This window comes from Paenibacillus sp. JDR-2 (genome assembly GCF_000023585.1).
GTDB lineage: Bacteria > Bacillota > Bacilli > Paenibacillales > Paenibacillaceae > Pristimantibacillus.
The window spans coordinates 1,485,515-1,600,857 of record NC_012914.1 but is presented as its reverse complement, the minus strand read 5'-3'; the positions used below and the strand labels follow the sequence as shown (position 1 = coordinate 1,600,857).

Genomic DNA, 115,343 nt, shown 5'->3' with positions numbered 1-115,343 from the left:
TGGACCTGTCGTATGGGTCGTCCTGAGCGAGATCTTCCCGAACCGCGTCCGCGGCCGGGCTACCGCAATCGCGTCGATGGCGCTATGGATTGCCGACTACGTTGTATCCCAATCGTTCCCGCCAATGCTGGAATCGGCAGGACCATCCGTAACGTTCTGGATCTTTGGCGCGATGTCGCTGATTACGTTCCTGTTTACGATGCGCGTTGTACCGGAGACGAAAGGTAAGTCGCTCGAGGAAATCGAGGCTTCCTGGAGTAAATAAGGGAACTGCTTTGGTTAAGGGATGAGTGAGGCAGAGATGTATCTCCTTCCGGCCGCTGTTGCCCGCACATTGCTTGAACAATATTCAGTGTTGGCAATGTGTAGGCAAAGGCGAACGCTTCGCTCCTCCACGAGATACATTCCCTTCTTCACTCCATAAACCTCAATTTTGATAATATAAGCAGAAAAGCTGGGCGATTCATTTCGCCCAGCTTTTTTATTTAGTTGCTCCTGTCCTTGCTTGAAACATAGGCTGCCAACGGCGCTAATGGATTGGTGATGGATATATTAAATTCCCGTGCCACCCTCTCAGCTGCTTTGACCATCGAAAGCTGAGCAACGGCTAGTATCTTATCCTGTTCCGAATGGAGCATTTTCTCGATAAATTTGTACACTTCGTCTGCGTACTCTGTCTTTTGTCCCTGCATAATAAGCTGGAACGCGTTCTCAATCACTTTCACTTCAATGTCAGGAAGCTGGTAACCATGCGATGAAGCGAACTTCGTCAGCCGTTTCATCGTACCTTCAACTGTTGCAGGATTTGTAAACAGAAGAATTTGCGACTGCGTTATTTTACATATTTCATTAAAAAAGGGCTCGTCTAGTTTTATGATCGGTAAATTAGTCTCAACTTCTTCAAGTAGAGCAATGTAGCTCGTGCAAGTAATGAGAATAGCATCTACTCCTGATTGAGCGATCCAATTGATCTGATCAACGGCTTTTTCCTTAACTTTAACATGGTTAAAACCTTCTTCCATACCCATCATTAGTCCGGGATCCACAAAGTGAATCAATTCCGCTTTCGAACCAATCGAAGCTTCAATATATTCGATATTGGAATAATGAGCATGTAAACAGCCAATCTTCATTTCATTCAACCTACCTCTATGCATGATCAATAATAATTAGAGAATATCATGAAGAGCTTTATGCTGAAAATAAAAAAAGAGCACCAGCGAGGGCGCTCTAGCTTTGACATTCACTTATTTGATTTCGGCAGCCTTCATCTCCCAAATCTGAAGACTGCAAACCACGGCTTCACCGCTGTCTGCTCGGAGCTGGATGCCGCTATTGTCTTCCAAAGTCGGGTAAACTCTGGTTGTAAGGCAAGTCTCATCATCCACAAAAACTTCCACAATGGATTGATCCGCGAATATACGCAGCTTGATAGGATCCGTCCCGTCAGCAGCCGGCAATTCGCCTTGAATCGGTGTTTTATGTACCTTTGGAAGCAAGCTTGAATTCGACCGGTCGATGGCAATCGTATTGGAGGCTAGATCCAAGCGTACGTCCGTATGCTCCTTGCCGCAGGCGGAAGCGAATACGGAAACGGTAAGAGCGGCAGCTTCGATCGACTTTCTGTCGATTTCGAGCAGGCATTCAAAGGAGGTCGATTGTACACCCGTTAGAACTGGCGTTTGTCCTACTGCTAGATCTTTAAAGCTGTAATTCTCGCCTCTCAGCGTCTCCACCTCGGGTACGGGGGTCATGGAAAGCGCGCCGTTTGCCTTCAGATCTACGACACGCGGCAGCGCCAATGCCCCGGCCCAATCCAGGTTCTCGGGAAATTCTTCGCCTCTGCTGCCTTCCGGAATCCAGCCATGCACAATGCGGCGGCCGTTCTCATCCACAAATCCGGTAGAAGCATAATAACCTTCCCAGCCGCCATGGTCGACGGTGCCATGCTTTTGCACATCGATAAGTTTATCTCCGCTGATGGTACCGGAAAGATAACGAACCGGACCGCTTGGAGAGTAGAACAATACCGCTTTATCGCCGAAACGGAACAAATGGGGGCACTCCCAGATCCATTCTTCGCCTTTATAAAAAATACCTTGGAAGCTCCACTTCTCCAAATCCTCGGAGCGGTATATAAAAGCGCAGCCTTTTTCCTCATGGATACCGCCAAGAATCATTCGCCAGCCGTCTTCCGTCTTCCAGACATAAGGATCCCGCCAGTCCCGAATCTCAAGGTCTCCATGAAGATCCAGGGTTAGGACCGGGTTAATGTCCGGTTTATGCCAAGTACGCAAATCCGTCCCGCGGGCCATCCATTGCTGTGCACCTGTAGTCGCATTCCGCTCCCCTTCGCCAATGCTTGTATAGAACAATGTCACTTCGCCGTCATTTACTACGGAACAGCCGGAGAAGCAGTGGGACTCGCCAAGCTCATACGATGGAGCCATTCCAGCAGGCAGATGCGTCCAATTCACTAGATCCCGGCTTGCAGCATGCCCCCAATGAATGTCGCCCCACTCGGGTTTTGACGGGTTATGCTGATAAAACAAATGGTATTCGCCGTTTAACTGAAACGGCCCATTCGGGTCATTCATCCAGTTGCGAGGTGCCGTAAAATGATACCTTGGTCTATAACGATCCATGTTATCTCCCCTATCCTATTGACTGCCAGCTTATAACGTTCACATTCACAATATAAACGATATATTGAATATGTCAACGGTTTCTTTGAGTCATTTTTTATCATTCAAAAGAGAGTCCGTAATACGCAATTTCCTTTCAATAACTCTGTAACAATTGAATATTTTCAGCCTGTCGCGGAGACAAGTGGCTAGGCAAGCACATTAAAAACGGCCGTGCAGATTCAAAATCATCTGCACGGCCGTTTATTGTTTTTTAGGTAAGGCAAGGGGTATCTCCTAAGGAGTGAAACGTTCGCCTTTGCCAGCAATTTGCAACCATTAAATATTGTTCAAGCAAAGTGTTGGCAACAGCGACCGAAGGAGATACTCCCGTCCTTCTTAAGGCTTGATTGCGTCGTAATACTTCGTTTGCATTTCTTTCGCAGCTGCATCGAGCTGAGCTTGCGTGTCGGTACCTTTTTTCGAGAATACTTCTTGCAATACGTTCGTCATGGAGCCGTAGTATTCTTGCGTATTGTATTGAGCCTCAGGTTTGCCGTCAAGCAGAGCATTGGATTCAGCGTTGTATTTGTATACGTTGTCGTACTTGTCGAAGATCGCTTGAACTTTTTTGCCATACTCCGAATCCGGGCTGAAGTAGTTGATGTGCGGCGGAATGAAGTATTTGCCTTCCGTTTTGCGAGCTTGAATGTCTTTTTCGATCGAAGTCAGATAATCGTCAGTGAAGTAGTCGAATGTGATGTAACGGAACGCCATTTCCTGCTCGTCTTTCGTAGCGTTGGGGTTGATGACGAGGTAGTCGCCGCCCAATACGCCTGTATGTTTGCCGCCTTTTTCGGCTGCCGGCATTGGATAAGTCAGTACATCTTCGATCTTCATGCCGCCTTGGTTTAACGCTTGCTCCAGTACGCCTTCCGCACCGGCGATAACCATTGCCGTACGCGCTTGACCAAACGCGCCTACAGCGTCGCCCCAGCCAAGTGCCCAGTCTTTAGGAATAACGTCTGCATCCCATCTTAGCTTATTGTAGAAGTCGAGAGCTTTCTTACCCGCTTCGGAGTTGAAGGACGCAGTAACTTTGCCGTCTGTAATGTTTTGAATTTCGCCGCCTGCTTCGAACAGGAAGTTGGTCCAGTTCCAGCCTGCTTCGTTGCCTTTGCCCATTGGAGCGATACCCGCGATCCCTTTCTTCGCATCGGCAACGCCTTTGGCGGTGTTCAGCATGTCGTCCCAAGTCCAGTCGTACGAAGGAACCGCTACGCCTTTGTCATCCAGCATTTTTTTGTTAACAACCGTAGTTGTTACATAACCTTTTTGAGCGATACCGTAGACTTTGCCGTCAATGATGAATTGATTTTGAAGAACCGGGTTAATTTGATCCTTGAACTCGTAGCCGTTGTACAGGTCCGTAATGTCGGCTGCCCAGCCTTTTTCAACGAGGAACTTCGCTTCTGTTGCGTAAGTATTGAAGAAGGTTGGAGCTTCGTTGGCAGCCATTTTGATGCCGATTTCGTTAGGAGCATAATGCCAGTCGCTCTTCACGATCTCAACGTTAGGATACACCTTGTTGAAGCGTGCGATCTTGTCATCTTCCAGCTTGCGGTTTTCGACTTGGTCAGGAAGCGGATAATAAATGCTGATTTTAATTTTCTTTTGCGTAATATCTTCAGATGGCTGCGGAGTAGCTGTTGCCGTGTTTGTGCTTGCGCTTGCATTGCTGTTAGCCGGCTTTTCGTTGCCGTTGTTCGACGTATTGTTGTTGCCGCCGCAGGCAGCAAGAGTCGAACAAAGTAATACCGCAGCTACTGTCGTAAAGACGCTCTTTCTCATTGTAACTCCCCTTCTCGAGTTCATTTATTTGTTACACCCTCATCATAGTGGAGAGGGATGGGAGCCTGCGAGGTGTATTCCTATTCCGATCATGTGCACTATTACGATTTGAATACTACCCTTTCACGCCGCCCAGATGCAGTCCGCGCATAATGTACTTCTGGAAGATCAGGAACACGACGATTGGCGGAAGCATAACCATGGTCAGAATCGCAAACCGGATATTAAGCGCCAAGCCTTTGGCGTTAATAACGTATTTGTAGATCGCCGTCGCCAGCGGATAATGGCTGTCATTATGCATAATGAGCGATGGCCAGAACCAGTCGTTCCATGAGGACGAGAAGATAAAGATCGCAAGCGTCGAGAAGATCGGTACCGACAGCGGCAGTGCGATCTGCACAAAGCTTCTCCAGTCCGAAGCGCCGTCAATACGAGCTGCTTCGAAGATTTCGTAATGAATCTCGTCGAAGAAGTTTTTGAGCAGCAGCAGGAAGAAGGCATTTGCGCCTGCCGGCAGCCAGAAGGCTGCAAACGAGTTCATGAGGCCAAGATCCTTCAGGTTCACGAAGTTCGGGATGATATACGTTGTTGGTGGAATAAACAAGGTCATCATAAAGAAGAAGTAGACCGCTTTGCGCTTAGGCACGTTCAGCCTCGACAAGCTGAAGGATGCAAGTCCAAGAACGCCTACGGTAATGACCAGGTTGCCTCCGAAAATATACAGCGTATTCCTTAGAAACTCCGGCAGATCGATAAAATTCCAGCCTTTGTTAAAGTTGTCGAAATGCCATTCGCTTGGCAGGAACCTCGGCGGGAAGGAGTTGACCTCCACATTGGTTTTGAGCCCGTTAAATAAAGTCGTCAGAATCGGATAAACCATCGAGCAGGACATAACGACCAGCACAAGCACCATAATCGAGTATCCGATAAATATAGGCTTCTTCTTCAGGTCAAACGAAGAGAGTATCCCTCTGTCCAGCTGTTTCATCGTACGTCTCCCTCCTTGCCTTGAAGCCTGTATTGAACGATGGCGAGCAAGCCCAGCACGATAAACATCAGAACGCCAAGCGCGGCCGCAACCCCGTAATTTTGTTGGTTAAAGGCGTATTTTACGATAAGCAATGCGTAAGTCAATGTCGCATTATTAGGTCCGCCGTCGAGCATCGCAAGCTGGGATTGATAACCCTGCGAGGTCCCGATCAGCTGTAGAATGAGAAGCAGGCCAAGCAGCCCTTTAATCGAAGGCAACGTAATATGGCGGATTCTGTTCCATACGCCTGCCCCGTCGATTTCCGCCGCTTCGTACCAGTCGCGCGGAATGCTGAGCACAGCGGCCAAATAGATAAGCATCGCCGAGCCGAATTGCTGCCATGATTCCATAATTACAAGGGAGATCATCGACCATTTGGTATCGGTCATAAAGGATACCGGTTCATCGGCGCCAAACCAACCTGTAATCACGCCGTTGATCGGTCCAACAGGATCATAGAACCAGCGCCATAATCCGTACAAAACGACTACCGGAATAATATTCGGCAGATAAGCGGCTACGCGGACAACGCCTTGGAACCGGCGAAGTTCGGAAATCGCAATGGCGAATACAATCGGGATCCAGAAGCCAATCACAAGACAAAGGAACATATAATAAACGGTGTTCTTCACCGCTGTCCAAGCGTCCTTATCGTGAAGCGCGACTTTATAGTTGTCGAATCCGACGAAGCTGTTTCCTTTTACAAAGTCAATGTGGTAGAAGCTGTAGATGAATCCTTTGAAAATCGGGACCCATAGAAACAAGATAAAAATAATAAAGGCGGGAAGCAGGAACAGTAGTCCCCAGAAATGCTTCCTCAAAAATACGGCAAATCGGCCTTTACGCTCGAGAGGCGCGTTTGCGACAGCGTGTTGCTCCATACAAGTCTCCCTCTTTCCTTTAGCAATCCTCTTCTCTTATTGTAAAAAAAGGACCCTCTCGAGGTAATGTGCGTATCCAAGGCAATGATGAGTAATTCTACTTCTTTAGCTCGCTTGGACTCATGCCGTAATATTTTTTGAAAATTTTGCTGAAATGCTCCGGCGATTCATAACCAACCTTCTCTGAAATTTCATACCGTCTCATGTCCGTTTGAAGAAGAAGCCTCTTGCTCTCTTCCATCCGCAGCTTGACGACATATTCCCACAGGTTATAGCCGGTCTCCTTCTTGAAGAGATAGCTAAGGTAATTCGGGCTGACGTGATTGTTCTGCGCGACTTCATGCAGGGTTAGACCCTTTTGCGCGTAGTTCTGGTTAATATACTCCATCGCTTTCTCGACAATCAGGCTGGTCTGTGCGGTGAACTCTTCCTCCGTCGGGCGCTGGGAATATTGATTCCAGTTGAAATCCCCGTAATAAAACACATAATGATCCTTGTGCCGGTCGTTGCAGCTCAACGCTTTAATGACCTGGTCTTGAAGGACGTCAATAAATTCAATTCCCTTCAGGATCTGGCTGATGCCGATAACGCTTGCGATTCCCAGATACTTCTGGATGTTGAATTGCAGACTGCGGCCAATCATATCCAACTCGTTCATAATGCCGGATGATGCCGTCTCCCCGTACTGCGTCTCATTCCATTGCAAAATAATAGTGATTTCCCGCTCCGAAGCATAAAAGGCGGTATTATTCCAATGCTCGTCAAAGAGCTCATTTACGATATTAAGCGCGGCATAACGGAGCAATCCCTCATCCGCCTTCGTTAATTCGCGGTTACGGTCCGTTAGATTAAGCCGGATGCGGATCATGGAGAAATAAGGACCCTCTAGCCGGATCCCATGCTTCTCCTTCAAGATTCGAATAATATCCTGCACTTTAAGCGATGGCTGACCGCTCGCCAGCTGATTAAGCCAATCCACGGATTGCGGATTCAGCTCATCCATATGAAAATGCTCCTGCATACCCGCAATCAGTTTCTCTTGCTCGGCGGGCTCGGGCTTATGAAGCTTAAGCAATACGTTGCGCACGGAATCAAGAAACTGCTCGTTGTTCAGCGGCTTGATCAAATAGTCCTTTGCCCCAAGTCGGATCGCCATCTGGGCATAATGAAACGTCTCATGGGCCGAAATAATAATCGTCTGCACCCACGGCTTAATTAACTTCGCCTGCTGCATCAGCTCGATGCCGTTCATCGTCCCCATCTGAATATCGGTAATAAGCAGATCAATATCGTCGGTCCTCAGGACGTCGAGCGCCTCGTAACCGTTATGGGCCATATGTATGGCGGAAATATCAATGCCGGAAGAAGCCAGTACGCTGCTCAGACCTTTGCAAATAAGCGGTTCGTCATCCACCACCAGTATGTTATACATCGCCTAGTTCCTTCCTTTCGCCGGCTGCCGGAAGCATGATCGTAACGATCGTTCCGCCGCCGTTTCTTTTTTTATACTGAATGCCATAGACGTTGCCAAAATGCAGCTGAAGCCTTTGGTGTATGTTTTTAACTCCGTATCCGGAAGAGGATTGAGCGGCTGGCTCATTTAACAGAGACTCAATCGCTTTATGATCCACCTCTTTATAACCGTTGTCCTCCACGCGGATCAGCAGCTTGTCGCCTTCGTACTCCGCGTTAATATGAATCTCGCCGTCTTCACCCATGTTCTTGACGCCATGGATGATGGCATTCTCGATTAACGGCTGCAGCGTAACCTTCGGAATGAGATGATTCATCATCTCCTCCGGAACCGCCCAGATAACCTGGAAGTCATAGTCGTAACGCTTCTGCTGCAGCTTTACATAAGCAGCCGCGTGCTCAAGCTCCTCCGCCAGCGTAATCAGCTCCCGGCCGCGGCTTAGGCTGATCTTCATCAGCTTCGACAGCTCCTTGATCATTTCCGCCGATTCGGAATTGCCTTCGAGCGAGCTTTTCCAATAAATGCTTTCAAGCGTGTTATAAAGAAGATGAGGATTAATCTGCTGGTACAAAATTTGAAGCTGGCTTTCCCGCTGCTTGATCTCCATCTGGTATTTATCATGAATAAGTCCATTGAGCCGGCGGGCCATATCATAAAGGGCTCCAATCAATACTCCCACCTCGTCATTTCTGCCTTTGCCAGGCGTCTCCGGCACTCTCTTGCCAGGCTCGTAACGGCGGACAAACGTTGCCAGTCTTTGCAAAGGCGTCATTAAAGATCGCCAGAAATAGAAAATTACGATACACCCGAACAGGATGTATGCCACCGATATCAGCTGGATAACCCGTTTCACTTCATTTTGCTGCTGAAGGAGCGATTTGATCGGGATTTTGTAGATAAGCCGCTGCTGCAGCAGTTCATTGTCGCTAGCCATATAGATGTACTCAGACGTCATAATCGGTTTATTCAGGCTTTCCGCTTCGCCGGAAGCGGTTACAGGAAGCTCAACCGTGGAACCCATGGTCTTCGGACTTGTAGAAGCCAGAATATAATTTTGCTTATCCGTAAAAAAGATTTCTCCGCCGGGCAAGGAGACCGACTGCATCGATTCGGCAAGCTTCTTATCCATGTTGGTTGCGATGAGCACGCCAATGACGCTATGGCCCTGACTAACCGTATTCACCGCCCGGATATAAGCTAGAGTGCGTTTCTTGACGAGCATATCGTTATTTTCGATAATTTCCATAAAGCCTTGACCCTTCAGCCCTACCGCCTTATCGAACCATTTCGGCTTATTGGCATCGGAGAAGAAATAGACGCCGCTCTGGATCATCTGGACTTTAGGCGCAAAAAAATAATAGTTATTAGGATCATAGATATACAGACTGTAATAAACAGCCTCCCCGCCGTTTAAGGCGGTTGAATAGCCTGCCAGCAAAGCATCCATTTTCTCGTATTTCCGGACGCGTTCAATGACGGTTTCAGCGTCATCGGGTACAAGCTGCTGAGCGGTCGGGTTTTGGATAATCGTCGTTGTAATTTTGTTGACGGTATCGATATCCCGGTCGATCAGCGTATGGTTCTGTTTGTTCAGTTCAGCGTAGGCATTCGTTACGTGGCGTTTAAGTATCTGCTCGGCCTCCGAATTTCCGTAGCTGTGAAGAATGAATATCGGGCTGACCATAAGCAGGAACAATAGCAACAGCTGCTGCTTCACGCTTAGCTTGGTCATTGGATTGGAAAAGCCCGTTCTCATGATGACGCACCCCCAGCTTCCTTCCTTTAAATATAGCAAATATGTAATTCAGCAGTATGGCTATTCTTATTTATTGTATAGGTAATTTCACGCACTTCAAGCGTTGATTCTAGTAGAAACGACCGATTTTTCGCATGTGAAAAAGGAAAATATTGACTGTCGCTAAAGTGGAGTGCATAATAGCTGTGTTGTTCAATAAATTTCCAGCGAGAATGCTTTCGAAGTAAGAATTGCTTCACAATTCTTTAAGCCCATGCTTTCGAAGTAAGAATTGCTTCACAATTCTTTGGAGGAGTGATCCCATGTCGAACAAAGTGCTTATCGTGACTGGCGATGCCGCGGAAGTTTTGGAAGTGTATTATCCATACTACAGACTGCTGGAGGAAGGCTACGAGGCTGTTATCGCTTCCCCGACACAGAAAATCTTACATACCGTATGCCATGACTTTATCGAGGGCTGGGATACGTATACGGAAAAGCCCGCTCATCAGCTGCAATCCCATTTGGGATTCTCCGATGTCGACCCTTCCGATTACGCAGCTATTATTATTCCCGGGGGTAGAGCGCCGGAGTATATTCGCGGCAATGCGGAGCTGCCTCGCATTCTGCAGCATTTTATTGATGCCGACAAACCGATCGGCGCCATCTGCCACGGGGCGCAGGTATTCCTCTCGTTGCCCGATTACAGCTACTTCAATGGCCGCACCATGACGGCCTATAACGCTTCGCGCCTGGAAGTTGAGCGCCTTGGCGCCTGCTATGCGGACGAGACGCTTCATGTGGACGGCAAGCTTGTAACCGGCCATGCTTGGCCGGATCTTCCCGGCTTTATGCGCGAGTTCCTGAAGCTTGTCCGCGAGGATGCCGCAACTACCGCAGCAGATGCGGAAGCTCTGACATCGTAATTGATAATTGTGCAAGAGGCAGCTTAATGGCTAATGGCCATAAGCTGCCTCTTTTTCGATTGGAGGGTTTTTAGCGGAGAGGATAGTCTTCGAAACCTTCCTCTAAACTTTTTCTTTATTTTCATCCTAACAAAACCGATATAATTAAAGTGGAAAATTATTGAAAATAGAGGAGTAGATTTAAAATGTCCATATTTAGAAAAAAATTTTTTTATATCATTCTATGCTTAACTACACTGTTTGTATTAGCTGGGTGCGGTGGTAAAGAAAAATCCGATGAAGAGATAATACAAGATAGTGTAAAACAGGCTTTTGAGGATGCAGGGATACAGACCGATTCTTCTACTCAATCAGATGAAAAGCCTACTGCAGAATCGACATTAATGGATATAAAAAACTTTGTTATAGGTAAAATATGGAATGATGGACTTGTTAACATCGGCCATTATGCCTATGATGGGACTGATGCTACAGGAAGCACCATGGATATTGACTTCATGATCCAGCAACTCAGCAAGTCGATGGAAAAGAAAGCAGAATACGATACGTATATCCAAGGATTAGATTCGAATTATGATGAAGTAAAACAATTGTGGACGAAGGTTTCTGGTGAGATTGATACTTTGTATAAAAAATTACAAAATGATCCTCCGAAAGCTAATGACACAGAATACGAATTTGATACCGGGTTGTACGAGCAGTACAGTGATGCTTTTTTTGAAGCAGTTGAGGCACTAAATCAAAAATAATAAACAATCTAGACAATAGCAAAATTGATTAAAAACAAAAAACACCAATCCGTGTTACCCTTATTGGTAACGCGGATTGGTGTTTTTCACAACGACTTTTGAAAACTCTTCACAAACGGCTTTAACGGGGAAACAAATTCTGCTGATTGCTTTCCCGGAACCGGTTGGGAGACAACCCCGTTACCCGGCGGAAAATAATCGAGAAATAATTCGGATTGTCGTAGCCCAGAAGCTTCGCCACTTCCCATACCTTCATCTCCGTCGTTACGAGCAGTCTAGTCGCCTCTCCAATCCGTCGGTGAATGGCGTAGTTAATCGGAGAAATCCGATAATGGTCTTTAAATACATGGGAAATATAATAAGGGTTCACATGGAATTGCCGTCCCAAATCCTTAAGGCTTATATTTTGCGTAAAGTTCCTGTCGATATAATCCTTGATTTGCTCGGCTAATCCGGTATTGGATTCCTGCTTAATATGCTGTTGATTCCTAACCGCTCTTCTAAGCAGCAAAATAACGGAATTAATCAAATAACGGCTGATCCCCTCATACCCATCCTCTTTAATGGAGGATTCATCTACAATCATTTTCATCAAAGCCTCAATTTCCGGGAATACGCGGCTGGACCGGATCACGGGCTCGACGTCAGGCGGAATGACCCAATCCTCGGACGGACTAGCCTTGGGCAGCGAGAATCCGCAGTAATAGGTGATTAACGGATTATCGATTGATGACTGCTCTTCATGCAGAACCCCTTTATTGTAGACGAGAATGTCTCCCCCGCTTGCGCTATACGATTGTCCTCCAATCGTAAACATCCCTTGGCCGCCGCATACGACGATAATTTCGTGCAAATCATCATGCTTATGGCTCGGAAAATTCCAGTTAGGCGTATCGCTTACTTTTCCGGCATACAGCAGATGACTTTGTATTTCCTCTCCGGCAGCGGAAGCCGTCATCCCTACTCCCTCTTTTCCAAATATCCTTTGTCTATACAGCAAGATATATCACATCGCTAACATATACGGCAAGATGCTTCATTGCCGCTGCTGGAGCCTTCCTTTAAGCTTTGACTGTAGGAGAGAGAGCCGAAAGAGGTGAGAGTATGCGCGAGATGGAATACTGGGAGCAGTACGGCTTTGCTTTATTCCCTAGAGCAGTGACGCACTTTTATGCGCTGCGTTACCTTTTGTGGGTGAAGGAGCTTCCCGTGGACCAGTCTTACGACATCCATCATCAATATTTATGGGATATACGTATGTATGAGCCTGTCTATCAGGCCTTTAGCGAGATACTCGGAACGACCGCGCTTTGGGCGCATCTCTGCCCGGGCGAACCGGCTCCCGTCAAAGGCGGAATATGCTTGCAGCAATCGGTCCAAGTCCCGGTAAGCCAGTGGAACACTGCAAATATCGGCGATTTATTTATATACAACACGAAAGTATGCAGCATTGATCTGGATGCCCTGCCGGATTACAGCTGGCTTCCGATTACTTACTTTCCGGCAGCCCCCGATAATCCGTCCCTGCTGAAGGAAAGGCTGCGCAGCTGGAACGCCAGTCCCAATCACGCTTATCTGTCGACAAGGGGCAATAAGCTTCTTGGCTCCGAGCGTTGGTAATAGTCATTACAAGCAATAAACCTGGAGGATCTTCAACATGAAAAAAGAAAACCTGCTTATCTTTACCTTTACCCTGCTGGCCTTTATTCTAGGCACGACTGAGTATGTCATTGTTGGTTTGCTGACTCCCATTGCGAGCAGCCTTGGCGTTTCCGTTGCGCAGACCGGCATTATGGTCTCCGGCTTTGCGATTGCTTATGCGGCCGGAACGCCTTTTGTCATGATGGCCGCCGGTTATTTTACGAAACGCCGCGCTTTGCTGCTAGGAGCCTCATTGGTTGTTTTGTTCACGATGGGAAGCGCATTGTCCTTCTCTTATCCGGTATTGTTTCTTACCCGGATGGCAACGGCTATCTTCTGCGGGCTTAGCATTTCCCTGGCTGTCTCCATCTGTTCGGATTATGTGTCGCCTGAACGGAGAGGGCTGGCGCTTTCTTACATTATCGGCGGCTTCACCATTGCCAACGTGCTTGGCGTTCCGATCGGAACCTTCGTAGGCCTGCATTTCGAATGGCCTGCCGCCTTCTGGCTGGTTGCGGCTTGCGGGATTATAAGCATTCTGCTTCTGTACCGAATCGTGCCGAGAAATTTGCCGGCGGTACAAAGCTCGCTCAAAAACCAGGTTCGCTTGATGAGAAACCCAAGAGTGCTGCTTGCCTTCTTTATCCCGATTATCGGGGTTGCGGCCATATTCGTTATCTACACCTATATTAATCCGCTTATGCTGGAAGTTATGCATATCTCGGAAGGCCGAACCAGCACCATCCTGCTCGTATACGGAGCCGTGACAATCGTCAGCAACATACTAGGCGGCAAAATCGCAAGCGGCACTTACATGGCGAAGCTGAAAACGCTGTTCCTGGTCCATGCCGTTGTTTACGTCATTTTTGGTTTTACCTTATCGTTCACTTGGCTTGGCATCGTCAGCTTGATGGCTATTGCTCTCATTTCATTCTCGATCAATGCGGCTTGCCAGCTGTACTTCATCCATCTGACCGAGCAATATGTGCCCGAAGCCAAGGATTTCGCCTCTTCCCTGCTTCCGATCAGCGCCAATATCGGGATTGCGGTTGGCTCCTCGGTCGGCGCCTTCGTAACCGATCATTATGGTCTGCGTTATCTTCCGTGGGCAGCGGCCGTACTCGCCTTGCTTGCTTTTGCCGCAACGGCCTATAGCTATAATCTCGATCGTTCAGCCGAAAAAGCATCCCTGCAGCAAGCTGCGGGATAAACGAAAGAACGAAAGGCTGCTCCATCGTCTGGTGGAGCAGCCTTTTTAATCAACAAATACAAGTTTTCTTCTTCGTGCCGATCTTTCCTCTTGCTTCTACCTTGGCGATATAGCCGGAGGCGAGCGGAACTTTGCAGGCGGTATCGCCAACATCGACTTTTACGGCGCCAATCGCCTCCGCAACGGCTTTTGCTTCCTCCGTCAGGGGCAAGACGTAAGACGCAACGCAGATGACAAACGTATTCATCGTATACCGCACGCGGTTCCGCTCTTCATGGACGGTCTTCTTAACCTGCTCCAGAAGCCTTCGGATCTCCATCAAATCGAGTTCTTCATCCGGAGCGATCGTCACGTAATTCGCATAGGCGCTCCATCCCGCTACCGCAACCATCTCTTCCGGCGACTGCATCCATTCTACCGCAAGCTCCCGTGCAAAAGGACTCTCCGCCGTTACATTCGCTACCGTATATTCCGCAAGCGAATACCAATAAGCCTGCTTCACCCAATGCCGGAGCATCTCTTTGGTGACCGTTTTCGGATTAACGGTCAGTCCTGCCAAATACATGGCATCATGATTGCCGGAATCGTAAAGCTTGTACACCAGCTCCTGGTCTTTCTTCACCTCTTTGACCAGCTTCTTCATATCGCCGATCTTTACGCCAAAAAAAGGCTCCTTCGCACCATGACGCACATAGGTGCTCTTGGTCTGCTCGCTTCCCATTCCCTCTAACGCCCGCAAAACTTCATCAAAGGTCATTACTTGGCCTCCAATTATGCTCTTATGGATTCGAGTATACCTTTGCCGCATATTTTATGCAAAACAAAAAGGGCTGACAATCAGCGCACCCGGCGCCTCATTGTCAGCCCTCATTTATATTAATCGGTAAATGGCAGCCAGCCTTCTCTTGCCGTCAACATGCGCCATAAACCGTCGGGAATTACAAGCTTCTTCTGCGAGCTTAAGCTTAAGCGGGACTGAATCTCATCCTCGCGTCCGGTTTCAACCTTCTGTACCCAGTCCGGATCCGTCAGCAGTACGCGGCCAATCGCAACCAGCGGAATGCCCGTTTGCTGAGCTTCAATGGCATCGTCGGCCGAGTTAATCGAACCTACGCCGATAACCGGTACGCGGCCCGCTACCCGCTCCGCGACCCATTCCAGTCTTGTTTTGCTATCATCCGCACCACGCGACGGCTTGGAACGGAAGTCAAACAACGAGACATGAAGGTAATCCAAATCCTTCTGCGCAAGCTCATCCAACAGGCGGAAGGTATCCTCCATCGTAAGTCCCGGTGTCTCCGGTTCTTCCGGAGAGAATCGGTATCCGACCAAGAATGGCCCTTTGGCATGCTCAGCCGCGGCGCGTTTCACTTCATCAACAACGGCGAGCGGGAATGTAAGTCTCCGGTCGATATCTCCGCCCCATTGATCGTTTCTGCGGTTGGAATGCGGGGAATAGAACTGCTGCAGGAGATAAGTGTTCGCGCCGTGAATTTCGACTCCGTCGAAGCCGGCAAGCGCCGCGCGGCGGGTCGTCTCGCCAAAATCGCGGATAATCGCTTCAATCTCTTCGTGCTTCAGCTCGCGCGGAACAACATCCGGGCTTTCCGTCGCCGCAACGGCGCTTGCGCTAACCACATCGCCGTTTGGCACCAATGCCGGCGGTACACGGCGGCCGCCATGGAAAATTTGGAGAATAGCTTTCGCGCCTCTGGCTTTAATCGTCTCTGCAAGACGAGCAAGCCCCGGAATCATAGCATCGCTGTCTCCCGCGAATTCCCCGGGAAATCCTTTGCCGTTTGGCGTGACATAAATACATGCCGTTATGACCATGCCAGCTCCCTCGGACCGGCGGGCATAGTATTCCAGCTCCGCATCCGTTACCGTTCCATCATCATTAGAGGATGAGTGCGTCATCGGCGCCATCACAATGCGGTTCTTTACTTCCACTCCGCTCGGGAAAGTAAAGGATTCAAATAACGGTTTATAATTCTGCTCCAAAAACTCCACTCCTATCCTATGCTCTTTTCGCTCATTAACTGTAACAACTTTTGTTACTGTAATAATATTATATACAGTTACTGAAGTCAAGCAAGTAATTGTAAGTTTTTTATCCCCCTATATTCTGTCCATAAAAAAGGAGCTGCCGCATAAACAAAAATAACGGTGCAGAGATCGGAACTCTGCACCGCTATAGTCTTCATTGGCGTGTCAACCGCTCTCGGGACGATACTCGAAGTAATCGTAATAAGCGGGAGCCGAATGGCCTTCCTCCGTTCCTGCTGCAAACATGCCAAGACATACGCCCGTAAAAGCTCCGTCCGCATCCGGCGTTAAGGCTTCCACCGGCAAGGTCCTTAGGCTGACCCACTCCGCGGACGCACCTCCCAAGGTATACAAAAGCTCGTATTCCTTCTCGTCCGAACGGATCGAGAGCCGGACGGGAACCTGCTCCTCAATTGGGGTAAAGACTTCCGTTCCGCTTCCTTGCGCCATCGCCGTTACAAGAATGCCGGTTTGTCCGTCCTTCTTCGTGATTCCGATCGAGTAATGGGACTTGTCACTCAGCCGCGCGGCAATTCCTGCCTGCTCCCCTTCTCTTCCCGGAACAAAGGTCAGGCGAGTCTCGATGCTCATCCGATGATGCTGCTGGCGGCGGCATACGAATACATTAGCTCCTCCGTCGCGAAGACCTTTGGCATTGCCGCTTAGTCTAAGGCAGCCTTCCTTCTCCGTTAAAGACAGCTCCTCCGGTCCGGGGATCACCCGGTTATACATCCATTCGAGACTAAGCCCTTCGGAAGTGAACTTGGTGGTCACCGACTTGTCCATGCCGGCCATGGAGGTTTTGCTCTCCCGGATAGCCGGTCCCTCCATAACCATTGATACATGACCTTCGTTATTATCAATCATCGGCCAGCCGTCTTCACTCCAGCGTACGGGAGCAAGGAACGTCTCGCGGCCAAGCACGCTGCCGTTGCCGCCTTGCGGCCGGACGCCAAGAAACAATGCCCACCACTGGCCACGAACGTCATCGAGCAGCTCAACATGGCCGGTGTATTGAATCGGATGATCCTGTAACTCGTTATGCGTCAGAATCGGATGCGGCAGCATTTCAAACGGTCCGTAAGGAGAGGTGCCGCGGCCGATAATCTCCCTGTGCATCGGCCCCGTTCCGCCGGATGCGGTCATCATATAATAAAAGCCGTTTATTTTGTACAGATGCGGCCCTTCTACCCAAGGCCCTTCGTCTCCCTCAAATACAACAACAGGCTCCGATAAGGCCTCGCCCGTCAGGATATCAATCTCGTATTGGATAATATGAGACGTCTCGCCAAAGCCGGCCTGCGCCGAGACGTACGCTTTGCCGTCATCGTCAAAAAACAGAGAAGGATCGATATTGCCGTAAGGAATCCGAATCGGATCGGACCATGGTCCTGCCGGATCCGTTGCGGTTACATAGAAGTTGCCTATCCCGTACACATCCGTTGTAATCATATAAAATACGCCTTCATGATAACGAAGAGCAGGCGCATAGATGCCCTCCGAGCTGTTGCGGCTCAGCAGATTCACTTGGCTTTCCCTGGTTAACACATGACCAATCTGCTCCCAATGAACGAGATCCTTGCTGCGAAACACCGGAACTCCCGGAAAATATTCAAAGGTGCTGGTCACCATGTAATAATCTTCGCCTACCCGAACAGCGCTTGGATCCGGATAAAAGCCCGGCAGTACCGGGTTCCTGTACGTGATTTTGCCTGTTGATGCGTATGTCATGAATCGATTTGCCCCGCTTCCTGCCAATCGGTTATTTTCCGGAAGGAAGCTTTAGGCTCGTGGTTGGCATCAAACACAAACGGCCAATTTTTCCGCCCGCGTACCGGGAAGTTATCCAGCCAGGTGTAATCGTCGGCTGCGCCCCAGAACGTAACGGCGGTAATCGCCTCTTTGTATTCGCGGAACAGCTCGAATACCTGCCCGTAACGTTCCGCCTGCCGCTCCAGCATGTCTGCCGTAGGCTCCGTCAGATCCGTCCGCTTATCGTCATGATCGAATACCGAAATATCCAGCTCCGTTACCTGCAGCTTAAGACCCGTTGCCGCGTAACGTTCGATGGCTTCCCGGATCTCGGCAAGACTTGGACCGTTCAAATTCCAATGCCCCTGCAGGCCGATACCGTGAATCGGCACTTGCTTAGCCTGCAGCGATTGAACGATACGGATAATTTTATCCCGCTTCTCCGGAATGCACTCGTTGTAATCATTGTAGAACAGAAGCGCTTTCGGGTCGGCGGCATGCGCATACTCGAAGGCTTTTGCGATAAAATCTTCCCCGGCTAAGTTTAGCCATTTGGACTCCCTAAGCCAGACACCGTTTTTATCGTCGATAACCTCGTTCACAACATCCCAGCCGTAAATAATGCCTTTATACCGGCCAACAACCTTTTCGATATGGCTTTTCATCCGGGCAAGCAGCGTTTCCCTATCGACTGGCGATCCATTCGCATTTTGGAATATCCAGTCAGGGGTCTGATTGTGCCACACCAGCGTATGCCCGCGCAGCTTCATGGCGTTTGCAGCCGCAAAGTCAGCGATCTTGTCCGCCGCTTCGAACGTATACTGCCCTTCCTGCGGATGCACGCGTTCGAACTTCATGTCATTTTCGGCAGTCAGACTGTTGTAATGGGCAGTAAGAACATCCTTCTGGGATGCAATTGTCGTCAGATTCACAGCTGCCCCAATATCAAAGTAATCCTTATAAACGGAACGAAGTGCCGGCAACTCCGAAGTATATGACATATCCTGCACCAACTCTTTCCTTGTAGATTAGTAAATCACCCGGTTATGGGTATCCGGAATACCGGATTTGCGGAAGAAATACGTATTAACGATGTCGCGCCATTGCTTGGCATTTTCACGCTGCCAGTTCATGCGTCCCGTTACATGGCGGAACCGGTCGCCGTCCACGAGACCCTCAAGCTCCTGCCAGCGGTTCATCCAATATTCAACCCGCTCCACGCCGGCGAAATGCGTATCGTAAATATGCTGAATAACCGTCTTGCCGGATTTCAACTGATGCGTGTAAGGCACATGATGGAAGAAGAGCAGCAGCTCATCCGGACAAGCCTCCAGGCTGTCGTAGACCTCGGCGTTCGGCAAAGCATACTGGCTGCTGTAGCCGGTACCCGTCTGAGCCGTACGGTCAACCCCAATTCCCTTATGATCGGCAAAATGGTATGTTCCCCACTTGGAATATTCGTAGCCGTCAATATCCGGACCGTAGTGATAATGAGGCGTAACCATCCAGCCTACGCCTAGCGGCGCTGTATAATTCTCGTAAATGGACAACGACTCCAGCAGGAAGTTTACAAGAACATCCTGTACGTTCTTATTGCCGCCAAACGTTTGGGCAGCCCATTCCGCCGCAATCTCCTCCGAAGAAAGCTCCGGATTCCAGATTAAGCGTCCGTAGCCGTACAAATTCGCCTGCGCGAGATGATGCCCGGTCCAGTTCTCGTCGTTGCCGATATTGCTGACGGCCGTAATGCCGCTATGAGTATAGGCATGGACGCTGCCTGCCGCAATCTCCTTCACCGTGCTGCCCGCACCTTTGACGTAAGTGTCAAAGTTCAAGACTTCCTTCCACTGCGGAATGAGGAAGCAGACATCCTTCTGCTGGCCCGTATATTCCTGGGCAATCTGGAATTCCATCATCTGGTTGGTATGCTCCATCGCGCCAAAGAGCGGCGAGACCGGCTCGCGGACCTGGAAGTCCATCGGACCGTTCTTAATCTGCAAAATCACATTGTCCTTGAAGCGTCCGTCCAGCGGCTTAAAGTGATCGTAAGCGGCACGCGCACGGTCGGTTGAGCGATCCCGCCAGTCCTGATGGCAGTTGTAAACGAAGCACCGCCAGAGCACAAGTCCGCCAAACGGCTCCAATGCTTCAGCCAGCATGTTAGCTCCGTCCGCATGGTCGCGTCCGTAGGTAAACGGACCGGGGCGATTCTCGGAATCGGCTTTCACAAGGAAGCCCCCAAAGTCCGGAATATAACGGTACACTTCAGCCGCCTTCTCCTTCCACCAGCCGCGCACGGCCGGATCAAGAGGATCGGCTGTCTCCAGGCCGCCAATCTCAATGGTTCCGGCATAGTTCACGCTCAGGAACAGCTTTATGCCGTATTCGCCAAATACCTCGGCGATACGGACAACATCCGGCAGAAGCTTCTCCGTAATAAGGAATGTCTCTTCGCGGTGGACGTTTACGTTATTAATCGCGATGCCATTAATTCCGACCGATGCCATCAGACGGGCGTAATCGCGAATCCGTTCCGAATCGGACAGCACTTTGTTGTTATCGTAAAAAATCGAACGGCCGGAGTAACCGCGCTCCACGCTGCCGTCCATGTTATCCCAATGGTTAATCATGCGAAGGCTGTATTTCGGCGACTCGACCAGATTTAACTGATCAATCGCAGTCCCGGACTGCATCAGGCGCAGCAGATGGAATACCGCGTACAGTACTGCTTTCTCGGACTTGCCGGCCGCGATAATATATTCCTTCTCCGCTTCTCGAACGGTTTTTAAGAAGTAGCCCTCATCAGATAGAGCCGCCGCATCGCCGGCCGCTTGATCTATCCAAGAGCCGCCGCCAAGAACCTCCAGCACGATAAAACGCTGCCCTGATGCTTCATGCGTAACCGAAGGCGTTGTGCCCAGCATGGAGCGGATTCCCCGCGACAATTCCACGGCGGCTGTCTTCATGATCCCTTCCATCGGTACTCCCGCGGGCAGCACGAGCTCACCCGTCCAGCCTGCGTATTGCTCCAAGCGCGTTTCATCCTTCACTTGATCGTATCTCAGCCATGCCGCGTATCCGTTGTCTCCCATCTCTAATCCCCCTAATAAGAATTGTTATACAAACAGCCAAAATTAGAAAAAAAGCGTCCGCCCGATGCAAAGTCGAGGGACGCGTGATTCAAGCGATTAACCTTTAACGCCGCCTACGGTCATCCCTTTAACAAAGTATTTCTGCAGGAACGGATATACCAGAATAATCGGCAGACTCGCAACAATAGTCATCGTCGCACGGATCGAGGTTGGCGTAACCGCCGTTACGCCGCTTTGTCCGGCTGCAAACTGATCGCCTGCATTGGTTGACGATGCCGCCGTATTGGAGGTTTGCAATATTTTCATTAATTCGTATTGCAAGGTGCTCAGGTTAAGATGCGAAGAGTTGTACAGAAATACGTCAAACCAGGAATTCCATTGAGACACCGCTACGAAGAGCGAAACGGTCGCAAGAGCAGGCACGGTCAGCGGCAAAACAATTCGCATGAAGGTAATGAATTCGCCCGCTCCGTCAATTTTCGCCGATTCCATAATGCCGTCCGGCAATCCCTCGATAAAGGATCGGATTACGATCATATTAAAGACGCCGATAATGCCGGGGATAATATAAACCCAGAACGAGTTAATCATATGGAGCTCTTTGATCAGCAGGTATCCCGGAATGAGACCTCCGCTGAAGTACATCGTGAAGATTGCGACCAGCGTAACGAATTTGCGCAGAACAAACTCCTGGCGGCTGATCGTATAAGCCAGCATAGCCGTACAGAAGACGGAAGTAATCGTGCCGGCAATCGTACGCAAGGCGGAGATCAACGTAGCGTGATAGATGGATGCTTCATTAAAAATATAGCTGTAGTTATCCCATGTCCACATCCTTGGCCAAGCATAAATGCCGCCGCGGATCGAGTCATTCGCATCGTTGAACGACAACGCGAACATATTAAGGAAAGGATATAGCGTAACCGTCACGACGAGCAACATAAAAACTATATTACTTGTATCAAAAATCTTATCCGGTAAAGAGCTGTACCTGGCTTTGGCCGAACTCTCTTTCATGTCGATAGCCTCCTTGCTTCGTCCAACTTTCGGTTAAATCTAGAACAGTCTGCTCTCGCCAAGCCGCTTCGCAATCGAGTTGGCCGATAAGAGGAAGATAAAGCTAACGACCGTTTTGAACATGCCGGCTGCTGTAGCCAAGGAATAGTTGCCCATGTTCATGCCGTATTTCAACACAAATATATCAAGGTTCTCGGAATAGTCCACGGTCATCCCGTTGCCGAGCAAGTATTGCGGCTCAAATCCCGATTCCAGAATATTTCCAAGGTTCATGATCAACAGGATTACGATAACCGACTTCAGACCCGGTAAAGTAATATGCAGGATCCGTTGTAAACGGTTCGCCCCGTCAATCTCGGCAGCTTCGTATTGGGAAGGGTCAATGGTTGTAATAGCCGCCAAATAGATAATGGTGTTCCAGCCGACGTTTTTCCAAACTTCCGATGCGCCAAGGATGCCCCAGAAGTAATTCCCTTTGCCCAGCCATAAGATAGGCTGATCAATCAGATGCATTCTCGTCAATAGAATATTAACGATCCCTTCGGGCGCAAGCGCCGAAGAAATAATATTGGCCGCAACGACCCAGGAAATAAAATGCGGTAGGTAGCTGATCGTCTGTACGACCCGCTTGAACATAATTTGGCGAAGCTCGTTTAATAAAATCGCCAATACGATTGCGGTAACAAAACCTAATACAAGATTGATGGAGCTCATAACGATCGTATTTCTTAACACGCGATAGAAGGAGTCGTCGTTAAACAGGAAGTTGAAGTTTTTCCAGCCTACCCACTCCTGATCGAACAAATCCTTTGCCGGTCTGAACTTTTGAAAGGAGATGGTCCAGCCCCAGAGCGGTACGTACTTAAACAGGAAAAGCCATAATACAAACGGCATCGACATAAACACGAGCACTTTTTGCTGCAATAACTTTTTGAAAAACAGTTGAAGCCGTGATTCGCTTGCTTTGGGACTCCTGACAACAGATGGTGTAACTTCATGTATGTTCTCCACTTGCTCTTCCCCTCTCTAGCATCCTGCATGAATCCAATAGATCGGAAGGCCGGAATCAGCTTTCCGGCCTTCCGTCTACTTTTATTTGCTTACCACTTGCCCGCGATACGGTCTTGAACTACTTTCGTAACGAAGGTTTCATAGCCTTTCACGTCAAGCTTGCCCATTTGGCCTGTATAGTCGCTCCAGATCGAGTCGAATTCGCTAGGCTTGGCAAGTACAAGCTTCGGAACGAATTTCTTTTGCAGGTCGCCGGCTTTTTGCTGGAAGATCTGCTCAGGCGTGCCTTGACCTTTGTTGATACTCCATGCCGGGTACCAGGAGCGATCGTCAGGCTTCGAGAAGTATTCGGAGAAGGTCTTCACGCCGTAGGCGTCCAGCAGCGCTTTGTCGCCGTCCGTGTAACCCGCGTAAGCCACTTCAGGCTGGTTGCCTACGCCATACGAGTTGCCGTCAGCCAGTACGGAGTTGTTGCCGTAACGCGGCCAGCTGTATTCAAAGTACTGCCATCCGACTGTGCGTTTCTTCTCAGGGTCGTTGCGGTCAGCGATTTGCTGCGCATCCATCACGTAACGGCCGTTAGCGTCCACGGTGTAGTTCTGGTCTTTAACGCCCCACTGTACGAGAACTTGGTTCTCTTCTTTGAGAAGGTTGTCGAAGTACTTAATAATGCGTACAGCGTCTTTCGCTTTTACCGAGATACCGATACCGCGGTTGTTAACAAAGCTAGGCGGATCTACGTATTGGTCTTTCGTATTCTCGTCGAATACGATTGGCAGCGGAGCGTAACGCTTCTCGTCGATGCCGGCTTTCTTCAGGTTGTTTGTCGCGTCGCCAACCTGCCATGCGTAGTTGAAGTAGCCAAGTACGCGGCCGGAGGTCAGCTTAGCCAGGAATTGGTCTTTGTTCGCTGTAAAGGTCTCAGGATCGAACAAGCCTTCCGCGTTTACTTCGTTCAGCTTTTGCAGCCATTTTTTCTCGATATCCGTAGCTGCGTAAGTTTTAGCCTCATGCGTGTTCATGTCGACGATAACGTCGCCGTCATTCGGGTAGCCCGCAAGGTGCATGGAAGGGTTGGTGATCGAGAAGAAGCTGTCGGCAGGACCTGCAAGGGATGCAAAGCCAATCGTGTCCTTGCCGTCTACTTGCGGATGCTTCTCTTGGTATTGCTTGATCAGATCGAAGTACTGGTCAAGCGTCTTGATCTTCGGATATCCCGCTTCCTTCAGAACGGAGCGTTGGATCCAGAATGCGCCTTGGCTGATGCCGGGATCGCCGATATAGCCTTGGTTCGCGCCAAACGGCAGGAAGTACATTTTGCCGTCTGCTTGTCTGAATTTATCAAAATAAGGACCGTATACGCGCTTGATGTTTGGACCGTATTTCTCGATCAGATCATCAAGAGGAATAAATGCGCCAGCGTCAAGCAGCTTGTCGATTTCGCCTTCCGGAACGATTACGTCCGGATAGTCGCCGCTTGCGATCATAACGCCGGATTTCGTTTGCGGATCGCCAACGAGGAATTCCATTTTCCAGTCTACGCCGGTCTGCTGTTGCAGCTCTTTACCGATAACGGTGTCGCTCGCAAGAGCATCCTTTTGGCTGGTGAAGCTGTAGTACGAGAAAGTGACGGGTGTTTTGTCATCCGCTTCAGGAGAAGCGGAGTTGGAAGCTGCGTTGCCGCTATTGCCGGATTTACCGCTATTTGCATTGCTGTTATCGTTATTGCCGCCGCAAGCGGATGCTGTAACAGCTAACATAGCAGCAGCCAAGCTGACAGTTAAAAGCTTTTTGTTAACCATTTCTGTTTAGACCCCTTTCGTCATTTCAACGTGTTTGTTGTAAGCACTTTCATCATAAAACGAATCCGAAGGCTTGATTACCCCTCAAACTTTAGTTCGTACTTTGAAAAGCATAGTTCAACTTTTTTGTCATTTATTGCCCGTTCATGTCGAGAGGAAGACGCAGCTCAACGGTTGTTCCATGACCTTCTTCGCTAGCAATGTCGAATTCAAACGAGTCTTTATAGCATAGCTTCAGCCGGGTATAGACGTTTTTCATGCCGACATTGTCACCGATGGAATCATCCAGACGCAGGTAATTAAGCAGCTCCGACAGCTTGGCTTGGGACATGCCGATCCCGTTATCGGACAGCCTGAACATCAGCTTGTTGCCGGCGATTCCGATATGAATCTGAATAAGACCGATTCCCGGCGAGCTTTCAATGCCATGAATGCTGGCGTTCTCGACAAACGGCAGGAAGGTCATCTTCGGAATCATCTGGTCGTATACGGTATCTTCGACGGTGATCTGGTATTGCAGCTTGTCGCCAAACCTGTATTTCTGAATTTCAAGGAAGCATTCCGTCAGCTCAATCTCTTCCCGGATCGACACCCAGCTGCGTTTCCAGGAAATCGACTTCCGGAAAATCTTCGCCATATAGTGAATGGTCTTCGCGGTCTCGGTCTCCCCCTTCATCAGGCTCCGCATCCGAATCGTCTCGAGCGAGTTGAACAGGAAGTGGGGATTGATCTGGCTGTGAAGGGCATGAAGCTGTGCCTGGCGCTGGCGGATCTCCAGGTCCTTCTTCTGAATATCAGCCTGATAGACATCGGTAATGAGGTTGTCGATCCGCTCGGTCATCCGGTTGAATTCACCCGTTAATTGGCCGATCTCATCGCGCGCATCATCAAGCGGGATCGTCTCGAAATGCTGGTTTTTCACCTTTTTCATATGCTTTACAATCTTGACGAGACGTTTGTTTATGGATCTGGAGAGAGCCGCGATAATCAAAGAAGGCAGCACAAAGTTAATAAGCGCCAAAAAAATGACAAAGGAACCCGATTTCCGCACGTCATGCAGAAAGCTCCCTTCGTTAATGACGCCATGCAGGGACCAGTCGTTCAAATAATTGTTGTTCGTGTAAACCTTGTCAAAGGAGAGAGAGTTTTTCGGCATCGGAAGCGTCTGTGAATGCCTGTCTACGCTGGAGTCGTTGGAATAGAGGACGGCACCTTCCGGATTCAAGAAGTAAATGCTGCCCTCAAAGCCGGATAACGCAAACAACTGCTTGACCGTTGCCATATTCAGATCAATCTTGATCAGATTGTTATAGCCGTTGCCTTTGACATAGTTCAGTCTTTGAACAAGGCTAAACGTGTCTCCATCCTGTATAAACAACGGATAAGAAACATTCGTCTTCATAAAAGCCCGGTACCAGTCGGCTTCCTTCTCCGTTTCGCTAAGCGGCATAATAGGTCCGGAGGATAACACAGTTGGATTATCGGTATAAATAACCGTAGCGCTGGTCGTTTTGTAAGCCTGCTCGGATTTGTTGAAGACGCTTCGGATATTATTAAAAGCTTCAACGTATTCGATTTGGGAATCGTACTTTTTATCCAGCAGCTGATTCAGCATCGGATCGATATAATACAGGTAGGAAATACCCGCGGCTTCATCGATGACAGCACGAAGCTCGCCCTGAAGCTTCTCCAGGGCGATGTCGGCGTCATGCGATTTTTGGTTTTTAATATTGTTGGTTGTAACGTTATAGAAGACGATATTCGTCAATACGATCGGGATAAATACGCAAAAGACGTACATCAGCAAAAGCTTGTCCCGCAATTTAAGATGATTCCAATGAAATCTGCCCATCAAATCTCCACCCGTTTATTTTTTGCCCAGCAGCTTGTTGCGGTAATCGGTCGGTGTCACTTTCTCCAGCTTCTCAAATTGGGTCACGAAATAATCGGCATTCTGAAAGCCCACTTTCTCCGCAATCTCGTACATCCTAAGATCGGTCTGGCGAAGCAGCTTTTTGGCTTCTCCGATCCGGATCTGCAGTAGAAAATCATTGAAATAGATCCCATAGGTTTTACGGAACAGCTGACCCAAATAAACGGAGTTCATATAAAATTTTCCTGCAATGCTCTTAAGGCTAATATTCTCCGTATAGTTCGCTTCGATGTATTTCTTGATGCGTTCAATCCCGCCCTTGGACTGCTCGTTCCGAAGCTCTGCCAAATAGACGGCAGCCTCGCGGAGGAAATCCGTGAATAGTCCCTTCAAGTCCTGCAGACGGCTATTGCTGCCCTGCCAGTCCATAATGAACGGGAGCTTGCTAAGTCCCTTCTCGTCTCCCTCCATCTTCCGAATTATATTAATAATCCCGATCACAAACCGGGTAATCGTATTGGCAACCGCATTGGGAGCAAACCGCTTCTCGACAAATTGGCGGAATAAAAGCTCGATATCCTGCTCATACAAATCCGCGTTATTCTCTTCCAGTCTCTCGAGTAGTCGGCTGTACAGCTCCGAATCCACATCGAAATAATACAGAGGGGTCCCCTGTACCTGATTCGCATAGATAACGGAGCTGCCTTGCTCGGCGTATTTATAGGACATGGCTTCATTCGCCGCCCGGTAGGATAGGCACATTTCTTGCAGTCGTTCCACGGTCTTGCCGATATATAAGGTGACCGGTCTGCCCGAAGATTTCGCAATGGCCGCATGCAAGCTGTTATAGGCAGATTCAAGTCGTATTTCCGGCGGTAAAAACGGCTTCCGATCAATAAGCAGGCCAAATAAACCGCTCGTCTGCTCATAGACAGGAATTTTGCTGCTTGGAGTAGCGCTCACTGACTGCACGACTGCTGCCAGCTCCTTGGCCTGCCATTCGGTGCCTGCGGATTGCGCGCTGGCATGAAGCTCAACCAGCACGTAATCGAAGCTGGAGAACTCAGGCATTTGCAGCGCCGCGCATAAAGCTCCGTTATCGGCCTCCGAGAACTGGCCTTGAACAAGCGTTTCCACAATAGAGTCCGTGACCAGGCTGTCCCCCGCGATCGTGGCCAGCTTTTTTAATCCCAACGTTCCGGAAAGCGCCTTCAACGTTGTCTCCAGTTCCGCTTCATCGATAGGCTTTAATATATAGTCATGGACTCCGTAACGGAGAGCTCGCTGCGCGTACTGGAAATCATGATACCCGCTGACGATAATAAAGGTCGGGCTATGTACGCCCTCCTCGGTAACCTTGCGGATAAGCTCCAATCCGTCCAGCACTGGCATCCGGATATCCGCGATAACGAGATCAGGCTTAATCAGCTGTATTTTCTCTAATGCTTCCTGTCCGTTACCCGCTTCATCGCAAATTTCATAGCCAAGCGATTCCCAGTCTATTAAATTCCTTAACCCTTTGCGCACAAAAATCTCATCATCCACCAATAACACTTTGTACATATGCAAGGCCCCCTGACAGCTGAATCTTCTAGCTAATCCTTAATGACATTAATAATTATAAAAGCAATCGTATTATAAAACATCCTGCTCTGATTACCTGTTTTTCTCCTATTGTTAGGTCTTTTGAACAGTTAACATTTTTTCTGTAAGCGATTTCAAGATATGGCTTGTTACTTCCCGACAAGCTTATACAGAAAATTATAAAGCGGTTATACGACGTCCAATACCGAGAAACTATAGAACTTTCTTTGCGAATTAAAGGGATTATACAACCCTTGTAAAGTAAAACAGCCAGCTATGACGGCGGGATTTCAGCCGATCATAACTAGCCGTTCAATGAGTTTGACTTTAGCCCTCGTTCTTCGTTACCAGTTCGACCAGCGTGCGAACCATGACGCCGGTTGCTCCTTTTGGTTCCAGTCCGCGGCTCTTATCAAGGAATGCCGTACCGGCAATGTCCAGATGAACCCAAGGAAGATCCTCCGCGAAAGCGCCGATAAACAAACCGCCTGTGGTTGCACCGGCATATCGTCCGCCGCTGTTCTTCAGATCGGCCGCATCGCTTCTCAGCTGTCTCTTATACTCCGGGAATGCAGGAAGCTGCCAGATCCGTTCGCCGCTGCGACCTGCAGCTTCGAATACCTGCTGCATCAGCGGTTCATTATTGGTAATGGCGCCTGTCGCTTCCGTGCCTAAAGCAACCATCACCGCTCCAGTAAGCGTTGCTACGTCAACCAGCTGCGTTGCGCCTCTACGGATCGCCGTTGTCAGGCCGTCCCCAAGAACAAGACGTCCTTCCGCATCGGTATTAACGATTTCAACCGTTAAGCCATTCATCATTTTAATGACATCGCCCGGTTTAAAGGCTTGGGCAGATGGCATATTTTCCGCTGTCGGGATAACCGCAATGACATTTACTTCCGGCTTAAGCTCGCCAATAATACGCATTGCGCCAAGTACGGCTGCCGCGCCGCCCATATCGGAAATCATTTCCTCCATGCCGGGCCCTTTCTTGAGCGAAATGCCGCCGGTATCAAAGGTAATGCCCTTGCCGATTAATCCCCATGCCTCTTCCTTATCGGGAGCGCCTTTGTAATGAATTACAATCATCCTTGGCGCATGAACACTGCCCTGGCCTACCGCCAGCAAACCGCCCATTCCCTGCTCGATAGCTGCCCACTCATCCAGCACTTCGATATCCAGATCCCATTCGCGGGCAAGCTCTTCGGCATGAGCCGCAAGAGATTCCGGTACAAGCTGATTGCCGGGCAGATTGGTCAAATCACGCGCAACCTTAACACCTTCCGCATAAAGCTGGCCTACCATCATGCCCTCATTCCACGTTTCCGCGATATCCGCTGGAACCGCCACACCCGCTGCCGGCACAAATGATACATGAGAAAGGGTATAACGCTGCTTGGCTTGCCGCAATTCAGGAAGACGGTCGTGTACCGCAAGCGTCAGTCCTTCGACTAATGCCTGCGCGGCTTGCTGCAAGGTGTAGTCGGCAGACGAAATAATCGTTTCGGGCAGACGGATTTGCGCGGTTTGCGCTTTGATCCGCTTTAGGGCATTTGCTGCCGCCGCTGCTGCAAGACGAAGACCGTATACGCCGGCCTTATCGTCATATCCTGCAAAGATAACATGAGAAGCCGAATGAAGCCCAAGCGTCGACAACGTCTCGGTTTGTTCCGGCTCCGCCTTAAATAAACCTTTGGCATACAGTCCGCGAACCGCCTCATCGATTTGCGGCTGCACCCACTCCGCCATGCTGCCGGCTTTAAGCTCGGCGCTGCTAATCAGTCTCACAATCGCATCCGCAGAACCTGCCGTTGCCGCCGGTTCATATGTAAAATGTGTACGCATCTAATAATTCCTCTCTCTCAATGACAAAATCGGGGATCGCATCCTAATAAGCGATCTATCCCCGATTCTAATCGTTTATTCAGCTAATGGCAAATAAATAACAAACGAAGTACCGCTGCCCTCGGTGCTATCCACCCGGATGGAGCCGCCGTGATTCCTGATTATCCGGTAGCTGACGGACAAGCCGAGACCGGTTCCCGCTTCCTTCGTTGTAAAGAAGGGATCAAACAAACGGGCAAGCGTCGCTTTGTCCATTCCTTTGCCGTTGTCTTTCAACGTAATCTCCGCAAATTGGCCATCCGATCTCACCACAAGATCAATCCTGCCTCTGCGTGCTTCCTGCAACGATTCAATGGCGTCGATTGAATTCTTGACGATGTTCAGAATAACCTGCTTGATCTGCTTCACATCGATGGAAACCATCAAATCACGTTCATTCTCATAGGTTTCCAATTGTATGTCGCAGTTACGCATCAGCGCTTCGCTTTCTGTCAATAGAATAACCTCTTGTACCAGCCGGTTAATCGATACTGACTTCTTCATTGGCGCAGAAGGCTTCGATGAGTTCAGGAATTCGAAAATAATATCATTCGCCCGGTCGATCTCCGTAAGAATAATCCGGGCATATTCTTCCTTCCCAAGCTGCATCAGATAAGGCCGCAGCAATTGAATAAACCCCCGAATGGAGGTGAGCGGGTTACGGATCTCGTGAGCAATCGCTGCCGCAATCCGGCCAAGCATCGCCAGCTTGTCGTTTTGCAGCGCAGTCTGCTCGATTTGCTTATACTCGGAAACATCCTTCACGCTGATCAAAAAATCGCCGTTCATCTGATCGCCGTAAGTAAAAGAAACAAGCAAATACTTGCCGTCCTTATCCTGAAACTCGTAGTACACATTCCGCTTCAGAATCATTTCCTTATGTAAGCGAAGAATAACACGCTTGGTAGACCGCTTCAGCAGCGGATGCAGCAGAATCTCGCGCAAATTGCAGCCAACTAATGTTTTACGCGGAATATCAAGAAGCTTAGCCATCCTTACATTGATAAATGACAAAATCCCGTCGCTGTCAAATAAAGCTATGCCGCTGTCCATATGCTGGAGGACATTCTCATACTTATGTTTAACCATCTCAAATGAGCGGTTGGAAAGAAAAAGCCTCTCGCGCATATCCGAAAACTTCTGTTCGACCGTCTCAGCCGGTACTTCATTCATTCTGTGGGCAACCATCACTTCTATTAGAAACATGAACGATTGATTATAAAGCTTTAACGCTTCCTCTGATTCCACATTGGCGGCCAAATATTGGATACTTTCCTCGTGAACAGCAATAATCTCCTCAGGGTTGAACCCTTTAATGTCTTTACCGAGTTCTGATGCTTTGTAGAGGGACTGCTCCTCGCCGCCACGAATATATTCGGCAAGCGCCGGGAAATAGCGCTTTCTAATGGAATGCATCATCAACCCTCCCCGGCCACAACTATTTACAACATTTAACAACCTTACATATCTCTATTATCATAGGTTTTATTGCCAATAGCTGTCAATCGGAGACTTTGTCGAAAGATGGGCCGATTTTTCAGCGAAAAACCGACTTTTTTCCCATGTCCGCCGTCCTATAATTCGAGTTTTTATTTATCCCGATCGTTGCGATCCTCTCGGTCTTTGTCCTTTTTATTATCATTGCGGTTATTCTTGCGGTCATTTCCCTGGTCATCGTCATTATCGTTATCATCGTTTTGCCAAGTCCACTTCTCCAGCTTGCTTGAGCCGTTTATCGAATTATTCTTATTGGAGTTATTTTTCTTATCGTCATCCTTGTCGTCATCGCGATCATTATTCGAGTTATTTTTATCGTTAGACCAATTCCCATTCGGCCATTTATCCTTATCCGAGCCAGATGGCTTGGTAGGTGTTGCCGGCTTCATGGGACGGGTTGGTTTATTCGATTCGTTCCCTCTGGACCAAGACGGTTTCTCGGTATGAGATGGTTTCAGCGGATGCTTCAGCGGCCTTTCGGTTGGTTTTACCGGCGCGGTCTTATCGATGGTTGCGCCTACAGCCGTTCCGCCTTTTGAGGATTGAGCTTTATCCACAGCAGGTGTAGCCGCTCTTTGCGATTTGCTTTGCTTTTCCTTCATGGCAAGCTCTTTAAGTTTCTCTTTGCTTGCGCCCTTCTCCACAATTTTTTTCACGCCGCCCACTGACTTAGTGGCTTCAGCAAGAGACTGGCCCTTTATTTGCTCCAGTTCAATGTTATAGCCTTCATCTTTGGCCATGAGATAAACCGCCATCTTACCGGAAGAAATGCCATTGGCGGATGCTTCCTCGCGTACCTCTGTTGGGACGGACAGCACCGTTACGTTAGGCTCCTTAGCCGCATCAATTTGCTTGATCGTCTCTTTAACCTTCTGGTCGACTGCCGCGGTTACCGTCTTCTCGAGCTCTTGGCCGGGGCTCTTATCTTCCAGCATGTAGCTTGTAATAACGATATCCTTGTCCGGTTTATCCAAGAAATGCTCTGCCGCAACCGTACTCATAATGGAGGCGGCAACAGCTTCAAGAGACTTGCCCTTGTAGCTGATCTTGCTTACAATCGCTTGTCCATCACGATTAAGTCCGTTCAGTTCCTGTACGCGCTGCTGTTTATCCACGCCCAGCTCGATGCTTGGGTTAATGTCAAGGCTCACATAAGCAACCACGGGATGAGCTTCTGCTGTGGTCAGGTAGAAGAACGGGATAAAGAAGAGCAGGATAGCTGCTGCTGCCCCCGAATACCAGTAAGCTCTTTTTGGTTTACGCCTTGGCAGTGCGGCGGTCTCCGCCGGAATCGAAGCTTCCTCCCCGATTCGCATTTGGGCTTGATGCGGGATTGAAATGAATTGGCCATCCGCCGTCATGACGACTGCCTTCTTGTTTTCTATGGAGAGAACAATCCCTCGTTTCATAATCCCGCCTCCTTCCCTGGCATTGGTACTGAAATGTTTAAGTAATCGGATAAATACGGATATGTACCGTTTAAAATAAGTGAAATCGCAATAATATATTTTCGGTTGCGCTCTACCGTTTTCCTCGATACACCGCATAGCTCCGTCAGCTCTTTGACCGGAAGCTTGCCCGTTACATACAGCTGGGCAAACAGTTCCCGATGCCCCGCAAGCGTCTGTGCAATACCCTGCAGAAGCAGGCGGGAATCGGCATGCTTCGGCGAGCTTTCGGCAAGCTCCATGAAGGAAATCTGGAACTGCTGCAGCTCCTTTGTAAATTCCTCAATCTCGAGCCGCCTGTCATCACCGTCTTGTTTCAGCTGATAAGCATGCATAGCCATTTTGGTATCAATCGGGTTATAAGTCTGTTCCTCTTCATCCTGCTGATCGAATGCCGTATACGGCACCGTCTTGAGATGACGCTGCTCTTTACGCACATAGTCAATAAGCCTACGGCGCATGACCGTTTCGGCAAAGCTAAGGAAAGACCTGCCCGACTCCGGGGAAAACTGCGTGATCGCTTCATTAAATGCCGTTAAAGCTACGCTAAACTCATCATCGCGGGTGGGATCGACGAACCTCTTGCAGAATCCGCTCGTCACCTTCGCTACATACGGCTTGTAATCGGAAATAAACTTTTCCCTTAATTGATCTTCGCCGTCATGAATTCGTTTAATAATCTGTTCAGGAGCTAATCTTTCGTCATGCGCAGCTTCAGCAGATGATTTCCGCAAAAACCGTTTAAACATGAAGAGTATCCTCCTCTCTGTATAAGTTTCGATAACCTGCTTTTGTTTTTGGGGGTTCTTGCGTAGTAAATGTTAGAAATATGAGAATTAATATGAGAAATCTATGGTAAAGCGGTTATTTTACTTAGAAAAAAAAGCCTCCGACTCGGAGGCTTAACTTTGATCGTACTAAAAAGTTAAACAGAAGTTCGTCGCTGCCGTAGTTTATTTCGTCTTCCGCTTAACATACCAAGACGTGTCTTAAGCTCGTTTTCCCATGCCTCGTCGCCAATCTGCTTCGCAAAGCTGAGCAGGTCAAGCGAAATATCGATTTGACTCAATACAACCTCCATGGGATCCTCATTCTCGTGATTCACGCAATTCTCATAGAGCGCTTTGCCTTCCTGCTCCACATAATCCTGGAAGTCAACTTCGGCGGCGCCGTCCCCGTGGGCGTACTCAGCCAATATTTCATATTCATTCTCAATCAAATAATGTATCTCTACGCGATGGCATACAGGACAGAAAAGAATCGGTACATTATGAATATGAGTTCGCATATGCTTCAAAGTGCCTTTCGTTCCGATCATACTAGCTCCACAACAAAAGCTCATCGGGCGACAACCTCCTAAAAGAATTTTCGCGTTCTCTGCGACAATTCTGCTTCGTAAGGATCAGCTAAGAATTTTCGCGTTCTTTGCGACAATTCTTATTTCGTAGGGATTAACTTAACATGCGTATGCTTACTTCTCAAACTTATTCGCTTCTACCTGCCGAAATTCCTGCTTTACAAGCATAATCCGGCTTCTTTCTACATGCAAACCAGGATTTACCTCGGGAGAATTATAAAGAGAAAAAAAAGGAAACAGGGCTGTCCCATCGTCAACTTAATGACTTACGGAACAGCCCTTCGTTTAATTGTTGCCTTCATCTCGAGATTCGTATGGCAGCGCGTTGTCTAATGAATCCGCGACTTCTTCACGCCGGCTTCCTCTTTGAGATAAATCTCATTTTGTACATTTACGTGAACGTTTATTTTCTGCTCCAGCTTCGGATACCACTTTGATCTCCAGTCCTTAATGTTCGCATCCGACAGCTTTGGACGGAAGATCAGGCCAACTCCCAGCACATCCGAATGGTATTTATGAATTTTGTCTGCTGTCTTATTGAAATTGCGCTCCAACTGCTGCTTAATTTCTTCTTCTATCTGCTGTTTGCTTTTCCCCCTTGGGCTTTCGGAAACGACGACATCAAGGTTTATATCAGTTAACAAATTGGGGCCTTCATTCGTCCAGCGGCAATGATGCTTAATCTTGGCTTTTTGAATCAGTACGCTCGTATTCTCTGCAACCTCTATGGTTCCGCCTGTATACTTCCCTTTGAACAAGTTGTACAACAGCGTCTCTTCCTGATTGAGCTTGCCGACCATTCGATCCTCCAGCATAATGGCCGTTCCTTGAAAAGTGTACAAGGTTCGTTTGCCGCTCTTAAGCATCGGTATGGCCATATCTTCGGAATAAGAATTTTGACTGCGGTACGCCTCCCATATCCTCACTATGGATTGATTAGGAGTCCAGCCTGCTTCCTCGCTGAAAAAATCGTACGATGACAGTTCAGGTGTCGGAGATATGACATGATAAAGCGTTTGTTTGAAATCGCCGTCAACCACCGCTATCATGCCTTTGATGGAAATGTCATTCGCTCTAACGGCGAAATCGATAAGATCATGGATACCTTCACGGGCAAGCTCCTGATCAAAAAGCAGCAGCCTCAAATGAACCAGATTGATGCTTTTTTCGGAATCGGTCCGAATCAAGTCGATAGCTTTACTTAAGGATCCCGCCTCTTTGTCCAGGAACTGAGTCCGGCCTTTTAGGCTTGGAACTTGCAGAATAATCCTGTATTTCGCTGTACGGCCTTTTCCAATGCCCATCACGACAGGAAGATACTGTTTGTTAATATCTTTTGTATCCCAACAGCCACCCAATAGCATCATGCATAGAACAACAAGAAATAGCTTCAACCTGAGAATATTCATACGGTTACCTTCTTTCGCCGCCATAATGCCATCAAATAGACAAGGACCGGAAAGACGATGGTGGCGTACAAGCAAAAGTATGAATTCAAATACAAATACTTGTTAAGAGTGTCTTCATTAGGCATCCACTGGCAGGAAATATACAGGGAAGCACATATAATGACCAAGATCCAGCGACTGTTGACTTTGGGCATAAACAATTGAGTCAAAATGGCTACAAACATCCATAGCAAGACGGATACCTTTAATACTCCTAATGCGCTGGAAGACACCACATAGAAATTCGGAAGCCAGTCAAACACGACCCATTCCAAATCGACAGTATCCGAGGCCATTAACATGGGATATTCCATATGAACGGCGGTTTCCTGTCCGAAAATGAGCAGCGGAATATAGACGGAAGCCAGCGCGCATAGGAAGACAAGCCCAATCGCCGCGGAAGCTAGGCCAAATCCGATTCGAAAATGAGAGGTCGTCATTCCCAGAAACAAATATCCGGCGAATATAACAGTTCCCACATAAAAATCCGGATGAAAAAGAAAATGCATCCCGCTGTCCCACATAGGGAAAATGTAACGGAATTCAAAATTTTTGATACTTATCAACATCGAAAATATAAAAAACGGCATGCACAATAAGAACCATCCTATGCTCGCCCGAATCATGACGGTTAAGCCTTTCCATGCAGCATAAAGGCAGATGGCTACAAATAAAGCCGATGTTGCGCTTATTGGCGTTTTCTGAAGCAGCACCGTCTTGATTTCAATGGATTCGTAATAAGTTAGGAGGACGAGCTCAATGATCAGAAAACACAAAAAAGGGAGGATAATCAACCTTGTCCCCCAACTTCCCACAGCAGCACGGCAAACTTCGACTATCGATCGCTCTGGAAAGTACGATAAAGCTTTTAAGTAAAACCACAAAGCCAGAAGTTCCGCAAGAAAGAGAAGCAAAACCGCCATCCAATGACCCCTAGGCGCAGAGGACATCATCCGCTCCGGGAAAATAGCAAATATAGAAGCCAAATGCAGCAGAAAGAACATGATGATGGTCTTCAATTTATTCATCGGAAGTCTTTCCTTTCAAGCTAAAGCTTAAATAAGGTACGGAACAGTTAGTCAAGGACGAAAAGTACAGCATCAGCCAGATCATCGCAACCTCAATTCCCCAAATGCCAAAGAAGGAGCTCGCGAGCAACACCACGTACTTGTATAATCTTACGCCGACCGAGTTCATATAGCTCGTCAGCGCAAAATTAGCAATCGCCGAGGCAACCAAAATTATTATTAATAAATTGCTAACCAGCTTGGCTTGAATAATAGCTTGCCCAAGCAGTATGCCTCCGATCATCGTAATCGTTGGACCGATATTTTTAGGAAGACGAATGGTAGCCTCGATAATCATCTCCAGCAGCAGCATGACGAGCAGTGCTTCGATGAGAGATGGATAAGGCACCCCTTGCCTGTTCTCGGCAACGGCAATGGCCAATTGTATGCGAAGAAGCTCCGGGTTAACGGAATTAAGAACGACATATAGCCCCGGAAGCGTAATAGCCAATAACATAGCCATGCCTCGAATCATACGCAGGAACATTTGGAACGGAAGCGGATATTGAGTATCCAGGGACGTGCTCCACAAATCCGTGACGATAGCCGGAAAAGCGAATGCAAACGAGAATTGGTCCAACAGAATGACTACTTTGCCATTTTGTATATTCTGCATCGTCTCGCCAGGCAGCTCCGAAGACGTATAGGTTGGTGTAAGCGCAAATTTGGGATGCCCCAAAATCCGGGTTAAATCGCGAATCGTGGTCAGCTCTTGACGTCTGTTTTCATCCAGTTTCTTTCGGATGCTCTCAATCACTTCAGGTCTGGTTACGCCCTCCATATACGCGATAGCCAGTTTTTTAACGGACTGGGTTCCGATTTGCCGGCATTCGATTACCAATTGGTCGGATATCATTTTTTTCCTCAGTATTCCAATATTGATATCAATATCCTCCGTAAAGGCGTCAAATGCCGACTGAAGAGGATTCTCGCTATTTGGAATCATCACCGGTCTTGAAATATTTTGAGCTTCAGACTCGATGACAGCAACTTGCCCCTCTTTGCCAAACAGAATAAGCATTCCTTGCAGCACGGCATTGCAAAGCTTCTCTAGCGATGCCGTTGCAGATGCATCCCCCTCCTTGCCATTAAGAAATTCCCACTTCCATTTGTTATCTTGCGAATCACCGATTTGGCTCATGACCGACAACGTCATAGAGAGATTAACTAGCGAATGGAAAAAGTATGCTTTGAATAACTCCCCTCCGATTTCAATCTCTTTAGAAACAAAATCGGAGTTTTTCTGAAAATGCTCTTGAAACTATTTCTCCAAATTTCGAACATAATCGTTATCATCACGTTGCAATTTTTACCATCTCCTCACGCGGTAGTTTCCCGCTTCGGCAACGATCTTATACTACTCAGAGCATAGGAAATTCCCATTGCAGACTTTTCGATGAAAACAAAAAAAGCCCGTACCACAATGTGGTACGGGCTCAGGCTGTCGAGAAAGTCTCGACAGCCTTCTTTATGTTCAAATAATTCAATACGACACCGCGTTAATATAGTATAATATTAGTATCTAATAGAAACGGATGGTGTCGTTATGTTGCGTTCTAATCGAGACAAACAACAAAACTACGAGCTGGTTTCCATTGAAGACTTGGTGCCTGCTGACCATATGCTTCGCAAGATCGATAAGTACATTGATTTTTCTTTCATTGATGAGAAAGTACGTCACCTCTACTGCCAAGATAATGGTCGTCCAGCCATTGATCCACTTGTACTTTTCAAAATGATTTTTCTCGGTTACTTCTATGGCATTCGTTCGGAGCGCCAACTGGAACGCGAAGTTCAAACCAACCTCGCTTACCGTTGGTTTCTTGGACTCGGTCTGTCAGACCGTGTTCCAGATCACACAACGATTAGCTGGAATCGTAGAACACGATTCAAAGATACTTCTGTTTTCCAAGATATTTTCGATGAAATCGTGCTGCAAGCGATCTCACATCGGATGATTGGCGGACGTGTGCTTATTTCTGACTCTACCCATGTAAAAGCTAATGCCAATAAACATAAATACACAAGAGAACAAGTACAGCAAAACACACGAGATTATGTGAATGAGCTCAATGCAGCTGTTGAAGCAGAACGTAAAGAGCAAGGAAAAAAGCGCTAAAACCACGGAAGGAGGTGAATGAAGACAAAGAGGTAAAAGTTAGTACGACTGATCCTGACAGCGGTTATATGTACCGAGAAGGCAAGCCAGAAGGTTTCTTTTACTTGGATCACCGTACAGTTGATATGAAGTACAACCTTGTTACCGATGTCTTCGTCACCGCCGGTAACGTCCATGATTCTGTTCCTTATCTTTTTCGTCTGGACCGCCAACGTCAGCGTTTTGGATTTAAAGTAGAAGCTGTTGCATTAGACTCTGGCTATTTAACAACACCGATTTGCAAAGGATTAGAAGATCGTAAAATCTTTGGCGTGATTGCCCATCGCCGATTTCATCCAACGCAAGGCTTACAACCAAAATGGAAGTTTACTTATGATGCAGAACGGAATCTGTATGTGTGTCCGCAGCAACAAGAACTGACTTACCGGACGACAGATCGGCATGGCTACCGACACTACGCGTCTGATCCAAAGCAATGCGCAGCATGCCCAATACTGCAGCAATGCACGCGTTCCGCTAACAAACAGAAAATGGTTACCCGACATATTTGGGAGGACAGTAAAGAAAACGTGAGGATGAACCGACTAAGCAAGTCGGGCAAAAAGCTTTACCGTAAACGAAAAGAAACCATAGAGCGAAGCTTCGCGGATGCCAAACAGCTCCACGGGTTTCGCTATTGCCGTTTGCGGGGGTTAAGCAACGTGATGGAACAAGCGTTGATGACCGCTGCGGTGCAGAACATGAAAAAGATCGCCCTCCACCTGGAAAGGAGGGCGTAAGAGGGGTAGCCTCTTGCGTCGCTTCGTTCTACTCACAGAAAACAAAAAGAGAAACCCCACGTTTTAAGAAAACGTGGGGTTTCTCTACAATCTGAGCCCGTACCACAATGTGGTACGGGCTTTTTCCTGCTTAGCAGAACTTATTTCGCAACCAGATTTTGTTGACCTGGTTTCCAGTTCATTGGGCACAAACCGCCGGATTGCAGAGCTTGCAATACGCGAAGCGTTTCGTCAACGCTGCGGCCTACGTCGTTATGGTTAACGACTTGGTATTTTACTTCGCCTTCAGGATCGATGATGTACAGGCCGCGCAATGCAACGCCTTCTTCTTCGATCAGGACGCCGTAGTCACGAGCAACGCTCTTAGTAATGTCAGCAGCCAGCGGGAAGTTCAATTCGCCAAGGCCATTGTCGTTAACCGGAGTGTTGATCCATGCACGGTGGCTGTGCTTGCTGTCAACGGATACACCAAGAACTTCTGTATTCAGAGCTTTGAATTGCTCGGAAGCAAGGCTCAAAGCTGTAATTTCAGTTGGGCATACAAATGTGAAGTCGAGTGGGTAGAAGAACAATACCAGCCATTTACCTTTGTAATCAGCAAGGGATGCTGTTCCGAAATCTTTACCGTCACCTGTTGCCGTATCCATTTTGAAGTCTGGAGCCGGACGGCCAACCAAACGCTCTGCCATAATACAATTCCTCCTTAACCAATCCAACAATTTTTATAGTTAATGTCACTATTAAGCCGTGACTTACTTATAGAATAGTATCACTAGCCTAGAATAAAGTCAATATTGGAATCAATATTTATTTATAATTATTATAAATAAGGAGGTCTTATTTCGTCATTGCAGCAACAATCAGATCGCCCATTGCAGTTGTTCCGATTGCCGTGCTCTTATCAACCGCGATGTCGCCTGTACGGTGACCGGCGTCAAGAACGTTTTTAACCGCGTCTTCAATAACTTGAGCCGCTTCATGGTAACCGAATGTCAGGCGGAACATGAGTGCAACGGAAAGAATCGTAGCAATCGGGTTCGAGATGCCTTGACCGGCAATGTCAGGAGCGGAGCCGTGTACCGGCTCGTACAGGCCAAAGCTGCCTTCGCCAAGGGAAGCGGAGGAGAGCATGCCGATCGAACCCGTCAGCATAGCTGCTTCGTCGCTCAAGATGTCGCCGAACATGTTTTCCGTTACGATAACGTCGAAGCTCGACGGACGGCGGAGCAATTGCATAGCGCAGTTGTCTACGAGTACATGCTCGAGTTCAACTTCCGGATACTCAGGAGCAATCCGGTTAACCACTTCGCGCCACAGACGGGAAGTTTCAAGAACGTTTGCTTTATCAACGGAAGCCAGACGCTTGCTGCGCGTCATTGCGATGTCGAAGGCTTGGCGAACGATACGCTCAACCTCTTGCACGTTGTATACGCAAGTATCAACCGCTTCTTCGCCGCTTGCGCCTTCGCGGCGGAATTTCTCGCCGAAGTAGATACCGCCAGTCAACTCGCGGACTACGATCAGGTCAGTGCCTTCGAGAACTTCTGGCTTCAGTGTCGAGGCTTCCTTCAGACAGTCGAATACGTTAGCAGGGCGGATGTTCGAGAACAAGCCCAGTGCTTTACGAATTCCGAGCAGACCTGTCTCCGGACGAAGCTCTTTCGAGTTGTTGTCCCATTTCGGACCGCCAACAGCGCCGAGCAATACAGCGTCAGCCTTTTTACAAATATCAAGCGTTTCTTGCGGCAGCGGCGTGCCTTTCTCGTCGATAGCGATGCCGCCGAACAGACCATGCTCGAATTCGAATTGGTAACCGAACAGCTCCTCGGTTTTTTTCATAACTTTAAGCGCCTCGCCAACTACCTCTGGGCCGATACCGTCGCCGGCGATGACAGCGATTTTTTTCACTTCTGACATAATTAAACACTCCTCGTATTCGCTCTATTAAGCTATTCTCATTCTGTTATCATTTGTACCACATTTCTAGTATGAAAATCCAAGATATAAAATCTATCATCTTTATAGGTGCTGCTTATAAAGGCAGCTTCCCCTTCTTTACCCTTCAATCAGCTTGAGATGAAAATGGCGGGTTCGCGGCCCGTCAAACTCGCAGAAATAAATGCCCTGCCACGTGCCAAGCACCAGCTTGCCGCCGTTAATGATAACCGTCTGGCTTGTCCCGGTAGTAAGCGCCTTCAGATGGGAGGCCGTATTCCCTTCCGCATGGCGATATTTCGGGTGCTCCCAGGGATATACCTCATTCATCCTCATCAGAATATCATGCTTCACATCCGGGTCGGCATTCTCCTGAATCGTAATCCCTGCCGTCGTATGCGGACAATACACTATAGCAAGACCATTCTGGATCCCTTCACGAGCAACAATAGAAGCTACCTTGCGTGTGATATCAATCATTTCATCTCTTCTTGATGTTTGCAGCGTCTCGGTAATCATTTATCCCGCTCCCGCTCCTTTCACTCAACCTATGTTTGAACCATTCTTCATTTGTTCAGCCAACCGCAAAAGCCAAACTGAGAAAGTCTAAACAGACTTTTTCGGTTTGGCTTTTGTCGGTACTTAGCTTGTTAGATCAAGCTCATCTTGTCGCGGCGTCCCGGGGACTTGCGCTTCTCGATGAGACGGTTCAGCGCGTCGATATAAGCACGTGCGCTCGCTTCAAGGATGTCCGTGCTGAGACCGCGGCCTTGCGCGGAAATATCGTCCTGCTTCAGCACCACATGGACCTCGCCTTGCGCATCCTTGCCTTGCGATACGGACTTGATGGAGTAATCCTCAAGCTCAACCGCTTCAGCCGTTACTTTATCAATCGCGTTGTAGATCGCGTCTACGGAACCGTTGCCGATAGCGACTTCTTCGCGCGTCTCGCTGTCCGCTGTACGGATGCGAACCGAAGCGCTAGGCGTCGATTGGTTGCCGTAGCTGACTTGAATCGCTTCAAGCGTATAAACTTCCGGCGTATCAACCAGCTTCTCTTCCAAGAAGGCACGAATATCTTCATCCGTAACATGCTTCTTGCGGTCAGCCAAATCCTTGAACTTCGCAAAAGCAGCGTTAACTGCTTCTTCGCCCAGCTCGTAGCCGAGGTCGATCAGCTTCTCGCGGAACGCATGGCGTCCGGAGTGCTTGCCAAGAACAAGCTTCGAATCGCGAAGACCGATCGTTTCCGGAGAAATAATCTCGTAAGTCGTTTTCTCCTTCAGCATGCCGTCCTGGTGAATGCCGGACTCATGTGCAAATGCGTTGGCGCCAACGATCGCTTTGTTGCCTGGGATGACCATACCCGTCAGCTTGCTGACAAGGCGGCTTGTTCTAGCGATTTCTTGCAGGTTCAGACCTGTTTTTGCGCCAAAATAATCGAAACGCGTTTCGAGCGCCAGCGCCACTTCCTCAAGTGCCGTGTTACCCGCACGTTCGCCGATACCGTTGATCGTACCTTCGATCTGGTCGGCGCCGTTTAGGATAGCCGCGAGGGCGTTAGCCGTAGCCATGCCGAGATCGTCATGACAGTGAGCGCTAAGCTGAATTTTTTCGATGTTTGGTACATTTTCCTTCACCGTTTTGAAGATATTGCCGTATTCAAGCGGATTCAAATAACCAACCGTATCCGGAAGATTCACAACGGAAGCTCCCGCGCGAATCGCCATGTCCGTCATTTGACACACGAAATCCAGTTCGGTACGTCCTGCATCCTCAAGCGAGAACTCGATTTTGCTGAAATACTTCTTCGCGTAAGTGATCGCACGTTCAGCCGTTTCCAGCACCTGCTCCTTCTCCATACGAAGCTTATGCTTGCGGTGGATTGGGCTTGTCGCAAGGAAAACGTGAATGGATGGATCCTGCGCGCCTTTCAGCGCTTCACGTACCGCGTCGATATCCTGTTCGCGGGAGCGTGACAAGCCAATAATCGTAGCATTCTTAACTGCGCTCGCAACCGCGTTTACTGCCGCGAGGTCTCCCGGGGAAGCCGCGGGGAAGCCTGCTTCGATACGGTCAACGCCAAGCTTCTCAAGCTGAAGCGCGATCTCAACCTTTTCTTTAGTGTTCAGGTTAACACCGGGAGACTGCTCTCCATCACGAAGCGTCGTGTCAAAAATATAAATTTTTCGCATTTGTGCCTTACACCTCCGGGAACAGAATCATCCCGGCCGCCAAGAGCGCGTGACAGGCAGGTTGGCCCCTAACCTACGCGCACTCCGGCGAACCGGGATCATTTATCTGCGGGTTATGATTTTATTACTTCTTGATCCAGTGCATCAGTTCGCGCAGCTGTTTGCCAGTTTGCTCGATTGGATGAGCAGCCTCGTTACGGCGAGTAGCTGTCAGCATGGCACGGTTCGATTGGTTTTCAAGGATGAAGTCGCGTGCGAAGCGGCCGGATTGGATGTCTTCCAGAACGCGTTTCATTTCTTTCTTCGTTTCTTCAGTAACGATACGAGGACCAGTTACATAGTCGCCGTATTCAGCTGTGTTGGAGATCGAGTCGCGCATTGTAGCCAGACCGCCTTCATACATCAGGTCAACGATCAGCTTCAGCTCGTGCAAGCACTCGAAGTAAGCCATTTCCGGAGCGTAGCCGGCTTCAACCAGAGTCTCGAAGCCTGCTTTAACAAGCGCGGAAGCGCCGCCGCACAGTACCGCTTGCTCACCGAACAAGTCTGTTTCTGTTTCTTCTTTGAAGGAAGTTTCGATAACGCCTGCACGAGTACAGCCGATACCTTTTGCATAAGCAAGACCAATTGCTTTCGCGTTGCCGGAAGCATCTTGGTGGATAGCGATCAGACCAGGAACGCCGAAGCCCTCTTGGTATGTACGGCGAACCATATGACCAGGGGATTTAGGAGCTACCAGGAATACGTCTGTATCTTTGCTTGGCACGATTTGGCCGTAGTGAATGTTGAAGCCGTGGGAGAACATCAGAGCCGCGCCTTTTTTCAGGTTTGGTTCGATTTCTTCCGCGTATACTTTCGCTTGGGTTTCGTCAGGGAGCAAAATTTGAACAACGTCGGCAACTTTAGTCGCTTCAGCTACAGTCAATACTTCGAAACCGTCTTTTGCTGCAACGTCTGCGGATTTACCCGGACGAAGGCCGATAACTACTTTCAGGCCGCTGTCGCGAAGGTTTTGCGCTTGCGCATGGCCTTGGCTGCCGTAACCGATAACTGCGATTGTCTTACCTTGAAGTACGCCTTGATCTGCGTCTTTTTCATAATACAATGTAACTGCCATTTTAATGATTGCCTCCTTTAATTTAACCCTTTTGAACGGGTGTTTAAGCAGAGAATGGACCCTATAAATTCTCCCCTTAAACCCCCGTTCAAAACGGGACATTCCTAATTTTTTTGTAAAACCGGATATTAACGTACGTTACCGCGGTTAAGCGCTGTTACGCCAGTACGGGAAAGCTCACGGATGCCATAAGGCTTCAGAAGCTCTACCATGGCATCGATTTTTTCGGTATCGCCAATAACTTGTACGATAAGCGAATGAGTGCCGATATCCACTACCGCTGCGCGGAAAGTGTCTACTACGCCCAGAATTTCAGGACGGGCCGACGGCTCCGCGCTTACCTTGATAAGCGCAAGCTCGCGGGAAACCATCGGATTGGAGCTCAGATCAATAACTTTGATAACATCAATCAGCTTGTACAGCTGTTTTGTGATTTGCTCGAGCGTATGGTCATCGCCAGTGGTGACGATAACCATACGGGACAAGCCCTGCTCTTCGCTTGCGCCTACGGTAATGCTCTCGATATTGAAGCCGCGGCGTCCGAACAAGCCGGATACGCGCTGCAGAACGCCGGGCTGATCGTTGACAATGACTGCGATCGTGTGCTTTTTCATTCTGCATCCCCCATGATCATCTGATCGATCGTGCTACCCTGTGCTACCATCGGATATACATTCTCGTCTCTGCGAACAACAAACTCGACAACTGCAGGGCCCGGATGGCGAAGCGCCTCTTCCCACACAGCTTTCGCCTCTTCCTTGTTCGAAGCACGGAAGCCTTTCACGCCGTAAGCTTCCGCCAGCTTAACGAAGTCGGGGCTGCCTGCCAGATCGATATGGCTGAAACGGTTCTCGTGAATCAGTTCCTGCCATTGGCGAACCATGCCCAGTACCTGGTTGTTCAGGATAACAACCTTAACCGGAATGTTGTTGATGGCACAAATCGCAAGCTCTTGCGCGCACATTTGCATGCCGCCGTCACCGTTGATCGATACTACGGTACGATCCGGATTCGCCATTTGGGCGCCGATCGCGGACGGGAAGCCAAAGCCCATTGTACCGAGACCGCCGGAGGTTACCCAGGAGCGTGGTTTGTTAAATTTATAGTATTGCGCAGCCCACATCTGATGCTGGCCTACGTCCGTTGTTACGATAGCATCGCCGCCCGTTGTTTCGTGGATCATCTCCACAACCCATTGCGGCTTCAGTTCAACATCCGAGTCCTTGTAGCTGAACGGATATTGCGCTTTCGATTCTTGAATTTCCTGGCGCCAAGCATCTGCTTTGTCCGCGCGTTTCGCAAGCTGGTTAACCTGCTGCAGAACCGTTTTCACGTCGCCTACGATAGGAATGTCGGTAGGAACGTTTTTGCCGATCTCCGCCGGATCAATATCGATATGAACGATTTTGGCAAGTGGTGCGAAACCAGCCAGTTTGCCGGTTACGCGGTCATCGAAGCGCGCTCCGATATTAATAAGAAGATCCGCCGACTGAATCGATTTGTTCGCCGTATACGTACCATGCATACCCGGCATGCCGAGCCACAGATCATTGCCGCTCGGGAAGCCCCCGAGACCAAGCAATGTTGTTGTGATCGGAATATCGGTTTTCGTTACGAACTCCAGCAGCTCTTCATGTGCTCCGGAGTATACTACGCCGCCGCCTGCAAGAATGAGCGGACGCTCGGACGCTTCGATCGCTTTGATCAATTTGTCGACTTGCAGCTTGTTTGGCGACATCGTTGGGTTGTAACCGCGGATGTTCACTTCCGTTACCGGCTTGAACAACGTTTTCGCCGCCGATACGTCCTTCGGAATATCAATCAGTACCGGGCCTTTACGGCCAGTGTTTGCGATATGGAAGGCTTCATGGATGATGCGGGGAAGGTCCTCAACATCGCGTACCATGTAGCTGTGTTTCGTGATTGGCATTGTAATACCCGTAATGTCCGCTTCCTGGAAAGCATCCGTGCCAATCAGGGACGAAATAACATTACCCGTAATAACAACGAGCGGCACAGAGTCCATATAGGCTGTTGCAATCCCCGTTACGAGGTTGGTTGCGCCAGGACCGGATGTTGCGATACATACGCCAACATTGCCGCTTGCGCGCGCATAGCCGTCCGCTGCGTGAATCGCGCCTTGTTCATGTCTTGTGAGAACGTGGTTGAAATCGGAGAACCCATGCATCGCATCGTAAATGTACAATACGGCACCGCCCGGATAACCAAACACGCAATCGACGCCTTCCAGCACCAAACTGCGGAGTAATATTTCAGAACCGGAAATTACTTCAGGCTTTCTCATCCGTTCCATAACTTCTTCTTTTGACTTCAGCGTTGCACTTTGCGTGACCATTAGTCATCCTCCTCTCGAAAACAACAAAAAAACCTTTCGTTCCTCCAGCTTCATGTAGCGAAGCCTGAGGGACGAAAGGTTATATCTTCCGTGGTACCACCCAAATTCGTTATACATCTTGCGATGTACAACCTCCATAGGTAATGAACGTGTGCGCACAAAACGCCCATACCTTTGACACAATAACGCGTGTCTTGCGATTTTCCCTAATAACCAACATTGACAGTGTTGCTTTTCAGGAAAACAGCTCCGAGGTGAGCTCGTAGAAAAGGGGTTTTGGCGATGGTTGCAGCTGATCCATCCGCTCTCTGAACAAAAGAGCCCTTAACACTTCGTCCTCATCATTGCCGATAACATATGCTTGGATAAGATTTTCTTTATTATATGCCTTGCACATCTGTTCGTCAAGCTAAAGTGCCTAACAATTTGAAAAATTGTGTGAGGCATATTTCGCCAGCCGATCATACAATAACATAGCCCATTTTCGGCAATTTCATTCGGTCAGGAAGGGATCGCTGATGATACGAGCACGCAACCCCAAGACAGACGATAAGGAAATATTCCGCCTCATACAAGCCGAGCTTATTCCGTTGTCGCATACGGCGCATCCTCTGGATGCCCAGACGATAAGGGATCTTCCCGTACGCTTCCGCCGGGGTGTTACCTATGTAGCCGCAGAAGGAAAAACAAGTAAGCCTTACGGCTTTATCCGCTTCGAAATTACGGGGGAAATCCTGTATTTGGATATGCTAGTTGTCCATCCGGATCACCGCAACCGGCAATGGGGCCGGAAGCTGCTGCTGGCCGCCGAAGCTTACGGCTCAACCCAAAATTGCAGAGCTTCCAGACTTTTCGTGGACGACATTAATACCAGGGCCAAAAATCTGTACAGCCGCCTTGGTTATCAGGCCATCCAGTATTATCCGGAGCTCCGCTGTTATGAGATGATTAAGCCGCTTGCTTCCTCATCTTATCCTTACTATTAATAGAATCCGCCGCCACCGTACGGGCCGCCTCCGTATCCGCTGCCATAACCGCCGCCGTATCCGCCACCGCCGCCGCCATAGCCACCGCCATAGCCGCCGCCGTATCCGCCGCCGCCGCCACAGCCGCCGCCGCATCCAAAGTTGCCGCATCCACAGCCGCCACCGCCGCCGCCCCAGAATCCAAGCGTACCGATCGCCAGCAGATCAAACAGCACAAGCGGCAAAATCGCTTTCGTCCGAACGACTTTCCCCTTTTCTTTTTTCAGAGGTGCTAATACGAGCTTGTTTTGCCGCAGTTCCACAAGCTTGCCCGTAACGACAGATCCGTCTTTGCGAACCGCATAAATGGGTTTGCCGACCAACTTCTTTACTTGTGCTTTAGAAACTTTGCTCACTTTGCTCATGAGTATCCCTCCCTTCCGTTATTCTACAGATTATTCAGGAAGAAACGCTTCTGCCTGTTTATTTGTCCTTGCTAAGGGTTGAAGCACGAACCTATTTCATCTGTAATTCGGGAATAGATATCATCCAGGGATGAAGAACACCCCGACGACAGCACTCGTGCTGAGATCGGGGTGTTCTATTTTCCGGGAAGGAAGGCTGTGATAGAGATGAAAACGAATTAGCGCGAAATAAAGCGGTGCAGGATATCTCCTGCACCGCTTCTTCTATTAAATATAGAACAGCAGCTTCGACTCCGCCGGCTCCAGCTCAACGACATGCTCGGAGGCGCCCGGCTTCAGGCTGTACGATTCCCCGCTCCACAGATCGCGGACCGTCAGGCCCTTCGCGCCGTCGATGCCGACGCGGGACAAATCGATTGCTTTCGACTTCCCGTTCTCCCCGTCGAAGTTGAAGACGGCCACCCAAGTGCCGCCATCCCCTGCGAGAGAATACAGATCCTCGCCGCCCATGCCGCTCCGACCTTCGGCCGGACGGAAGGACTCGCCGCGTCTTGCCAGCGCCATGACTTCCCGGTTGGTCATCCAGGCTTTAGCGCGTTCCGCCGCTTCCTCCATCCGGTAATCATCGCCAAGCAGCAGAGAAGTACCCGAGATAACGCCGGAGTTCAGGCGGCTGCGGCCTTCATGCTCCGTCGTCGCCCGCTGATTGTCGCTCTTGAAGAGGACGATATGGTCCGGATCGTTAAAGCGGTACAGATTGTCGCTAATCCACCAGCCGTACGTCAACGCGTTAAGCATATATTCCGTATCGCTGATCATGCCGAAGGCATCGCAGGATACGCGTCTGCTATGCGCATAACCATGCGGGAACAATGGCGCGATCGACAGATTGATCAGGAACGGACGGCCAAGCTTCTCCGGGCTTAACGCTTCCGCGATCGCCGCCATGCCATAGTTATACGCCTGGATGCCGGTGCGTACGGAAGGATCATGATGGACGCCTTCCATTGCGCCATGCGCCAGGAAGTCCATCTTCAGGTACTCAAAGCCGTCAGCCACTACATTATCAAGCTTGCGCATAATGCGCGCGATCGCTTCAGGGTGAGATGGATCGATAGGGAATGCCCCGTCCAGCTTCGGAAGCGGATTGCCAGCTCCGTCTTTCAGCAAAATTTCCCGGTACAGAACCTTACCGTTCGTCCCTTCCACCGGCGTATCCGGATTGCTGCCCCAGAACGCAAACGGCGTGTAGTACGTTCCCGGCTTCTGGCCGTTAGCCTTTACCCGGCGTACCGCATCCTCCAGCTCGCCTTCCTTCAGATTGTCCGAGAAAGCGTCGAAGTTGACGTACAGGCTGCCTTCCTGATCGGCGAACCCGTTTTGCTGCAGTTCTTTTGCGAAGAAATCGGAAGTATGCGTATATACGTCATAGTCCAGCTTCGTCATAACGGCCGACCAGCTGTTCCAGCCCATCGGAACGCCGCCGCTCCAGGAAAGCGCAGGCTGAATGATGGCATTGGCCTTGCCGTAGGCTTCCATACCCTCGCGGTAATCGTCGTAAGCGCCTACAAGAATCGTCGGCGAGACAATGGAAGTACCGCGGAGGGAGCCATGCGGAACCGTATCGCGAGTCTGCAGATCCGAGACGCCGGCGATTACCCGCAGGCGGCCAATGGCTTCGGTGAAGGTGCCTTCCACGTCAATGGCCGTTTTCCATGCATCATGGGTAACCGAGCCAATTACGAAGCCGCGGCGCGATTCGGCGCGGTAGACAGCCGTTACTTCATAGCTGCGAACGCTGGACGGATTAGCTTGGGAGCCAAAGCGTACCCATTTGTCATTATCAAACGGAATAAAGAGCGACCGGATTTCTTCCTTCGAGCCATCGCCGAAATCCAGCACGCCGTTGTCGTTCAGATAGGAGGCCAGAGGTGTTAACTCATTGGTTTCCCATTCCTGCGAGTCTGCCGCCTCAAGCTCAATCAGAGCGTAAGGCAGCCCCTGATACAAGCGGATGTGCTGCTTCAGCGAAGGCTTGCCCGGCTCCGTATGCTCAAAGCTGAAACGTATCCCTTTGCCAAAGCCATCCTCAACCTCTTGCACCAAGCTTTCCTGAACCGCATGTCCACCGTACCAGGAAGAACGGACAACGGCTCCGCCAACACGCGCTTCCGCGTAAAAGCCCGTCATCGTCTGGCCGTTCTTCCAGGCGAGCGCAAGCGTGCCGTCTTCCGTATTTGCCGTTACCTTCAGCAGCCCGTTATCCGCCGCAAACATTCCCGAAGCCTGCTCAAGCTTGAACTGTCCCATCTCCGTCGTCATCATTTCTTCGCTCCCATTCTTCCATAGATTTATAGCCTATTAATGACTATGGAAGGAAAAAGGCCAGCACAGCTGGCCCTCCCCTTCTACTGCCTATTCAAATATATCATCTTAATTAGTTCCAAAGCTGTTTACGGGATTCGTAATTCGTTGTGTAAACCGCTTCAACTTTTTCGTCGCCCGCGCCTTTCATATCCGACAGCATTTTGTCAAAAATCGAGCTTGCTTCGTCTGCCGTAGGCGCCATAATCGCTTTTGTGATCGCCTGCTTCGTGATATCGCTGATTTTTTGCTCGGACAGAGCTTCCGGCGTGCCGCCTTGCGGGCTTATGCCGTCATAAATCGCCGTATCAAAAATGCTGTCCGACAGGTTTTTAATTGCCATTTGGTCAACCGGAGCTCGCTCGTAACGACCTGGAAGGTCATAAGGCGTGCCGTCTTTGCCAGGGCCGTTCTTAACGAACCAAGTCCACTTGCGGATACCCGTTTCTTTCGTATAGGCAGCCCAGTCGTCTTTGAACGCTTGCAGAGTTTCCGGACGCGGTACATGCTTGCCGTCTTTCATATCCCAATGTACGCCTTCGATACCCCACATGAGCAGATATTGACCTTCTTCGCTTGCGAGGAAGTTAATGAATTGCATCGTGCGTTCCGGATTTTTGTTCTTCTTCGTAATCGCAATCGCATCCCAGCCAAGCGAGCTGCGGCCACCGTAAGTTGTTTTCGAAGGATCTACGCCGTCTGCAACGACTTTATAAGCGAACAGCTGCGATTCTTCGCCTTTATCCTTTTTGAGGATGGTGTTGGAGTTGCCAAGATCCCAATAAGCGCCTGTCGAGGAGAAAATCGTGCCCGTTGCGATTTTTTGCTCCCACACTTGGCGTTTGTTGATTGCCCATTCCTTATCCATAAGACCGGAACGGTAGAGATCGTTCATGTACAGAATCATATCCTTGTACTTCGGATCCTTCACGTCATATTGCAGCTTGCCGTCATGCTCGTAATAAGGCATCAGGCCAAACATGCCTTTGAATGTGCCAAGCGTACCGCCCCAGTTCTCGCCGTCCATCGTCAGAGCGATTGTATCCTTGCCGTCCATTTGCGGATATTTCGCTTTGAAGTCGGTCAGAAGCTGCTTAAATTCGCTTTGCGTAAACGGCACGCCGCCATCCGCTTTATCCGGAGCAAGCTCCTTCACGATGTCTTTGCGCATGTTGAAACCAAACACCGGTTCATGCTCAAGACCGTACCAGTTGGACAGGTAATAGTTCTTGCCGTCTTTGTAGCGCGTTTTGTTCAGTACGTCGCCGTACATTTCTTTGACATCCGGACCGTATTTCTCAATGAGATCGTCCAGCGGGATAATCGAACCCGCTTCCGTATACTTCGCTACCAGGTCGCTGGAGCGGTCGAACATGATCATGTCGGGCAAATCGTCGCTCGCCAGCATCAGGTTCAGCTTTTCCGTCGGGTTGCCCGTCGGCTGCTGAATCTCAATCGTTACGCCGGTACGCTTTGTAATTTCTTTGGCGATTGCATTGTCAAACTTGTCGCCTGTATTTTTATCAAAGAAGGTAATCGTAATCGGGTCCGTGCTTGGATCCTTTGTTGCGCTGTCATTGGTACCGGTATTCGCCGATCCCGTGTTCGAGTTGCTGCTTGGTTTATCCGATGAATTCGAAGAACAAGCAGAAATCAAGGAAACCGACATAACGGCTGTAAGCAAAGACAGCATCCATTTTTTCGAGTTCATACTGTAATCCCCCTATGATTGATCTTGGACTTATAATAGCAATGGCAAGCTGCCAGGTCATCCCCGGCCGGGACACACCCCCTCATCGTTAATCTGGTCTTGCTAAGCCGGGCGGATTAGCTTTTAACCGCGCCCAGCGTCATGCCTTTAACGAAATATTTTTGCAGGAACGGATACACCATAATAATAGGAAGCGTTGCAACCATGGTCGCCGCCATCCGGATCGTATCCGGCGATACCTGCATCCGTTTTGCCGAATTCGCCATAGCTTGCGCATCGCCAACCATGGAGCCCGTCTGATACTGGTTAAGAATTTTGACAAGTACGGCCTGCAGCGTCTTCAAATCCGGATTGTACGTAAATACATACGAGTCAAACCAGGAATTCCAGTGGCTGATCGCCGTGAACAAACCGATCGTCGCCAGTACCGGCGTTGTCAGCGGCAAAATGATCCGGAAGAAAATTTGGAGATAATTCGCTCCGTCCATCTTTGCCGACTCATCCAGCTCCTGCGGCAGTCCCTGCATAAACGTCCGGACGATGATCATATAGAACACGTTCATTAAGCCCGGTACGATAAACACCATAAAGCTGTCGATCAGATGGTAGCTTTTGAGCACCATGTAGTAAGGAATCAGTCCGCCGCCAAAATACATCGTAAAGACGAAGTATAACGTCCAGAAGCGGTTAGCAACAAGCTCCTTCTTGCTGAGCGCAAATGCCAGCATGCTGATCGTAAGAACGGCAAGCGGGGTGCCGATGACCGTACGAAGCAGGGTAACCCGTATCGCTGTCCAAATCTCGCTGTCGCTGAGTATTTGCTCGTAGCTTTTCAGGCTGAATTCCCTTGGCCACAGATATAGATGGCCTCGAAGAGTATCTTCCGCACTATTTAACGAAATGATGAAAATATTCCAGAAAGGATAAAACGTAACTACGAATATCGCAACGATAAATGCGTAGACGGCAGCCATAAACAGAAAATCTTTTTTGTCTTTCACCATAGCGTGTTCTCCTCTTTGCGTTATTGTTCTAGAACAACGACTGCTGTTCCATTTTCTTGGCCATCTGATTTACGCTTATGACAAGGATGAAAGCCACGAGCGATTTGAACAATCCGACGGCAGCCCCGTAGGAGAACATCCCGTTTTGCAGACCGTATTTGTACGTGTAGGTATCGATAACTTCCGAGTATTCCATAACCGTATTGTTCTGGAGCAGGTACTGCTGGTCAAAGCCGGCGTTCAAAATACCGCCAATCGCGAGAATCGCCAGAATGATAATAGTCGGCCGTATGGACGGCAGCGTGATATGAAGCATTTGCTTCAGGCGGCTTGCGCCATCGACCTTTGCCACCTCATATAATTCGGGGTTGATCGCCGAAATCGCAGCCAGATACATAATGGCGTTAAAGCCCATGTCCTTCCAGGCATTCCCGAAGGCGATAATCCACCAGAAGAGATGGCCCTTCTGCATGAACTGAATCGGCTCGTTAACGATATGAAGCCCGGTCAGGATGTTGTTGACGACCCCTCCAGACGAGAGCATCGTAATAATAATGTTTGCCGCGATAACCCATGAAATAAAATGCGGCATGTAAGACACCGTCTGGAACGTCCGTTTGAACCAGCCGTTTCGCAGCTCATTGATCATAAGCGCCAGAATGATCGGCATCGGGAATCCGAACAGCAGCGACAGAAAGCTTTGCGCAAGCGTGTTGCGCATAATCCGTACGAAATCGCCGTTAGTGAAGAAATAATCAAACCATTGCAATCCTACGAAATCCGTCGTGAAGAATTGTTTGAAGAACGATCCGCCGCCCGGCTGATAATTAATGAACGCCATATACAGCCCGAACATCGGCACATAGGAGAACATCAGAGTCAGGATAATGGCGGGCAGCATCAGTACAAAAAGCAGCCGCTGTTCTTTGAGCCTCGCCAGCAGCCCGCCTTTGTTTCTCTTGACGGCAAGCGCTCCGGTGCTTTGTGGATGCGCTTTCGTTTGCATGTTCATCGTGTTGCCCTCCCGTGAATATAATTTCCGTTTGCATCGCTTTATGGACTTAATTATAGCCCGGCATTCGAGCCGTTCTATATTAAGATCTACCGATTCATGCTCCAAACCCACACACTTCCGTCTACTCCATTGTTGAATAACGGCATTCCCGTTAAACTAGAATCATCGAACAGCATGAGGTTTTATTTCTATTGAAAAAGGCGGTGCCGACATGTATACAGTACTTCTGGTAGACGATGAAGCGATCGAGCTGGAAACGATGGAGCATTATGTTCCATGGGAGCAGGCCGGCATTCAGGTCGTTGGGACAGCACGCAACGGGAAGGAAGCGCTGGCGAAGCTAACCGAGCTGAAGCCGGATATCATCGTCACGGATGTGCGCATGCCCATTATGGACGGGCTGGAATTCGGAAGGCGCGCGAAGCAAATCGATAAAAGCGTCAAAATCATTTATTTAAGCGGACATAACGAATTCCAATATATCAAGTCCGCGCTTAATATCGAAGCAGCCGGCTATTTGCTGAAGCCGATCGATATGGAGGAGCTGCTTCTGCTCCTTGCGAAAGTCAAGAAGAAATTCGAAGAGGAACAGCTGGCGAGCGAAGGAGGCGGCTGGCAGCTCGAGAGGCTGCTGCTTCGCATCGTCCGCGAGCCTTCCCCGGAGCGCCGGTTGGAGTGGATCCGCCAATGGGAAAACGGAGCTTCCGGCTTTCTCTCGCACCAGGCATTTGGAGCCGCTTACATGACGGTAGAGCCTCCCGCGTTTCCTACTCGCGGATTAGGCGGAGAACAGGCGCAGCCAGCCTCTTCTTCTATTCTGACCGCGGATGCGGCAGAAGCGGCCCGCGCTTTGCTGCGGCGGAGATTGGATGCCGCCATTGTACTGGAGACCGGACCAAGCACGCTGTTTGTCCTCTTTCAAGGTAAGCCCCAGCAGTGGGAGACGGCTTATTGGGAGCTGCTGCGTGAAGAGCTGCTGGCGGCAACTTCGGAGGGGGAGGCCTTTGCGACCATTGGCCTGTCTGGTCCTTACAAAGGATTTCATCTATTAAAAGAGGCGTTCGAAGAGTCGCAGCGCTGCAATGAAGAGAAGCTGTACCGGCAGGCTGGCTCCGTTATCCGCAGCGGTACCGACGAAAATGTAAAGCAGACCGACATCTCGGTCGAAGCGACTTCGGCTTCGCTAATTGCGGCCGTGCAAGCCGGCGATGCCGAACGCGCAGGCCAATTGCTGGACGACTGGTTCTCCGGCATGCGTCAGGAGCGGATTGAGCGGAACTATGCCGTCCGGGCGGTCATTCAGCTGCTGTCCGTTCTGGAGCAGCATTTTGCTTCTCTTATGCTGGGGCCGCTTCGCGACCAACTGCTTGCCGATCATTGGAAGGAGCTGTCGTCGCTTCCGACAATCGCCCATTATCACGCTTATGCGCTGCGTTTCTGCAGAGAGCTGCTCAAAGCTGCAGCCGAACGGGACCTTGACCGGCATCAGTCGGTTGCGGAGCAGATTATGAAGCTGATTGCCGAGCGTTATCACCTGCCCCTTACGGTGGAGGATATCGCCAAGGAGGTTTATTTGTCACCGAATTACGTGCGGACCATCTTTAAAGAGAAGACTGGCGAGACGATCCTGGATTACTTGACCCGAATCCGCATGAATCATGCGGCGGAGCTGCTGAAGGACCGGGCGCTGAAGGTACGCGATATCGCTCACCGGGTCAGCTACGAGAATGTCTCCTATTTCTGCTCGGTATTCCAGAAGCACAAAGGCAGTACGCCCAACGAATACCGTAAATTGCAACTTTAGGCTGGAGTGGTCCGAATCATGAGGAAGCTTGCCGGATGGCTGATAAATCCTTTATACAATTGGCGGCTTCGCGAGAAGCTGTTCGTCATGTTTTTGCTCGGGGGCATTCTCCCCCTGCTCTTTTTCGTTCAATATTCGTACGAGACGATTCGCAGCGAACTTTCTTCGCAGATGATCGCAAATACAAACTCTACGGTCGCGCAAATCAATTCCAACCTGGAAAACAAGCTGGACACGTACACGAAGCTGTCCGCAACGCTGTATCTAGACTCCAATATGCGTGCCTATCTGACCAATGATTATTCGAAGGATCCGTCGCTGTTTGTTGATGCCTACAAATATATAAACAACTCGTTCGTCAACATGCTGACGACAAACCCGGACATCGAATCGATGAGCATCTATATTAACAATGAAACGCTGCCCACCGACGGCATGTACATCAAGTCCATGGATCAGAGATTCCGCAGCTCGCTGGCTTACAAATCGCTTAGCGGCAGCTTTGGGGACGTAAGGTTTGTCACCTCCCCTCCCGAGCCTGACAAGCCTCCGATGTTCACGCTTGCGCGGCTGCTCAATATAAGCAGCATGAACAATCCGTACGGCGTATTAACCATCAACATTCTGGAGTCCGATATCTTCCGGCTGATGGAAAAGGAAGCAAGCGATAAGGCGGTGCTGATTATTAATGAAGAAGGCATCGTAATGTCCGCCAAGGACAAAAGCCTTCTGAACCAGCCGATCGACCTGCCCGAACCGTTCCCTGCCGAGGATAACGGCCGGTTCGACAGCACTTATAAAGGGGAGAAGGTGCTGGTCGTATACAATACGACCAAATACGGCTGGAAAAGCGTCTCGCTTATTCCTTACAGCAGCTTCCTGTCCAAAGCTCATTTAACGGCCAAAAGAATACTGACTTACGCGTTAGTCAGCCTTGGCCTCATGGCTATCCTGATCTATGTCACCGCACGGCTGTTCACCAAACGGATGGAGAAGCTCGTTGGCATGATCCGCCGCATCGAACGGGAAGACTTCGAGCTCATCGATATCCGGCCGCTTGGACGGGATGAGATCGGTCAGATCGGCAATGCGCTGCGAAAAATGAGCCAGCGTCTAAGCTCGCTGATCTCCGACGTCTACATGAAGGAAATCGACAAGCGGGAGGCGGAGCTTAACGTGCTGCAAGCTCAGATCAACCCGCATTTCCTGTACAATTCGCTTGCTTCGATCTCGTCGCTTGCCATTCGCAACGATGATCCGAGAATGAACAAGATGGTAACCGATCTGGCCAAGTTTTACCGGATCTCGCTCAACAAAGGCAAAAACACGCTGTCCATCCACGAGGAGATTCAACTGACCCGTTATTATGTATCGATTCAACAAGTGCGGTTCGCCAATCTGCTTCGGGTTCATTACGATATCGAGGAATCCGTATTGCCTTGCCGAATTCTTAAGCTGACTCTTCAGCCATTTGTGGAAAATTGCATAAATCATGCGATCTGGGATCATGAGTGCGGCATCAACATCATCATCCGGGCTTACCGCGAGGGACAAGACATCATCCTGAAGGTCATCGACGACGGTATGGGGATGAAAATGCCAAGCGGCGATCTGCCGCAAAGCGAGGATACATTGTCGGGCTACGGCGTCCGCAACGTCGATAACCGGATTAAGCTGCTGTTTGGCGATTCGTATGGGGTGTCGATATTTAGTCGCCTAGGAATCGGGACGTCGGTGACGATTCGGATTCCTGGAAAGTAAGAACTGGATGATTAGGTTAAAGGGCATGCTGCGCAATTAAATGTTCTTCCGATCGCCATTGCTCGGGGATTCCTTGAACAATCCTAGCGGATTGGAATCCCCAGAGCAAAAGCGAACGTTTCACTTCTACAGAATCATTCAATTGCTCCGCCTGCGCTTAATCTAGAGGTTAAGTTCTTACACGGCCAAGGAAAAGGAACGTCACCTTTTTTGGGTGACGCGAAAAAATGGCTGTGCTGGGTTTAACCGGCACAGCCGTTTGCTGTTCAAGACCAACCTCTCGCCCGAATTGGCAAGAGCATCCGCAGCAGCTACGTTGGATATAGTCCAACGTTTTTCATGCTTTAGAGCTCTGGGGCAAACCTTCATTGGAGTTCATCCAACGGATTAGCCTTTTTCGGCCGTCTAAGTCCACTTTTGGACGTTTACGCAGGATAGACTCCAACATACGCGTCAATTTCGTGCATTGCGGCATCATTCTAGTGGACGAAATCCAACGTAGGGAAAGTAAGGCAGACGAGCGCGTCGCGTGTACGGGCGACTCTTGCGTTGCAGCGGAAACAAAGGACTCCATCATAACCAAAGGCTGTACCGGTACTTACCCGGCACAGCCTTTTAGCTTATTTCTTGATTTTCACTTTGTAGAGCTTGGATTGAGCGCCGTCGAGTTTCACCTGGAGAGTGTCCTTCGCTTCGACTTTGGAGTTGGTCCAAGCGTCTGTGAGCTCAACCTTTGTTGTTGCCGTTACGCCAAGAGCACGCTTCAGATCAACGGTTTTGGTTACCGCGTCATTCGTGTAGTTGAATACGGCGAGGTAATAGTCCTTGTTGTCCTGGAGGACAAAGATATCCGCCGCGGCGTTGCCCGTATTGCCTTCAACCGGACGGAATGCTTCGCCGATCAGGGCAATATCATTGACGTTTTTGTTCGTAAGCAGCGATTTCATCAGCTTTTGCGTCTCCACATTGCTGACGTCGTCGGAGTCCATGTAGATGGTGCCGGAAATAGCCGCGGCATTAACCCGCGTCTGAGCCGCGTTAAATGAGCCGCCTTTTGCAAGCGTCATGTAATCCGGATCGGTGTAAGAATAGATCGTGCCGTTCTGCCACCAGCCGTAAGTCAGGTTGTTCAGCTGATATTCCGTACGGCCAAGCGAGCCGTCGACATCGCAGGAAATCCGTCTTGCATGAGCGTATTGGCTAGGGAACATTGGCGCAATCGATGCGCTGATGAACATTTTGCCGCCTAGCGTCTTGTTGATATGAGCCATTCCTTGGTTGTATGCCTGAATACCGGTCTGTACGTTTGGATCATAATGTTTGCCCTCGAAGGAGCCATGGGACAGGAAGTCGATCTTGATATATTCAAAGCCATAGTCCAGGAACTTGTTGAAAATATACTCGACACGCTGCTTCGAGCCCGGATGAGTTGGGTCGATCGCATACGCGCCGTCTACCTTCGGAAGAATGTTGCCGTTCGCGTCGCGGAGCACGATATCGCCGTAAGTGTACTTGCCGTTTGTTCCTTCTACCGGCTGCGACATGTTGTCGCCCCAGTATACAAACGGACCGTAATAAATGCCGGCTTTTTGCCCGTTTTTCTTAATAAGCTTCACTGAGTCGCGAAGCTGCTGCTCGGTCAGATTATCCCAGTAAGAGTCCATATTGATATAGACCGTGCCTTTGTTCGTAAACGACTTTTGCAGATTATCCTTGAAGAAATTCGATACCTCTACGACTTTGTCATAGCTAAGCGAGCTTTCGTAAGCGCCCCAGCTATTCCAGCCAACCGGCACGCCGGAAGGTACGCCCTTCTCGAACTTGAGCGGCGGTGTTACTGCCGCATTGGCTTCCCCGTAATTCTCCAGTCCATCGCGGTAATCCGCGTAGTAACCAACCGCAATTTGAGGGGAAGTGATGGTTTTGCCCGATACTTTGCCATGCTGGACGCTGTCATGAGTGGATGTCAGCGAAGTGAAGCCGCCGTACACCTTCAATTTGTTCAGCTTGTCATTCGAGCCGCTCCAGAAAATACCGGTCTTCCATACATCATGCGTTACCGAACCGATAACAAGTCCGGCGCGGCTCGTGTTGTCATAGATCGCCGTCATTTCGGAGCTGATATAGTTATTGTTATTCAGAGCTGTATTGATCGTACGAGCCTGATAACGGGACCAAGCATCATTGTCATAAGGCGTGATCAGGACACGGTTGTCGCCGCTAGTTCCGAGATCGACGCCACCGCTTGCATTCACGACTATCGGAGCCATATCGTTCGAGCTGATGTTGGAACTGCCCGTTACCTGCTGGGATACAAGGAAGTAGGACTGATCCTCATACAGCTGGTAAATCTGTTTCATAACCGGAAGGCCAACGCTTTTGTTTTCAACGGTGATGCGAACGCCTTTACCATGTCCGTCCTTTATTTTCTCCACGCTGCTAAGCTTGAAGTTATGCTCGCTGTATTTGCGGCTGTCCAGCAGCTGATCTTCCAGCTGAGCGCTCGCGTAAGCGCCTTTTACAAGCGTTTTGCCGTTCCAGGCGTACGCCGAAAGACCCGACTCCGTGTTGTAAGTGATGCTGTAGCTGCCGGATACGAAGGTCGCACCTTTTTCGTGCGCGGTTACTTTGATCGAGCCGTATTTCTTCGAGTCGATAGCTTTGCCGATCTGGCCGATATTGTCTACCGGACCCGGATCCTCGCCCGGACCTTCCGTAGCAGCAATCTCGATCTTGTCGATATCCGGCGACCAGCCGCCGTCATCGTTAAACGTGATCGTATTTGCCCCCGCCTTCAGCTGGGCCTCCAGCTTGAATACGCCAAGCGTATCCCAGTTCTCGGTCTTAGGTAAAGCGTAGTTATCCGATGGACCGTCATTAACCGCAATCGATACCGGACGCGGATCTCCCGATATGTACGAAACGCTAAGCGTGTACACGCCTGCTTTCTCCGCCATGACATCACGGAATTGCAGGGTCGAGCCGCCCCACAGATTGCCGACCTTCTTGCCGCCGGAGCAGTCGGTTGCTGCGCTGCAGCCGCTGACGGAAGCATTGCCCGTCAGAACGTTATTCGCTGCTTCTGCCTCGTAAGCCGTGCCCGTACCGGGCTCGCCGGAGCCGCCTTCCGACAAGCGAAGCTCAATACGGTCGATGTCGGGGGAATAACCACCCTCGTCGTCCAGACGGATCGTGTTGCTTCCCGCCTTCAGCTCAAGCTCCAGCTCGTAGACGCCAAGCGTGTTCCAGTCGGCTGTCTTCGGCAAATCGTAATGATCAATCGTACCGCCGTTTACGCTGACTCCAACCGATCTCGGATCGCCCGAAATATAATGGACCGCCATCGTGTATACGCCGGCTGCATTTACCGTTACTTCGTTAAAGGTGAGCGCCGAGCCGCCCCAAAGTCCTCCAACGATTTGGCTGCCCGAGCAGCCGCTTGTATCTGCGCATGCTTTAATCTCCGCCTTGCCCGACAACGTATTAACTGCGGATTCTGCCTCAAAGGAATAGCTGCCGGCAGCTGCTGCATCACTAGCAGCGGTTACCTCCGCACCTGCCGCCTCTACCTCCCGTCCGGAAGGACCTACAGCCAATTGAAAGACCAGGACCGCTGCCAGCAGCAAAAACCATCCTTTGCCGGACCATGCCCCAAATTTCCTCTTCATTACATCAAGCCTCCTGTTCGCATCAAAAGTGGTGAAGCGCTTTCAGTTTGCCTTTTCAATGTAAAATAGAGACAGGGCTCGAACAATCCAAATATTTAACGAACCATACGACAAACCGCCAAAGTTTGGAGAAAAGCCCTTCAAAGGCCCCTCCTCTTTGGCGGTTTGATATAGAACTATTAAGCCGTTACAGCCTCAAGCAGCTTCAACTGGCCGTCAAGCAGGTAACGCTTGCCCGCTTCCATCCGCAGATGAATCTGGCTGCTGCCGCATTTCACAAACGTTTCCAGATCCGAATAAGCGGTAATAACGGCTTCCGTCAATTGCCCGTTCTCCCAGCTGACCGCTGTCTCCGCATTCCCCTTTGCCCGAAGCCCCCGGTACGAGCCGCTCGACCAATCCGCCGGTACAGCTGGCAGCAGATGAATGGAGCCCGCATGGCTTTGAAGCAGCATATCCGCGATGGCAGCCGTACCGCCGAAATTGCCGTCAATGACGAAAATATTCGTCTCCGCGCCAGCCACGCCAGGCTTGGAGTAGGACAGCAGATTATCGAAGCAAAGCTCCCCGATCAAATGCCGGACATGCTTCACCGCCTGATTGCCGTCATGAAGCCTGGAGAAGCCGAGGGCAAACAAGGCTGCCGTAAACTCGATATCCTCCAGCTCATCGACAAGCATCCGTCCGAGCAGCGTTTGCCGCATGGCCTGACCAAGCTCGGGCGTTTCCTCGGGCGTAATCTGGTTCCCCGGATAAACACCGTACATATGGGAGAAATGCCGGTGCTGCGGCTGCGCTTCCTCGTAATCCTCCAGCCACTCCTGCAGCTGTCCGCGTTTGCCGATTTGAAGCGGTGGCAGCAGCTCCATCGCGTCCTTCAGCCGATGCTGCAGCTCTTCGTCAACCGCAAGCATCTCCGCCGCTTCCAGCACAAAGCCGAACAAATCGCGGACCAGCATTTGATCCATCGTGGAGCCCATGGAAAGCTGCTGCTCTCCTTGCTCCTCCGGTCCCGGATAGAAGCTGTTCTCCGGAGAGGTCGACGGGCCGGTCACCAGCCAGCCGTATTTCGGATGAATAGTCATATAATCCAGGAAGAAAAGCGCCGCTTCCTTCATAACCGGGTAAGCCTGACGAGTCAAAAACCCGCGGTCCCGGCTATACTCGTAATGCTCCTTCAAATGGGTTGCAATCCAGAGCCCGCCTGTTACGTTCAGCCCCCATGAGCGTCCCCAGCCAGGAGAGGCGAATCCCCAAGCGTTCGAGAATACATGCGCCACCCAGCCTTCACATCCGTAGAAATCTTCCGCTGCCGTACGGCCAGCAAAAGAAAGCTGCTCGATATAATTCATAAGCGGAATATGGCATTCCGCCAGGTTGCTGATCTCCGTCGGATAATAGTTCATCTCCGTATTGACGTCCAAATGGTAGTCGCAGCTCCAGGCCATGGCGTTAGCCTCGCCGTCATTCCATAACCCCTGCAGATGAAGCGGCAGACGGGAATCCGCCCGTGTACCGGCAATCGTCAAATACCGTCCGTACTGGTAAAATAACGCAATAAGTCCGTTATCCGTCTGCTCGCCTGCTCTCAGCTTGCGGATTCGCTCGTCTGTAGGCAGCAAATCAAATGCCTTGGATCCTCCAAGATCAAGATCAACGCGGCCATAGAGCGACCGGTAATCCGCGATATGATCCCTGAGCAGCCGCTCGAAACCTTTTGCCTCCGCCGCTTCCAGCCGTTCCGTGCTTTCAACCTTCCAAGTATCATCCATTCGACCGTAATCGGTTGCCACAGCCAAATATAGAACAACCTCATCGGCTTGCTCGATTATTACCGTTCCGGCTTCTCCAAATACACGCCCGCCTGTAACAACAGCTTTTAACGCACCTTCGCTCCATACCCCGCAAGTGCCGTCGCTATGGATGTTCTCCGTCGCCTGCGTCCGGAAAACAAGCTTATCCGGTCCATCCAGCCGGGCATCAAACGTAGTTGTTCTGCCCTCTATACGCAACGAAAGAGACACAGAGCCTGCCTGATCCCCTTTAATCCGGGAGACAAGCACCCCGTCCGGATGAGAAACAAAGGTTTCCCTTCGCATTGCCGCTCCGGAACCGCTTCGGTAAGATACCGCAGCAACCGCCTTCTCCAGATCCAGCTCGCGCACCAGCTGGCTGCCCTCATCGTTATAGCTGATCAGAACATCGCACAAGGAAAGATTGGTGCCGAAATTCCCTTTTACAGGCTCCAGCTGCTCGCCGGCTAGTTTATCTCCAAGCACATAGTTGCCATTGAAAAATGCCTCGCGCATCGTCTTCAGCTTTTCCTTAGCGTCCGGCGAGCCGCCGAACCGCTCCGGCTTCCCTGACCAGAAGGTGATTTCCGTCATATTCCAGGTCTCGCTGTTGATGCCGCCATGCAGCACCGCGCCAAGCTGTCCGTTCCCCAAGGGAAGTCCCTGTTTCCAACCAGCGGCCGGCTGGGTATATATCATTTTCATCCCGCTCATCCTCTCAAGTTTAGCTAATTGTCCGCTCTCAAAGTGAAAGCCCTTTCGCAATTCATGCCATTATTGTAACATTGATCAGATAGAGCGTATTTGTCCGTCAGTCCTATTATTTAACGATTAATCCGATAAATTTATTCGAGAGCAGGGAACCGAATGAAAACTATAAATGAATTAAAGCCTTACGTCGGCGATTCCATGCGTTATCTATACGTGGGGGGCTGGAACGAAAAGCTTCGCGTCAGCAGCGTATACGCGTTTCACCTGTTTGTTGACGGGCCAGGGGAAATGGAAGTGAACGGAAAGCTCTATCCGATTGAACGCGGGACACTGATCTTCCTGCGCCCCGGCGAGCCGCATGCCTTCCATATCCGGAAAGGACAGCCGTTATCTTCGTATAATTTGTATTGCGGTTTGTGGGAGGGAACATCCGATTCCTACAATCGGATATTCATCCATGCCCCGGAACCGTTCGAGCTGGAGTCTAGCTCCCGCGAGGAGAATTGCCCGGAGCTGGACTCCCTGCCGAGCTTCTTCTCGCTTCAGCCTTATCCGTGGCTCTACGATGCTTTCGTTACGCTCTCCAGGCAGTTTGACAACAGCCAGCATTACCGCACGGAGCTGGTGAACAGTATGCTGTATGCCTGGATGCTTAGCTGGTACAACGTTGTTCATACCCGCCAGCCAAGCGATTTCCGGATCGTCAAGCTGCTTGCCTATTTGAACGAGCATCCCGAGACACGCTCCCAAGTCGAGGATTGGGCGGCCATGTGCGGCCTCAAGCGCTCCTACTTCCATTCCTTGTTTCAACGAGAGACGGGGTTCACGCCGCAGGTATACCGTCATAGACTTCTTATGAAGCAGGCTGCCCAGCTGCTCGTTGAAACGGATTATTCCGTAACGGCTATTGCCGAACGGCTCGGGTATGCGTCGATTCATCCGTTCACCCGCCATTTCAGCGCCTATCACGGCGTCAGCCCGCGTGCTTACCGGCTGCAGCCTTCCTCCGAACGGGGGATGTAGCTTCGGTAACGCAAAAAAAAGAGGTTGTCCCCCTCAGGGACAACCTCTTCTCTATATCACGCTTAAATCTAAGCGTTGATTTTCTCTTTTGCAACGCCAGCAAGGGAGTTGAACGAGTTGATGTCGTTAACAGCCAGGTCAGCCAGCATTTTGCGGTTTACTTCGATGCCAGCCAGTTTCAGGCCGTACATGAATTTGTTGTAGGAAAGACCGTTTTGACGAGCAGCCGCGTTGATACGAACGATCCACAGTCTGCGGAATTCACGTTTGTTTTGGCGACGGTCGCGGTATGCGTAAAGAAGCGATTTACCAACTTGCTCCTTTGCTGTTTTAAACAGACGGTGTTTCGAACCGAAATAACCTTTTGCCAGTTTAAGAATTCTTTTACGACGACGAGCGCGGACAAAACCGCCTTTAACTCTTGCCATGAGTGGAAACCTCCCGTAGGTTGAATTTGATTAAGCTTATCTGAACGATTGCTACTATTTAAGGTTAGCGAGACCTTGTTGAATACGACGAACGTCGCCAGCTGCCATCAGTGGTTGGCCAGCAAGAACACGTTTTTGACGACCGGATTTGTGGGAAAGCAAGTGGTTTCTGTACGCTTTGTAGCGTTTCACTTTACCAGTACCAGTAATTTTGAAGCGGTCTTTCAGACTGCTGTGTGTTTTCATTTTAGGCATGTCGATTATCCTCCCTTTATTTAAGTGTTGCTTTTTGGTGCCAAAATCATAATCATGCTCCGGCCTTCCAGCTTCGGTGCACGTTCTACGCTGCATATTTCGGCAACCTCTTGCGCCAGACGGTCCAGAATTTTCTGGCCGATGGCAGCATGAGCGATTTCCCGTCCGCGGAAACGTACGGAGGCTTTAACTTTATCGCCTTCGCCCAAGAACTTCACGACATTACGGAATTTCGTTTGATAGTCATGCTCGTCGATGTTGGCACGGAACCAAACTTCCTTCAGGTCGACGATTTTTTGATTCTTGCGTGCTTCTTTTTCTTTCTTCTGTTGCTCGTAACGGAATTTACCGTAGTCCATAATCCGGCATACCGGCGGTTTAGCCGTTGGTGCTACATTCACCAGATCCAAGCTCAGGTCAATTGCCATCTGCATAGCGTCACGGATCGATTTGATACCGATTTGCTCGCCGTCCGCGCCTACAAGTCGTACTTCTCTGGCCCGGATCTCATCGTTGATTTGATGTTCTCTGCTAATAACGTGCCACCTCCAAGATAGGATGTTTATGTGTTTTGGTGCAAAATAAAAAATGCGGGTTCGCACGAACCCGCATTGTTATAACCGTTCATTGTGGCCGCTCTCGTTGCCTCCCAGGGAAGCAACTCGTTAAGCTAGTCAGTTATCGCAAACCAGTCGGCATAACCGAAAGGTGAGAAGCGGGTGCTTCTGCTTGTGCAAATATGTTTTGTCAAAAACGTTACCGACATACTATAACACAATGGATTTCTATGTGTCAACCCATTATGTCATGCCTTATTACAGCTGTTTGCTTTGCACGTCCTCCAGACGGATAACGCGCGTATGCTGCGTATGGCTCCATTTCTTGTTGTTTTGCGTGAAGAACGCATGAACCGTAATCGGCCACCACGAAACGGTAAAGAGCAGGAACGTCGGAATCCGCAAGTAAAGCTTCCACGGCACCTTCGCCATATACATCGACAAAGGAATTTGGATAAACACATAAGCCATATACGGAATGCTCAGCCAGAATGGCAGCAGGTTGTATACCGATTCCACATTGTTGCCGCCAAAGAGAAGCATGTCGCCCCAGATGATCGCTGCAATGAAGAAGCCGGCAAGATAGTTATATGCGTTAAATACGTACAGCGAAGCATCGATTTTCGTCATGCTGCGTTCTTTAATGCCCTGCCACAAAAGCGGCAGCATGTACTTGCGCGTAACGTCGAAATGTCCTTGCATCCAGCGCAGGCGTTGACGCGCCGATGCCTGGAACGTAATCGGCTTCTCGTCGAACACTTTCGCTTCGAAATTAAACTTCGGATAAATTCCCCGTTGAATACAACGCACCGTAAACTCAAGGTCTTCTACGAGGCTTGTTGCTCCCCAGCCCATTTCCTGAAGAAGCTTGGCATCAAAGCACATGCCCGTACCTCCGAGGAAGTTGGCAAGACCCAGATTCGTGCGCGGCAGCTGCCATAGGCGGTTACAGAACCAGTAGTTGATCGCGTTGGCCGAGCTGATCCACGAGTCGTTCGGGTTTTTCGTATCCAGGTAACCCTGAATAACACGGTGTCCATTAATCAAATCATTGTTCATGTACTGCAGGAAATCAGTCGCTACCAGATTGTCGGCATCAAAGATCGCAACGCCGTCGTAGCTTTTTGGCATCTTCCACAGTTCCTTGAGCATCCATTCCACGGCATAGCCTTTGCCCCGCTGGTTCTTGTTATTGCGAACGCAGGCATAAACGCCGTCGTAGCTGTTCACAATATCGACCGTGCCGTCCGTGCAGTTGTCGCAGATAACAAAAATGTCAAACAGCTCGCGAGGATACTTCAGCTTCAGCAGATTTTCGATAAGCGCTCCTACAACCTGCTCCTCGTTATGCGCCGCAACCAGTAATGCGAAAGTTTTTTGCGGCGGATGGGATAAATCTTCTTTTTTGCGGTGCCAGCCAAAACATGTCAAAAACAGTTGGTACAAGCCCAGCAATGCAAATACGATCTGGAATACAAGCATAATCGTGTTGAACATTTTTCGGTACTGCCCCCTTGAGACCCCTTTTTAATTGCCCGTTCTAATCACCCTGCTATCAGGCGCCGACAGGCTCTTTATCATAATTCTCTCTTGTGTCCGGTCCGTTTTTTTGTGTTTGTGTAAACGAATCGCTGGACATTTTGATTTTCCACAGATTGATTATCTTTGTCAAAAGCTCTAATTCCCGCCATTATCCGTTATCCAGCCAGTAAAACGCTTGCATGGCAGTCAGATGGTTCCCTTACCTCCTTTTGCGCCCTAACGCCCTTATTTTCATCCATTTCCTAATTTTTTAGCCCTTACGTCCAATACATACGTAAAGAGTTGATACAATGTTCCCGGTCCGTCACTTCGCTTTGTGACGAATATGTGGCTGCACTGGAATCGAATACCGTTCAAAGCTGGCGGCCAGTTTGTCGAAAATAGCGTCCCAGGACTGCTTCTGACTGTAAATGCGTCCTTGCTCGGCAATCGCGGAGCGCAGCTCCGGATTGCTGTACAAGAGCCCCATCGCATTCGTAAACGAACGGGGATCCTCCGGATTGCACAGCAAGCCTGTTACGCCATGCTGAACGGAATCCGTTACGCCTCCCTTATCGGCGCAGATGACGGGCGTTCCGCAGGACATTGCCTCCAGCACCACATTGCCAAATGTTTCCGTTGCCGAAGGGAACAGGAACAGATCGGAGGAAGCATACCATTTTTGCAAATCCGGCATGGCCGTGAATCCGATAAAACGGACGTCGATTCCTTCGCGGCGGCACCGTTCCTTCAGCGCATCGGACGAAGGTCCGTCGCCCGCGATGACAAAAACCGCTTCCTCGCTTATATTTTGCCGAAATTCCGCAAAAGCATCTATAGCGATATCGACATTTTTTTCGGGAGCTAATCTTCCCACGTACAGAACGACAAATCGATCGTTGTCGATTCCGTGCCGGAGAAGCCACTCCTCCCGGTTGACAGACGGATGAAAGGCTTCCGTATCAATGCCGCGGCTCCATACTTCAAGCCGGCCGTCATCCCATCCCTTCTCCTTCAAATCCTCGTAAGTGGAACGGGAAGGGACGTAGATGGAGCGGCAGTCATGGTGAAACCATTCCATATATCTCCATAACAGCTTTGCCATCCATTGCAAATTGTAAAACGGCAAATATTGATCAAAATGGGTATGATAGGACGCAACAAGAGGAATCCGGAGCTTGCGGGCATAATGAATGCCGCAAAGTCCAAGGTTAAACGGAGTAGCAACGTGGATAATCGTTGGATCAAATTCTTTTAACGCCCTGCGGATATGAATGGGATTGGGAAGTGCCAGGCGGCACTCGGGATATAGGAAGAAAGGCAGGCTGGCGAAGCGCTCAACTGAAGTGGATTGTTTGCCGCTTTGCTTGCCTGTAGCCGGATCCGGAGCCAGAACAAGCACTTCCGCACCCTGCCGCTTCAAATAATCGGTCCAGCGGCCAAGCGTGCGGGCTACACCATTCACATCAGGTTCAAACGTGTCGGTAAAAAGCGCAACTCTCATGAAGAACGCCTCCTATAATGAATTACCACCTACAAAAGGCAAAGGTTCAGCCGTTGTGGTGATTCATGCCTCGAAAGCATAAGCTTCGGAATGAAACCTTGATCGGCTCCATTCTACAGGAGGTCTGTTAGCGGATAATCAACCTTATTTTAAAGATTGGTTAATCTTTTGAAATTCGGCTTCTTCGTATAAACTTAAAACTTGTACAAGCTTATTTATTGAACCATAATAGACAAATATCGATTATAATGTGTGGGAATCGCAGAATTGCTTCGCAATTCTTAAGCCTACGCTTACGAAGCAGAATTGCTTCGCAATTCTTAAGCCTACGCTTACGAAGCAGAATTGCTTCGCAATTCTTTTAGGAGGAAACGGATGAGAAGAATGATAGGGTGGTTACGAACCCGGGAATTGCAAATGATCCTATGGGCGAATCAGCGCCGATCACAAAGCAGGCTTCACCGGTTGCTTGGGTTATATTTGAGCACGGTGACGCATGTTGGAGGAGCGTCCTTTACACTCATCAGCTCTTTCCTCGTTGCCATGTTTGCACCTAATCCCTGGAGCACGACAGGCTGGCAATGCTTTACTGCCGTATTTATCAGTCATCTACCGGTCTATGTCGTGAAACGGAAACTAAAGAGGCTTCGCCCTTATCAGGCGTTAAACGGAGTAAACACGGGGAAAAACCCGCTGGTAGACTCCTCCTTCCCTTCCGGACATACAACCGCTATCTTCGCCTATGTCGTTCCGATTATCGGAGCAGGCGGAGTATGGTTCCCGATTATCCTGCCCGTTGCGGCCGTACTCGCTCTGTCGGTTGCGTGGTCCCGCATGTATCTTGGCCTTCATTACCCGTCCGACGTGGCGGCCGGCGCGCTTGTCGGCACGCTGACGGCAATAACCGTCCAATACGGTTGGACTCTTACTTTGTTCTAGACTGCAAAAAAAGGCTGTTCCCGGCGGGAACAGCCTTTTTATTATTCTGCCGAATCGTCTTCGTCGTCACCGGCAATCTCGGCTTCCGCTTCTTCGCGGCGCGAGTTCTCCAGCTTGCTTTCGCGGTATTCGCGCAGCACGGTTTTGCCGATTACCGCTTCCAGGCGGTAGATCGGCTGGCCCTTCTCCATAAACTTCATCTCGTATTCGGTGAACACCAGATCCTCGCGCGGACCGTTCTTATGAAGATTCAGCGAGATATTTCGAAGCTGGAATTCCACCTCCGCAAAGCTGTTAAGAGAGAACTCGAACAGAGATTCCGAATCGGTCTTGAAATGGATCTCGCCGCGTTCGTCGAGCAGCTGGGCATACTTGCGCAGGAAGCGCGGATGGGTCAACCGGCGGCGGGCATGCTTGCTTTTTGGCCATGGATCGCTGAAATTCAGGTAAATCCGCTGGATCTCGCCCGGCTCGAACATTTCTTCGATATGCTCGATATTCGCGCGGAGCAGACCCAGATTCGGCGGCTCTTCCACTCCGCTTTCCTCCCAGATGTTGCGCGCCTTATCGCTTGCGCGGCGGATCAGCTCGTCGTACATATCAACGCCGATATAGTTATTGTCCGGGTTACGGAAGCTCATATTGCTGATAAAACGGCCTTTTCCCATGCCAAGCTCTACATGGATCGGCTTATCGTTGCCAAAAAACTCGCGCCACTTCCCCTTGAGCGGCTTCGCATCCAATACGACTAATTCCGGCTGCGCTTCCAGCGACTCGCGGATTCCTTTTCTTCCTCTTAAACGCATCTTGTACAGGTCCTCCTACAAATTAAGCTAGTCCTTATTGTGCCCAAGTTCGGTCGCCTTGTAAAGATGCCAGTTGGGACGATGGCAAAAGAAAAAGCCTTTAACGATTCTTTAATCGTCAAGGCTTTAGGTTTGTATGGATATTGGCATAACCATTAAACGAGCATTTGGTAATCAATCGGACCCTCGGATTGAATGTCGCGGTACGTATTCTCAATAATCTCGTTCAGCTTCTTGCGTGCGGATATTTCGATATGATGGTTGTTGTGGAACCGAACTCCTGTAAGCGCCATCAATTCTTTGACTGTTAATTCAACCGTTACTTTCTCATCACCATGCGGAATTCTTGTTTGTTGGCTCATTGGGATCACCTCATCGATTTTTTTACTACAGTTTTTCCAATTTATCGACGTTTTATGACGATCATTACGAATTAAGCATGTAAGGTTTTTTCATTGATTTGTCGCACTTTTAATATAACAGATCATGTAAGGTATAGCAAGCCTATTTCGGTCCCGTTTTAAAAATAATTTCCAGCTTGTCCCGCGGTTCGAAATGTCTCTTCAAGACCCTGGAAAACCCCCGTAATCCGGCATGGCATTTCCCCCTTCTTTCCGATAAAATGGAGAATGCCATTCTTATCCGTATAAAGGAGAACCGCATGAAAGCAAATTCAACATCCTTGACGCCCGGGCAGCCGATGCTGTGGGGCGACAAGCGATTTCATACATGGAACTACGAGATGCGCGAGCAGCTTGGCGGCAAAGTGTTCAAGGTGACGCTTGATGCCGGCTTTACCTGTCCGAACCGGGACGGCTCGATTGCCAAAGGCGGCTGCACGTTCTGCAGCGCCCGCGGATCCGGCGATTTTGCCGGCAGCCGGCGCGATGATCTCGTTACGCAATTCAATAAAATCCGCGACCGCCAGCATCAAAAATGGCCGGAGGCCAATTATATCGGCTACTTCCAGGCTTATACGAATACGTACGCACCGGTGGAGGAACTTCGGGAGTATTACGAGGTGATTTTGCAGCAGCCGGGTGTGGTGGGGTTATCAATCGCAACGCGGCCGGACTGCCTGCCTGACGATGTCGTCGATTATTTGGCCGAGCTGAACGAACGGACCTACTTGTGGGTGGAGATGGGCTTGCAGACGATCCATGAATCAACCTCGGAGCTCATCAACCGCGCCCATGATACGGCCTGTTACCTCGATGCGGTACGCCGTCTGCGCGAACGAGGCATCCGCGTATGCACGCATGTTATTTACGGTCTGCCGCAGGAGTCGCACGCAATGATGCTGGAGACGGGCCGCGCGGTTGCCGAGATGGACGTGCAGGGCATCAAAATCCACCTGCTCCACCTCATGCGAAAGACGCCGATGGTCAAGCAATACGAAGCCGGGCTGCTGCGCTTCCTTGAGCTGGACGAATACGTCAAGCTGATCGTCGACACGCTTGAGTTCCTGCCGCCGGAGATGATCATCCACCGCCTTACCGGCGATGCGCCGAAGGAGCTCCTGATCGGGCCGATGTGGAGCATGCAAAAATGGGTTGTGCTGAATGCCATCGACGCGGAGCTGAAACGCCGCAATACATGGCAAGGCAAGCTATGGGGGGCGTTGTAAAATGGGATTCTTGTCTATTCTCAGCATGGCGCATCAATGGCTGGCCGAACGCGTGCAGCCGGGCGACATTGTCATTGACGCCACCGCAGGCGGAGGCGTCGACACGCTGAAGCTCGCCGAGCTGGTTGGAGCGCGCGGCACGGTGCACGCGTTCGACATCCAGCAGGACGCGCTGGACCGGACGCTCGAGCGGCTCCGACCGCTGGAGGAGCGCGGCAAGCTGCCGCAGGTGCGGCTTCACCTGCGCAATCATGCATTAATGGCGGAGGCCGTTGGGCCCTCCGCCGAAGGAAACGTTGCAGCCGTGATGTTTAATCTCGGCTATTTGCCGGGCGGCGACGAGTCGGTCATAACGGTACCGACGACGACCATCGCCGCCCTGGACGCGGCGCTGGCGCTGCTGCGCCGCGGCGGCATTGTCACTGTCGCGCTGTATCCGGGGCACCCGGGCGGCGCGGAGGAGGCGGCGATTGTCGCCGACTGGGCAGCGAAGCTGCCCGGGGCTTTGTATGCGGCTGTGCTGTACCGCCAGCCGCAAAGAGACACCGCGCCGTATTTGATCGCGGTGGAGAAGAGATAAGCTGCCTGAGGCTTGCCCGGCAGCTTCAGGAAAGCGCGCCCGAAAGGTCGAACTGACCTTTCGGGCGCGCTTTTTATGTCCACAGGCATTGCACTGCTCCACTCTCCCTCCGCCCAGCCCTACCTTAAACGATGTCCCGCATCGTTAAGCGCTCGCAAACTGCTACTTCCAAATCCTTTGCGATGTGCCGCATCTTTAAGCTCAGTAAATATGCTTATTCCCGCCACTTTTCAGCTATCTTTACACCGCTTAACGATACCGCGCATTCTTAAGCACGCTCAACCTAGCTACTCTTCCAGCCTTAACGATACGCAGCATCGTTAAGCCCAGCTATTCCTCTTTACCTCCTATTCCCCCACTCCCCACGAAGCTGATCTGCCTGCGTAAAACATTTTCTCACGCCTACCCTCTTGCTCTCCGGAATCATTTTTGATACGATCAAACCAACTTATTAAAGATGTTTAATAAGTCTCTACAGAGGAGCTGTAAATAACCGTGAGCGATTTTCCGGCAACACCTAAAGAGATGAAAAATGTAATCCTATACGGCCTGCGCTCCGCCCTGCTGATGCTGGGAAGCGCGACCAAAGCGGAGCTTAGCCAAAAGCTTGGCCTTAGCTTTCCGACAATCAGCAAGTTTCTGACCCAAATGGAAGAGGCCGGCGAGCTGCTGGCCGTAGGGCTGGACGATTCAAGCGGCGGAAGAAGGGCTCAACGTTACGCCTATAACCCGGAGTTTATGCTGGGGCTGGCTATCTTTTTCGAAAAGTCGGAGATCAGCTATACGATCTTTAACTGTGCGGGAGAAACGAAGGAGCAGGGTACGACGTCAAGCGCATTAATGAATGATCTCCCTAGCCTGACCTTGTATATTGAGCAGCTTCTGCTTAGTCATCCAACCATCAAATCCATAGCAATCGGGGTACCGGGTGCGGTCAATAACGGCCGGGTCATTCACATCCCGGATTACTCCAACTTCCAAAATATAAACCTGAAGCAATACCTGGAGGAGCAATTCTCCCTGCCCGTCGTGGTGGAGAACGACATGAATGCCGCCGTGCTGGGCTATTACAAAACAGGAAGCCGCGAGAATAATCCGTCCCTCGTCTATTTGTACTTCGGACAATTTGGCCCAGGCGCGGGCATTATGATCAACGGGGATGTCGTAAGAGGAAGCACCTTCTTCTCCGGAGAGGTCTCCTTTGTGCCCCAGTACAATGAGCTTAACTTCCAACAAGCGATACAAAAAAAAGACGGAGCCAGCAGGCTCGATGCCATCAGCAGGCTTATCGCTTCGTTTACGGCGATTATCAATCCGCACACGATTGTTTTTAATAACGCCGAGGTGAATGACGCCATTCTGGGACGGATCTTGGAGCGAAGCGCCGATTATATTCCGAAGGAGCATCTCCCGCTTCTGAAAGCGAGCGATATGAAGAAAGATTATCTGGACGGCCTGCAAAGCCTTGGGCTGAATCTGATGATCTCCATTTGAATAAAAGAAACAGGTGAATGAGCATGGCAACTTTTTTTCTGATCATTATTTATTTGGCTTTTATCAGTCTAGGCTTGCCGGACTCCCTGCTCGGAACGGCGTGGCCGGTCATGCGGCCGGAGCTCAATGCTCCCCTCGGAGCGGCAGGAGTGCTGTATATGTCCATTGCTGCCGGAACAATCGTATCCAGTCTCGCCAGCGGCACGATTCTTAACCGCTTTGGCACCGGAAGAGTAACCTTGGTCAGTTGTGTCATGACCGCGGGCGCCCTGCTTGGCTATGCCACATCACCATCCCTGGTCTGGCTGCTTATTTGCGCGATTCCGCTAGGGCTTGGAGCAGGAGCGGTTGACGCCGGCTTGAATAACTACGTTGCCGCCCATTACAAAGCGCATCATATGAGCTGGCTGCATTGCTTCTGGGGCGTAGGCGCTACGCTTGGACCTGTCATTATGGCTCAATTTATTACCAATAACGCCTGGAGATACGGCTATCTGACCGTGGCCGCTGTCCAATGCGCGCTTGTCGTCATCCTGTTCTTCTCCCTCCCTTTATGGGACCGGGTCGCCAAAATCCACAACAGAGTCTCAGCCCGCGCCGCGCAGGAGGAAGCTGTAACCGAGCCCGCGGAGAAAGCTGCAGCCGGTCATCCGTTAAAAATCAGAGGCGTCAAGCTTGCTCTCGTTTCCTTCATGCTGTACTGCGGGATTGAAGCGGCAGTAGGCCTCTGGGGCAGCAGTTTTCTTGTAAATATGAAAAGCGTGTCCGCTTCCACGGCTGCGCAGTGGGTGTCGCTCTACTATGCGGGCATTACGGCTGGCCGGTTTATTACGGGCTTCATCACCTTCAAAGTCAGCAACCGCAATCTGATCCGCGGAGGCCAGCTGATCGCCTTAATCGGCGCCCTGCTGCTCTTCCTTCCGCTGCCAGAAGGCTTTGCGCTTGCCGGCTTAATCACTGTTGGCTTTGGCCTTGCCCCCATCTACCCTTGTATGCTGCATGAAACGCCGGTACGGTTCGGGAAGAGGCAATCGCAGTCCATTATGGGTTACCAAATGGCCGTGGCATACACAGGCAGCACGCTTATGCCGCCGCTTCTTGGTTTATTGGCTTCCTCGATTACAATCGGCATTTTCCCGTTCTATATCGTCCTATGTACGGCAGCCATGTTCCTGTTTACGGAACGGCTGAATATCTTCCTTAAACCAAAAACCAATCTGGCGCATGCGGGCATAGGTTCAGGTTCAGACAAATCTATATAAACACGCAAAAAAACTGCCGGGATGCCCCGGCAGTTTTTTATACCTATTCGCTTGCAGCAGCCGCCTGTGCCTTTGCCAGCCTCGACGCCCCAATTACGCTGCTGATTTGCGCGATAATTCCTTCCAGCGATGCCGGATCGTGAACATCATACTCGTCAATGTTCAGCCTAAGCACCGGACAAGCGTTAAACTCGCCAATCCAAGCTGCATAACGTTCATGCATCCGCTCCCAATAAGCGCGTTCCGTCTGGATTTCCATCTCCCGCCCGCGCGCCGTAATCCGGTTCACAATGGACGGCAGGCTACCTTCCAAATAAATCAGAACATCCGGATGCGGAAAATACGGCGTCATAACCATCGCTTCGAACAAGCTTGTATAAGTCGCATAATCCGTTGCGGTCATCGTTCCCTGATCCGCATGCATTTTCGCAAAGATGCCGGTATCCTCGTAAATGGAACGGTCCTGCACAAATCCTCCGCCCGCCTCAAAAATCGCCTTCTGCTCTTTAAAGCGCTCGGCCAGAAAATAGATTTGCAAATGGAAGCTCCACCGCTCGAAATCATGGTAAAACTTCTCCAGATACGGGTTATGCTCGACCTGCTCCAGCGAAGTCCGGAAGCCAAGACGCTCGGCCAAAGCAGACGTTAACGTCGATTTGCCGACTCCAACCGTACCGGCTATCGTAATAAGCGCATTAGAAGGAATGACATGTTCCATGTATAGTAACTCCTTTTACTCAACGTTCCACATAGCTTCTTATTGTATCATATGAGTAGCCGCGAGCAATGGTTTTATATGGGCGCAAGCAAAAAAAGCCGCCTCAAGGGCGGCCTTACTCTTTTAGAAACCTACGGACATGGCATCCGAGCTTACCTTCATAATAACCGGCTTAGGCGTTGGCTTCGCCTGACGCTCTCCTCCGCCCAGCGCATACAGGACGGCAAGCAGCGTATGGCTGCTCTTGACAACCTCGCCCGTTGCCAGATAATGCTCGAGGTCAAACGGAAGCAGCTCGATAACCGTATGCTTGTAAAGCTCCTTCTCGTTCAGCTGCAGATCGGCAAATGCCTGGGATACTTCCTCCGGACGCTCGGCAAGTCGGCGCATCCAGCCGCTCCATTCCGATTTCTCCATCGTGAATTCCCACCAAGTTTTCCGCGGTTTATAGTTATGGTTCAAGAAGTAATCGTACTTCATGAGGCCAAGCACGACATCCAAATCAAGCTTAGCCGCTTCTTCGGATGCCGCACCAGCTTTGTACTCGGACAGGAATGCCCAGAGCCTTGAGAACAGGTCTTCAAGCTGATGCCCAATCTTCTGCCAGCCCCTCTCCTCCCAGAAGTCGCCAAAGTATTGGAAGAAATCAAACGGTGAAGGAAAGACCTTATTAACCAGGTAACCTAAAGTCCGGTCCATCCGGTGCGCGTTCCAGTACTTCTCCAGCACATCCTCTACCCTCTTGATCCGCACGATATCGCCGAATGGCATCAGCTCGTTGCCAAGCATTTCGTACGGCGCATGGTCCATATAAATATAGCCCCACTTATCGGCGTCCCGCCGTAAGCCCGTACCGCGCAGCATCTTCAGGAAGCCTAGCTGCAGCTCCTCCGGCCCCAGCTCGAACACATCGTTAAACGTTCCGCGGAACGTATCGTAATTCTCGAGAGGCAAGCCTGCGATCAAGTCCAAATGCTGGTCGATCTTGCCCGATTCCTTCACCTTCGTAACGGTCCGCACGAGCTTCTTCCAGTTCTGGCGGCGCTGCACCGCCTCATTGGTCGGATCATTGGTCGATTGAACGCCAATCTCGAAGCGGAATACACCCGGCGGTGCATGCTCCGCCAAATAATCAAGTACCTCCGGCCGCATAATATCAGCGGTAATCTCGAACTGGAATACGCAGCCGCGGTGGTTCTCGATCAGGAATTTGAACATCTCGAGCGCATAGTCCCGCTTGATGTTAAAGGTACGGTCCACGAACTTGATCAGCTTCGCGCCGGAATCGATCAAATACGTAATATCGGCCTTCGTCCGCTCCATATCGAAATACCGGACCCCAACCTCGATACTCGACAAGCAGAATTGGCAGCTGAACGGACAGCCGCGGCTTGTCTCGAAATAAACGACCCGGCTGCCCAGATGAGGAATATCCTCCTCGAAGCGGTGCGGAGACGGCAGCGTCGCCAGATCCAGCTTCGGACGGCCCGGATTCAGAAGAATCTCTACCCGGTCCTCGCGCTGCTTGCGGTAAGCAATGCCGAACACCATATGGTATTTGCCGGCTCCCTCAATCTCCGTCAGCAAATGATGGAAGGTCTCTTCCCCTTCGCCAACAACGATAAAATCAACCTCGGAAATTCGCTCCATCCAATATTCCGTGTCGTAGCTCACTTCCGGTCCGCCAAGGATAATTTTGATCTCCGGCATAATTTTGCGCAGCATATTGATGACGGTAATCGTCTCTTCAATATTCCAGATGTAGCAGGAGAAGCCAACGACATCCGGTTTGCGCGAAAAAATATCCGAAACGATATTCATCACGGGATCTTTAATCGTGTATTCGGCAATTTCCATATCAAAATGCTCGCCGCTGTACGCCTTCAGGCACCGCAGGGCAAGCGAAGTATGAATATATTTGGCATTTAGCGTGGATAACACAACTTTCATCAAAGGTACCTCTTTCTGCTCTTATGCAAGCTTACCCTATTGTACCGAAAACACGGCGAAAAAAGAAGAGGCCCGCCGCAGGGAGCATCCATGCTGCCCAACGGTAAGCCTCTTTTTCGTATAATGGAGAATTAGTCCTTCATGTTAATATATAGCTGATCTTTAAATTGCATATCCAGAATCGGGAAGCGAACCTCCCATTTATCATTGCCAAGCGCCTTCACTACGCTTGCGTCAAACCCGCGTGGTTCGAAGCCGAAAATACGGTCGTAATAAATCTGGAATTGAATCTTATCGTCAGGCAGCATGCGATGAAGCTCTGTGGCTAAGTTAATAGCCCAGGTGCGAAGACCCTCTTTATTCTGCCCGCCGTAATACGTATAGAATACGGGATCCATATCCGTCGTAATCACAAGCCAGCCTTGGGAATCCCGCGTAACCTTCCAGTTGGTCAGCTCCGCTTCTCCTTGTTCCGTCGAGAATACGCCAAATTGCTCTTTCAATAAAGCCGCAATTTTATCCTCCGATTGACCAACAAGCGTGTCCGGCAGGGTTGGGTCGAGGAATTTCACTTTGGTAGAAGGCTCCTTCGGGAGATCCTCCATCAGCATCGCCGCATAAACCGTCGAGACCGCGAAATTCAAATCCGCTTGCGACGTATAACCCGCGGATGTGATGCCTACCAGCTCGCCGTATTCATCAAACAGAGCGCCTCCGGAGCTGCCATGGTCGATCGGGGCACTGGTCTGGATGTAGCGTGTGCTGCCATCATATATGATATTGCTGACTAGACCGTCGGAAACCGTATTTTGAAGACCAAGCGGACTTCCGATCGCAACAACCTTATCGCCTTTTTTCACGTTCAGGCTGCTGTAGCCCACTTCGACCGGCGTCGAACCAATCGACTGGTCGGTTTGGATGATCGCCAAATCGTTGTTTTGGCTGTATGTAACAACGCCTGATACCTTAATCTGTTTGTTGTTCACCGTAATAACCGTTGCCGAGGAGGCATCCTGCATCACGTGATAATTGGTAAGAACATAACGGTCGCCAATAACAACGCCGCTGCCCAGACCCAAATTGGTCGTAATGGTTACCACGCTGTCATCGTACATATCAACGATTTGCTGCGGCGTATATTTCGGACGGTTATTCAGTTCCTCCTGAAGCTGCTCGTACTCCTTTTGGAATTCGTATTCCTCGGTTGTGATTCGCACGGTTTGCTTGGCATTATCCCATTTCACTGTTCCGCCAAGCGATTCCGCTACGAAACGGGCCGGAACAAAGGTCGTATTGTTCTTGATTTCCGGCGCGGCATCCAGCTTCACCGACTTGCCGTTAATAAGAGCTACTTTGTTGCCGATCGTAAGCGTGATGGATGTATAATCCTTGCGGATGATTATCGTCTGCGCCTTCTCTTCCCAGGTTACGGAGGCATTCAAGGCTTTGAACAGCTCGCGCATCGGAACGAAGGTTACGCCATTTTTCGTATAGGGAGATTTCGAGAGCGACAGCTTCTTATCATCGACGTAGACGCTGATGGCGGAAGCTTTGGCCGTAGCGGCGAATTTAACGGGTGACGTTGCGGCTGCGGCATGCTGCGGAGCTGCGAGAGGAGAAAGCAGGAGGCCTGCTGCAAGCAGCGGAGTTAACAAGGTATAGGATAATTTTCTTTTCACGATTACTTTTTCCTCCAAATTTTTACTGTATTACCAGCTAAAATGATAGATTAGTCTATCGTACCACTATCTGCCTTTGTTTGTCTATGAAAATGGTTTCATAGGTTAATAATGCCAATGCCTATTATATCGGCTCAACATGAACGGAGTGTGAAGGGTTCTGTGTAGAATTTGCAAAGCCGATCATGGTATAGTGATTGCAGTCAAGCTTGAGCAATTCAAGCGCAGGAGGAACTTAAAGTCATGTCAAAGAAACCTAATAGCCATGGCCCGGCTAAAAGCGCTTCATCTAAAAAGGGTACGGTCACGCAAAACAAGTCGTATGCCGTTGCCGAGGCATCCGAGCTGCTCGCTTTTTTATTGGCTCATCTGAACCAGGGCCGCAATTCGGTCAAATCGCTGCTGGCGCATGGTCAGGTATACGTAAATGACCGCGTCGAAACGAAATATAACTACCCGCTTCAGCCCGGAGAAACGGTTGTCATCCGCAAGGAACGGGAAAAAGAGAAGTTTCCCCTCATCGGACTTACGATTCTGCACGAGGACGAGCATGTCATTGTGGCAAGCAAAGAGGCGGGACTTCTTACTATAGCTTCGGACAAAGAAACCGATATGACCGCTTACCGCCAGTTGATGGCTTATGTTCGCGAGTCCGATCCAAAGAACCGGATCTTTATCGTTCACCGCCTCGACCGGGATACCTCCGGGGTGCTGATGTTCGCCAAGAGCGAAGCCGTGCAGCAAAAGCTGCAGGAAGAGTGGCAGACGATCGTGAAGGAACGCTCTTATGTCGCGCTCGTAGAGGGCGAGGTTAAGCGGCAAGAAGGCACCATCTCCTCCTGGCTGAAGGAAACCAAGACGCTCAGGATGTATTCCAGCCCTCACCCGAACGACGGACAACATGCGGTAACCCACTATAAGCTGCTGCAGGCGGGAAAAGTCTTTTCGCTCGTTGAGGTCCATCTGGAGACGGGCCGAAAAAACCAAATCCGCGTTCATATGCAGGATATCGGGCACCCTATCGCAGGAGATAAAAAATACGGCTCAACAACCAAACCGATCGGCCGTCTTGGCCTTCACGCGCGGGTACTTGCCTTCGAGCACCCGGTAACGGGGAAACTGCTGAAGTTTGATACCGGAATACCTAAGCTGTTCTACAATCCGCTCCGGAATGCGGCAGCCACGACAGACAACAGAAGAAGCAAAGGATGATCGTATGCTAGAGATTACGAGTTATAGCGTAGAATTTATTAAAGATCCGTTTGGCATCTTATCCGGACGCCGTTACGAGTTCCTGGTCGATATCGATCTGGATGAAGAAGACGAATTGTATTCGAGTAACGGCGTTTATATCCGCGCCGTATACAGCGAAGAGGAAGGCGGCGGCCGTCTGATCAAGCATGAGCTGATCGAGCGCGTGACGGACAAGCTGCTCGACTTCGAATTAGAGGAAGACGAAGAGCAGGAGCTGCTTGCTTTCTGCAAGGAGAATTATAAGGAAGCGGATGAATAATGATTAAAAGGCTGACCGGTCTTTAGACTGGTCAGCCTTTTTTTTCGATTCTATACCGGAATGCGGTAAGACGAATACTCCTCGATAATATGTTCACCGTTGTTGTACACCCATTGGAAGCAGAAGCGGTTGCCTTCGTAGCGGGTACGTTTTCGGATATCCGGCAAAATAACCGATTCGAAATTGTTCATAATGGCCTGTTGCATGCCTTGAAGCCTTTCTTCATTCGCATGCTGCTGCGCCGCGGCTTCTTCATCCGACTGGACCGTCTGCCGGAAATACAGGATGGCTACCTCCGAGTCGCTCGCATTTCCCGGAATCGGATTGCCCGAGCCCCGGAAAACTTCCTTCACCGTATCAATCCAATTTCTATATAAATCAATCGTAATATCATACATCTATTCCGAATCTCCTCTCATGAATATGACGCCTTGAAAGTTGCAAGGCTTCTTCTTTTCCCCGCTTGCTCCCGCATATACATAACAAGCAGCAATATCATCGCAGCAAAGGAATGAATGCGGGCTATGGATATGGATCGAATCCGCGCGAGGATCGAGCAGATGCGCAGCGAGCTTCTGCAGCTTCAATCAGCAGATGGGTCATGGCGTCTTTGCTTTGATTCCGGCACGATGCCGGACAGTTATTTTATCATTATTCTCCGGATGCTTGGCTACAGCCAGGATGAAGCGCTAATCCGCCAAATAGCAAGCCGGATCCTGAGCAGACAGCTTCCTAACGGTACGTGGAAAATATACCCCGATGAAGAGGACGGCAATCTGGATGCGACAGCCGAAGCTTATTTTGCGCTGCTCTACTCCGGTTTTTTGACTAAGCTGGATCCCCGCATGCAGCTGGCGAAGCAGTTTATTCTAAGCAAAGGCGGTTTGTCCAAAATCCGCTCTCTGCTGACGCAGGCCATCTTCGCCGCAGCAGGCCAGGCTTCATGGCCAAAATCGATGCGTATTCCCCTGGAGGTCTTTTTCTCAGACAACGGAATCGGCATCGATCTCTTTTCCTTATCCGGGCATGCCCGCGTACATATCGTGCCGATCATTATGCTGGCTAACGCCCAGTTCGTGCAGCATAGCGCCTCCATGCCTGATCTGTCCGATTTGTTCGCTGGCAGCTCCAAACGGTTCGAGAACGATTCGCCATGGATTGCAGCCCTAGCCACCTTGATTGGCTCCTTGTCGCTGTCGGAGCTGCTTCCTTTCGAATCGCCTACCCCGCAGGAAAAAGCGGTTCAATTCCTGTTCGACCGGCTTGAGCCGGACGGTACGCTGCTCACTTATACGACGGCCACCATGTTTATGATTCTCGTGCTTCTGATGCTTGGCTATTCCTCAAGCTCACCGCTCATTCACCGCATGGTGTCCGGCATCCACTCCGTCATATGCGCCAATAGCCATGTGCAGATTGCTTCTTCGGAAGTATGGGATACCGCCATGCTCGTTCATGCCCTGCGCAAGGCCGGAGTAAATCCTACCTCAACCGCACTGGAGAATGCCGGCGCCTATCTGCGCCAAAGACAGCAGACCCAGCTTGGGGACTGGGCAATCCGTAATCCCGGCACGCCAGCCGGCGGCTGGGGCTTCTCTAACGTAAACACCCTTTATCCGGATGTGGATGATACGACCGCCGCCCTTCGCGCCATCCAGCCCTACAGCTCCCGCACGCCGGAGCTGCAAGCGGACTGGCAGCGCGGACTGAACTGGGTGCTGACCATGCGCAACGATAACGGCGGCTGGCCGGCGTTTGAGCGGCAGGGCTCGCGCCTGCCGATTACTTTTTTTAATTTTGAGGGAGCCAAGGATATCGCGGTTGATCCGTCGACCGTCGACCTTACTTCGCGTACGCTGCAGTTTCTTGGCCAAGAGCTTGGCATGAACGCCGGCAACAGCTGGATCGAATCCACCCTGCGCTGGGTCCTGTCCCAACAGGAAAGCAACGGAAGCTGGTACGGGCGCTGGGGCATTACTTATGTACACGGTACAAGTGCCGCGCTTCAAGGGCTGACGGCCGTAGGCATTGCGGAGGATCATCCGGCCGTCAAGAAGGGCGTCGATTGGCTGCTACAGGTCCAAAATGAAGACGGCGGCTGGGGCGAATCCTGTATCAGCGATAAAGTCAGACGTTACGTTCCCTTAAATTTCAGCACGCCATCCCAGACGGCATGGGCGCTGGATGGGCTGACCGCAGCTTTGCCTAAGCCTACTCCCGCTTTAGAACGTGGCGTTGATGCTCTTCTGCAGTCCCTTGACCGCCATGACTGGACTTATACGTATCCGACCGGCGGTGCTCTCCCAGGCAGCGTTTACGCCCATTATGCCAGCAACAACTATATTTGGCCTCTTCTTGCCCTCAGCAATATTTGGCAGAAGTACAGCTGATGCTCTTTCGATGAAGGCTCCCTTATCCAAAGGGGGCTTTCGTTTTGCTCTTGTTTCCTACGATAACGCAAGAGCATCGGCTTTCGCAAGCGTCCAGTCAGGATGCGTCCGTTGCAATATAAGGCCGGGTCAAGGTAATCTAATGGATAGTGCATCTTGATGAAAGCAAATGCTTTACATTACTTTAAGGAGGTGGCATATGCCACAGCTTTTGTTTCGCGGGGTACCCGCAGATCGTCTGACAACGGTTAGCCTGGCGCTGGCCGAAGATCTGGCCTCCATTTGCGAATGCGGCACGGATAACTTCACGATGGAATGCCTTCATACGACGGCCATCTTTGGCGGCCTTGCGGAAGGACTATCGTATCCGTTCGTTGAGGTAGGCTGGTTCGAGCGCGGACAAGCGGTCCGTGACCGATTCGCCCAAGCTGTTACCGCGCATCTCGCCCGGATCGGCATCGCTGAAGTAGAGGTCGCTTTCCGTACGTACCGGGAAGACAACTATTACATAAACGGCAAACCGTGCAGCTAAGCCTTTTCAACAACAAAGGAGCCATTGGATCCATCCTGATCCAAGGCTCCTTATTATGTTAAGATACGGCTTTATGGTCGTTATCCGTTGCTTTGCTTTTGCAGGCTTTGCAGATTCCGTGGAAATCAAGGCGATGGTCCAATACCTTGAATCCAAATTCCTTCGCAATCCGATTCTCCATCGGAAGCAGCCAGTCATCCATGATCTCCTCGACCGTACCGCATTCGGTACAAATCAGATGATGATGGTGATGCTCCTGATCGTTGCTCCGCAAATCGTAACGCGTTGCGCCGTCGCCGAAATTCACTTTCTCGACGATATGCAGCTCGCTCAGCAGCTCCAGCGAACGATAGACCGTTGCCAGACCGATATCCGGATTGCTGCGCTTCAGCAGCATGTAAACATCCTCCGCGCTGAGATGATCCTTTTCGTTCTCCAGCAATACGCGAACGGTCGCTGCGCGCTGCGGCGTTAATTTGTAGCCTTTTGTTCTTAACTGACGGTTGATCGTTTCCATTTGTTCTTCGATCATGATAAAGCTCACCCGCCTTTCCTTGTGTTTCATTATCCGATGCGCCGTGCTCAAGCTTATTTAGAATGATTATAATTTAGAATAATTATAATCTTAACATAGTTATCATTATTACACAATGACATCTAAAAATTCACAGTTACCAGCGATTAATCAGCTCGATGTCCGCAAATTTGCCCTCAGCGAACTCCTTATCGCCAAAAATACCGCTGATGCGGTTGAACCCGGACTTCGTCCAAAAACGTAGTCCAGCCCAATTGCGCAGAGAGACGTTAACCCTGACTTCGGAATAACCAAGCAGACCGATCTCCAGCAGAAAATGCTTCATGACTTCCTGGCCGTAGCCTTGATTCTGGAAGTCCCCGCTAATGCACATCATCGCCAAATACAGCGAATCCGGATGAGGGTAGCTATGATACACGCTGAGGAAGCCAACGATTTCCTCCGTTGTTTTCAGCCTGATAGTCTGAATCCGAAACTGTTCCTTCACGCCGCCTTCCGGCAGTATGCCTTCATGATAGGAATGCTCGATATAAAGAGGATCATGCTCTTTCCCGTCCCACAAGACGACCGGAGCGCTTGACATGTATAGCTCCTGCACAAGACCAATTTCGGATGGCTGCAAATCTTCACAACTAAAAGTCGGGGTACTCCAAGAGGAAGGGATAAGGTTCATAATATGTATCACCCGTTACGTTTGTAATAATTACGCCGGTTCTACAGTTTCGACATAACTCGCCGCATTCCTTCTTTCCTCGCCCTATTCTACGGATACAGTCTTTACCATTCTCGTATAGCGATGTCCGCTAATAAGGAGCTCGCCGTCTGCCCTGTAGCCCATTTTTTCATAAAGCAGCCTTGCCTGGCCATTGTATTCCTCAACGATTAACGAAACCAGAGGATACCCTTGCTTCACAGCCTCCTGCTCGAAAGCAGCCATCAGCGCCTTGGCAATGCCTTGATTGCGAAATGAAGAATGGACGGCAATGGAGTCCAGGTAAAACTCGCCCGGACGCGTTTCCGTCAGGATGGTGTAATCCGCGATATCGGTTACCCGCTTCACTCGCTCGATTAACGGCTGATCCAGTTGCTCCGCGCGATCCCCGGAATAGCATACCAATATCCCCGCAACCACGCCGTCTCTTTTGTCTACGATCACATTCCGGTAGCTGACACGGTTCCCCTCTTCGATATAAAATTCCGCCAATATCCGCATCGCTTCCGCTTCATCCTCCACTCCCGCAAGCGAGCAGGCGATGTTGCCGATAGCTTCATGCAGCAGCGGCATTACTTGTTCCACGTCTTCCTTGCCTGCCGGTCCAATCATGCTGCCTTCATTCCTCTCCAAATATTAATAATTTCGGTTTTAACGTACGAACATCCATTCTATCATGCTATAATCGACAACAGGTGATTACAGACAATGAACAATGCAGCAAATTCCAATAATAAGATCTATTACAAACGCCCGTACGGTGTTGTTAATAAAAATTATACACCAGCCGCCCATGCCTCCGCAGATACAAGCGAGCAGCTGGTCTCGCCTTCCGACAAGGACGCCTTCTATTTCCGCGCTTTGGAGAACCAAGGGATCCGGCTGAACCAGCGGCAGATCTCTGCGGTGCGCCATATCGATGGGCCCATCCTGACATTAGCAGGCGCAGGCTCGGGCAAAACCTCCGTCCTCGTCTGCCGGACCGGCTATATGCTGTCCGTCCGCGGCATCCCGCCCCAACAGCTCCTGCTTATGACCTTCTCGAAAAAAGCAGCCGACGAAATGAAGCTGCGGATCAGCCAGCTTCCGAATATCGGGCAAGGAGCCGCATCACGAATTGAAGCCCGCACCTTCCATTCGTTTTGTCTTCTTATGCTGCGCAGGCGCGGGTACAAGCAGAACATCCTGGGTGAAACCGGGCGCAAGCAGATTTACTTCAAACGGCTGCTTCGCGAACGGAATTTGCATGAGACGTACCAGCCGGAGACGCTTATTACCCTGCTTTCGTCTTATAAGATGCAGATGATTGCCGTACCGGACCTTCCGGAGAAATCGGAGGAGGAGCGGCAGCTTAAGCTTATCTTTACCAGTTATGAAGAATGGAAACGTCAATTGGATCTAATCGATTACGATGACATGCTTCTCGAAGCGTACCAGCTGCTCAAGCAGGACGAGAACCTGCTCGCCATGCTGCAGAACCGGTTCCGCTATGTCATGATCGATGAATTCCAGGATACCAATACGATTCAATACGAGATCATCAAGCTGCTTGTCCAGCCGCACCGGAATCTGATGGTGGTGGGCGATGACGATCAGACGATCTACTCCTTTAACGGAGCGCGCAACGATTATATCCTGAACTTCGAGAAGCAATTCCCCGGCGCCAAAAATATCATTCTCGACGTCAATTACCGCTCCGGCTCCGGTATCGTTGGCCTTGGCAATGCCGTTATCCGTCACAATAAGCAGCGGCGCAGCAAAACCTTGCTGACGGCAAAGCCCCATGGGCTTCCGCCCGTGTATGCGAGACCCGGCAACAGCGACGACGAAGCGGATCTGATCGTAAACACGCTGCTCCAGCAGAAGGAGAAAAAAGGCCGCTCCTTCCGAGATTTTGCGATACTGTTCCGGACAGCCAGCAGCAGCCGGGCGATTTTTGATCAACTGGTTATCCGTCAGGTCCCGTTTATCGACTATGGCAGCGGTGAATCGCTGTACGAGCAATGGGTTATCAAGCCGGTTATCGCCCATCTTCGCTTGTCCATCGACCGCCGCAACTTTGACGCGATGGAAGCGATGCTTGCCACGATGTATGTCCGGCCGGATCAGGCGATGGCGTTTATATGGAACGAGGATAAGAAGCAGGCTAAGAAATGGCCGCTTATCCATCTGACCCGGTTCCCTGAGATTAAGTCTTTCCATCAGGATAAAATAAAAGAACGGATCAAACTAATCCGTTCTCTGGAAAAGCTGAAGCCGGAGGCAGCAATCCGCCGGCTACGCATAGAATTCTACGATCAGTTTATCGAAGCTAACAAAAGCGGACCAGCGTTAACCGAGCATAAGGATTCTTTGAAGGAAATGCTGGACGAGCTTGAGGCTTCGGCCAAACGCTTTGACGGCATTACGGCTTTCCTTGCGTTTATCGACGAGATTGCGGCGAAACACGAAGAGATGAAACGGATGAAGCTGGACAGCAGCAATGCCGACGCGGTCAACTTTATGACCATTCATAAGTCTAAGGGACTGGAGTTTCCGGTCGTCTTTGTGTGCGGAGTATCCGAAGGGATACTGCCGCATAGCTCGGCAATTACCGCTGAGAAGAATAGCGACAGAAGCGCTATCCAGGCTGGCGATAACGTCGGGGAAGCTGCGATGGAAGAGGAACGGCGCCTTGCCTATGTAGCCGTCACAAGGGCGGAAGAGGAGCTGTATATCAGCTCCCCTGCTTATTACCGCGGCAAGCCCGCGGCGGTATCGTCTTTTATTATTCATGCTTATAGTTGACGCTTAGAGTTTGCGATCGATCTCAACCCGTAACCTATTCCCTTCCTTCTGAATCGAAAGAGGCAGCGCCGACAGCTTGACGAATACTTTATACCATAAAAAAAACGGGACCTGCTGCCAGGTCCCGTTTCTTCATGATGTCTGTTATTCTGCCGGAGCTACAAACGTACGCTGCGCGAATTCCGCGTCCAGCATGTAGAAGGCGTTGCTGTCCTTATCAATGCGCTTCAGCTTCTGGATAATGTTATCGAACAATGCTTCTTCTTCAACCTGCTCGTCGATAAACCATTTCAGGAAGTACATCGTTGCGTGCTCGCGGTCATTAAGGGCAAGATCCGCGAGGTTGTAGAAGCGCTTCGTATTTTGCTGCTCATGCGCGTAGCCATGCTGGAAGGCGTCAAGCATGGACTCGTATTCGTTCTTAGGTTCGCCCAGCGCGGTAAGCGTAGCGCGGCGTCCGCGGTCATTCAGGAATTTGTATATTTTCATACCATGGAAACGCTCTTCCTCAGCTTGGATAATGAAGAAGTTCGCGAATCCATCGAGACTTTCGCCGGAGCAATAAGCTGCCATTGCAAGATACACATGCGCCGAATAAAATTCAAAATTCATCTGCTCATTGAGCGCTTCTGCTAATTTATCATTCATCGCTTATGCACCTCTTTTTCTTGTTTGGTCTTATTCTAACACAAACAGAAAGGACGGCAAAAGCCGTCCTATGCAAAATTATCCAAAATATTAATTTATCCGATTAATTTCTTCAATTCCTTATACAACTGGTCCGGGCTCGAAGCGCATATGCTTCTGGATTTAATCATCGCAAAGCTCTCGCGTTTACAGGTTCTGCAGTTGCCAAGACAGTCCTTCTTCTTCATCTTTATGTCCGGATATTTGTTCTTCATCGCCTTGTAAACAGGCTTTGTTCCGTTCTTCAAATTCCGGGTGCAATATTTGATCTTCTTCATGCCGGCTCACCTCGCTGCGCAACGGTGTAATACTTTCCTCTATGAATGATAATAATTATCATTCCCGTTGTCAATAGCGAATTCGGCAGACTTATTTACTATTCAAAATTTCGATCCCTTTGTGAAGCTGCGTATCCTCTTCCTTCAGCTTGTCGCTTAATAACTCGAGAATCCGGTAGCCCGTCATGTCGTTAAATGTGCCCGTTGCCTCCAGCTTGTTATCCTTCTGGAAGCGGCTTAATGCGTCTGCGGTCTGCCCGTTAAACAAGCCGATATCTCCAACCGGCGTGTACCCGAGCTCCTGCAGCATAAGCTGGAGCGTCTTGACGTTGTCCCCGAAGCTTCCGGTCTTAAGCTCCGTTCCGAACGGAAGCTGGCTGAGGCTTGCGAAGGCCGGCAGGGCTACCGTTACGTCCGGTGTCACGCCCTGCTTATGGATCCACGTGCCTCCCGGCGTTTTCCACTGGGCTTCCGTCAGGCTAAGCACCGATTTGTCTTTGAACTGCTGGAAGGTCTGCACAATGCCTTTGCCGAAGGTCTTCTCCCCAACCACCGTTGCGCCCGCGGATTCCTTCAGCGCTGCCGTCAGTACCTCGCTGGCGCTTGCGGACTGACCGTTCACGAGGACAACGATCGGAATCGTCCATGGCTTCTCCTGCTTCGAGCGGTAAGTAATCGTATTCGTGTGGTTCTTATAGACAACCTCCAGAATGGCCTTATCCTTAGGCACAAGCATATTCGCAATCTGGATCGTGGATTGCAGCAAGCCGCCCGGATTCGAACGAAGGTCAAGCAGCAGCTTCTTCATCCCTTCTTTTTGCAGCTTCTCGATTTCGGTCTTGAACTCGTCATCGGTCTTCTCCCCGAACTTCGAGATCGTTACATGCCCGATACCGCCGCTGAGCATTTCCGAGGTTACCGTATGTACCGCAATCGCTTCCCTAGTCAGCTCTACCTCGATCGGCTTGGCTGCGTCTCCCCGTTGAAGGGACAGCTTTACCTTCGTTCCGGCATCTCCCCGGAGTACGGTAATCACGTCATCGTACTCCTTGCCTTTGATCGAGGTCCCGTTCACGCCAACGATCTCATCCCCCGCATGTACGCCTCCGCGTTCTGCCGGAGCTCCTTCCGTCACGCTGGCCACGATAAACTTGCCGTCTGCTTCCTGAAGAGTGATGCCAACACCGGAGAATTCTCCCTCATAGCCTTGCGTATAAGCGCTGCCCTGCTCCTTGACCAAATATCTGGAGTAAGGATCGCCCAGCGAAGCAAGCATGCCTTGGGAGGCGCCGTTAATGAGATCCTCCGACTTCGCGCCGTTTAAGTATTTATCCATAATGGTGTTGTAGGACACCGTAAAATTACGGAAAGCAGGCTCCTTCAGCATCGGATACCGTACCTCCATCCAAAGCCAGCCAAGAATAAATCCGATAATCGTAAATAGTAATGCACCAAGAACCGCAAACGTTATAATCCGCTGCTTCGCTGCCTCATTCGAGATTTCTTTCACTAAAGGTCACTCCTGACTATGACTGATGTTCTGTATTCTAATGTAGCTTATTTTGGGTGCGCTGAGCAAATTGACCGAGTAACCCGTTACGGTATAGGGTTGAAGACGGCTATATTTTTCGCTACAATCAACCTAGCTTTGTTGGACGAATAGAGACGGGAGAGAGAGACATGTACAAATTAATTGCAATCGATGTCGATGATACGCTTCTCAATGACGATTTAATCGTTACCGAAGGTACAAAAAAAGCGATGGAGGACGCCATTGCGCTAGGCGTAACCGTCACTCTGGCCACGGGGCGGATGTATGCTTCGGCCAAAAAAATCGCGGATCAGATCCAGCTTAACGTTCCGATCATTACGTATCAGGGTTCGCTAGTGAAGACGCTCCTGGATGGGGAAGTGCTCTACGAGCGCTGCGTGCCGCAGGATGCGGCGAAGGAGCTGTACGCGATCACCGAGCAGCGAGGCCTGCATTTGCAGCTGTATGCGGACGATATTTTATACGTGAAGGAAGCCAACGAGAAAGCGATCAAATACTCCACGCTGACGAATATCCCGTATGTCGTAGCCGAGGACTTCGAAGCTTTGCTCGACAAGCCTAACAATAAAATGCTCATCATCGACGATCCAGCCTACCTGGATCAACTGGCCGAAGAGTTAAAGCCGATTATCGGCGACCGTGTCCATATTACCAAATCCAAGCCCCATTACCTCGAGTTTATGCACAAGGAAGGCACAAAAGGCCATGCGCTCCGCTTTATGGCTGAGCATTTGGGCTGCGGGGTTGAGCAGACCATCGCGATTGGCGATGCGTGGAATGACCACGAAATGATTGAAGCGGCCGGTCTTGGCGTAGCAATGGGCAACGCCACGCCTAAACTGAAGGAAATCGCGGATTATATCACGCTGACGAATAACGAAGAAGGCGTTCGTCACGTCATTGAGAAATTCGTCCTGCAGCCAGCTGCCAAATAAACGATTGCAGCAAGGTGAAAGAATTAAAAAAACTCCACGGGGAAGCGGCGCTTCCACCATGGAGTTTTTTGTTGCGTTTTAGATTCCCGCAAGCACCTGATACCAGATGCCTTTTTTCGAATACAGATTCTGACGAACTTCCTTCCATCCGCCCAGATAGGAAATATCGAACAGCCCTTCCGGCACGACATACTTGTCCTTAGACTCTTCGGCTATCTTATCGTCAACCGAACGGAAGCCGTATTTGACGAACGTACGCTGCGCCTCTTCGCTTTGCAGATACGAGACAAACGCTTCGGCCACTTTGCGCGAACCGTGTTTATCGACGTTTTTATCTACAACAGCCGCCGGATTTTCAATAAGAATCGTGTTCTTCGGAACAACTACGTCATACTTGACGCCATTCATAATGCGGCCAAGCAGTTCATTCTCATACGTGACGATAACATCGCCAACGCCGTACTCGAACGCCGCCATGGAAGCCCTGCCGCTCTTATCAAGCGACTCTACATTCTTGTGGATCGACTCCAGATACTGCTTGGCAAAAGCAGGATCCTTCTTGCCGGTCTCTTCCTCCGACTTCTTGAGCCCTGCCCCGTAGATCGCGTTAATATCCCATTGCGCGCCGCCGGATGTTTTTGGATTCGGATAGAGAACCTTTACGCCTTTGCGGGTGAGATCATCCCAATCCTTAATCCCTTTAGGATTGCCTTCTCTGGTACCGAGGACAACAATCGATTTCGTAATTAAGCCTTTATTCGGCTGCGACTTCCAATCATGCGTAATGAAGCCTGCACCCGAGATCTTATCCAGATCGCCTTCCATTGCCAGAATCGCGACATCCGCCTCGAAGCCTCCGGCTATGGCTCGTGCCTGCGTCCCCGAAGCTTCATACGATTCCTGGAATACAACCTTTTGACCTGTCTGCTCTTTCCAATAGGCCTGGAACTGCGGCAGAATCTCGCTGAACGCATCCTTCACTACGGAGTAGGCACCGATGACAAGCGTTACATCACCGTCTTGTGCGGTAGACACGGCGGGCTGCTTTGTCTCCTCCTTGCCGCAGCCTGCTGTAATAATCAGCAGTACGGCGAGGAGCAGTACGGCAATCCGCCGGCTTGCTCTTCGATTTATATTCATGTTCGTATACAACTCTTTCTGCTAATGAGTATTTAGATATGAATCGGCATGGGGTCAACCTTCAGACTGTTTTCCATAATCCAGCTGTCTTTATCGTTAAAGAGGTAAGCGCGATGGACAAGCACGCTAACCTGCTCGCCAGGCTGCAGCACTTCCTTTTCCAGCGAACGGTACGTAATAAGCTTCACGTTGTCTACGAGCAGCTCGACCATCCACTCGCTGCCGCGGAAATGCAAAGCCTTCACCGTTGCGTTTACGGTCGCGGACTTCAGGCGAATCTCGCCCGGCTTGCCAATCTCGATATATTCAGGACGGATAAGAGCCTTTGTTCCCGGATAGGACAATGCGGCATCAAAGCCTTTTAATACTTTAATATCCTCCACAATCGTTGATTCGCCAATAAAGCTTGCGACAAACGGCGTTTGCGGATTTTTGTAAATTTCCCAAGGCGTACCCTTCTGTTCCAGCTTACCTTTGCCGATGATCATAATCTCATCCGCTACTTCAATCGCTTCATCCTGGTCATGGGTGACGAAGATGGAAGTAATGCCAACGCGTTCGATCATCTCTTTCAGCCAAGTTCGCAGCTCGGTACGAATCTTCGCGTCAATCGCGGCAAACGGCTCGTCGAGCAGCAATAGCTGCGGCTCGGGAGCAAGGGCGCGGGCGAAGGCGACACGCTGGCGTTGTCCGCCGGACAGTTGATGCACGTAACGGTGCTCGAAGCCTTTAAGCCCCGTCAGCTCCACCAGCGTAGATACGCGCTCGCGGATTTGTTCTTTGGTCTGCTTTTTCACCTTCAGTCCAAAAGCGATGTTGTCATATACGGTCATATGCTTGAATAAAGCATAGTTTTGGAATACGAAGCCGATCCCGCGCTCCTGCGGAGGCAGATCGTTAACCCGCTTGCCATGGAACAGGATATCCCCGGAAGTTGGCGTCTCAAGGCCGGCCAGCATACGAAGAATCGACGTTTTGCCGCCGCCGCTTGGACCAAGAAGTCCGATCAGATGACCTTTTTCAATCTCGAAGCTGACATCCTGCACGGCGTGGAAATCGCCAAAGCTTTTGCTGAGGTTACGAACTTCAATATGCATGGCTTAATGCACTTCCTTTCGTTTTTTCGCCCATTCCATTAAGAGGAGAAGGCCTACGGAGAATACGGCAAGCACAAGGGCTATGCCGTTTGCTTCAACAACATTAAAATTCTCGACATCCTGATACACGAGCGTAGTAGCCGTCTGCGTCTTGTTCATAATATTGCCCGATACGACAAGCACCGCGCCAAACTCGCCAAGCGTTCTTGCTACCGTCAGTACAACACCGTAGATCACACCCCAACGGATGGACGGCCAGGTCACCTTCCAAAACGTATACCACGAGTACGCGCCAAGAGTAGAGGCTGCTTCCTCCTGCTGGGCGCCGATCTCCTGAAGCACCGGCAGTACTTCGCGTACCATCAGAGGAAAAGTCACGAACAGAGAGGCAAGAATCATCCCCGGCAGGGCATACACGACTTTAAATCCCGTATCCTCGAAAAAAGAACCGATTATGGTATTGGGACCTAACAAGAGAACAATCATCAAACCGCCGATAACCGGCGAAACGGCAAACGGCAGATCCACGATGCTGTTAAGCAGCCGCTTCATGCGGGGTCCGATCCAATGGGCACGAACCAGATAAAGCGCCAGCATAACGCCAAATACGGTGTTAATAGCCGTTACCACAACAACGATAATAGCCGTCATCTGCAGGGCATGAAGAGATTGCTTGCGGGTTAACCCTTCCACAAAGCCGCTCCAGCCGTCCGCCCATGAGCCCGTAAATATCTCAATAAGAGGAATAATCAGCAATAGGGTAAAAACGATATACGTAAGACCAATCCACGTCCGTCTAATTGTCATTTTCCCGGCCTCCTAGACTGAATCAGGTTGACCGTCCATAAAATGATAAACGAAAGCGTCAGCAGCAATACCGAGACCGCTGCAGCCCCTTGCGGATTGTCACTCTCAATTTCTCCAAAAATATAAACGGCGGCAATCAGCGTCTTGCCCGGGATATTGCCCGCTACCAGTACAACGGCCCCGAACTCCGCCAGTGCTCTTGAGAAAGCCAGCATCGCACCGCTGATTACTCCCGGCAGCATTGAAGGATAGATTACGCTAAAAAAAGTGCGGAATTTGCTTGCGCCCATCGTGTAGGCGGCTTCCTCTTCCGATTTGTCGATCTCCTCAAGCAGCGGCTGAACCGCCCGGATCACAAACGGAAACGTAACAAACACCATTGCGATCACAATCGCCGGCTGATGGAATACAATCGTAAAGCCCATCTTCGAAGCCAGCTCGCCAACAAAGCTGCCTGGGCCAAGCAAAAGCAAAATCATAAGCCCGGTTACGGCTGTCGGAAGAGCAAACGGCAAGTCAACCAAGCTGTTCAAAATCCTTCTTCCCGGAAAACGGTACCGGATCAGCACCCATCCGATCATAGAGCCAAGCAGCACGTTAATGACGGTTGCAATAAGCGCCAGCTTAATGGTCAGCAGTACAGCCTTCCATGCCAGGGGATCCGATATACTCTCCCAGAAAGGAACAAACCCTCTGGATACCGACTGCGTATAAATTCCGATAATGGGAAGTACAATTAATACAATAAAGTAGAGCATAATCGCGCTTCGAAATCCGAAGCTCCACCACTTGCTGCGAAACATGACATTCATGCTGCTTATGACCTCCAAACCATCGGTTCGAACCGTAGGTGATTGCTAAACCTTAATCAATAGTAAATACACAATTCCTATTAGATCACTTGGTATTCTAAATTTAGCAGAGAACAACTGGTCTAGTCAATCCCATATTTACATTTTATGCGTAATTAGGCTGTCCATTTTTACTGTAGTCACATTCCTTAGAAAATAGCAAAAAAGCCGCCTGCTGTCTTGTAACCAAGACAACGGGCGGCTTTTCTTATTCGCCTTCGATATAATAAAGCTCTTCGCCTTCCGTAATGACGGCTTGTCCTTGCGTCAAATCGGTTATCCATGCCACAAAAGCGTCGGCCTCCGATGCAACGGGAAGGCATTTCACCGTCACGCGGTCCGTAAATTCGGTGCCGCCAAGGCGAGTCCCCCGGCCGTGGAGCTCATTCTCCACTTTGCCGTACCACGTGTAGTCCACGTCAACAAAAACTTCCCGGTGCAGCACCTTCACGATTTCTCCGGCTGCTTCGATTCCGGCTACCGCTCCGTCCGTATAAGCACGGACCAGTCCGCCGGCACCAAGCATGATCCCGCCGAAATAACGGGTAACCACAACCGCAACGTTTTTTAAGCCCTTATGCTTGATGACCTCAAGGATTGGCTTGCCGGCCGTTCCGCTAGGTTCACCGTCATCGGAGGCTTTCTGATGTTGATCGCGTTCCCCGACTACATAAGCCGAGCAGTTATGAGTTGCCGTCCGGTGGAGCCGTTTGATCTCTTCAATGAACGAAACAGCTTCCTCCTCCGTCTCCACCGGCTTTGCGTAGCCGATAAAACGGGACTTCTTGATAACGACCTCTTCGCTGCCCGGACCTCTAACCGTAGAATAACGCTCCAGCATTACAGACGAGCTTCGAGCTCAGCCTTTTCTTTCTCGTAGCCTGGTTTGCCAAGCAGCGCGAACATGTTGCGTTTGTACGCCTCTACGCCCGGTTGGTCGAACGGATTGACGCCCGACAGGTAGCCGCTGATGCCGCAAGCTTTCTCGAAGAAGTAAACCATGTAACCAAACGTATAAGGCGTCATGTCGGCGATGTTCACGATAAAGTTAGGTACTTGTCCGTCCGTATGAGCCAGAAGCGTACCTTGGAATGCTTTTTTGTTAACGAAGTCCATCGTTTTGCCTGTCAGGAAGTTCAATCCGTCGAGGTCCGCTGGATCATTGCCGATTGTGAGGTGCTCGGCAACTTCGTTTACTTGGATAACCGTTTCGAAGATGTTGCGGTTGCCCTCTTGAATGAACTGACCCATCGAGTGCAGGTCTGTCGAGAAATCAACGGATGCCGGATAGATCCCTTTGTAGTCTTTGCCTTCGCTTTCGCCGAAGAGCTGTTTCCACCACTCGGATACAAAGTGAAGGTTAGGCTCGTAGTTAACGAGGATTTCCGTTACTTTGCCTTTGCGGTACAACGCGTTACGCGCTGCAGCGTATTGATAAGCTTCGTTTTCCCCGAGGTTCGGGTTGCTGTATTCTTTCGATGCGTCTGCCGCACCTTGCATCATGGAGTCGATGTCCACACCTGCAACGGCGATTGGCAGAAGGCCTACCGCTGTCAGGACGGAATAACGGCCGCCGACATCGTCAGGGATAACAAACGACTCGTAACCTTCTTCGCTCGACAGCTTCTTCAGGGCGCCTTTTGCTTGGTCCGTTGTTGCGTAGATACGCTTGCGTGCTGCTTCTCTGCCGTATTTGCTCTCGAGAGCTTCACGGAAGATACGGAAAGCAATAGCCGGCTCGGTTGTTGTGCCGGATTTGGAAATAACGTTGATCGACCAGTCACGGCCATCCAGCAATTGAAGCAAATGCGTCACGTAAGTCGAGCTGATGTTGTTGCCCGCGAACAGAACTTGCGGAGTTTTGCGCTGTTCTTTTGTTTGCAGGTTGTAGAAGGAGTTCGAGAGCATCTCGATCGCTGCGCGCGCGCCAAGGTAAGAACCGCCAATACCGATAACAACAAGCACTTCGGAATCGGATTTGATTTTCTCCGCGGATTGCTTGATGCGGGCGAATTCTTCTTTGTCATAATTGTTAGGCAGGTCAATCCAGCCGAGATAGTCGGATCCTGCGCCAGTACCATTATGTAATTGTTCGTGGGCGATACGAACTTGTTCCGACAAATTGTCAATTTCATGTTGTCCAATAAAGCCAAGGGCTTTAGTGTAATCGAATTTTACCGTTTTACTCATGAAAGAAAGGCCTCCCTGATACTGTTTTTCAATTACCTGTCTTACTTAGCCTTTAGAATATCGGATTTAGATTTGAAAAACAAGCAACAAACCGTGAAAAAGGTATGAAGATTATCTATAATGATTAGTAAAAGCTTTTATGGCTTGATGCATTTTTCAACCTAACAAGGTGAAACCGGGTCGCCGGTCCTTCGACAGCCGGCCAAGTTTCATTCCGCTCGAATCTAAGCTATGATAGGAGATAAAAGTTATTAATACTTAGAATTTAAAGATACATTGGAGGGAACTGTACATGAAAAAAATCGGATTTATCGGCCTTGGCGTTATGGGTTATGGCATGGCTGCGAACCTGCTTCGCAGCGGTTTCGAGGTTAAGGTGTACAACCGGACAGCCGGCAAAGCCGGGGAGCTGATCGCGTGCGGGGGAAGCGAAGCCGCGACTCCGGCCGACGCTGTACGCGAGGCCGAAATTGTCATCACGATGATCAGCAACGACGCGGCGATCCGCGAAGTTTATTATGGAGAAAACGGGATTTTTGACGCAGTCCGTCCGGGTACCATTCTGATTGACAGCAGCACAATCTCTCCTTCCCTCGCTCTAGAGCTGACGGAAACGGCAGAGTCGAAAGGCGCATCGTTCCTTGATGCTCCGGTTACGGGCAGCAAGCCGGCGGCTGAAGGCGGTACGTTGACCTTTATGGTTGGAGGCCCTGAGAAGACCCTGAAAGAGGTCGACACGGTTCTGACCGCAATGGGCCGCAAGGTGATCTATATGGGCGCTAACGGCAGCGGAGCGACCGCAAAGCTTGCCCATAACACCATCGTCGGCATCAATATGGCGGCTCTGGCTGAAGGCATGGCGATCGCGGCAAGCGGCGGCATCAACGGCAGCGCGTTCCTCGAGCTTGTCCAATCGGGCGGCGCAGCAAGCCGTACAGCCGAGCTGAAGGGCGAGAAAGTGCTTGCCAGCGATTACGACGTCCAGTTCTCCCTCGCGCTCATGCTGAAGGATCTCCGCCTCTCCTCCGTGCTGTCGGATGGCCTGAAGGTGCCTACACCGATGCTGGAAGCGGCAAAAAGCCTATTCCAGATCGGCGACTCCATGGGTCTCGGCGAGCTTGACATGAGCAGCGTGACGCAAGCCTACGAGCAATGGATCGGCCGTAAGATCGGCGATAAAAACTAACAAAAAAGTATAATATTGTGGCCATGCAGTTCCTTCCATGGCCATTTTTTTTTATTTACTTGCTGCTTTTGAAATGAGTAGGTTAATTGCAAAGGGAGCAATTCGAATGATTCTGGAGAAACGTTAGTGCTCGCTTTTGTTCTGGGATTCCAACTACTCTATATTAATTCAAGGAATCCCAGAGCAATGGCGATCGGAAGAACATTCGAATGCGTACTTTGCTGTTTAACCGAATAAAAAGGGCCGTCCCATCGTCAAAACGATGGGACGGCCCCTTTTTCATTAAATGCTATTCGTAGATGTAAGAGCAGCAGTAGTCAGATACAGCCGCTACTTGAAGCTTGAACTTCGTGTTGGCCGGAACGGTGAACTCACCTTTGCCTTGGATGTGTACCCACTCTGTTTCGCCAGGGAGCAGCACCTTCAGGTCGCCAGCCAAAATTTCCATAATCTCAATGCAGTCCGTGCCGAACTCGTAGTCGCCAGGAAGCATAATGCCAAGCGTTTTTTTCGTGCCGTCTGCGAACAGAACAGCGCGGCTAGTTACTTTACCGTCAAAGTAAACATTAGCTTCTTTGACAACCGTTACGTTTTCAAATTGCGACATTGTATGGTTAGCTCCTCTACGCCAAATAGCTTATTAAATTACAGAACCGATTTCACATTGCTTACTACGTTCTCAACAGTGAAGCCGTATTCTTTGATCACGCGGTCGCCAGGTGCGGATGCGCCAAAGCGGTCGATGCCGATAACCACGCCTTTGTCGCCAACGAAACGATCCCAACCGAATGGATGAGCCATCTCAACAGCTACGCGAGCTTTAACTTCAGGGAGGATAACGGAATCTTTGTACGCTTGATCTTGCTTGTCGAACAGATCCCAGCTTGGCATGCTGATTACGCGAACTTGAATGCCTTCTTCGGCAAGCGCTTTTTGAGCAGCAACCGCCAGTTGCACCTCGGAGCCAGTAGCGATAATTTGAGCTTGCGGAGCACCGTTTGCTGCATCGGATACCACATAAGCACCACGCTTGATGTTCTCACGGGAGCCGGACACAGTGCCTTCCAGGATCGGCAGGTTTTGACGAGTCAGAACAAGCGCTACCGGATTGCTTTGGTTCTCAACCGCATAAGCCCAAGCAGCGGAAGTTTCGTTAGCATCAGCAGGACGAATAACTGTCAGGTCGGGAATGATGCGGATCGAAGCCAGTTGCTCGATTGGTTCATGCGTAGGACCGTCTTCGCCAACGGCGATCGAGTCATGCGTCAGAACGTAAGTAACCGGTTGTTTCATGATAGCCGCCAGACGGATTGCCGGACGCAGGTAGTCGGTAAATACGAAGAACGTACCGCCGAATACTTTCATGCCGCCATGCAGGCTCATGCCGTTCATAGCTGCAGCCATACCGAACTCGCGAACACCGTAGTAGATGTTGCGGCCGTCGTAGCTGCCTGGTTTGAATTGTGCCAAACCTTTCAGGTGAGTCATTGTCGAGCTCTCAAGGTCAGCGGAACCGCCAGCCAGAGCAGGCACGTTGTGAACAAGACCGTTCAGAGCGTTACCCGAAGCTACGCGAGTCGACAACGGCTTGTCTTCCGTTGTGTATTTAGGCAGGTCTTTATCCCAGCCTTCAGGCAATTGACCGGAAGTAGCCAGCTCGAATTGAGCTGCAAGCTCTGGGTATGCTTTTTTGTAAGCTTCGAATTGCTCGTTCCAAGCAGCGTTTGCTTTCTCGCCGTTCTGCTTCACTTCAGCAAAGTGCGCGCGAACTTCGTCCGGAACATGGAATTTATCCTCTTCGTTCCAGCCGTAGAATTGTTTAGTCAGCTTAGTCTCGTCAGCACCCAGAGGGGAACCGTGAGGACCAGCATGTCCGCCTTTACCGCCTTTGTTAGGGCTGCCGTAACCGATAACGGTTTTAACTTCGATCAAAGTCGGTTTGCCTGTTTCCGCTTGCGCTTCAGCGATTGCTTTAGTCAAAGCGTTCAAGTCGTTGCCGTCTTCAACGCGAAGAACTTGCCAGCCGTAGCCTTCGAAACGTTTTTGAACGCTTTCGGAGTACGACAGGTCAAGAGCTCCGTCAAGGGAGATATCGTTCGAATCATACAGAACAACCAATTTGCCAAGCTTCAAGTGACCTGCGAAGGAAGCCGCTTCATGGGAGATGCCTTCCATCAAGTCGCCGTCGCCGCAAATGGAGTATGTGAAGTGATTAACAACATCATAGCCTTCTTTATTGTAAGTAGCTGCCAAATGAGCTTCTGCCATTGCCATGCCTACAGCCATAGCAACGCCCTGTCCAAGCGGACCGGTTGTTGCGTCAACGCCAGCCGTGTGGCCGAATTCCGGGTGACCCGGAGTCAGGGAACCCCATTGGCGGAAGTTTTGCAGCTCTTCCAGAGGAAGATCGTAACCGCTCAGGTGAAGCAAGCTGTAAAGCAGCATCGAACCGTGTCCTGCGGACAGAACGAAGCGGTCGCGGTTAATCCAAGTCGGGTTCGACGGATTATGCGTCATGTTTTTCGCGAACAGTTGGTAGCCCATTGGAGCTGCGCCCATTGGCATCCCTGGATGTCCGGAATTTGCTTTCTCGATGGAGTCGATTGCCAGCGTACGAATCGTGTCGATCGACAGCTGTTCAATCGATTTTTGTGTAACTGTCATTTCTTACTTCCTCCTAATTCCTGTTTAAAATTGCTCTGTCTCTCTCTATATATCTGGATATAGCGCGAGTTGTAGCGCAAAGGCTTTGAATATTGTACCATTCCGAAAACTCGTTTGCCATCCTTAAAATGGAGAAAGGCTAGAGCATTTATTGGATTAATTGAAAACGACCGTTTTGTTCTGATGTACAATAATGCGGTCCTCGGTATGCCATTTCACGGCACGCGCGAGAACGACGCGTTCGATTGTACGCCCGATTCGTTTCAATTCCTCTACATTGTCGCGGTGGCTGACGCGCTGAACGTCTTGTTCGATAATCGGACCGCCATCAAGTTCCTCCGTTACATAATGTGCCGTTGCGCCGATGATTTTAACACCGCGATTATAAGCTTGCGCATAAGGCTTGCCGCCAACAAAGGCCGGAAGGAAGGAATGGTGGATATTGATAATGCGATTCGGGAACTGCTCGATGAATTTCGGCGAGATGATCTGCATGTAACGGGCAAGAACAATCAGATCGGCTTTGTCCGCAACAATCTCCATCTGCTTGCGCTCCGCTTCCGCTTTGGTATCCGCGGTTACCGGAATATGGTGGTAAGGAATGCCAAACGACTCGACCATGTCCTTCATATCCGGATGATTGCTCACAACCATTGCAATATCCGCGTCCAAATCGCCTGCTTTCCACTGCCACAGAAGCTCCATCAGGCAATGGTCTTCTTTGGAAACAAAGATCGCAAGACGCTTCTTGCGGCTCGCGCGGAACGTATGCCATTTCATATCGAAGCGGTCCGCCACGCGGGCGAAATCTTCAACAAGAACCGGAAGCTCCTTGTCCATATCATTCAAATCAAATTCAAAGCGGATAAAGAACATGCCGCCTTCCGGATCCATCGTGTATTGGTCCGATTGTACAATGTTCGCACCATGCTCGTACAAGAAATGCGAAACCGCCGCCACGATACCCGGTCTGTCCGGGCACGAGATCAGCATGCGCGCGCGTCCGCTGCGCGACTCAGTAGTAGATGAAGACATAAACGTTAAAACTTCCTTCCTTTTGCAATGGTTATCTTAAATCATTGTTACACCGTTTTGAGCAATTGCTTGCCGGCGAACCATGCCGTAATCCGTTGGTTGATTTGCTCTTCGGTCAAATCGCCCGGAAGCGCGTCGCTTTCGGAGAGCAGATCGTACAGGCGTTCCATCGGCTCGCGCGGATCCGCTTTTTTCGCCTTGGCATCGTTCTTCAGAACATCCCAAGTAGACAATACGAATTGGCGAGGATCAATTTCCTGTTTGCCATAGAAATGATGCAGACGCTCGACATGGTCGAAGAACGACTCCCCAAAACGCCCCATCGCATCGCCGCGGAGCAGCGCAATTTCCGCTTCGTACATCGGGAACTGCTTCTTGTCATCTTTTCCGATCCATGGTGTTTCCAAAATAAACGGGCGTCCCGCCAGCGCTTCATGATGGACGATTCTATGGATCGCCTCATGTCCAAGCCAGCCGGCACCTACAGGGGCATGGCGGTCTTTGCCCGCGCCTACAGGGTTTTTGCTGTCGTTGACATGGACAACCGCAACGCGGTCAAGCCCAACGGTCTGGTCGAATTTTTGAAGCACCCCGTCCAGATCATTGATAAGATCATAGCCCGCATCGTGCATGTGGCAGGTATCCATGCATACCGTCAAACGGTCGTTATTCTGTACTTTATCGATAATCTGAGCAAGCTCCTCGAAGCTGCGGCCGATCTCCGTTCCTTTGCCGGCCATCGTCTCGAGAGCGATGTTAACGTTCGTATCTTTCGTGCCTTCCAATACTTCGTTCAAGCCTTCGGCTATACGAGCGATGCCGTATTCGGCATCCTTGTCCGTATAAGCGCCCGGATGAAGTACGATATTGCGCACTCCGATATAATCGGTGCGGCGGATTTCCTCTTGAAGGAAGCGGACGGCAAGCTCAAAGGTGTCTTCCTTGTAGGAGCCCAGGTTAATGATGTAAGGCGCATGCACGACAATCTCGTTGATGCCCGCCTGCTCCATCATTTGTTTGCCTTCTTCAATATATAAAGTTTCGATTGGCTTTCTCCGTGTATTCTGCGGTGCGCCGGTATAAATCATAAACGAGCTGGAACCGTAGGATACAGCTTCTTTGGCCGCGGTAAGCAGCCCCTTGTCCGAAAATGATACATGGGAACCGATTTTCAACATCTTTTAAACGCCCCTTTCGGTTGATCAACCCTTATTTTACAAGGAATGTCGAAATAAATCTAGGAATACGGTATAATTCTTCCTGAGGTGAAGGTACAGTATGAAATCAGCTCCCGATTGGTTTATGTTTTTCATCATTTTCTGGGCAGTCGTAATGGTCGGCGCTATGGCCATCGGCGGTTTCTTCATGTTCCGCAAGTTTTTGAAGGTGCTGCCTCAGCGTGACGGCAAGTCAAAGCTGGACTGGCAAAACTATTGGGTCGAACGGAGCCGCAGCATGTGGACCGACGAATCAAAAGGCTTTTTGGACGAGCTTGTTTCTCCCGTTCCTTCCGCATTCCGGGATATCGCCAAGCATTCCATTGCCGCTAAAATCGGTCAAGTTGCCATTGATAACGGAGCTTCAGAAGTAACGCGGGATCACTGCATCGAAGGATACATACGCGCAACGCCTAAGCGTGACTATCGAAGCCTTGTTTCTTTCCTGGAACGCAAGGGTATCGACTACGATCCCTACCGGCATTTGCTCAATAAATAAACAAAAGAGCAACGGGCTGCTTCAATCAGGGGCAGCCTCTTGTTTAATCCGTATGAATAGTGTGTACAAATCTATTGGAACCTTAAACGGATTATTTCGTTATATAGCATATAAACAGCTTATAGCTGGCTGTTTGTATAATCATTCTTCAGCTAATGCTTTCAGGAGGTGCTTCTATGACAACTATGAAAACGAAAAAGAAGAGCAGCTTAATCGCGGCAAGCGCCGTATTACTCGCGGTGATGATGACCGCAACAGCATGCGGTTCGGACAAAGCCAACTCGAACGGCAATGAACAAGGCTCGTCGGTTGAACAACCGGCCAACGCCTCACCGGAGAACACAAGCAATAATACAACTGATAATAATGCGGGAAATAGCCAGTCCGAAGGACAAAACAACGGAGTTATGGATCCGGGAACGGCTTCGCCGGACACGAATGCAAGCACCGCGCCCGATGACAGCGCCGTTAAGACAAACGAAGGCGTCTTTGTCGGACAAGCCGATACAACCTCGGTTGAGATTGACCTGCCGAATGGACCGATGGTTCTGCAATTCACGGATGATTTGACGGATAAGATCAATAGCATTCCGCCGGACACAAAGGTACAATTTGACTATACCGAAAAGGTCAGCGGCGATGTAACGCAATATTTCCTGAAGAAGCTTGAAGTCAAATCCTAATGAAGGACGGATGAACAATGCGCGTTGCAGTAACGGGAGGAACCGGCTTTGTTGGCCGGACGCTGGTGATAGCACTGCTTGAACGGGGCGATGAAGTTACTGTCGTATCCAGGAAAGGAACGCCTTCTGCTTCACCTCAGAATGCAAGGCTCCACCATATGACATGGGACGAGCTTGCCGCATCGCCTCAACGGCTGGAGGGCACGGATGTTATCGTGAATCTTGCCGGCGAAAGCATTAACCAGCGTTGGACCGAAGCTTCCAAGCAGCGTGTTCTTCATTCCCGGATTGATGCTGCAGCGCGTATTGCCAAGCTTGTAACCGAACTGCACACAAAGCCGGAGGCCGTGATTAACGCCTCCGGCATTTCTGCATACGGCAACTCGTTAACGGCTACGTTTGCGGAGGACAGTCCGCTGAAGGTAACCGACTTTTTATCCGGCGTTGTGGAGCACTGGGAGAAAGCTGCCGATTCCATTCCCGTAAAAAGGCTGGTTAAACTGCGGGTAGGCGTCGTGCTTAACCGGACCGGCGGCGCGTTCCCTCTGATGAGTCTGCCTCACCGGCTGTTTGCCGGAGGCCGGCTTGGAAGCGGCTCGCAATGGCTGTCTTGGATTCATCTGGAAGACCTGGTCCGGCTGATTTTGTTCTGCATGGATCACCGCGAAATTCAGGGGCCGGTAAATGCCTCGGCTCCCGAACCGGTTACGAACGACCAATTCGGACGCGCGTTAGGGAAGGCTTTTGGACGACCGCATTGGCTGCCAACACCCGCCTTTCTGCTAAAGGCCGTACTTGGGGAAATGTCCTCCCTGCTTCTCGAAGGACAGCGCGCTTTGCCTCGCAAAGCCTTGGAAAACGGATTTACGTTCAAATACCCGACTATCGAAAGCGCAATGAAGCAATTAAGCCAAGCATAAAATAAAAAGCAGAAAAAGCCGAAGACGAGAGGTTAACCTCTCGTCTTCAGTTCGTATTTGGGTCCGTTGCTGCCGGCCAGCTGAATAACATCCCCTGCGCTAAACGGATAAGACTTATACGGAATCATGACCTCACCGTTCAACGCACTTCCGTTTCGCGAGCCCAAATCTTTCGCGATGTAAGCTCCGCCTTCCCGCTCCAGCTCAAGATGAAGCCTGGAAATGCCATGCGCTTCTTCCTCATAGCTGACCTGTTCGCCTAATCGGCCTATCGTAAATTTCTCATCCTGCCATTCGATCCAGGAACCGCCTCCTGCCCACTCCCGGTATAAGGCCGGCCCTTTCGATCCTGCCGAGTCCATCTCCCTCTCTGCCAGCAGTACCGTCGCTTCAACCGTTGCTGGTTGGCTGCGAAGATCAGCGGTATTGCCGCCATGTGGATAGAGCTCCGCCTCCATCCGAATCGCCGGTTTAACGGAAAGGGCAATGGCGGAAGCTGGTTCGACCATCTCTTTATGCTCAATATCCTCATACCGCGGCCACATGCCAAGCGGCTGGGATTCCGGAATAAACTCTTCTTCTCCGTCCCCTTCCTTGGCAAGCAGTCCGGCCGGAAGCCTGCGCGACCATACCATATAAAGAGCGGCTACTCCCATTAAGGTTAAGCCTAGGCATATATATAAGCTGCTTCGGGAATGCGAGGATAAATAGATATATTTCCATACGCATGCAACGGCTATGGCCACAACAGCTGCCGTTACCCAAAATTTTTTTCTTGCCGCATCGGAATCCTGCTCCTCCAGCTCTATAAGCGGAATATCTTGAGCTGTTGGTTCAGATACCGCTTTTGTTGCAGGCTTTAAACCAGCAGCTCGCGGTTTTGCTTCGTAACTTGCCTTTGGCACGATATCGTCTGCTGCACTTTTAGCTAACGCAACTGCCGGAAAAACGACGGGAATACGTTCCGGAGCCTGCTTCGGGCCTGCTTGAATAAAAGCATCCCCAATTAATCCGAGAAGCACGGATCTTAGCTCGGATAGCGGCCATTTGCTGCCGTTAAGCGTCTGCAAGATACGTTGGAGGCCTGCTCCGTCAATGTCCTGAATGTACGCGGTCCACCTGACTACAAGCGAGAGCAGATCCCCTGCGCCTGAACCGCCGTCGCGCAATCCGTCCTTTAAAGGCAAATAAGCAACGGCAATATCATTCAAATGCTCGCCTACAAACAAATATTGATCATCAAGCAGACAGCCTTCGGGACGCAGCATATAATGCTTGCACTCCTCGAATGCTTCTACGACGCCAAGCAATAACGTATAAAATTGCTCCATCGATAGCGGCTGGACCTGCAGGCGGTGCAGCAGCATTTTCCGCCCTGCCAGGGCATAACGGAATGTAACACGCCCGTCTATCTCCAGCCATTCTACCGGCAAGAGATGCGGAATTTTGCCCGACTGCAGCATCTGCAGCTCCAGCTCATCCAATTCATCACGCACAATGCCATCCTTCCGGTCAACAATCATTTCATGTCCGCGGTTCATGGAAAAATCTATAATGAACGGCTGCCTCACATATACTCCTCCTTTCGATTAACCCGATATCATCCATAAAGTTAAGGCTCCCGGAGCCACCGCCAGCATAAACGGAAAGGTTTGTCCATTCTTCGCCCATGCCAGCCAAGACGAAGCACCTGCCTGTCCGCCGAAACGAAGGGAAACGAACGTATACATGCCCGCCGTCATTTTTCTGGCAAAAGGTCTATGGAAAACAAGCAGGACAAGTCCCACCAGTCCCGCGTACAAAATGGCGTACATCATAAGCTGGAGCACGGCCAATGTACCAATCCAAGCTCCCAGTGCAGCAAACAGCTTGACATCACCCGCGCCAATTCCTTTCGCCAAATGAAGAATCAGCAACGGAACAAATCCTGCCGCCGCACCGTAGATGGCGAGCAAAAGCCCATGGCCTCCTCCGGAGAACAAAGCATATACAAATCCTCCTGCCAGAAAAGGAACCGTAAGCAAATTTGGAATGGTCATCGATTTCAAATCGGTATATAAAGCGACAAGCAGCAGCAAGGCTGCAGCCAAGAGCTGTACCGTCATGATGCTGAGTCCTCCTTCTTTGTTACGTTAAAATGCATGGATACCGTTTCGCCTGACGCCGAAGTTGCGGTTAGTTCCCAGGTTCCCGGCGTCGTATTTCCGGATACCAGCCATGTCCACTGCACATAACCGTTTGCATCCGCCGTTGCGCTGCCAAGATGCTTTGCCGTACTTGTTCCGCTTTTATAATTAACCGTAAGCGAGGCTGAAGCACCTGGCGATGTTAAAGCGATTACGGTTGCTCTATTACCCGGTCGCAGCGGAACCGGCTGAATGGAAACGATTTGAATCGGAGTTACATCCGCCGCGGCGGTATCTTCCTTCGCAGGCAATGCATCGCTGACCCATACCCGTTCGGATGCCTGCTCGCGCATTACGATCTTTCTGTTTAAGAACGGCAAGGATAAAGGAAACTCGTATTCCGCTTCAATCGTCAAATAAGGCTCCTGTTTTTCCTTCAGTTCCGGCAAGGAAAGGTGCGATAGGCTCAAACGCTCTTTTTCCAGCACCGCTTCATCCGCAAATTGCCGGAGCAGCGGCTCGACAGCGGTCCTCCCAACTTCAGTCGCCGCCGCATCCGTGACCGGCTGCCAGTTTCCTTCAAGAACTGCCGAAGCTAATGCATCTGCAGGCGCCGGCAGCCACCCGGCCGCCTCCTTCGCTATAGTTCCTCCCCAATCCGGCAACGGCAGACCGCTAAAGCCCAAATTGGGAATGGAGGAGGAGGCTTTTTGAAAGGTGAGATCTGCCGGACGAATATGTGTCGCAATCTGCCGGACCGTCTGGGACGCGGCCGATTGAAGGGCCATTTGCACGGCGCATAAGCGGATCATCATAATGAACAGCAACAGGATCATCAGGAGCAGCGGCATGACAAGAGCCGCTTCCAGCACCATGCTGCCGTTCTCCCCGCCCCGGTTTTTATCCTGCCGCCTAATAGGACGAGCCAATCGTTTGAACGGTTTCATACTTGCCGCCAACAACCTTTCCTTGCAAGGATCCAAAACGCTGGACGATGTCCATCACTCCCGGCAAAAACCACAGCTTGGCAGATGCCTTTATTTCTCCCGTTAGAGCAGTTGGAACCTTGGACAAAGTAACCCCGCCATTATACTCAATAACGGCGATCATCCGCGCTAACGCGGACGGCCGGTTGGCCCCCCCGTGGACCAGCATGAACAACCGCAGGTAATCCGTATAGGCAACATCGACCTTGATATATTTCGATAACGGAGCCGCCCCGCGTTCGGTAAAAGCCGCCATATCCTCCATTGTTTTTTCCAGGCCGTATACAACCGAGCATGACAAGATTAAGAGTGGATGGGCAGCCGTCCGGCAGGCAGACAACCCTTCCATCGTCCGGACCGCCATCCTAACGCCGATTAATTCGCCATAAGCGGCAGCCAAATTCGCCGTTGGGCTATGAAACCCGTAAATGACATATTCCGCTTCTTGATTGCTGAACGCGGCGGCATGGGCAAGCTCGTTCGTATCGCCGCTTGTAAGCAATGCCCTCAGATTTTGCGGCGCAAAGGAAGCAAAATGCGAAACCGTATATTCCGATAAATAAACGGAGTCTCTGGTTTGCTCCAGCATATCGGCAATGCCGTCAAACAACCCGCTCATGGCGGATGTCGCTTGCTCCGCTTCCTCATGGGCATCCTCCGCGAAAACAAGGCCTCCCGCTTCTGCACCGGAAGCTTCCTGATTGAATAAAAGATTGTCCTTATACCGCTTTTCGATATCCTGAATGATTCGAAGATGCTCCTCGCTCTGGGGAACCGACGTCATCCCATGCAGCAGGCGGCGTGCCTCCGACCATAGTTCTCCCGCCTTTGCCTCCTGTGCCTGGCGTTCTTTCTTTAGTTCTTTGTCGGTCAGCATCTGCTCCCGCTCGTCGAGGCTTGAGCCTTTGCGCACGTAAGCCGCTTCATACTGCTCGTAAGCAATCCGAAGATTAACGGCTCCTTCCTTGATCTGCTCATTGGAGAGATTGGGAGAAGCAAGGCCGGCTGTCAGATTGGCAATAAAGCCTCCCGCTTCCATTTGCAGCGAAGCAAACACCGCAGCCTGATCCGCAATCTCCCCGCTATATTCGGCAAACCAACCATCCGGCAAAATAAGCTCATCCGCCATCTTCCGGATCTCCTGCATATCGTTTTCCGGCGCGGTATCCACGACTGGCCCCGCGGCGGCGTCAACACCCGCAATATTTTTGCCGGTTACGCGGTCATAACCGCTGTTAGAAGGAGCATTCGCCGTCTCCTGCTTAATGCGCTGCATGTCCGCGTTAAGCTGCTTAGCCTCGTTGATTGCTTTGACCGCTTCCTGCTGCAGCTTGTCATGCTGCTTCCTAGCCTTCGCAAGCTCACGGGACATCCCGTCTGTCCATCCTCTCGCCTTATCCTCGTAGGCCCGGATTTGATCCGAATACTTTGTTTTTTTGCCTTGCTGAACCAGACGCTGGTCAGTTGTTACCCAATTCGCATACTGGGCGTAATCACCGGCAAGCCTTGCGGCATTCTCGGTACCCGTGGCGAGCTCCAGCGCTTTGGCCGGAATAAGGCCCGCAATGCCGCCAACGGTTTCCGCGGCCTGGCGTTGCAGCTGCAAAGCTGCGGCAAGCTTTTCCTCCCGCTTGTCATACAGCTTCCGAAGCTCCTCCAGCATATTAACCGTAACGTTCGCTTCCTTCATCGCGCCGGAAAGCGGGGCAAACTTGGAAGCCAGCTCCAGGGTGAAATCCACCGGAGCTTTATACTTCATTTCTTCCAGTACCTGCCGAGAGAACACCTCGTGCTTCCCCAATACTTCCGCGTTATCGATATGCGCCGATTGGAGCTCCGCTTGTACCAGCTTGAAGGTCTCCTGCTGCCCTGCGGATCGTTCCAAATTCGCTTGAACAGTCTGTTCGAAAATATCATTGCTGTCCGTCCCTCCCCGTCCAAACAGCCCATACCGTTCGTACAGCCGATTATCGTAAGCGGAGAGAGCGGAACGGACGCCTGATCTTGCTGCATCCTCGGTTACCTTATGCAATACCGCCATTCTTGCATAATCGATCAGCACTGCGGAGAACAAGAGCAGCCCTGACAATACAACCGCCGAAAATATCGTTATTGAGCCGTAAGATGTTGATAGCTTATTCACGGCTTGCCTGCTTTCCCGCCGCCGCTGTATGCCGTCAGCGCTTTTCCGGCCTGCTGCTTCGACGTTCCGTTGCTGAATTTGGCGGTGTAATACCGTACCGTATCGACATCGCGGATAAACTGAACCGGATCCACGATACTGGCCGCTGCAACCGTCTTGGGCTCGGACAGCCCGAGCGTAAGCTCAAGCGGAGCAAGAGATACCGGCTGCATCAGCTTTACCGCTACCTCCCGCTTCAGCAGACTGTTTGCGTAAGCGATATCCCCCTGGAACGGAAGCTCCGCATCACCTGTCAGCCAAGCTGATGCTTGATGCAGCTTCGTTTCTGCAAGCTCAAGATTGTCTGTGTTCCGCGCCCCTGGCAGTTCCAGTGTCACATCCGTCTGATCTGCCGTTATTCCGAATAACGAGCCAAGCATGTAGTCTCCGCTGACCCGCCAGTACAAGCCGTCATATTGACCGGTTGTCAGCATCCCGTTACGGGCATTACGGTGACTGTTATCCCAACTGAACGAAGCCCGTTCCGCCGTCTCGGAGGCGGAATAATAGAGCACCACTTTCTGATAGATATACATGCTGAATAATAGAAACATAAGTATTAGCAGAAAAATGACCGGAAACACCAATGCGGATTCCAGCGTAAAACTCCCTTCCGATTGGCGAAGCCATTGCGGCAAGCTGCGTTTACGGTTAGTTGGAGAAAATTTTGTCCGCTTCATCATCGGCTTTCCCCATTAATTTCTCGATCAGTTGGATAATCCAATCTTTAAATAGAAGAGCAATAATAATAACAACCGCAATAATCAGAATCACTTCCAGCGTCCCTAGACCGCTTTCCGAGCGCCAGAATGAACGGACGCCTTTACCTAACTTTTTCAACATAGTAAACATCCTCTCTAAACGTTTGATAGATAAAATCAAGACATGAGCAGCATCGCCGGTGCCGCAACAAATACCATTAACACAAGCAATATGCCCACCAGCGGAAAAACAAGCTTGGACGAAGCCTCTTCCCCGCGGGAACGGGCAACCGCTTTGCGTTTCTCCCATAGGGAGTAAGATATTTCCCGTAAAGCAAGGACAAATTGATCGCCGCCTCTGCGATAATTAAGCAGTATTACCGTTGTAAAAATGGATACTTCCTGCACGGCACAACTCCGGTTAAACCGCTCAAGCGCCGTACTGAAGGACTCGCCGTTCCGTAAGGCGATAACCACTCTGTCCCACTCTTTATATAACGGCTGCACTGCCGGGTCTTTCCCCTCCAAACAGCGGGAGAATGCCTGCAGCACCGGTTCCCCCGCGCCAACAAGCAGCATCAGCTTGCTAAGCGCTTCAGGCAGTTCGGAAACAATAGCCTGTTTTCTTCGTTCAACCAGCCTGCCGGCTTCCATAAAAGGCCTGACCGGAAGCAGTAACCCTAGCAGTACGCCCATTCCGATAAGCAGCGGCTCCTTCGCCAGCACGGCCAGAAGAGTGCAGACGCACAATACGGCATAGCCGAACCCCGTAGTTTCCGCTATATGCTGCTTTGTCTGATTCAGCTGCCAGTCCGTTCCCTTCAGGATAATCTGCTTTGAATGGTAGCTGCTTAGCGAAAGCTGCAGATGCTCGTAAAGCTTGCCGCGTTCCAGCAGCCGGTCAAAGGGTCTAACAAGCAATAATCCCTTCCAATCCGGTTTCCCCTTTTTCAGAAGCTTTGCCAATCCGTCCCTCCCTATGAGCAGTCCCCAGAACAGGACCAAGAGCAGTACAAGAAAAGCCATTCCACGCCTCCTACACGCGTATTTGCATAATTCGATGAATCAGCCAGAAACAAAAGGACAATACGACAAGGCCGATGGTGAGCAGGACATATCCGCCTCCCCCGTACAAGGGCTTCATGTAATCGGGGGCAAAAGCGCTCAGAAAACCAAGAAAGGCAAACGGAACAGCCATCATAATCCGTGCTTCAAAACGCTTTTGCGCAAGCAGAACGGAAATTTCCTGTTTGACCTCCAGCTTTTCGCCGATCGTCTGCGAGGTCCGTTTCATCACTTCAACCAGATCCCCGCCGGAGCGTTTGCATACGGCAAACACATCGGAAAATTGCGTAATATCGTCCAAATGGGTACGTTTTGCCAAGCTGCGCAGCGCTTGTTCAAGTGGTTCCCCGTTATCGAGACGATACTTGACAATCCGGAACTCGAGCAGAAGCTCCGTATTCGGATCCGGGTACAGCAGCTTGAGGTCGTCAATGGTTGCCAGAAAAGCATTTTCTACCGATCGGCCAGCCGCCAGCGATGAGGCCAGGGAATACAAGGCTTCTTTGAATTGCAGCTGCAGCCTTTCCTTACGCCGGACAAGCAAGAAGGACTTGTACATTCTTGGCGCAGCCAGGCCTCCGGCGGCAAACAAACCAGATACGATAAAGGAATGATAGATGAGGTAGACAGCAGCGAAAATAATGACGAAGCCAACAGCCGCGGATCCCATAAACTGCTTATAAGACAGCAGGTACTGGTTATAGTCCTGAAGCGGCTTAATGCTGGTTGAAGGCTTACTGCTGCGCGCGCCAGCCCGAAAGGAAGAGTCCCAACCGCACCATTCAAGTATCGTCCTCATTCTTGCTGCGAGAGGCGCAGCTCGGATTACGGGCATATCGCATCCTCCTCTGCAAGCTTCATACCTGCCATCCTCAGCTTGTCGGTATGATAGAGCTTATAATCGGTGCGCTTAAGCGTGCCGAACACTTTCCCGCCCTCCTCGCCTTTCTCTTCAAATTGGAAAAGCGGCCGGACGGCAATCTCTCCATCCTCCAGTCCTGCGACCTCG

General features: G+C 50.3%; 100 protein-coding genes, 1 pseudogene and 1 other annotated feature (2 of these 102 running past the window's edge). Of the genes and pseudogenes, 25 read left to right on the top strand and 76 right to left on the bottom strand.

Going from position 1 to position 115,343, the window contains the following annotated elements:
- A protein-coding gene (locus PJDR2_RS06995; protein WP_015842962.1) for a sugar porter family MFS transporter crosses the window boundary here: on the top strand, positions 1 to 265 show its 3' portion. The gene continues 1,109 nt to the left of window position 1, outside the view; 265 of the gene's 1,374 nt are visible here — the last part of the coding sequence; its start codon lies off the left edge, out of view; it ends in the stop codon at positions 263 to 265.
- 220 nt (positions 266 to 485) lie between these two features.
- Here PJDR2_RS06995 and PJDR2_RS06990 read toward each other — a convergent pair whose 3' ends face one another.
- The 7 genes from PJDR2_RS06990 to PJDR2_RS06960 form a co-directional block, all read right to left on the bottom strand.
- On the bottom strand, positions 486 to 1,133 hold the full coding sequence (locus PJDR2_RS06990) for an aspartate/glutamate racemase family protein (protein WP_015842961.1): 648 nt from the start codon (positions 1,131 to 1,133) through the stop codon (positions 486 to 488).
- Between the two features lie 114 nt (positions 1,134 to 1,247).
- Positions 1,248 to 2,645, bottom strand: coding sequence for a glycoside hydrolase family 32 protein (locus tag PJDR2_RS06985; RefSeq protein ID WP_015842960.1), 1,398 nt, complete (start codon positions 2,643 to 2,645; stop codon positions 1,248 to 1,250).
- Between the two features lie 378 nt (positions 2,646 to 3,023).
- Positions 3,024 to 4,475, bottom strand: coding sequence for an ABC transporter substrate-binding protein (locus PJDR2_RS06980; RefSeq protein ID WP_015842959.1), 1,452 nt, complete (start codon positions 4,473 to 4,475; stop codon positions 3,024 to 3,026).
- Between the two features lie 115 nt (positions 4,476 to 4,590).
- Entirely contained in the window at positions 4,591 to 5,463 is an 873-nt protein-coding gene (locus PJDR2_RS06975; protein WP_015842958.1) for a carbohydrate ABC transporter permease, read from the bottom strand.
- Positions 5,460 to 6,386 carry a carbohydrate ABC transporter permease gene (locus tag PJDR2_RS06970; RefSeq protein WP_015842957.1) on the bottom strand — a complete coding sequence of 309 codons (927 nt, stop codon included), beginning with the start codon at positions 6,384 to 6,386 and terminating at the stop codon, positions 5,460 to 5,462. The genes PJDR2_RS06975 and PJDR2_RS06970 overlap by 4 nt, the downstream gene beginning before the upstream one ends.
- 97 nt (positions 6,387 to 6,483) lie before the next feature.
- Entirely contained in the window at positions 6,484 to 7,818 is a 1,335-nt protein-coding gene (locus tag PJDR2_RS06965) for a response regulator (protein WP_015842956.1), read from the bottom strand.
- Positions 7,811 to 9,616, bottom strand: coding sequence for a cache domain-containing sensor histidine kinase (locus tag PJDR2_RS06960; protein WP_015842955.1), 1,806 nt, complete (start codon positions 9,614 to 9,616; stop codon positions 7,811 to 7,813). The genes PJDR2_RS06965 and PJDR2_RS06960 overlap by 8 nt, the downstream gene beginning before the upstream one ends.
- A gap of 302 nt (positions 9,617 to 9,918) precedes the next feature.
- On the opposite strand from PJDR2_RS06960, the gene PJDR2_RS06955 reads away from it, so the two are divergent.
- Complete coding sequence (locus PJDR2_RS06955; protein ID WP_015842954.1) at positions 9,919 to 10,521, top strand: DJ-1/PfpI family protein; 603 nt, start codon at positions 9,919 to 9,921, stop codon at positions 10,519 to 10,521.
- A gap of 185 nt (positions 10,522 to 10,706) precedes the next feature.
- A complete protein-coding gene (locus tag PJDR2_RS06950; protein WP_015842953.1) occupies positions 10,707 to 11,270 on the top strand; it encodes a hypothetical protein in 564 nt (187 codons plus the stop codon).
- Between the two features lie 121 nt (positions 11,271 to 11,391).
- On the opposite strand, the gene PJDR2_RS06945 is transcribed toward PJDR2_RS06950, so the two are convergent.
- On the bottom strand, positions 11,392 to 12,228 hold the full coding sequence (locus PJDR2_RS06945; protein WP_015842952.1) for an AraC family transcriptional regulator: 837 nt from the start codon (positions 12,226 to 12,228) through the stop codon (positions 11,392 to 11,394).
- A 146-nt stretch (positions 12,229 to 12,374) separates the two neighbouring features.
- On the opposite strand from PJDR2_RS06945, the gene PJDR2_RS06940 reads away from it, so the two are divergent.
- Complete coding sequence (locus PJDR2_RS06940) at positions 12,375 to 12,890, top strand: hypothetical protein (protein ID WP_015842951.1); 516 nt, start codon at positions 12,375 to 12,377, stop codon at positions 12,888 to 12,890.
- 37 nt (positions 12,891 to 12,927) lie between these two features.
- A complete protein-coding gene (locus PJDR2_RS06935; protein WP_015842950.1) occupies positions 12,928 to 14,121 on the top strand; it encodes an MFS transporter in 1,194 nt (397 codons plus the stop codon).
- 49 nt (positions 14,122 to 14,170) lie between these two features.
- Here PJDR2_RS06935 and PJDR2_RS06930 read toward each other — a convergent pair whose 3' ends face one another.
- The 18 genes and pseudogenes from PJDR2_RS06930 to PJDR2_RS06845 all read right to left on the bottom strand — a co-directional run.
- Entirely contained in the window at positions 14,171 to 14,878 is a 708-nt protein-coding gene (locus PJDR2_RS06930; RefSeq protein ID WP_015842949.1) for a DNA alkylation repair protein, read from the bottom strand.
- A 119-nt stretch (positions 14,879 to 14,997) separates the two neighbouring features.
- Positions 14,998 to 16,122, bottom strand: a complete 1,125-nt coding sequence (locus PJDR2_RS06925; protein WP_015842948.1) for an NADH-dependent flavin oxidoreductase — start codon at positions 16,120 to 16,122, stop codon at positions 14,998 to 15,000.
- A 210-nt stretch (positions 16,123 to 16,332) separates the two neighbouring features.
- On the bottom strand, positions 16,333 to 17,898 hold the full coding sequence (locus PJDR2_RS06920) for a glycoside hydrolase family 43 protein (RefSeq protein WP_015842947.1): 1,566 nt from the start codon (positions 17,896 to 17,898) through the stop codon (positions 16,333 to 16,335).
- On the bottom strand, positions 17,895 to 18,920 hold the full coding sequence (locus PJDR2_RS06915) for an endo-1,4-beta-xylanase (RefSeq protein ID WP_015842946.1): 1,026 nt from the start codon (positions 18,918 to 18,920) through the stop codon (positions 17,895 to 17,897). Before PJDR2_RS06915 ends, PJDR2_RS06920 begins: the two co-directional genes overlap by 4 nt.
- 27 nt (positions 18,921 to 18,947) lie before the next feature.
- Positions 18,948 to 21,011: an alpha-glucuronidase family glycosyl hydrolase gene (locus tag PJDR2_RS06910; protein WP_015842945.1), complete on the bottom strand. Its 2,064-nt coding sequence runs from the start codon at positions 21,009 to 21,011 to the stop codon at positions 18,948 to 18,950.
- Positions 21,012 to 21,107: 96 nt separating this feature from the next.
- Positions 21,108 to 22,028 carry a carbohydrate ABC transporter permease gene (locus tag PJDR2_RS06905; protein ID WP_015842944.1) on the bottom strand — a complete coding sequence of 307 codons (921 nt, stop codon included), beginning with the start codon at positions 22,026 to 22,028 and terminating at the stop codon, positions 21,108 to 21,110.
- Positions 22,029 to 22,067: 39 nt separating this feature from the next.
- Positions 22,068 to 22,970 (bottom strand): ABC transporter permease, encoded by a 903-nt coding sequence (locus tag PJDR2_RS06900; protein WP_265525166.1) that lies wholly within the window; start codon positions 22,968 to 22,970, stop codon positions 22,068 to 22,070.
- 158 nt (positions 22,971 to 23,128) lie between these two features.
- Entirely contained in the window at positions 23,129 to 24,841 is a 1,713-nt protein-coding gene (locus PJDR2_RS06895; protein ID WP_015842942.1) for an ABC transporter substrate-binding protein, read from the bottom strand.
- Between the two features lie 133 nt (positions 24,842 to 24,974).
- A complete protein-coding gene (locus PJDR2_RS06890) occupies positions 24,975 to 26,693 on the bottom strand; it encodes a sensor histidine kinase (RefSeq protein ID WP_015842941.1) in 1,719 nt (572 codons plus the stop codon).
- Positions 26,694 to 26,708: 15 nt separating this feature from the next.
- Complete coding sequence (locus tag PJDR2_RS06885; protein WP_015842940.1) at positions 26,709 to 28,277, bottom strand: response regulator transcription factor; 1,569 nt, start codon at positions 28,275 to 28,277, stop codon at positions 26,709 to 26,711.
- A gap of 348 nt (positions 28,278 to 28,625) precedes the next feature.
- Positions 28,626 to 30,143: a leucyl aminopeptidase gene (locus tag PJDR2_RS06880; protein ID WP_015842939.1), complete on the bottom strand. Its 1,518-nt coding sequence runs from the start codon at positions 30,141 to 30,143 to the stop codon at positions 28,626 to 28,628.
- A 75-nt stretch (positions 30,144 to 30,218) separates the two neighbouring features.
- Entirely contained in the window at positions 30,219 to 31,598 is a 1,380-nt protein-coding gene (locus PJDR2_RS06875; RefSeq protein WP_015842938.1) for an ATP-binding protein, read from the bottom strand.
- Between the two features lie 173 nt (positions 31,599 to 31,771).
- Positions 31,772 to 33,088, bottom strand: coding sequence for an anti-sigma factor domain-containing protein (locus tag PJDR2_RS06870; protein WP_015842937.1), 1,317 nt, complete (start codon positions 33,086 to 33,088; stop codon positions 31,772 to 31,774).
- Entirely contained in the window at positions 33,085 to 33,876 is a 792-nt protein-coding gene (gene sigI / locus PJDR2_RS06865) for an RNA polymerase sigma factor SigI (protein WP_015842936.1), read from the bottom strand. The genes PJDR2_RS06870 and sigI overlap by 4 nt, the downstream gene beginning before the upstream one ends.
- Before the next feature lie 176 nt (positions 33,877 to 34,052).
- The gene (locus tag PJDR2_RS06860) at positions 34,053 to 34,469 is read right to left on the bottom strand and encodes a hypothetical protein (RefSeq protein WP_015842935.1); all 417 of its coding nucleotides are present in this window, start codon (positions 34,467 to 34,469) and stop codon (positions 34,053 to 34,055) included.
- A 344-nt stretch (positions 34,470 to 34,813) separates the two neighbouring features.
- Positions 34,814 to 35,893, bottom strand: coding sequence for a Ger(x)C family spore germination protein (locus PJDR2_RS06855; protein ID WP_015842934.1), 1,080 nt, complete (start codon positions 35,891 to 35,893; stop codon positions 34,814 to 34,816).
- Positions 35,890 to 36,960, bottom strand: coding sequence for a GerAB/ArcD/ProY family transporter (locus tag PJDR2_RS06850; RefSeq protein WP_015842933.1), 1,071 nt, complete (start codon positions 36,958 to 36,960; stop codon positions 35,890 to 35,892). The genes PJDR2_RS06855 and PJDR2_RS06850 overlap by 4 nt, the downstream gene beginning before the upstream one ends.
- Positions 36,953 to 38,248: pseudogene (locus tag PJDR2_RS06845) on the bottom strand (spore germination protein); the annotation flags it as partial. The gene PJDR2_RS06850 and the pseudogene PJDR2_RS06845, both read right to left, overlap by 8 nt.
- A gap of 297 nt (positions 38,249 to 38,545) precedes the next feature.
- Here PJDR2_RS06845 and PJDR2_RS32345 point away from each other — a divergent pair.
- A protein-coding gene (locus PJDR2_RS32345) for an IS1182 family transposase (protein ID WP_085982381.1) occupies positions 38,546 to 39,897 on the top strand; the annotation gives its coding sequence in 2 pieces (ribosomal slippage) (positions 38,546 to 39,113 and positions 39,113 to 39,897; 1,353 coding nt in all).
- Between the two features lie 140 nt (positions 39,898 to 40,037).
- Here the strand turns inward: PJDR2_RS32345 and PJDR2_RS06830 are convergent.
- The 7 genes from PJDR2_RS06830 to ilvB form a co-directional block, all read right to left on the bottom strand.
- Entirely contained in the window at positions 40,038 to 40,586 is a 549-nt protein-coding gene (locus tag PJDR2_RS06830; protein ID WP_015842931.1) for a peroxiredoxin, read from the bottom strand.
- Between the two features lie 148 nt (positions 40,587 to 40,734).
- Positions 40,735 to 41,814, bottom strand: coding sequence for a 3-isopropylmalate dehydrogenase (leuB, locus tag PJDR2_RS06825; protein WP_015842930.1), 1,080 nt, complete (start codon positions 41,812 to 41,814; stop codon positions 40,735 to 40,737).
- A 138-nt stretch (positions 41,815 to 41,952) separates the two neighbouring features.
- On the bottom strand, positions 41,953 to 42,351 hold the full coding sequence (locus PJDR2_RS06820) for a secondary thiamine-phosphate synthase enzyme YjbQ (protein WP_015842929.1): 399 nt from the start codon (positions 42,349 to 42,351) through the stop codon (positions 41,953 to 41,955).
- Between the two features lie 131 nt (positions 42,352 to 42,482).
- Positions 42,483 to 44,027 (bottom strand): 2-isopropylmalate synthase, encoded by a 1,545-nt coding sequence (locus tag PJDR2_RS06815; RefSeq protein WP_015842928.1) that lies wholly within the window; start codon positions 44,025 to 44,027, stop codon positions 42,483 to 42,485.
- Positions 44,028 to 44,151: 124 nt separating this feature from the next.
- Positions 44,152 to 45,144, bottom strand: coding sequence for a ketol-acid reductoisomerase (gene ilvC / locus PJDR2_RS06810; RefSeq protein ID WP_015842927.1), 993 nt, complete (start codon positions 45,142 to 45,144; stop codon positions 44,152 to 44,154).
- Positions 45,145 to 45,272: 128 nt separating this feature from the next.
- The gene (ilvN, locus tag PJDR2_RS06805; RefSeq protein WP_015842926.1) at positions 45,273 to 45,758 is read right to left on the bottom strand and encodes an acetolactate synthase small subunit; all 486 of its coding nucleotides are present in this window, start codon (positions 45,756 to 45,758) and stop codon (positions 45,273 to 45,275) included.
- Positions 45,755 to 47,500 (bottom strand): biosynthetic-type acetolactate synthase large subunit, encoded by a 1,746-nt coding sequence (gene ilvB, locus PJDR2_RS06800; protein ID WP_015842925.1) that lies wholly within the window; start codon positions 47,498 to 47,500, stop codon positions 45,755 to 45,757. Before ilvB ends, ilvN begins: the two co-directional genes overlap by 4 nt.
- 518 nt (positions 47,501 to 48,018) lie before the next feature.
- On the opposite strand from ilvB, the gene PJDR2_RS06795 reads away from it, so the two are divergent.
- Complete coding sequence (locus PJDR2_RS06795; protein WP_015842924.1) at positions 48,019 to 48,486, top strand: GNAT family N-acetyltransferase; 468 nt, start codon at positions 48,019 to 48,021, stop codon at positions 48,484 to 48,486.
- Here PJDR2_RS06795 and PJDR2_RS06790 read toward each other — a convergent pair.
- The 5 genes from PJDR2_RS06790 to PJDR2_RS06770 form a co-directional block, all read right to left on the bottom strand.
- Positions 48,483 to 48,890, bottom strand: a complete 408-nt coding sequence (locus PJDR2_RS06790) for a hypothetical protein (protein WP_015842923.1) — start codon at positions 48,888 to 48,890, stop codon at positions 48,483 to 48,485. The genes PJDR2_RS06795 and PJDR2_RS06790 overlap by 4 nt on opposite strands.
- 267 nt (positions 48,891 to 49,157) lie before the next feature.
- Entirely contained in the window at positions 49,158 to 51,215 is a 2,058-nt protein-coding gene (locus tag PJDR2_RS06785; protein ID WP_015842922.1) for an alpha-galactosidase, read from the bottom strand.
- A gap of 112 nt (positions 51,216 to 51,327) precedes the next feature.
- Positions 51,328 to 52,965 (bottom strand): ABC transporter substrate-binding protein, encoded by a 1,638-nt coding sequence (locus PJDR2_RS06780; protein WP_015842921.1) that lies wholly within the window; start codon positions 52,963 to 52,965, stop codon positions 51,328 to 51,330.
- Between the two features lie 116 nt (positions 52,966 to 53,081).
- Positions 53,082 to 53,969 carry a carbohydrate ABC transporter permease gene (locus PJDR2_RS06775; protein ID WP_015842920.1) on the bottom strand — a complete coding sequence of 296 codons (888 nt, stop codon included), beginning with the start codon at positions 53,967 to 53,969 and terminating at the stop codon, positions 53,082 to 53,084.
- 28 nt (positions 53,970 to 53,997) lie between these two features.
- On the bottom strand, positions 53,998 to 54,981 hold the full coding sequence (locus PJDR2_RS06770; protein ID WP_015842919.1) for an ABC transporter permease: 984 nt from the start codon (positions 54,979 to 54,981) through the stop codon (positions 53,998 to 54,000).
- 214 nt (positions 54,982 to 55,195) lie between these two features.
- On the opposite strand from PJDR2_RS06770, the gene PJDR2_RS06765 reads away from it, so the two are divergent.
- Together PJDR2_RS06765 and PJDR2_RS06760 are read left to right on the top strand one after the other, a co-directional pair.
- Entirely contained in the window at positions 55,196 to 56,788 is a 1,593-nt protein-coding gene (locus tag PJDR2_RS06765; RefSeq protein WP_015842918.1) for a response regulator, read from the top strand.
- 18 nt (positions 56,789 to 56,806) lie between these two features.
- On the top strand, positions 56,807 to 58,549 hold the full coding sequence (locus PJDR2_RS06760) for a sensor histidine kinase (protein WP_015842917.1): 1,743 nt from the start codon (positions 56,807 to 56,809) through the stop codon (positions 58,547 to 58,549).
- Between the two features lie 620 nt (positions 58,550 to 59,169).
- On the opposite strand, the gene PJDR2_RS06755 is transcribed toward PJDR2_RS06760, so the two are convergent.
- Both PJDR2_RS06755 and PJDR2_RS06750 read right to left on the bottom strand, forming a co-directional pair.
- Positions 59,170 to 62,217 (bottom strand): CBM35 domain-containing protein, encoded by a 3,048-nt coding sequence (locus PJDR2_RS06755; protein ID WP_015842916.1) that lies wholly within the window; start codon positions 62,215 to 62,217, stop codon positions 59,170 to 59,172.
- 179 nt (positions 62,218 to 62,396) lie between these two features.
- Positions 62,397 to 64,715 (bottom strand): glycoside hydrolase family 95 protein, encoded by a 2,319-nt coding sequence (locus PJDR2_RS06750; protein ID WP_265525105.1) that lies wholly within the window; start codon positions 64,713 to 64,715, stop codon positions 62,397 to 62,399.
- A gap of 162 nt (positions 64,716 to 64,877) precedes the next feature.
- Between PJDR2_RS06750 and PJDR2_RS06745 the strand changes: the two genes are divergently transcribed.
- Positions 64,878 to 65,744 carry an AraC family transcriptional regulator gene (locus PJDR2_RS06745; RefSeq protein ID WP_015842914.1) on the top strand — a complete coding sequence of 289 codons (867 nt, stop codon included), beginning with the start codon at positions 64,878 to 64,880 and terminating at the stop codon, positions 65,742 to 65,744.
- 68 nt (positions 65,745 to 65,812) lie between these two features.
- On the opposite strand, the gene rplT is transcribed toward PJDR2_RS06745, so the two are convergent.
- The 5 genes from rplT to PJDR2_RS06720 form a co-directional block, all read right to left on the bottom strand.
- Complete coding sequence (rplT, locus tag PJDR2_RS06740) at positions 65,813 to 66,172, bottom strand: 50S ribosomal protein L20 (RefSeq protein WP_015842913.1); 360 nt, start codon at positions 66,170 to 66,172, stop codon at positions 65,813 to 65,815.
- 54 nt (positions 66,173 to 66,226) lie between these two features.
- Entirely contained in the window at positions 66,227 to 66,427 is a 201-nt protein-coding gene (gene rpmI, locus PJDR2_RS06735; protein ID WP_015842912.1) for a 50S ribosomal protein L35, read from the bottom strand.
- Positions 66,428 to 66,447: 20 nt separating this feature from the next.
- On the bottom strand, positions 66,448 to 66,987 hold the full coding sequence (infC, locus tag PJDR2_RS06730; RefSeq protein ID WP_190276209.1) for a translation initiation factor IF-3: 540 nt from the start codon (positions 66,985 to 66,987) through the stop codon (positions 66,448 to 66,450).
- Between the two features lie 16 nt (positions 66,988 to 67,003).
- Positions 67,004 to 67,164: a sequence feature (ribosomal protein L20 leader region), on the bottom strand.
- Between the two features lie 78 nt (positions 67,165 to 67,242).
- Positions 67,243 to 68,481, bottom strand: a complete 1,239-nt coding sequence (locus PJDR2_RS06725) for a glycosyltransferase family 2 protein (RefSeq protein WP_015842910.1) — start codon at positions 68,479 to 68,481, stop codon at positions 67,243 to 67,245.
- A gap of 349 nt (positions 68,482 to 68,830) precedes the next feature.
- The gene (locus PJDR2_RS06720) at positions 68,831 to 70,009 is read right to left on the bottom strand and encodes a glycosyltransferase family 4 protein (protein ID WP_015842909.1); all 1,179 of its coding nucleotides are present in this window, start codon (positions 70,007 to 70,009) and stop codon (positions 68,831 to 68,833) included.
- Between the two features lie 375 nt (positions 70,010 to 70,384).
- On the opposite strand from PJDR2_RS06720, the gene PJDR2_RS06715 reads away from it, so the two are divergent.
- Positions 70,385 to 70,948 carry a phosphatase PAP2 family protein gene (locus PJDR2_RS06715; RefSeq protein ID WP_015842908.1) on the top strand — a complete coding sequence of 188 codons (564 nt, stop codon included), beginning with the start codon at positions 70,385 to 70,387 and terminating at the stop codon, positions 70,946 to 70,948.
- Positions 70,949 to 70,989: 41 nt separating this feature from the next.
- On the opposite strand, the gene trmB is transcribed toward PJDR2_RS06715, so the two are convergent.
- The gene (gene trmB / locus PJDR2_RS06710) at positions 70,990 to 71,754 is read right to left on the bottom strand and encodes a tRNA (guanosine(46)-N7)-methyltransferase TrmB (RefSeq protein WP_015842907.1); all 765 of its coding nucleotides are present in this window, start codon (positions 71,752 to 71,754) and stop codon (positions 70,990 to 70,992) included.
- A 155-nt stretch (positions 71,755 to 71,909) separates the two neighbouring features.
- Complete coding sequence (locus PJDR2_RS06705; protein ID WP_015842906.1) at positions 71,910 to 72,116, bottom strand: hypothetical protein; 207 nt, start codon at positions 72,114 to 72,116, stop codon at positions 71,910 to 71,912.
- Positions 72,117 to 72,415: 299 nt separating this feature from the next.
- On the opposite strand from PJDR2_RS06705, the gene PJDR2_RS06700 reads away from it, so the two are divergent.
- From PJDR2_RS06700 to PJDR2_RS06685, 4 genes are all read left to right on the top strand, one after another.
- Positions 72,416 to 73,381, top strand: coding sequence for a TIGR01212 family radical SAM protein (locus PJDR2_RS06700; RefSeq protein WP_015842905.1), 966 nt, complete (start codon positions 72,416 to 72,418; stop codon positions 73,379 to 73,381).
- A 1-nt stretch (position 73,382) separates the two neighbouring features.
- Positions 73,383 to 73,961, top strand: coding sequence for a tRNA (mnm(5)s(2)U34)-methyltransferase (locus PJDR2_RS06695; protein WP_015842904.1), 579 nt, complete (start codon positions 73,383 to 73,385; stop codon positions 73,959 to 73,961).
- A gap of 495 nt (positions 73,962 to 74,456) precedes the next feature.
- A complete protein-coding gene (locus tag PJDR2_RS06690; RefSeq protein WP_015842903.1) occupies positions 74,457 to 75,455 on the top strand; it encodes an ROK family transcriptional regulator in 999 nt (332 codons plus the stop codon).
- Positions 75,456 to 75,478: 23 nt separating this feature from the next.
- Positions 75,479 to 76,717: an MFS transporter gene (locus PJDR2_RS06685; RefSeq protein ID WP_015842902.1), complete on the top strand. Its 1,239-nt coding sequence runs from the start codon at positions 75,479 to 75,481 to the stop codon at positions 76,715 to 76,717.
- Positions 76,718 to 76,760: 43 nt separating this feature from the next.
- Here PJDR2_RS06685 and PJDR2_RS06680 read toward each other — a convergent pair whose 3' ends face one another.
- The 3 genes from PJDR2_RS06680 to PJDR2_RS31780 form a co-directional block, all read right to left on the bottom strand.
- Positions 76,761 to 77,435, bottom strand: coding sequence for a deoxynucleoside kinase (locus tag PJDR2_RS06680; RefSeq protein WP_015842901.1), 675 nt, complete (start codon positions 77,433 to 77,435; stop codon positions 76,761 to 76,763).
- A gap of 123 nt (positions 77,436 to 77,558) precedes the next feature.
- The gene (locus PJDR2_RS06675) at positions 77,559 to 79,385 is read right to left on the bottom strand and encodes a B12-binding domain-containing radical SAM protein (RefSeq protein ID WP_015842900.1); all 1,827 of its coding nucleotides are present in this window, start codon (positions 79,383 to 79,385) and stop codon (positions 77,559 to 77,561) included.
- Between the two features lie 131 nt (positions 79,386 to 79,516).
- Positions 79,517 to 81,064: a stalk domain-containing protein gene (locus PJDR2_RS31780; RefSeq protein ID WP_015842899.1), complete on the bottom strand. Its 1,548-nt coding sequence runs from the start codon at positions 81,062 to 81,064 to the stop codon at positions 79,517 to 79,519.
- Positions 81,065 to 81,307: 243 nt separating this feature from the next.
- On the opposite strand from PJDR2_RS31780, the gene PJDR2_RS06665 reads away from it, so the two are divergent.
- Complete coding sequence (locus PJDR2_RS06665; RefSeq protein ID WP_015842898.1) at positions 81,308 to 82,276, top strand: RluA family pseudouridine synthase; 969 nt, start codon at positions 81,308 to 81,310, stop codon at positions 82,274 to 82,276.
- Between the two features lie 4 nt (positions 82,277 to 82,280).
- Positions 82,281 to 82,577 carry a DUF6509 family protein gene (locus PJDR2_RS06660; protein ID WP_015842897.1) on the top strand — a complete coding sequence of 99 codons (297 nt, stop codon included), beginning with the start codon at positions 82,281 to 82,283 and terminating at the stop codon, positions 82,575 to 82,577.
- Positions 82,578 to 82,627: 50 nt separating this feature from the next.
- Here the strand turns inward: PJDR2_RS06660 and PJDR2_RS06655 are convergent, their stop codons facing one another.
- Positions 82,628 to 82,975 carry a hypothetical protein gene (locus PJDR2_RS06655; protein ID WP_015842896.1) on the bottom strand — a complete coding sequence of 116 codons (348 nt, stop codon included), beginning with the start codon at positions 82,973 to 82,975 and terminating at the stop codon, positions 82,628 to 82,630.
- A gap of 126 nt (positions 82,976 to 83,101) precedes the next feature.
- Between PJDR2_RS06655 and PJDR2_RS06650 the strand changes: the two genes are divergently transcribed.
- Positions 83,102 to 84,967, top strand: a complete 1,866-nt coding sequence (locus PJDR2_RS06650; RefSeq protein WP_150106445.1) for a prenyltransferase/squalene oxidase repeat-containing protein — start codon at positions 83,102 to 83,104, stop codon at positions 84,965 to 84,967.
- A gap of 199 nt (positions 84,968 to 85,166) precedes the next feature.
- A complete protein-coding gene (locus PJDR2_RS06645) occupies positions 85,167 to 85,499 on the top strand; it encodes a DUF1904 family protein (protein WP_015842894.1) in 333 nt (110 codons plus the stop codon).
- Between the two features lie 58 nt (positions 85,500 to 85,557).
- Here PJDR2_RS06645 and PJDR2_RS06640 read toward each other — a convergent pair whose 3' ends face one another.
- The 3 genes from PJDR2_RS06640 to PJDR2_RS06630 form a co-directional block, all read right to left on the bottom strand.
- Positions 85,558 to 86,028: a Fur family transcriptional regulator gene (locus tag PJDR2_RS06640; RefSeq protein WP_041614036.1), complete on the bottom strand. Its 471-nt coding sequence runs from the start codon at positions 86,026 to 86,028 to the stop codon at positions 85,558 to 85,560.
- Positions 86,029 to 86,170: 142 nt separating this feature from the next.
- Positions 86,171 to 86,617: a GNAT family N-acetyltransferase gene (locus tag PJDR2_RS06635; protein ID WP_015842892.1), complete on the bottom strand. Its 447-nt coding sequence runs from the start codon at positions 86,615 to 86,617 to the stop codon at positions 86,171 to 86,173.
- A 174-nt stretch (positions 86,618 to 86,791) separates the two neighbouring features.
- Positions 86,792 to 87,358 (bottom strand): GNAT family N-acetyltransferase, encoded by a 567-nt coding sequence (locus tag PJDR2_RS06630; RefSeq protein WP_015842891.1) that lies wholly within the window; start codon positions 87,356 to 87,358, stop codon positions 86,792 to 86,794.
- 96 nt (positions 87,359 to 87,454) lie between these two features.
- Between PJDR2_RS06630 and PJDR2_RS06625 the strand changes: the two genes are divergently transcribed.
- Positions 87,455 to 89,533 carry an ATP-dependent helicase gene (locus tag PJDR2_RS06625; RefSeq protein ID WP_015842890.1) on the top strand — a complete coding sequence of 693 codons (2,079 nt, stop codon included), beginning with the start codon at positions 87,455 to 87,457 and terminating at the stop codon, positions 89,531 to 89,533.
- Between the two features lie 144 nt (positions 89,534 to 89,677).
- Here PJDR2_RS06625 and PJDR2_RS06620 read toward each other — a convergent pair whose 3' ends face one another.
- The 3 genes from PJDR2_RS06620 to PJDR2_RS06610 form a co-directional block, all read right to left on the bottom strand.
- Positions 89,678 to 90,181 carry a ferritin gene (locus PJDR2_RS06620; RefSeq protein WP_015842889.1) on the bottom strand — a complete coding sequence of 168 codons (504 nt, stop codon included), beginning with the start codon at positions 90,179 to 90,181 and terminating at the stop codon, positions 89,678 to 89,680.
- A gap of 95 nt (positions 90,182 to 90,276) precedes the next feature.
- Positions 90,277 to 90,498: a DUF1450 domain-containing protein gene (locus PJDR2_RS06615; protein WP_015842888.1), complete on the bottom strand. Its 222-nt coding sequence runs from the start codon at positions 90,496 to 90,498 to the stop codon at positions 90,277 to 90,279.
- Between the two features lie 91 nt (positions 90,499 to 90,589).
- A complete protein-coding gene (locus tag PJDR2_RS06610) occupies positions 90,590 to 92,008 on the bottom strand; it encodes a S41 family peptidase (RefSeq protein WP_015842887.1) in 1,419 nt (472 codons plus the stop codon).
- 170 nt (positions 92,009 to 92,178) lie between these two features.
- On the opposite strand from PJDR2_RS06610, the gene PJDR2_RS06605 reads away from it, so the two are divergent.
- Positions 92,179 to 92,985 carry a Cof-type HAD-IIB family hydrolase gene (locus tag PJDR2_RS06605; RefSeq protein ID WP_015842886.1) on the top strand — a complete coding sequence of 269 codons (807 nt, stop codon included), beginning with the start codon at positions 92,179 to 92,181 and terminating at the stop codon, positions 92,983 to 92,985.
- Between the two features lie 78 nt (positions 92,986 to 93,063).
- On the opposite strand, the gene PJDR2_RS06600 is transcribed toward PJDR2_RS06605, so the two are convergent.
- From PJDR2_RS06600 to PJDR2_RS06575, 6 genes are all read right to left on the bottom strand, one after another.
- Entirely contained in the window at positions 93,064 to 94,125 is a 1,062-nt protein-coding gene (locus tag PJDR2_RS06600) for a sulfate ABC transporter substrate-binding protein (protein ID WP_015842885.1), read from the bottom strand.
- A 32-nt stretch (positions 94,126 to 94,157) separates the two neighbouring features.
- Positions 94,158 to 95,222 carry a sulfate/molybdate ABC transporter ATP-binding protein gene (locus PJDR2_RS06595; protein ID WP_015842884.1) on the bottom strand — a complete coding sequence of 355 codons (1,065 nt, stop codon included), beginning with the start codon at positions 95,220 to 95,222 and terminating at the stop codon, positions 94,158 to 94,160.
- A gap of 3 nt (positions 95,223 to 95,225) precedes the next feature.
- Positions 95,226 to 96,023 carry a sulfate ABC transporter permease subunit gene (locus tag PJDR2_RS06590; protein ID WP_041614034.1) on the bottom strand — a complete coding sequence of 266 codons (798 nt, stop codon included), beginning with the start codon at positions 96,021 to 96,023 and terminating at the stop codon, positions 95,226 to 95,228.
- Positions 96,024 to 96,025: 2 nt separating this feature from the next.
- Positions 96,026 to 96,841 (bottom strand): sulfate ABC transporter permease subunit CysT, encoded by an 816-nt coding sequence (cysT, locus tag PJDR2_RS06585; RefSeq protein ID WP_015842882.1) that lies wholly within the window; start codon positions 96,839 to 96,841, stop codon positions 96,026 to 96,028.
- Between the two features lie 247 nt (positions 96,842 to 97,088).
- Entirely contained in the window at positions 97,089 to 97,721 is a 633-nt protein-coding gene (locus tag PJDR2_RS06580; RefSeq protein ID WP_015842881.1) for a YigZ family protein, read from the bottom strand.
- Positions 97,721 to 99,070 (bottom strand): glucose-6-phosphate isomerase, encoded by a 1,350-nt coding sequence (locus PJDR2_RS06575; protein ID WP_015842880.1) that lies wholly within the window; start codon positions 99,068 to 99,070, stop codon positions 97,721 to 97,723. The genes PJDR2_RS06580 and PJDR2_RS06575 overlap by 1 nt, the downstream gene beginning before the upstream one ends.
- 292 nt (positions 99,071 to 99,362) lie before the next feature.
- On the opposite strand from PJDR2_RS06575, the gene PJDR2_RS06570 reads away from it, so the two are divergent.
- Positions 99,363 to 100,256, top strand: a complete 894-nt coding sequence (locus tag PJDR2_RS06570) for an NAD(P)-dependent oxidoreductase (RefSeq protein ID WP_015842879.1) — start codon at positions 99,363 to 99,365, stop codon at positions 100,254 to 100,256.
- 289 nt (positions 100,257 to 100,545) lie between these two features.
- Here PJDR2_RS06570 and PJDR2_RS06565 read toward each other — a convergent pair whose 3' ends face one another.
- The 4 genes from PJDR2_RS06565 to PJDR2_RS06550 form a co-directional block, all read right to left on the bottom strand.
- Positions 100,546 to 100,863, bottom strand: a complete 318-nt coding sequence (locus tag PJDR2_RS06565) for a pyrimidine/purine nucleoside phosphorylase (protein ID WP_015842878.1) — start codon at positions 100,861 to 100,863, stop codon at positions 100,546 to 100,548.
- Positions 100,864 to 100,901: 38 nt separating this feature from the next.
- Positions 100,902 to 102,920 carry a transketolase gene (tkt, locus tag PJDR2_RS06560; protein ID WP_015842877.1) on the bottom strand — a complete coding sequence of 673 codons (2,019 nt, stop codon included), beginning with the start codon at positions 102,918 to 102,920 and terminating at the stop codon, positions 100,902 to 100,904.
- A 156-nt stretch (positions 102,921 to 103,076) separates the two neighbouring features.
- Positions 103,077 to 103,955, bottom strand: coding sequence for a formyltetrahydrofolate deformylase (gene purU, locus PJDR2_RS06555; protein ID WP_041613315.1), 879 nt, complete (start codon positions 103,953 to 103,955; stop codon positions 103,077 to 103,079).
- 47 nt (positions 103,956 to 104,002) lie between these two features.
- Positions 104,003 to 105,133, bottom strand: a complete 1,131-nt coding sequence (locus tag PJDR2_RS06550) for a deoxyribonuclease IV (RefSeq protein WP_015842875.1) — start codon at positions 105,131 to 105,133, stop codon at positions 104,003 to 104,005.
- A gap of 100 nt (positions 105,134 to 105,233) precedes the next feature.
- On the opposite strand from PJDR2_RS06550, the gene PJDR2_RS06545 reads away from it, so the two are divergent.
- From PJDR2_RS06545 to PJDR2_RS06535, 3 genes are all read left to right on the top strand, one after another.
- On the top strand, positions 105,234 to 105,671 hold the full coding sequence (locus PJDR2_RS06545) for a DUF2621 domain-containing protein (RefSeq protein ID WP_015842874.1): 438 nt from the start codon (positions 105,234 to 105,236) through the stop codon (positions 105,669 to 105,671).
- A gap of 176 nt (positions 105,672 to 105,847) precedes the next feature.
- The gene (locus PJDR2_RS31775) at positions 105,848 to 106,354 is read left to right on the top strand and encodes a hypothetical protein (RefSeq protein WP_015842873.1); all 507 of its coding nucleotides are present in this window, start codon (positions 105,848 to 105,850) and stop codon (positions 106,352 to 106,354) included.
- A gap of 17 nt (positions 106,355 to 106,371) precedes the next feature.
- A complete protein-coding gene (locus tag PJDR2_RS06535) occupies positions 106,372 to 107,274 on the top strand; it encodes a TIGR01777 family oxidoreductase (RefSeq protein ID WP_015842872.1) in 903 nt (300 codons plus the stop codon).
- A 32-nt stretch (positions 107,275 to 107,306) separates the two neighbouring features.
- Here the strand turns inward: PJDR2_RS06535 and PJDR2_RS06530 are convergent, their stop codons facing one another.
- The 9 genes in view from PJDR2_RS06530 to PJDR2_RS06490 are tightly spaced (at most 35 nt apart) and all read right to left on the bottom strand, a layout consistent with a single transcriptional unit that may run on beyond the window.
- Positions 107,307 to 108,845 (bottom strand): DUF6382 domain-containing protein, encoded by a 1,539-nt coding sequence (locus PJDR2_RS06530; protein ID WP_015842871.1) that lies wholly within the window; start codon positions 108,843 to 108,845, stop codon positions 107,307 to 107,309.
- 18 nt (positions 108,846 to 108,863) lie between these two features.
- Complete coding sequence (locus PJDR2_RS06525; protein WP_015842870.1) at positions 108,864 to 109,379, bottom strand: A24 family peptidase; 516 nt, start codon at positions 109,377 to 109,379, stop codon at positions 108,864 to 108,866.
- On the bottom strand, positions 109,376 to 110,347 hold the full coding sequence (locus PJDR2_RS06520) for a TadE/TadG family type IV pilus assembly protein (protein WP_083778060.1): 972 nt from the start codon (positions 110,345 to 110,347) through the stop codon (positions 109,376 to 109,378). The genes PJDR2_RS06525 and PJDR2_RS06520 overlap by 4 nt, the downstream gene beginning before the upstream one ends.
- On the bottom strand, positions 110,313 to 112,529 hold the full coding sequence (locus PJDR2_RS06515) for a hypothetical protein (protein WP_015842868.1): 2,217 nt from the start codon (positions 112,527 to 112,529) through the stop codon (positions 110,313 to 110,315). The genes PJDR2_RS06520 and PJDR2_RS06515 overlap by 35 nt, the downstream gene beginning before the upstream one ends.
- Positions 112,526 to 113,251, bottom strand: a complete 726-nt coding sequence (locus tag PJDR2_RS06510) for a TadE/TadG family type IV pilus assembly protein (RefSeq protein WP_083778059.1) — start codon at positions 113,249 to 113,251, stop codon at positions 112,526 to 112,528. The genes PJDR2_RS06515 and PJDR2_RS06510 overlap by 4 nt, the downstream gene beginning before the upstream one ends.
- Positions 113,220 to 113,411, bottom strand: a complete 192-nt coding sequence (locus PJDR2_RS06505) for a Flp1 family type IVb pilin (protein WP_015842866.1) — start codon at positions 113,409 to 113,411, stop codon at positions 113,220 to 113,222. Before PJDR2_RS06505 ends, PJDR2_RS06510 begins: the two co-directional genes overlap by 32 nt.
- Before the next feature lie 35 nt (positions 113,412 to 113,446).
- Positions 113,447 to 114,295 carry a type II secretion system F family protein gene (locus PJDR2_RS06500; RefSeq protein WP_015842865.1) on the bottom strand — a complete coding sequence of 283 codons (849 nt, stop codon included), beginning with the start codon at positions 114,293 to 114,295 and terminating at the stop codon, positions 113,447 to 113,449.
- Positions 114,296 to 114,305: 10 nt separating this feature from the next.
- The gene (locus tag PJDR2_RS06495; protein WP_015842864.1) at positions 114,306 to 115,169 is read right to left on the bottom strand and encodes a type II secretion system F family protein; all 864 of its coding nucleotides are present in this window, start codon (positions 115,167 to 115,169) and stop codon (positions 114,306 to 114,308) included.
- A protein-coding gene (locus tag PJDR2_RS06490; RefSeq protein ID WP_015842863.1) for a CpaF family protein crosses the window boundary here: on the bottom strand, positions 115,160 to 115,343 show its 3' portion. The gene runs 1,070 nt beyond the window's last position; only the last 184 of its 1,254 coding nucleotides appear in the window; its start codon lies off the right edge, out of view; it ends in the stop codon at positions 115,160 to 115,162. The genes PJDR2_RS06495 and PJDR2_RS06490 overlap by 10 nt, the downstream gene beginning before the upstream one ends.

What these genes read in the sequence shown, in the direction of transcription:
- PJDR2_RS06650 (WP_150106445.1), top strand. Translation starts at nt 83,102, where the DNA reads ATGGATATGGATCGAATCCGCGCGAGGATCGAGCAGATGCGCAGCGAG.
- PJDR2_RS06775 (WP_015842920.1), bottom strand. Translation starts at nt 53,969, where the DNA reads ATGGTGAAAGACAAAAAAGATTTTCTGTTTATGGCTGCCGTCTACGCA.
- PJDR2_RS06715 (WP_015842908.1), top strand. Translation starts at nt 70,385, where the DNA reads ATGAGAAGAATGATAGGGTGGTTACGAACCCGGGAATTGCAAATGATC.
- PJDR2_RS06510 (WP_083778059.1), bottom strand. Translation starts at nt 113,251, where the DNA reads ATGATGAAGCGGACAAAATTTTCTCCAACTAACCGTAAACGCAGCTTG.
- PJDR2_RS06920 (WP_015842947.1), bottom strand. Translation starts at nt 17,898, where the DNA reads ATGACATACGCATCAACAGGCAAAATCACGTACAGGAACCCGGTACTG.
- PJDR2_RS06980 (WP_015842959.1), bottom strand. Translation starts at nt 4,475, where the DNA reads ATGAGAAAGAGCGTCTTTACGACAGTAGCTGCGGTATTACTTTGTTCG.
- PJDR2_RS06545 (WP_015842874.1), top strand. Translation starts at nt 105,234, where the DNA reads ATGAAATCAGCTCCCGATTGGTTTATGTTTTTCATCATTTTCTGGGCA.
- ilvB (WP_015842925.1), bottom strand. Translation starts at nt 47,500, where the DNA reads ATGGTCACGCAAAGTGCAACGCTGAAGTCAAAAGAAGAAGTTATGGAA.
- leuB (WP_015842930.1), bottom strand. Translation starts at nt 41,814, where the DNA reads ATGTCAGAAGTGAAAAAAATCGCTGTCATCGCCGGCGACGGTATCGGC.
- PJDR2_RS06745 (WP_015842914.1), top strand. Translation starts at nt 64,878, where the DNA reads ATGAAAACTATAAATGAATTAAAGCCTTACGTCGGCGATTCCATGCGT.
- PJDR2_RS06895 (WP_015842942.1), bottom strand. Translation starts at nt 24,841, where the DNA reads ATGGTTAACAAAAAGCTTTTAACTGTCAGCTTGGCTGCTGCTATGTTA.
- PJDR2_RS06820 (WP_015842929.1), bottom strand. Translation starts at nt 42,351, where the DNA reads ATGATTACCGAGACGCTGCAAACATCAAGAAGAGATGAAATGATTGAT.
- PJDR2_RS06635 (WP_015842892.1), bottom strand. Translation starts at nt 86,617, where the DNA reads ATGTCAAGCGCTCCGGTCGTCTTGTGGGACGGGAAAGAGCATGATCCT.
- PJDR2_RS06905 (WP_015842944.1), bottom strand. Translation starts at nt 22,028, where the DNA reads ATGAAAGAGAGTTCGGCCAAAGCCAGGTACAGCTCTTTACCGGATAAG.
- PJDR2_RS06885 (WP_015842940.1), bottom strand. Translation starts at nt 28,277, where the DNA reads ATGTACAAAGTGTTATTGGTGGATGATGAGATTTTTGTGCGCAAAGGG.
- PJDR2_RS06700 (WP_015842905.1), top strand. Translation starts at nt 72,416, where the DNA reads ATGAAAGCAAATTCAACATCCTTGACGCCCGGGCAGCCGATGCTGTGG.
- PJDR2_RS06580 (WP_015842881.1), bottom strand. Translation starts at nt 97,721, where the DNA reads ATGCTGGAGCGTTATTCTACGGTTAGAGGTCCGGGCAGCGAAGAGGTC.
- PJDR2_RS06915 (WP_015842946.1), bottom strand. Translation starts at nt 18,920, where the DNA reads ATGTCATATACTTCGGAGTTGCCGGCACTTCGTTCCGTTTATAAGGAT.
- PJDR2_RS06990 (WP_015842961.1), bottom strand. Translation starts at nt 1,133, where the DNA reads ATGAAGATTGGCTGTTTACATGCTCATTATTCCAATATCGAATATATT.
- PJDR2_RS06930 (WP_015842949.1), bottom strand. Translation starts at nt 14,878, where the DNA reads ATGACCTTTGATGAAGTTTTGCGGGCGTTAGAGGGAATGGGAAGCGAG.
- PJDR2_RS06550 (WP_015842875.1), bottom strand. Translation starts at nt 105,133, where the DNA reads ATGTTGAAAATCGGTTCCCATGTATCATTTTCGGACAAGGGGCTGCTT.
- rpmI (WP_015842912.1), bottom strand. Translation starts at nt 66,427, where the DNA reads ATGCCTAAAATGAAAACACACAGCAGTCTGAAAGACCGCTTCAAAATT.
- PJDR2_RS06505 (WP_015842866.1), bottom strand. Translation starts at nt 113,411, where the DNA reads ATGTTGAAAAAGTTAGGTAAAGGCGTCCGTTCATTCTGGCGCTCGGAA.
- PJDR2_RS06855 (WP_015842934.1), bottom strand. Translation starts at nt 35,893, where the DNA reads ATGAATATTCTCAGGTTGAAGCTATTTCTTGTTGTTCTATGCATGATG.
- sigI (WP_015842936.1), bottom strand. Translation starts at nt 33,876, where the DNA reads ATGTTTAAACGGTTTTTGCGGAAATCATCTGCTGAAGCTGCGCATGAC.
- PJDR2_RS06755 (WP_015842916.1), bottom strand. Translation starts at nt 62,217, where the DNA reads ATGAAGAGGAAATTTGGGGCATGGTCCGGCAAAGGATGGTTTTTGCTG.
- PJDR2_RS06665 (WP_015842898.1), top strand. Translation starts at nt 81,308, where the DNA reads ATGTCAAAGAAACCTAATAGCCATGGCCCGGCTAAAAGCGCTTCATCT.
- PJDR2_RS06620 (WP_015842889.1), bottom strand. Translation starts at nt 90,181, where the DNA reads ATGAATGATAAATTAGCAGAAGCGCTCAATGAGCAGATGAATTTTGAA.
- purU (WP_041613315.1), bottom strand. Translation starts at nt 103,955, where the DNA reads ATGTCTTCATCTACTACTGAGTCGCGCAGCGGACGCGCGCGCATGCTG.
- PJDR2_RS06655 (WP_015842896.1), bottom strand. Translation starts at nt 82,975, where the DNA reads ATGTATGATATTACGATTGATTTATATAGAAATTGGATTGATACGGTG.
- PJDR2_RS06760 (WP_015842917.1), top strand. Translation starts at nt 56,807, where the DNA reads ATGAGGAAGCTTGCCGGATGGCTGATAAATCCTTTATACAATTGGCGG.
- PJDR2_RS06785 (WP_015842922.1), bottom strand. Translation starts at nt 51,215, where the DNA reads ATGATGACGACGGAGATGGGACAGTTCAAGCTTGAGCAGGCTTCGGGA.
- PJDR2_RS06660 (WP_015842897.1), top strand. Translation starts at nt 82,281, where the DNA reads ATGCTAGAGATTACGAGTTATAGCGTAGAATTTATTAAAGATCCGTTT.
- PJDR2_RS06870 (WP_015842937.1), bottom strand. Translation starts at nt 33,088, where the DNA reads ATGAAACGAGGGATTGTTCTCTCCATAGAAAACAAGAAGGCAGTCGTC.
- PJDR2_RS06595 (WP_015842884.1), bottom strand. Translation starts at nt 95,222, where the DNA reads ATGCATATTGAAGTTCGTAACCTCAGCAAAAGCTTTGGCGATTTCCAC.
- PJDR2_RS06605 (WP_015842886.1), top strand. Translation starts at nt 92,179, where the DNA reads ATGTACAAATTAATTGCAATCGATGTCGATGATACGCTTCTCAATGAC.
- PJDR2_RS06645 (WP_015842894.1), top strand. Translation starts at nt 85,167, where the DNA reads ATGCCACAGCTTTTGTTTCGCGGGGTACCCGCAGATCGTCTGACAACG.
- PJDR2_RS06815 (WP_015842928.1), bottom strand. Translation starts at nt 44,027, where the DNA reads ATGCGAAAAATTTATATTTTTGACACGACGCTTCGTGATGGAGAGCAG.
- PJDR2_RS06975 (WP_015842958.1), bottom strand. Translation starts at nt 5,463, where the DNA reads ATGAAACAGCTGGACAGAGGGATACTCTCTTCGTTTGACCTGAAGAAG.
- PJDR2_RS06970 (WP_015842957.1), bottom strand. Translation starts at nt 6,386, where the DNA reads ATGGAGCAACACGCTGTCGCAAACGCGCCTCTCGAGCGTAAAGGCCGA.
- PJDR2_RS06960 (WP_015842955.1), bottom strand. Translation starts at nt 9,616, where the DNA reads ATGAGAACGGGCTTTTCCAATCCAATGACCAAGCTAAGCGTGAAGCAG.
- PJDR2_RS06675 (WP_015842900.1), bottom strand. Translation starts at nt 79,385, where the DNA reads ATGAAAGTTGTGTTATCCACGCTAAATGCCAAATATATTCATACTTCG.
- PJDR2_RS06860 (WP_015842935.1), bottom strand. Translation starts at nt 34,469, where the DNA reads ATGAGCTTTTGTTGTGGAGCTAGTATGATCGGAACGAAAGGCACTTTG.
- PJDR2_RS06780 (WP_015842921.1), bottom strand. Translation starts at nt 52,965, where the DNA reads ATGAACTCGAAAAAATGGATGCTGTCTTTGCTTACAGCCGTTATGTCG.
- PJDR2_RS06985 (WP_015842960.1), bottom strand. Translation starts at nt 2,645, where the DNA reads ATGGATCGTTATAGACCAAGGTATCATTTTACGGCACCTCGCAACTGG.
- trmB (WP_015842907.1), bottom strand. Translation starts at nt 71,754, where the DNA reads ATGCGTTTAAGAGGAAGAAAAGGAATCCGCGAGTCGCTGGAAGCGCAG.
- PJDR2_RS06695 (WP_015842904.1), top strand. Translation starts at nt 73,383, where the DNA reads ATGGGATTCTTGTCTATTCTCAGCATGGCGCATCAATGGCTGGCCGAA.
- PJDR2_RS06950 (WP_015842953.1), top strand. Translation starts at nt 10,707, where the DNA reads ATGTCCATATTTAGAAAAAAATTTTTTTATATCATTCTATGCTTAACT.
- PJDR2_RS06890 (WP_015842941.1), bottom strand. Translation starts at nt 26,693, where the DNA reads ATGGGCAGATTTCATTGGAATCATCTTAAATTGCGGGACAAGCTTTTG.
- PJDR2_RS06795 (WP_015842924.1), top strand. Translation starts at nt 48,019, where the DNA reads ATGATACGAGCACGCAACCCCAAGACAGACGATAAGGAAATATTCCGC.
- ilvC (WP_015842927.1), bottom strand. Translation starts at nt 45,144, where the DNA reads ATGGCAGTTACATTGTATTATGAAAAAGACGCAGATCAAGGCGTACTT.
- tkt (WP_015842877.1), bottom strand. Translation starts at nt 102,920, where the DNA reads ATGACAGTTACACAAAAATCGATTGAACAGCTGTCGATCGACACGATT.
- PJDR2_RS06830 (WP_015842931.1), bottom strand. Translation starts at nt 40,586, where the DNA reads ATGGCAGAGCGTTTGGTTGGCCGTCCGGCTCCAGACTTCAAAATGGAT.
- PJDR2_RS06615 (WP_015842888.1), bottom strand. Translation starts at nt 90,498, where the DNA reads ATGAAGAAGATCAAATATTGCACCCGGAATTTGAAGAACGGAACAAAG.
- PJDR2_RS06570 (WP_015842879.1), top strand. Translation starts at nt 99,363, where the DNA reads ATGAAAAAAATCGGATTTATCGGCCTTGGCGTTATGGGTTATGGCATG.
- PJDR2_RS06940 (WP_015842951.1), top strand. Translation starts at nt 12,375, where the DNA reads ATGCGCGAGATGGAATACTGGGAGCAGTACGGCTTTGCTTTATTCCCT.
- rplT (WP_015842913.1), bottom strand. Translation starts at nt 66,172, where the DNA reads ATGGCAAGAGTTAAAGGCGGTTTTGTCCGCGCTCGTCGTCGTAAAAGA.
- PJDR2_RS06525 (WP_015842870.1), bottom strand. Translation starts at nt 109,379, where the DNA reads ATGACGGTACAGCTCTTGGCTGCAGCCTTGCTGCTGCTTGTCGCTTTA.
- PJDR2_RS06500 (WP_015842865.1), bottom strand. Translation starts at nt 114,295, where the DNA reads ATGGCTTTTCTTGTACTGCTCTTGGTCCTGTTCTGGGGACTGCTCATA.
- PJDR2_RS06770 (WP_015842919.1), bottom strand. Translation starts at nt 54,981, where the DNA reads ATGAACATGCAAACGAAAGCGCATCCACAAAGCACCGGAGCGCTTGCC.
- PJDR2_RS06935 (WP_015842950.1), top strand. Translation starts at nt 12,928, where the DNA reads ATGAAAAAAGAAAACCTGCTTATCTTTACCTTTACCCTGCTGGCCTTT.
- PJDR2_RS06910 (WP_015842945.1), bottom strand. Translation starts at nt 21,011, where the DNA reads ATGGGAGACAACGGATACGCGGCATGGCTGAGATACGATCAAGTGAAG.
- PJDR2_RS06575 (WP_015842880.1), bottom strand. Translation starts at nt 99,070, where the DNA reads ATGAGTAAAACGGTAAAATTCGATTACACTAAAGCCCTTGGCTTTATT.
- PJDR2_RS06520 (WP_083778060.1), bottom strand. Translation starts at nt 110,347, where the DNA reads ATGAAACCGTTCAAACGATTGGCTCGTCCTATTAGGCGGCAGGATAAA.
- PJDR2_RS06705 (WP_015842906.1), bottom strand. Translation starts at nt 72,116, where the DNA reads ATGAGCCAACAAACAAGAATTCCGCATGGTGATGAGAAAGTAACGGTT.
- ilvN (WP_015842926.1), bottom strand. Translation starts at nt 45,758, where the DNA reads ATGAAAAAGCACACGATCGCAGTCATTGTCAACGATCAGCCCGGCGTT.
- PJDR2_RS06625 (WP_015842890.1), top strand. Translation starts at nt 87,455, where the DNA reads ATGAACAATGCAGCAAATTCCAATAATAAGATCTATTACAAACGCCCG.
- PJDR2_RS06790 (WP_015842923.1), bottom strand. Translation starts at nt 48,890, where the DNA reads ATGAGCAAAGTGAGCAAAGTTTCTAAAGCACAAGTAAAGAAGTTGGTC.
- PJDR2_RS06495 (WP_015842864.1), bottom strand. Translation starts at nt 115,169, where the DNA reads ATGCCCGTAATCCGAGCTGCGCCTCTCGCAGCAAGAATGAGGACGATA.
- PJDR2_RS06630 (WP_015842891.1), bottom strand. Translation starts at nt 87,358, where the DNA reads ATGATTGGACCGGCAGGCAAGGAAGACGTGGAACAAGTAATGCCGCTG.
- PJDR2_RS06750 (WP_265525105.1), bottom strand. Translation starts at nt 64,715, where the DNA reads ATGAAAATGATATATACCCAGCCGGCCGCTGGTTGGAAACAGGGACTT.
- PJDR2_RS06965 (WP_015842956.1), bottom strand. Translation starts at nt 7,818, where the DNA reads ATGTATAACATACTGGTGGTGGATGACGAACCGCTTATTTGCAAAGGT.
- PJDR2_RS06685 (WP_015842902.1), top strand. Translation starts at nt 75,479, where the DNA reads ATGGCAACTTTTTTTCTGATCATTATTTATTTGGCTTTTATCAGTCTA.
- PJDR2_RS06765 (WP_015842918.1), top strand. Translation starts at nt 55,196, where the DNA reads ATGTATACAGTACTTCTGGTAGACGATGAAGCGATCGAGCTGGAAACG.
- PJDR2_RS06600 (WP_015842885.1), bottom strand. Translation starts at nt 94,125, where the DNA reads ATGAATATAAATCGAAGAGCAAGCCGGCGGATTGCCGTACTGCTCCTC.
- PJDR2_RS06535 (WP_015842872.1), top strand. Translation starts at nt 106,372, where the DNA reads ATGCGCGTTGCAGTAACGGGAGGAACCGGCTTTGTTGGCCGGACGCTG.
- PJDR2_RS06850 (WP_015842933.1), bottom strand. Translation starts at nt 36,960, where the DNA reads ATGAATAAATTGAAGACCATCATCATGTTCTTTCTGCTGCATTTGGCT.
- PJDR2_RS06875 (WP_015842938.1), bottom strand. Translation starts at nt 31,598, where the DNA reads ATGCATTCCATTAGAAAGCGCTATTTCCCGGCGCTTGCCGAATATATT.
- cysT (WP_015842882.1), bottom strand. Translation starts at nt 96,841, where the DNA reads ATGAATGTCATGTTTCGCAGCAAGTGGTGGAGCTTCGGATTTCGAAGC.
- PJDR2_RS31775 (WP_015842873.1), top strand. Translation starts at nt 105,848, where the DNA reads ATGACAACTATGAAAACGAAAAAGAAGAGCAGCTTAATCGCGGCAAGC.
- PJDR2_RS06945 (WP_015842952.1), bottom strand. Translation starts at nt 12,228, where the DNA reads ATGACGGCTTCCGCTGCCGGAGAGGAAATACAAAGTCATCTGCTGTAT.
- PJDR2_RS06880 (WP_015842939.1), bottom strand. Translation starts at nt 30,143, where the DNA reads ATGCGTACACATTTTACATATGAACCGGCGGCAACGGCAGGTTCTGCG.
- PJDR2_RS06955 (WP_015842954.1), top strand. Translation starts at nt 9,919, where the DNA reads ATGTCGAACAAAGTGCTTATCGTGACTGGCGATGCCGCGGAAGTTTTG.
- PJDR2_RS06725 (WP_015842910.1), bottom strand. Translation starts at nt 68,481, where the DNA reads ATGTTCAACACGATTATGCTTGTATTCCAGATCGTATTTGCATTGCTG.
- PJDR2_RS06720 (WP_015842909.1), bottom strand. Translation starts at nt 70,009, where the DNA reads ATGAGAGTTGCGCTTTTTACCGACACGTTTGAACCTGATGTGAATGGT.
- PJDR2_RS06680 (WP_015842901.1), bottom strand. Translation starts at nt 77,435, where the DNA reads ATGGAACATGTCATTCCTTCTAATGCGCTTATTACGATAGCCGGTACG.
- PJDR2_RS06565 (WP_015842878.1), bottom strand. Translation starts at nt 100,863, where the DNA reads ATGTCGCAATTTGAAAACGTAACGGTTGTCAAAGAAGCTAATGTTTAC.